Annotated in this window: 95 protein-coding genes, 1 tRNA gene and 4 pseudogenes; 46 read left to right on the forward strand and 54 right to left on the reverse strand. The window is 72.2% G+C overall.

Going from position 1 to position 111,409, the window contains the following annotated elements:
* Positions 1-91 precede the first annotated feature (91 nt).
* The gene (locus tag ACFWBD_RS22715) at positions 92-772 is read right to left on the reverse strand and encodes a hypothetical protein (RefSeq protein ID WP_351762617.1); all 681 of its coding nucleotides are present in this window, start codon (positions 770-772) and stop codon (positions 92-94) included.
* A 47-nt stretch (positions 773-819) separates the two neighbouring features.
* Between ACFWBD_RS22715 and ACFWBD_RS22720 the strand changes: the two genes are divergently transcribed.
* Positions 820-1,008 (forward strand): DUF5703 family protein, encoded by a 189-nt coding sequence (locus tag ACFWBD_RS22720; RefSeq protein ID WP_005485166.1) that lies wholly within the window; start codon positions 820-822, stop codon positions 1,006-1,008.
* Between the two features lie 69 nt (positions 1,009-1,077).
* Here the strand turns inward: ACFWBD_RS22720 and ACFWBD_RS22725 are convergent, their stop codons facing one another.
* From ACFWBD_RS22725 to ACFWBD_RS22735, 3 genes are all read right to left on the reverse strand, one after another.
* Positions 1,078-2,007 carry a chaplin gene (locus tag ACFWBD_RS22725; protein ID WP_385669573.1) on the reverse strand — a complete coding sequence of 310 codons (930 nt, stop codon included), beginning with the start codon at positions 2,005-2,007 and terminating at the stop codon, positions 1,078-1,080.
* A gap of 186 nt (positions 2,008-2,193) precedes the next feature.
* On the reverse strand, positions 2,194-2,427 hold the full coding sequence (chpH, locus tag ACFWBD_RS22730; RefSeq protein WP_028806602.1) for a chaplin ChpH: 234 nt from the start codon (positions 2,425-2,427) through the stop codon (positions 2,194-2,196).
* Between the two features lie 177 nt (positions 2,428-2,604).
* The gene (locus ACFWBD_RS22735; protein ID WP_385669576.1) at positions 2,605-3,933 is read right to left on the reverse strand and encodes a M20/M25/M40 family metallo-hydrolase; all 1,329 of its coding nucleotides are present in this window, start codon (positions 3,931-3,933) and stop codon (positions 2,605-2,607) included.
* 206 nt (positions 3,934-4,139) lie between these two features.
* On the opposite strand from ACFWBD_RS22735, the gene ACFWBD_RS22740 reads away from it, so the two are divergent.
* Both ACFWBD_RS22740 and ACFWBD_RS22745 read left to right on the forward strand, forming a co-directional pair.
* Positions 4,140-4,224, forward strand: a tRNA-Leu gene (locus ACFWBD_RS22740).
* Between the two features lie 198 nt (positions 4,225-4,422).
* Complete coding sequence (locus ACFWBD_RS22745) at positions 4,423-7,203, forward strand: SpoIIE family protein phosphatase (RefSeq protein ID WP_385669579.1); 2,781 nt, start codon at positions 4,423-4,425, stop codon at positions 7,201-7,203.
* Positions 7,204-7,254: 51 nt separating this feature from the next.
* On the opposite strand, the gene ACFWBD_RS22750 is transcribed toward ACFWBD_RS22745, so the two are convergent.
* Complete coding sequence (locus tag ACFWBD_RS22750; RefSeq protein WP_385669582.1) at positions 7,255-8,133, reverse strand: ABC transporter substrate-binding protein; 879 nt, start codon at positions 8,131-8,133, stop codon at positions 7,255-7,257.
* Positions 8,134-8,888: 755 nt separating this feature from the next.
* On the opposite strand from ACFWBD_RS22750, the gene ACFWBD_RS22755 reads away from it, so the two are divergent.
* The 3 genes from ACFWBD_RS22755 to ACFWBD_RS22765 all read left to right on the forward strand — a co-directional run bounded on the left by ACFWBD_RS22755 (position 8,889) and on the right by ACFWBD_RS22765 (position 14,736).
* A complete protein-coding gene (locus tag ACFWBD_RS22755; protein ID WP_385669585.1) occupies positions 8,889-12,758 on the forward strand; it encodes a Pls/PosA family non-ribosomal peptide synthetase in 3,870 nt (1,289 codons plus the stop codon).
* A 77-nt stretch (positions 12,759-12,835) separates the two neighbouring features.
* On the forward strand, positions 12,836-14,188 hold the full coding sequence (locus ACFWBD_RS22760) for a M1 family metallopeptidase (protein ID WP_385669588.1): 1,353 nt from the start codon (positions 12,836-12,838) through the stop codon (positions 14,186-14,188).
* A 107-nt stretch (positions 14,189-14,295) separates the two neighbouring features.
* A complete protein-coding gene (locus tag ACFWBD_RS22765; RefSeq protein WP_385669591.1) occupies positions 14,296-14,736 on the forward strand; it encodes a YchJ family protein in 441 nt (146 codons plus the stop codon).
* Positions 14,737-14,779: 43 nt separating this feature from the next.
* On the opposite strand, the gene ACFWBD_RS22770 is transcribed toward ACFWBD_RS22765, so the two are convergent.
* The gene (locus tag ACFWBD_RS22770) at positions 14,780-15,481 is read right to left on the reverse strand and encodes a FadR/GntR family transcriptional regulator (protein WP_385669593.1); all 702 of its coding nucleotides are present in this window, start codon (positions 15,479-15,481) and stop codon (positions 14,780-14,782) included.
* 140 nt (positions 15,482-15,621) lie between these two features.
* Between ACFWBD_RS22770 and ACFWBD_RS22775 the strand changes: the two genes are divergently transcribed.
* Both ACFWBD_RS22775 and ACFWBD_RS22780 read left to right on the forward strand, forming a co-directional pair.
* Positions 15,622-16,137: a gluconokinase gene (locus ACFWBD_RS22775; protein ID WP_385669596.1), complete on the forward strand. Its 516-nt coding sequence runs from the start codon at positions 15,622-15,624 to the stop codon at positions 16,135-16,137.
* Between the two features lie 48 nt (positions 16,138-16,185).
* Positions 16,186-17,583, forward strand: coding sequence for a gluconate:H+ symporter (locus tag ACFWBD_RS22780; protein WP_385669599.1), 1,398 nt, complete (start codon positions 16,186-16,188; stop codon positions 17,581-17,583).
* Here the strand turns inward: ACFWBD_RS22780 and ACFWBD_RS22785 are convergent.
* The 4 genes and pseudogenes from ACFWBD_RS22785 to ACFWBD_RS22800 all read right to left on the reverse strand — a co-directional run.
* Positions 17,531-17,776: pseudogene (locus ACFWBD_RS22785) on the reverse strand (hypothetical protein); the annotation flags it as partial. The gene ACFWBD_RS22780 and the pseudogene ACFWBD_RS22785 sit on opposite strands and share 53 nt — an antisense overlap.
* Positions 17,777-17,837: 61 nt before the next feature.
* Complete coding sequence (locus ACFWBD_RS22790) at positions 17,838-18,461, reverse strand: cytochrome b/b6 domain-containing protein (protein WP_385669602.1); 624 nt, start codon at positions 18,459-18,461, stop codon at positions 17,838-17,840.
* Complete coding sequence (locus ACFWBD_RS22795; RefSeq protein WP_385669605.1) at positions 18,445-19,215, reverse strand: molybdopterin-dependent oxidoreductase; 771 nt, start codon at positions 19,213-19,215, stop codon at positions 18,445-18,447. The genes ACFWBD_RS22790 and ACFWBD_RS22795 overlap by 17 nt, the downstream gene beginning before the upstream one ends.
* A 74-nt stretch (positions 19,216-19,289) precedes the next feature.
* Complete coding sequence (locus ACFWBD_RS22800; RefSeq protein WP_385669607.1) at positions 19,290-20,240, reverse strand: hypothetical protein; 951 nt, start codon at positions 20,238-20,240, stop codon at positions 19,290-19,292.
* A 405-nt stretch (positions 20,241-20,645) separates the two neighbouring features.
* Between ACFWBD_RS22800 and ACFWBD_RS22805 the strand changes: the two genes are divergently transcribed.
* The 4 genes from ACFWBD_RS22805 (at position 20,646) to ACFWBD_RS22820 (ending at position 22,939) form a co-directional block, all read left to right on the forward strand.
* Positions 20,646-21,539 (forward strand): DMT family transporter, encoded by an 894-nt coding sequence (locus ACFWBD_RS22805; RefSeq protein ID WP_385669610.1) that lies wholly within the window; start codon positions 20,646-20,648, stop codon positions 21,537-21,539.
* 98 nt (positions 21,540-21,637) lie between these two features.
* Positions 21,638-22,153 (forward strand): NUDIX hydrolase, encoded by a 516-nt coding sequence (locus tag ACFWBD_RS22810; RefSeq protein WP_385669613.1) that lies wholly within the window; start codon positions 21,638-21,640, stop codon positions 22,151-22,153.
* Between the two features lie 70 nt (positions 22,154-22,223).
* On the forward strand, positions 22,224-22,616 hold the full coding sequence (locus ACFWBD_RS22815) for a YidH family protein (RefSeq protein WP_385669616.1): 393 nt from the start codon (positions 22,224-22,226) through the stop codon (positions 22,614-22,616).
* The gene (locus ACFWBD_RS22820; protein WP_385669619.1) at positions 22,613-22,939 is read left to right on the forward strand and encodes a DUF202 domain-containing protein; all 327 of its coding nucleotides are present in this window, start codon (positions 22,613-22,615) and stop codon (positions 22,937-22,939) included. Before ACFWBD_RS22815 ends, ACFWBD_RS22820 begins: the two co-directional genes overlap by 4 nt.
* A gap of 25 nt (positions 22,940-22,964) precedes the next feature.
* Here the strand turns inward: ACFWBD_RS22820 and ACFWBD_RS22825 are convergent, their stop codons facing one another.
* Complete coding sequence (locus ACFWBD_RS22825) at positions 22,965-23,924, reverse strand: NADP-dependent oxidoreductase (RefSeq protein ID WP_385669622.1); 960 nt, start codon at positions 23,922-23,924, stop codon at positions 22,965-22,967.
* Between the two features lie 284 nt (positions 23,925-24,208).
* Here ACFWBD_RS22825 and ACFWBD_RS22830 point away from each other — a divergent pair, with 284 nt between their 5' ends.
* Positions 24,209-25,231, forward strand: coding sequence for a phosphotransferase family protein (locus tag ACFWBD_RS22830; RefSeq protein ID WP_385669625.1), 1,023 nt, complete (start codon positions 24,209-24,211; stop codon positions 25,229-25,231).
* Between the two features lie 5 nt (positions 25,232-25,236).
* Positions 25,237-26,451, forward strand: a complete 1,215-nt coding sequence (locus ACFWBD_RS22835; protein WP_385669628.1) for an acyl-CoA dehydrogenase family protein — start codon at positions 25,237-25,239, stop codon at positions 26,449-26,451.
* A gap of 53 nt (positions 26,452-26,504) precedes the next feature.
* Here ACFWBD_RS22835 and ACFWBD_RS22840 read toward each other — a convergent pair whose 3' ends face one another.
* The 3 genes from ACFWBD_RS22840 to ACFWBD_RS22850 form a co-directional block, all read right to left on the reverse strand.
* On the reverse strand, positions 26,505-27,098 hold the full coding sequence (locus ACFWBD_RS22840) for a TetR/AcrR family transcriptional regulator (RefSeq protein ID WP_385669818.1): 594 nt from the start codon (positions 27,096-27,098) through the stop codon (positions 26,505-26,507).
* Positions 27,099-27,173: 75 nt separating this feature from the next.
* The gene (locus ACFWBD_RS22845; RefSeq protein WP_385669631.1) at positions 27,174-28,847 is read right to left on the reverse strand and encodes a class I adenylate-forming enzyme family protein; all 1,674 of its coding nucleotides are present in this window, start codon (positions 28,845-28,847) and stop codon (positions 27,174-27,176) included.
* Positions 28,844-29,608, reverse strand: a complete 765-nt coding sequence (locus ACFWBD_RS22850; RefSeq protein WP_385669634.1) for an SDR family oxidoreductase — start codon at positions 29,606-29,608, stop codon at positions 28,844-28,846. Before ACFWBD_RS22850 ends, ACFWBD_RS22845 begins: the two co-directional genes overlap by 4 nt.
* Before the next feature lie 223 nt (positions 29,609-29,831).
* Here ACFWBD_RS22850 and ACFWBD_RS22855 point away from each other — a divergent pair, with 223 nt between their 5' ends.
* Complete coding sequence (locus ACFWBD_RS22855; RefSeq protein ID WP_385669637.1) at positions 29,832-31,112, forward strand: serine-threonine protein kinase; 1,281 nt, start codon at positions 29,832-29,834, stop codon at positions 31,110-31,112.
* Positions 31,113-31,169: 57 nt separating this feature from the next.
* Here ACFWBD_RS22855 and ACFWBD_RS22860 read toward each other — a convergent pair whose 3' ends face one another.
* The gene (locus ACFWBD_RS22860; RefSeq protein WP_385669640.1) at positions 31,170-33,956 is read right to left on the reverse strand and encodes a penicillin acylase family protein; all 2,787 of its coding nucleotides are present in this window, start codon (positions 33,954-33,956) and stop codon (positions 31,170-31,172) included.
* Positions 33,957-34,166: 210 nt separating this feature from the next.
* Here ACFWBD_RS22860 and ACFWBD_RS22865 point away from each other — a divergent pair, with 210 nt between their 5' ends.
* From ACFWBD_RS22865 to ACFWBD_RS22875, 3 genes are all read left to right on the forward strand, one after another.
* A complete protein-coding gene (locus tag ACFWBD_RS22865) occupies positions 34,167-34,769 on the forward strand; it encodes a hypothetical protein (RefSeq protein WP_385669643.1) in 603 nt (200 codons plus the stop codon).
* A 166-nt stretch (positions 34,770-34,935) separates the two neighbouring features.
* A complete protein-coding gene (locus tag ACFWBD_RS22870) occupies positions 34,936-35,646 on the forward strand; it encodes a 3-keto-5-aminohexanoate cleavage protein (RefSeq protein ID WP_385669646.1) in 711 nt (236 codons plus the stop codon).
* Between the two features lie 126 nt (positions 35,647-35,772).
* Positions 35,773-36,840: an RNA ligase (ATP) gene (locus tag ACFWBD_RS22875; RefSeq protein WP_385669649.1), complete on the forward strand. Its 1,068-nt coding sequence runs from the start codon at positions 35,773-35,775 to the stop codon at positions 36,838-36,840.
* A 214-nt stretch (positions 36,841-37,054) separates the two neighbouring features.
* On the opposite strand, the gene soxR is transcribed toward ACFWBD_RS22875, so the two are convergent.
* Entirely contained in the window at positions 37,055-37,630 is a 576-nt protein-coding gene (gene soxR, locus ACFWBD_RS22880) for a redox-sensitive transcriptional activator SoxR (protein WP_385669652.1), read from the reverse strand.
* 130 nt (positions 37,631-37,760) lie between these two features.
* On the opposite strand from soxR, the gene ACFWBD_RS22885 reads away from it, so the two are divergent.
* Positions 37,761-38,222, forward strand: coding sequence for a MaoC family dehydratase (locus ACFWBD_RS22885; protein ID WP_385669655.1), 462 nt, complete (start codon positions 37,761-37,763; stop codon positions 38,220-38,222).
* Between the two features lie 44 nt (positions 38,223-38,266).
* Here the strand turns inward: ACFWBD_RS22885 and ACFWBD_RS22890 are convergent, their stop codons facing one another.
* The 3 genes from ACFWBD_RS22890 to ACFWBD_RS22900 form a co-directional block, all read right to left on the reverse strand.
* A complete protein-coding gene (locus ACFWBD_RS22890; protein WP_385669658.1) occupies positions 38,267-38,893 on the reverse strand; it encodes a TetR/AcrR family transcriptional regulator in 627 nt (208 codons plus the stop codon).
* Positions 38,894-38,965: 72 nt separating this feature from the next.
* A complete protein-coding gene (locus ACFWBD_RS22895; protein WP_107444819.1) occupies positions 38,966-39,208 on the reverse strand; it encodes a YiaA/YiaB family inner membrane protein in 243 nt (80 codons plus the stop codon).
* 60 nt (positions 39,209-39,268) lie between these two features.
* A complete protein-coding gene (locus ACFWBD_RS22900) occupies positions 39,269-40,420 on the reverse strand; it encodes an acyl-CoA dehydrogenase family protein (RefSeq protein WP_385669821.1) in 1,152 nt (383 codons plus the stop codon).
* Positions 40,421-40,520: 100 nt separating this feature from the next.
* Between ACFWBD_RS22900 and ACFWBD_RS22905 the strand changes: the two genes are divergently transcribed.
* The 3 genes from ACFWBD_RS22905 (at position 40,521) to ACFWBD_RS22915 (ending at position 43,219) form a co-directional block, all read left to right on the forward strand.
* Positions 40,521-41,153 (forward strand): TetR/AcrR family transcriptional regulator, encoded by a 633-nt coding sequence (locus ACFWBD_RS22905; protein ID WP_385669662.1) that lies wholly within the window; start codon positions 40,521-40,523, stop codon positions 41,151-41,153.
* A 34-nt stretch (positions 41,154-41,187) separates the two neighbouring features.
* Complete coding sequence (locus tag ACFWBD_RS22910; protein WP_385669665.1) at positions 41,188-42,063, forward strand: ArsR/SmtB family transcription factor; 876 nt, start codon at positions 41,188-41,190, stop codon at positions 42,061-42,063.
* Positions 42,064-42,178: 115 nt separating this feature from the next.
* Complete coding sequence (locus ACFWBD_RS22915; RefSeq protein ID WP_385669668.1) at positions 42,179-43,219, forward strand: DMT family transporter; 1,041 nt, start codon at positions 42,179-42,181, stop codon at positions 43,217-43,219.
* 313 nt (positions 43,220-43,532) lie between these two features.
* Here ACFWBD_RS22915 and ACFWBD_RS22920 read toward each other — a convergent pair whose 3' ends face one another.
* The 10 genes from ACFWBD_RS22920 to ACFWBD_RS22965 all read right to left on the reverse strand — a co-directional run bounded on the left by ACFWBD_RS22920 (position 43,533) and on the right by ACFWBD_RS22965 (position 55,763).
* Complete coding sequence (locus tag ACFWBD_RS22920; RefSeq protein ID WP_385669671.1) at positions 43,533-44,615, reverse strand: Zn-dependent alcohol dehydrogenase; 1,083 nt, start codon at positions 44,613-44,615, stop codon at positions 43,533-43,535.
* A gap of 15 nt (positions 44,616-44,630) precedes the next feature.
* Complete coding sequence (locus ACFWBD_RS22925; RefSeq protein ID WP_385669674.1) at positions 44,631-46,019, reverse strand: aldehyde dehydrogenase family protein; 1,389 nt, start codon at positions 46,017-46,019, stop codon at positions 44,631-44,633.
* Between the two features lie 132 nt (positions 46,020-46,151).
* A complete protein-coding gene (locus tag ACFWBD_RS22930; RefSeq protein WP_385669677.1) occupies positions 46,152-47,489 on the reverse strand; it encodes an ABC transporter ATP-binding protein in 1,338 nt (445 codons plus the stop codon).
* A 236-nt stretch (positions 47,490-47,725) separates the two neighbouring features.
* Positions 47,726-48,451: a class F sortase gene (locus ACFWBD_RS22935; RefSeq protein ID WP_385669680.1), complete on the reverse strand. Its 726-nt coding sequence runs from the start codon at positions 48,449-48,451 to the stop codon at positions 47,726-47,728.
* Complete coding sequence (locus tag ACFWBD_RS22940) at positions 48,438-49,226, reverse strand: hypothetical protein (RefSeq protein ID WP_385669683.1); 789 nt, start codon at positions 49,224-49,226, stop codon at positions 48,438-48,440. Before ACFWBD_RS22940 ends, ACFWBD_RS22935 begins: the two co-directional genes overlap by 14 nt.
* A gap of 103 nt (positions 49,227-49,329) precedes the next feature.
* On the reverse strand, positions 49,330-50,565 hold the full coding sequence (locus tag ACFWBD_RS22945) for an MFS transporter (protein ID WP_385669824.1): 1,236 nt from the start codon (positions 50,563-50,565) through the stop codon (positions 49,330-49,332).
* 19 nt (positions 50,566-50,584) lie between these two features.
* Positions 50,585-52,012: a CitMHS family transporter gene (locus ACFWBD_RS22950; RefSeq protein ID WP_385669686.1), complete on the reverse strand. Its 1,428-nt coding sequence runs from the start codon at positions 52,010-52,012 to the stop codon at positions 50,585-50,587.
* A gap of 141 nt (positions 52,013-52,153) precedes the next feature.
* The gene (locus ACFWBD_RS22955; protein ID WP_385669689.1) at positions 52,154-54,391 is read right to left on the reverse strand and encodes a molybdopterin oxidoreductase family protein; all 2,238 of its coding nucleotides are present in this window, start codon (positions 54,389-54,391) and stop codon (positions 52,154-52,156) included.
* A gap of 140 nt (positions 54,392-54,531) precedes the next feature.
* Entirely contained in the window at positions 54,532-55,149 is a 618-nt protein-coding gene (locus tag ACFWBD_RS22960) for a TetR family transcriptional regulator (protein ID WP_385669692.1), read from the reverse strand.
* Between the two features lie 92 nt (positions 55,150-55,241).
* Positions 55,242-55,763: a hypothetical protein gene (locus ACFWBD_RS22965; RefSeq protein WP_385669695.1), complete on the reverse strand. Its 522-nt coding sequence runs from the start codon at positions 55,761-55,763 to the stop codon at positions 55,242-55,244.
* Positions 55,764-55,939: 176 nt separating this feature from the next.
* Here ACFWBD_RS22965 and hmgA point away from each other — a divergent pair, with 176 nt between their 5' ends.
* From hmgA to ACFWBD_RS22985, 4 genes are read left to right on the forward strand one after another with little or no spacing between them, the layout of a single operon-like run.
* Positions 55,940-57,280 (forward strand): homogentisate 1,2-dioxygenase, encoded by a 1,341-nt coding sequence (hmgA, locus tag ACFWBD_RS22970; RefSeq protein ID WP_385669697.1) that lies wholly within the window; start codon positions 55,940-55,942, stop codon positions 57,278-57,280.
* 26 nt (positions 57,281-57,306) lie between these two features.
* Positions 57,307-58,056, forward strand: a complete 750-nt coding sequence (locus ACFWBD_RS22975) for a GntR family transcriptional regulator (protein WP_385669700.1) — start codon at positions 57,307-57,309, stop codon at positions 58,054-58,056.
* A 25-nt stretch (positions 58,057-58,081) separates the two neighbouring features.
* Complete coding sequence (locus ACFWBD_RS22980; protein WP_385669703.1) at positions 58,082-59,227, forward strand: type ISP restriction/modification enzyme; 1,146 nt, start codon at positions 58,082-58,084, stop codon at positions 59,225-59,227.
* A 10-nt stretch (positions 59,228-59,237) separates the two neighbouring features.
* The gene (locus ACFWBD_RS22985; protein ID WP_385669706.1) at positions 59,238-60,446 is read left to right on the forward strand and encodes a CaiB/BaiF CoA transferase family protein; all 1,209 of its coding nucleotides are present in this window, start codon (positions 59,238-59,240) and stop codon (positions 60,444-60,446) included.
* A gap of 35 nt (positions 60,447-60,481) precedes the next feature.
* Here ACFWBD_RS22985 and ACFWBD_RS22990 read toward each other — a convergent pair whose 3' ends face one another.
* From ACFWBD_RS22990 to ACFWBD_RS23000, 3 genes are all read right to left on the reverse strand, one after another.
* Entirely contained in the window at positions 60,482-60,763 is a 282-nt protein-coding gene (locus tag ACFWBD_RS22990; protein WP_385669709.1) for a hypothetical protein, read from the reverse strand.
* 126 nt (positions 60,764-60,889) lie between these two features.
* Positions 60,890-61,708 (reverse strand): anti-sigma factor domain-containing protein, encoded by an 819-nt coding sequence (locus ACFWBD_RS22995; protein ID WP_385669712.1) that lies wholly within the window; start codon positions 61,706-61,708, stop codon positions 60,890-60,892.
* Positions 61,705-62,247, reverse strand: coding sequence for a sigma-70 family RNA polymerase sigma factor (locus tag ACFWBD_RS23000; RefSeq protein WP_054239311.1), 543 nt, complete (start codon positions 62,245-62,247; stop codon positions 61,705-61,707). Before ACFWBD_RS23000 ends, ACFWBD_RS22995 begins: the two co-directional genes overlap by 4 nt.
* 211 nt (positions 62,248-62,458) lie before the next feature.
* Here ACFWBD_RS23000 and ACFWBD_RS23005 point away from each other — a divergent pair, with 211 nt between their 5' ends.
* The 4 genes from ACFWBD_RS23005 to ACFWBD_RS23020 all read left to right on the forward strand — a co-directional run bounded on the left by ACFWBD_RS23005 (position 62,459) and on the right by ACFWBD_RS23020 (position 69,307).
* Positions 62,459-63,967 (forward strand): DUF4331 domain-containing protein, encoded by a 1,509-nt coding sequence (locus ACFWBD_RS23005; protein WP_385669716.1) that lies wholly within the window; start codon positions 62,459-62,461, stop codon positions 63,965-63,967.
* A 175-nt stretch (positions 63,968-64,142) separates the two neighbouring features.
* A complete protein-coding gene (locus ACFWBD_RS23010) occupies positions 64,143-65,936 on the forward strand; it encodes a tetratricopeptide repeat protein (RefSeq protein ID WP_385669718.1) in 1,794 nt (597 codons plus the stop codon).
* A complete protein-coding gene (locus ACFWBD_RS23015) occupies positions 65,933-67,621 on the forward strand; it encodes a sulfite exporter TauE/SafE family protein (RefSeq protein WP_385669721.1) in 1,689 nt (562 codons plus the stop codon). Before ACFWBD_RS23010 ends, ACFWBD_RS23015 begins: the two co-directional genes overlap by 4 nt.
* A gap of 60 nt (positions 67,622-67,681) precedes the next feature.
* Positions 67,682-69,307 (forward strand): serine/threonine-protein kinase, encoded by a 1,626-nt coding sequence (locus tag ACFWBD_RS23020; protein WP_385669724.1) that lies wholly within the window; start codon positions 67,682-67,684, stop codon positions 69,305-69,307.
* Between the two features lie 31 nt (positions 69,308-69,338).
* Here ACFWBD_RS23020 and ACFWBD_RS23025 read toward each other — a convergent pair whose 3' ends face one another.
* Positions 69,339-70,145, reverse strand: a complete 807-nt coding sequence (locus ACFWBD_RS23025; RefSeq protein ID WP_385669727.1) for an SGNH/GDSL hydrolase family protein — start codon at positions 70,143-70,145, stop codon at positions 69,339-69,341.
* Between the two features lie 312 nt (positions 70,146-70,457).
* Between ACFWBD_RS23025 and ACFWBD_RS23030 the strand changes: the two genes are divergently transcribed.
* The 5 genes from ACFWBD_RS23030 to ACFWBD_RS23050 all read left to right on the forward strand — a co-directional run bounded on the left by ACFWBD_RS23030 (position 70,458) and on the right by ACFWBD_RS23050 (position 76,033).
* Positions 70,458-71,666, forward strand: a complete 1,209-nt coding sequence (locus ACFWBD_RS23030) for a S8 family peptidase (RefSeq protein ID WP_385669730.1) — start codon at positions 70,458-70,460, stop codon at positions 71,664-71,666.
* 520 nt (positions 71,667-72,186) lie between these two features.
* The gene (locus ACFWBD_RS23035) at positions 72,187-73,017 is read left to right on the forward strand and encodes a glycosyltransferase family 2 protein (protein ID WP_385669733.1); all 831 of its coding nucleotides are present in this window, start codon (positions 72,187-72,189) and stop codon (positions 73,015-73,017) included.
* Positions 73,014-74,012 (forward strand): glycosyltransferase family 2 protein, encoded by a 999-nt coding sequence (locus ACFWBD_RS23040; RefSeq protein WP_385669736.1) that lies wholly within the window; start codon positions 73,014-73,016, stop codon positions 74,010-74,012. The genes ACFWBD_RS23035 and ACFWBD_RS23040 overlap by 4 nt, the downstream gene beginning before the upstream one ends.
* Entirely contained in the window at positions 74,009-74,794 is a 786-nt protein-coding gene (locus ACFWBD_RS23045; RefSeq protein ID WP_385669738.1) for a polysaccharide deacetylase family protein, read from the forward strand. The genes ACFWBD_RS23040 and ACFWBD_RS23045 overlap by 4 nt, the downstream gene beginning before the upstream one ends.
* 144 nt (positions 74,795-74,938) lie before the next feature.
* Positions 74,939-76,033, forward strand: a complete 1,095-nt coding sequence (locus ACFWBD_RS23050; RefSeq protein WP_385669741.1) for a DUF5925 domain-containing protein — start codon at positions 74,939-74,941, stop codon at positions 76,031-76,033.
* Positions 76,034-76,155: 122 nt separating this feature from the next.
* Here the strand turns inward: ACFWBD_RS23050 and ACFWBD_RS23055 are convergent, their stop codons facing one another.
* Entirely contained in the window at positions 76,156-76,524 is a 369-nt protein-coding gene (locus tag ACFWBD_RS23055; RefSeq protein WP_384114468.1) for a GntR family transcriptional regulator, read from the reverse strand.
* Between the two features lie 95 nt (positions 76,525-76,619).
* Here ACFWBD_RS23055 and ACFWBD_RS23060 point away from each other — a divergent pair, with 95 nt between their 5' ends.
* Together ACFWBD_RS23060 and ACFWBD_RS23065 are read left to right on the forward strand one after the other, a co-directional pair.
* On the forward strand, positions 76,620-77,549 hold the full coding sequence (locus ACFWBD_RS23060; protein ID WP_385669745.1) for a GNAT family N-acetyltransferase: 930 nt from the start codon (positions 76,620-76,622) through the stop codon (positions 77,547-77,549).
* Positions 77,530-78,033 carry a DUF402 domain-containing protein gene (locus ACFWBD_RS23065; RefSeq protein WP_385669748.1) on the forward strand — a complete coding sequence of 168 codons (504 nt, stop codon included), beginning with the start codon at positions 77,530-77,532 and terminating at the stop codon, positions 78,031-78,033. The genes ACFWBD_RS23060 and ACFWBD_RS23065 overlap by 20 nt, the downstream gene beginning before the upstream one ends.
* Positions 78,034-78,077: 44 nt before the next feature.
* Here ACFWBD_RS23065 and ACFWBD_RS23070 read toward each other — a convergent pair whose 3' ends face one another.
* Positions 78,078-78,692, reverse strand: coding sequence for a class I SAM-dependent methyltransferase (locus tag ACFWBD_RS23070; RefSeq protein WP_385669751.1), 615 nt, complete (start codon positions 78,690-78,692; stop codon positions 78,078-78,080).
* A gap of 140 nt (positions 78,693-78,832) precedes the next feature.
* On the opposite strand from ACFWBD_RS23070, the gene ACFWBD_RS23075 reads away from it, so the two are divergent.
* On the forward strand, positions 78,833-78,967 hold the full coding sequence (locus tag ACFWBD_RS23075) for a hypothetical protein (RefSeq protein ID WP_107085289.1): 135 nt from the start codon (positions 78,833-78,835) through the stop codon (positions 78,965-78,967).
* 12 nt (positions 78,968-78,979) lie between these two features.
* Here the strand turns inward: ACFWBD_RS23075 and ACFWBD_RS23080 are convergent, their stop codons facing one another.
* Entirely contained in the window at positions 78,980-79,441 is a 462-nt protein-coding gene (locus ACFWBD_RS23080) for a GNAT family N-acetyltransferase (protein ID WP_385669756.1), read from the reverse strand.
* Between the two features lie 152 nt (positions 79,442-79,593).
* Here ACFWBD_RS23080 and ACFWBD_RS23085 point away from each other — a divergent pair, with 152 nt between their 5' ends.
* Complete coding sequence (locus ACFWBD_RS23085; RefSeq protein WP_385669759.1) at positions 79,594-80,640, forward strand: lytic polysaccharide monooxygenase; 1,047 nt, start codon at positions 79,594-79,596, stop codon at positions 80,638-80,640.
* Positions 80,641-80,739: 99 nt separating this feature from the next.
* Here ACFWBD_RS23085 and ACFWBD_RS23090 read toward each other — a convergent pair whose 3' ends face one another.
* A complete protein-coding gene (locus tag ACFWBD_RS23090) occupies positions 80,740-81,615 on the reverse strand; it encodes an esterase/lipase family protein (protein WP_385669762.1) in 876 nt (291 codons plus the stop codon).
* Positions 81,616-81,786: 171 nt separating this feature from the next.
* Positions 81,787-82,230, reverse strand: coding sequence for a MarR family winged helix-turn-helix transcriptional regulator (locus ACFWBD_RS23095; protein ID WP_385669765.1), 444 nt, complete (start codon positions 82,228-82,230; stop codon positions 81,787-81,789).
* A gap of 135 nt (positions 82,231-82,365) precedes the next feature.
* On the opposite strand from ACFWBD_RS23095, the gene ACFWBD_RS23100 reads away from it, so the two are divergent.
* The gene (locus ACFWBD_RS23100) at positions 82,366-82,740 is read left to right on the forward strand and encodes a cupin domain-containing protein (RefSeq protein WP_385669768.1); all 375 of its coding nucleotides are present in this window, start codon (positions 82,366-82,368) and stop codon (positions 82,738-82,740) included.
* Positions 82,741-82,762: 22 nt separating this feature from the next.
* Here the strand turns inward: ACFWBD_RS23100 and ACFWBD_RS23105 are convergent, their stop codons facing one another.
* The 11 genes and pseudogenes from ACFWBD_RS23105 to ACFWBD_RS23155 all read right to left on the reverse strand — a co-directional run bounded on the left by ACFWBD_RS23105 (position 82,763) and on the right by ACFWBD_RS23155 (position 98,874).
* Positions 82,763-83,731, reverse strand: a complete 969-nt coding sequence (locus tag ACFWBD_RS23105; protein WP_385669771.1) for a hypothetical protein — start codon at positions 83,729-83,731, stop codon at positions 82,763-82,765.
* The gene (locus tag ACFWBD_RS23110) at positions 83,728-87,318 is read right to left on the reverse strand and encodes a DNA polymerase III subunit alpha (RefSeq protein ID WP_385669774.1); all 3,591 of its coding nucleotides are present in this window, start codon (positions 87,316-87,318) and stop codon (positions 83,728-83,730) included. Before ACFWBD_RS23110 ends, ACFWBD_RS23105 begins: the two co-directional genes overlap by 4 nt.
* A 516-nt stretch (positions 87,319-87,834) precedes the next feature.
* A pseudogene (locus tag ACFWBD_RS23115) lies at positions 87,835-88,882 on the reverse strand (S1 family peptidase).
* 284 nt (positions 88,883-89,166) lie between these two features.
* Positions 89,167-90,012, reverse strand: a complete 846-nt coding sequence (locus ACFWBD_RS23120; RefSeq protein WP_385669777.1) for a slipin family protein — start codon at positions 90,010-90,012, stop codon at positions 89,167-89,169.
* Positions 90,013-90,150: 138 nt separating this feature from the next.
* Positions 90,151-91,059: a S1 family peptidase gene (locus tag ACFWBD_RS23125; protein ID WP_385669780.1), complete on the reverse strand. Its 909-nt coding sequence runs from the start codon at positions 91,057-91,059 to the stop codon at positions 90,151-90,153.
* Positions 91,060-91,285: 226 nt separating this feature from the next.
* Positions 91,286-92,180 (reverse strand): annotated as a pseudogene (locus ACFWBD_RS23130) (DUF1684 domain-containing protein).
* A gap of 41 nt (positions 92,181-92,221) precedes the next feature.
* Positions 92,222-93,556 (reverse strand): NtaA/DmoA family FMN-dependent monooxygenase, encoded by a 1,335-nt coding sequence (locus tag ACFWBD_RS23135; protein WP_385669783.1) that lies wholly within the window; start codon positions 93,554-93,556, stop codon positions 92,222-92,224.
* The gene (locus tag ACFWBD_RS23140) at positions 93,553-94,626 is read right to left on the reverse strand and encodes an LLM class flavin-dependent oxidoreductase (protein WP_385669786.1); all 1,074 of its coding nucleotides are present in this window, start codon (positions 94,624-94,626) and stop codon (positions 93,553-93,555) included. Before ACFWBD_RS23140 ends, ACFWBD_RS23135 begins: the two co-directional genes overlap by 4 nt.
* A gap of 43 nt (positions 94,627-94,669) precedes the next feature.
* Positions 94,670-96,454, reverse strand: a complete 1,785-nt coding sequence (locus ACFWBD_RS23145) for an FAD/NAD(P)-binding protein (RefSeq protein ID WP_385669788.1) — start codon at positions 96,452-96,454, stop codon at positions 94,670-94,672.
* 428 nt (positions 96,455-96,882) lie between these two features.
* Positions 96,883-97,479, reverse strand: coding sequence for an ATP/GTP-binding protein (locus tag ACFWBD_RS23150; RefSeq protein ID WP_385669791.1), 597 nt, complete (start codon positions 97,477-97,479; stop codon positions 96,883-96,885).
* Between the two features lie 189 nt (positions 97,480-97,668).
* A complete protein-coding gene (locus tag ACFWBD_RS23155; protein WP_385669794.1) occupies positions 97,669-98,874 on the reverse strand; it encodes a DUF5685 family protein in 1,206 nt (401 codons plus the stop codon).
* Positions 98,875-99,186: 312 nt separating this feature from the next.
* Here ACFWBD_RS23155 and ACFWBD_RS23160 point away from each other — a divergent pair, with 312 nt between their 5' ends.
* Complete coding sequence (locus ACFWBD_RS23160; RefSeq protein WP_310435202.1) at positions 99,187-99,624, forward strand: cell division protein SepF; 438 nt, start codon at positions 99,187-99,189, stop codon at positions 99,622-99,624.
* Positions 99,625-99,666: 42 nt separating this feature from the next.
* Here the strand turns inward: ACFWBD_RS23160 and ACFWBD_RS23165 are convergent, their stop codons facing one another.
* The gene (locus ACFWBD_RS23165) at positions 99,667-100,857 is read right to left on the reverse strand and encodes an acyl-CoA dehydrogenase family protein (RefSeq protein WP_385669797.1); all 1,191 of its coding nucleotides are present in this window, start codon (positions 100,855-100,857) and stop codon (positions 99,667-99,669) included.
* A gap of 140 nt (positions 100,858-100,997) precedes the next feature.
* Positions 100,998-102,599, reverse strand: coding sequence for an MFS transporter (locus ACFWBD_RS23170; RefSeq protein WP_385669800.1), 1,602 nt, complete (start codon positions 102,597-102,599; stop codon positions 100,998-101,000).
* 304 nt (positions 102,600-102,903) lie between these two features.
* Between ACFWBD_RS23170 and ACFWBD_RS23175 the strand changes: the two genes are divergently transcribed.
* Together ACFWBD_RS23175 and ACFWBD_RS23180 are read left to right on the forward strand one after the other, a co-directional pair.
* On the forward strand, positions 102,904-104,100 hold the full coding sequence (locus tag ACFWBD_RS23175) for a mannosyltransferase family protein (protein ID WP_385669803.1): 1,197 nt from the start codon (positions 102,904-102,906) through the stop codon (positions 104,098-104,100).
* Between the two features lie 205 nt (positions 104,101-104,305).
* The gene (locus ACFWBD_RS23180) at positions 104,306-105,349 is read left to right on the forward strand and encodes a phosphatase PAP2 family protein (RefSeq protein ID WP_385669806.1); all 1,044 of its coding nucleotides are present in this window, start codon (positions 104,306-104,308) and stop codon (positions 105,347-105,349) included.
* Positions 105,350-105,465: 116 nt separating this feature from the next.
* Here ACFWBD_RS23180 and ACFWBD_RS23185 read toward each other — a convergent pair whose 3' ends face one another.
* Complete coding sequence (locus ACFWBD_RS23185; RefSeq protein WP_351762849.1) at positions 105,466-105,681, reverse strand: I78 family peptidase inhibitor; 216 nt, start codon at positions 105,679-105,681, stop codon at positions 105,466-105,468.
* Positions 105,682-106,084: 403 nt separating this feature from the next.
* On the opposite strand from ACFWBD_RS23185, the pseudogene ctaD reads away from it, so the two are divergent.
* Positions 106,085-107,617: pseudogene (gene ctaD / locus ACFWBD_RS23190) on the forward strand (cytochrome c oxidase subunit I); the annotation flags it as partial.
* A 43-nt stretch (positions 107,618-107,660) separates the two neighbouring features.
* On the opposite strand, the gene ACFWBD_RS23195 reads toward ctaD, so the two are convergent.
* Together ACFWBD_RS23195 and ACFWBD_RS23200 are read right to left on the reverse strand one after the other, a co-directional pair.
* The gene (locus ACFWBD_RS23195; protein WP_385669809.1) at positions 107,661-108,701 is read right to left on the reverse strand and encodes a helix-turn-helix transcriptional regulator; all 1,041 of its coding nucleotides are present in this window, start codon (positions 108,699-108,701) and stop codon (positions 107,661-107,663) included.
* Positions 108,702-108,783: 82 nt separating this feature from the next.
* Positions 108,784-109,524, reverse strand: a complete 741-nt coding sequence (locus ACFWBD_RS23200) for a transglycosylase family protein (RefSeq protein WP_385669812.1) — start codon at positions 109,522-109,524, stop codon at positions 108,784-108,786.
* 538 nt (positions 109,525-110,062) lie between these two features.
* Between ACFWBD_RS23200 and ACFWBD_RS23205 the strand changes: the two genes are divergently transcribed.
* Together ACFWBD_RS23205 and ACFWBD_RS23210 are read left to right on the forward strand one after the other, a co-directional pair.
* Positions 110,063-110,845 carry a hypothetical protein gene (locus tag ACFWBD_RS23205; protein ID WP_351762857.1) on the forward strand — a complete coding sequence of 261 codons (783 nt, stop codon included), beginning with the start codon at positions 110,063-110,065 and terminating at the stop codon, positions 110,843-110,845.
* A 127-nt stretch (positions 110,846-110,972) separates the two neighbouring features.
* Entirely contained in the window at positions 110,973-111,374 is a 402-nt protein-coding gene (locus ACFWBD_RS23210; RefSeq protein ID WP_385669815.1) for a hypothetical protein, read from the forward strand.
* Positions 111,375-111,409 lie beyond the last annotated feature (35 nt).

Consider the following 111,409-nt stretch of genomic DNA (forward strand, 5'->3'; position numbering starts at 1 on the left):
ACCAGGCCAGACCCTTCAAATGGACCAAGACCGCCGACCAGATCCTCGACCGAATCTGCCGCTACTGCTCACGCATCTCCGAACCAGCTCACTAGCGGTCCGCGTCCAGTGGCTCCAGTTCCTCGTCCTCGATGTCGTCCGCGAGATCCTCGTCGTCGTCGCCGTCGTCGAGCTCGTCGAACACCGAGCTCACGTCGAAGCGGCAGACGACCCGCCCGGGGTCGGCCTGCTCGAAGGGTGTCTCCAGCCACTCGCCCGGCTCGGCCGGTTCGTCCGCAGCCAGCACCCACAGCGTGGAGTCGCCCTCCTCCAGGCCGAACTCCTTGTGCCGGGAGGCGATCTCGTCCGGCTCGAACTCGCCGAACAGAATGCCCAGCGCCCCGTGCACCGTGTCCGAGACCGCCCCGCCCACTCCTTCGTCGTCCGCCGCCTCGATCCGCTGGGCCTGCGCCAGCAGCCGCTGTGGCTCCGCGACGGCGTAGTCGCGGCGGATCAGCACACTCAGCGCGTTCGGCTCCTCGGGACCCGCGTACGGCGGCAGGGAGTCCTCCGCGCCGGGGATCTCGAAGGGCGTGACCTCGTCATAACGGTCGTAGAGCAGTTCGTCGTAGACCTCGGCGGCCGCGGCCAGCTCGTTGAACGCCTCGTAGACAGCCGGGTCGTCCTCCCCCGTCCTACGTTCGACCGCCGCCAGGTGGCGGTCGAGCGCGGTCTTGACCGCCTCGGCGGCGGCGCGTACCTCGGCAGCGGTGGGCTGCGCAGCATCAGACATAGTGCAGACGCTATCCGTACCGGACCCCAGACCGCACAATAGATGCGATGCCGGAATACGAATTTGTCGACGTCTACGTACCGCGCGGGGTCTCCCGCAAGGACGCGACCCGACTGCTGACCGACCATGCCGAGTACGGACACTGGGAGTTGGACCGCCTGAGCCTGCTGCGTGACGGCAGCCGCAGGGTGCGGCTGCGCCGGCGGATCATTCGCCAGGTGCGGGCCACGTGGTGAGGTGAGCCGACGGATACGGAGCGGGCCCCGCCGAGGCGGGGCCCGCTCCGTCGTGGGCTCCCTCGAGGTTTACGCGGAGGGGCGCGCCTTGCGGTAGAGCACCGCGCCCGCGAGCAGCGCGCCCACGCCGGCCGGCAGAGCGAGGCCCATCGGCAGTTCGCTGCCGGTGTGCGCGAGTTGCGCGGCGTGGGCGGCGGGCCGGTGGACGCCGGAGGCGCCGGCCGGGGTCACGTGATCCGAGGTGGACGGCACGCCCCCGGGTCGGGACGGGCCGGAGTGTCCGTGCCCGCCCGGCTTGCCGGGGCCGTGCTCTCCGGGCTGGCCCGGCGTCTCGTGGCCGCGGGAGGGGGGCCTGTGGGCACCGGTACCGCTGTCGTTGGCGCAGTCGTTGCCGAAGGACGGGTTGAGGATCCCGACGACGTCGACGCTGTTGCCGCACACGTTGACCGGCACGTCGATCGGCGCCTGGACGTGGTTGCCGGAGCCGACACCGGGCGATCCGCCCGTGTACCCGCCCGCGTGCGCGCCCCCGGAGCCGCCCTGCGCGCCGGCGCCGCCATGGCCGCCGCCGTAGCCGCTGCCCTGGTTGCCGCCGTAGCCGCCGCCGTGGTTGCCTCCGTAGCCGCCGCCGTGGTTACCGCCGTGGTTTCCACCCCGGCCGCCACCGCCGCCCTGGTGGTCGCCGTAGCCGCCGCCCTGGTGGTCGCCGTAGCCACCTCCCCGTTGGCCGCCGTAGCCGCCCGACCGCGCGCCGCCGCCCTTGTTGGCGCAGGAGTTGCCGAAGGTCGGGTTGAGCGCCCCGACGACGTCGACGGTGTTGCCGCAGACGTTCACCGGAATGTTGACCGGGGCCTGCACCGAGTTGCCCGACAGGACGCCGGGCGAGTCGGTGGCGGCGCCGTTCGCGCCGGAGTCGGCGTGGGCGTAGCCGCCCGCGGCGGCGATCACTCCCGTCGCCGCCGCCACGGTCATGAGGCTTTTGCGGGTGACCTGTCGCATTACTGAATCCCTGCTTTCCATCTCGTCACTCGTCCCGAATTTCTCGCAGCATGGCAGCTGTTCGATTCGTTTCGGGCTCTTCGACTTCTTCGGCTTTTCCTTCGGAGAAATACCGGTCGACCCCGGAGCGCATGGCGCGCGCTCCGGGGCCGACTGTGTGGACGGACGACCCTCAGCGGGTCGACGTCACTTGTTGATGCAGGTGTTGCCGAAGGCGGGGTTCAGCAGCCCGATCACCGAGATCGTGTTGCCGCAGACGTTCACCGGGACATGCACGGGCACCTGGATCACGTTGCCCGAGGCGACACCCGGGGAGTGCACGGCAGCACCCTGGGCACCGGCGTCGGCGACAGCCAGACCCGCGCCCGCGAGAACCAGCCCACCAGTGGCAGCCGCAGCAGCGACGACCTTCTTGATCATTATTCCTCCTTGTTGGCAATGCGATCCCAAGCAGCGGATCGCATCACCAGTAACGAGGGGGAATTAATGAGGCTACGCGCTTATCGGCGCATTCACTCTTCCCAGTCGCGCCCGCACAGGCGGCCGATTTTCTTCGCCCGCTCTCCACCCGGTGGAATCTGGTTTCAGCGGGACAATTCAGGACGCGTCGATGAACCGGTCGAGCACACGCACGCCGAACTGCAGCCCGTCCACCGGGACCCGCTCGTCCACGCCGTGGAACATCCCGGCGAAGTCCAGCTCCGGCGGCAGCTTCAGCGGGGCGAAGCCGAAACCGCGGATACCGAGGTCGTCGAAGGACTTGGCGTCCGTACCGCCGGAGAGCATGTAGGGGACGGCCTTGGCGGTCGGGTCCTCGGCGAGCAGCGCGGACTGCATCGCCTCGACCAGCGGCCCGTCGAAGGAGGTCTCCAGCGCCTTGTCGGAGTGCACGTCCTCGCGGCGCACCTTCGGGCCGAGGATCCGGTCGAGGTCGGCGAGGAACTCGTCCTCGTGCCCCGGCAGGAACCGCCCGTCGACGTGCGCGGTGGCCTCGCCCGGGATGACGTTGACCTTGTAGCCGGCGCCCAGCTGGGTCGGGTTGGCGGTGTTGCTCAGGGTCGCGCCGATCAGCTTGGCGATCCCGCCCAGCCTGGCGAGGGTCGACTGCATGTCCTCGGGGTCGAGCTGGGTGCCGAGCGCGTCGCCGAGTTCGTCGAGGAAGGCGCGGGTCGTCTTGGTGACCCGGACCGGGAAGGTGTGCCGGCCGAGCCGCGCGACCGCCTCGGAGAGCTCGGTGATCGCGTTGTCCCGGTGGATCATCGAGCCGTGTCCGGCGGTGCCGGCCACGGTCAGCTTCATCCAGTGCATGCCCTTCTCGGCCGTCTGGATGAGGTAGAGCCGCCGCTCCTCGCTCACGGTGAACGAGAACCCGCCCACCTCGCTGATCGCCTCGGTGACGCCCTCGAACAGGTCGGGGTGGTTGTCGACGAGGTGACGGGCGCCGTAGGTGCCGCCCGCCTCCTCGTCGGCGAGGAACGCGAGCACGATGTCGCGGGGCGGTTTGCGCCCGGTGCGCAGCCGGTCGCGGACGACCGCCAGCGTCATCGCGTCCATGTCCTTCATGTCGACCGCGCCCCGGCCCCACACGCATCCGTCGGCGACCTCGCCGGAGAAGGGGTGGTGGGTCCAGTCGACCGCGTTCGCCGGTACGACGTCGAGGTGACCGTGGATGAGCAGCGCGGGCCTGGACGGGTCCTCGCCCTCGATGCGGGCCACGGTGGAGGCGCGTCCCGGGTGCGACTCGAAGATCTTCGGCTCGAGTCCCACTTCGGCGAGCTTCTCGGCGACCCATTCGGCCGCCTTGCGTTCACCCGGACCCGAGTGGTCGCCGTAGTTGCTGGTGTCGATCCGGATCAGCTCGCGGCAGAGGTCCACGACCTCGTCCTCGCCGGTGACGCTCCTGGCCGTGCCGTCGGTCGCGCTCACGCTGGTTCCTCCCGCTGTCACTGCTGGTGGGTCCCCCTCATCCTCCCTCTCCCCCGCTCCCCGCCCAAGGCCGGTCCCGGCCCGTCACACGCCGTTCACGCGGGATACGGCATCCGGCGGGGCGACTGCCCGTGATCGGGCACCCCGGAAAGCCTGGTAATGTTTACGACGTCGCCGCGGGGGAAGCCCCGCACGACAGACACCTTGTCCGGGTGGCGGAATGGCAGACGCGCTAGCTTGAGGTGCTAGTGCCCTTTATCGGGCGTGGGGGTTCAAGTCCCCCCTCGGACACAGAGGCGGAACCAGCCGGGACGTTCATGAGATCGTCCTCGGTAGGTTTGCGAATTGCCGGTGAGTCATGTGACTCACCGGCAATTCTTCGTTTCCCGCACCCTTCGGGCTCCCCGCTCGCTGCGGCACCGGCCCGCCCGTACCGGCACGGGCCCGTCCTGAGCCGCGCCCGCCGGGCCGGTCACTGATACTGGGAAAATGGGCAAACTTGGGCAACATGCCCCAGCGAGCCGCCGGGCCGACCGCGTGCCACCGAAGGCCGGGCCACCGCAAGCCGGCCCGAAGGCCCGTCACCGTTCCGGCCGACGTCTGCTGTCGTTGCGGAAACCGCGCAGCGTCGCCGGTCAGGTCTTCCTACTGCAACTGGTGGTCGTCCTCCTGGTCATCGCCACGGCCGTGGTGGTGCTCGTGATCCAGGACCGCAATCGCGCGATCCAGGAAGCCGGCGACCGGTCGCTGGTGGCGGCCGAGGCGTTCGCGAACGCCCCGGGCACCGCGGAGGCGATGAAGAGCGATGACCCGACGGCGGCACTCCAGCCACGCGCCGAGGCGGTGCGCAAGAGGACCGGCGTCGACTACGTCGTGGCGCTGAGCCCCTACGGCTTCCGGTGGACGCACCCGGACCCGGACCAGATCGGGAAGCACGTCTCCACATCCTACGGCCAGGCGCTCGAAGGCGAGCCCCACCAGACCACGTTCGACAGCAGTCTGGGGAAGGCGGTCGACTCGACGGTGGCCGTCTTCGACGAGAAGGGGACCGCGGTCGGCCTCGTCACCGTGGGGGTCACGGTGGACAAGGTGACCAGTGTGGTGCAGCACCAGCTGCCGGTGATCTTCGCCGCCGGCGGTGTCGCGCTGCTTCTCGCCGCGGGTGGGTCGGCCCTGGTCAGCGGGCGTTTGCGGCGCCAGACCCGGGGCTTGGGGCCGGTGGAGATGACCCGCATGTACGAGCACCACGACGCGGTGCTGCACGCGGTCCGCGAAGGCGTGATCATTCTGGACGGTGACGGCAGGCTGCTGCTGGTCAACGACGAGGCGCGCCGACTGCTCGCACTGCCGCAGGAGGCCGAGGGCAGGGCGGTCACCGGACTCGGGCTGAGCCCGGCCCTGGCCGGACTGCTGGGATCGGGCCGGGCTGCCACGGACGAGGTCTTCCTGGCCGGGGACATCCTGCTCGCGGTCAGCGTGAGGCCGGTGGTCGGCCCGGAGGGCGGCAGCGTGGCCACCCTGCGGGACACCACGGAGCTGCGCGCCCTCGCGGGCCGGGCGGACGTGGCGGGCGGGCGCCTGCAACTGCTCTACGAGGCCAGCACGCGGATCGGTACCACCCTCGACATGACGCGCACCGCCGAAGAACTGACCGAGGTGGCGGTCCCGCGTTTCGCCGACTTCGCCACCGTCGAGCTGCTGGAGCCCGTGCTGCAAGGGGGTGAACCGACGGGGGCGAGTATGGAGATGCGCCGTATCGCAACCGAGGGCATCCGGGACGACGTGCCCCTTTACCCCGTCGGGAGGCGGATGCGCTACGCGCCGGGCAACCCCGTGGCCATCGGTATGACCACCGGCCGGCCGGTCCTGGTGGCGGACCTCGCCATGGCCGACGGATGGCGGGTCCAGAACCCGGAACGGGCCCGGAAGGTCATCGAATCCGGTGTCCACTCCATGATCTCGGTGCCGCTCCAGGCCCGAGGCCAATTGCTGGGTGTCGTGGAGTTCTGGCGTTCGGAGCAGGACCCCTTCGAGCCGGACGACCTGTCCCCCGCCGAGGAACTCGCCGCCCGGGCGGCCGTGTGCATCGACAACGCGCGGCGATACACCCGCGAGCACACCACGGCCGTCACCCTCCAACGCAGTCTCCTGCCCGGCGTGCTCCCCGAGTTGTCCGCCCTGGAGGTCGGGCACCGGTACCTGCCCGCCCAGGCGGGGGTGGGCGGCGACTGGTACGACGTCATCCCGCTGCCGGGGGCCCGGGTGGCCCTGGTGGTCGGCGACGTCGTCGGACACGGTCTGCACGCCGCCGCGACGATGGGTCGTCTGAGGACCGCGGTGCACAACTTCGCCGCCCTGGACCTGCCTCCGGACGAGCTTCTCGCGCACCTGGACGACCTGATCACCCGGATCGACCAGGACGCGGCGGCCGAGGGCAACACCGAGGCCGTCACCGGTGCCACCTGCCTGTACGCGGTCTACGATCCGGTCTCCGGGCGGTGTGTTCTCGCCCGGGCCGGTCATCCCGGTCCGGCGCTTGTCTCACCCGACGGCTCCGTGACCTTCCCCGACATCCCCGTCGCCCCGCCACTCGGCGCGGCAGGAGGTCTGCCGGTCGAGACGGCCGTACTCCGGCTGGCAGCCGACAGCCGGCTGGTCCTCTACACCGACGGCCTGGTCGAGGCCCGCGGCCGTGACATCGACACCGGGCTCGGCATGCTGAGGCAGGCGCTCGCCCATACGGACGGCGCCACCCCGGACGACACCTGCCGGGCGGTGCTCGACGCGATGCTGCGCACCAGGTCGAGTGACGATGTCGCCCTGCTCGTCGCACGCACCCGGCTGCTCGACCCGGGGCAGGTCGGGGAGTGGGAGGTGCCCGACGACCCCGCGGCCGTCTCCCGGATCCGCGCCGAGGCCACCCGCAGGCTGGAGTCCTGGGGGCTCGGCGAGGCCGCCTTCACGACCGAGCTGATCCTCAGCGAACTCGTGACGAACGCCATCCGGTACGGAGCGAGCCCCATCAGCCTGCGGCTGCTGCGCGACCGCGACAGCCTGATCTGCGAGGTCGCCGACGGCACCAGCACCTCCCCGCACCTGCGCCGCGCGGCCTTCACCGACGAGGGGGGTCGTGGTCTGTTCCTCGTCGCGCAGATGTCCCGCCGCTGGGGGACCCGGTACACCGACCGAGGCAAGATCATCTGGGCTGAGCAGGCGCTCGCCGCCGGAGCCGCCGGGGACCTGAGCGGTCTCCCGATGGCGGACCTGTGAAGCGGGACGGAACCGGACCGCCGCTCCGGGGCGGGCGTACGCCCGGCGCGTTCAGGAGCCGTCGCCGACCGTGAAGTACGGGATCTTGGCCGGGTCCTGGCCGAAAGCGGCCCCGAGATAGACGGCCGACAGTTTGGTGAGCGTTCCGTCGTCGATCAGCTGCCTGATGATCCGGTCCAGCTCGTCCTTGTCGGGTGACCCCTTCGGGTAGAGGGCGCCGTAACCCTGGTCGGTCCTGTACTGGCCCACGAGACGCACCTGGCCCTCCCGCTTCTGGGGATACGCCAGCAGAATCGTCGTGTCGTGGACGACCGCGTCGACTCGTCCCTCCTCCAGCGCCGTGACCATCTCCGGGTCGTTGGGGAAGGCGGTGACGGGCTTGGTCGGCTCGAGGCGCTTCTCGACGAACTCCTCGCCCGTGGTGCCCTCGGCCACTCCGATGCGAACGTCACGGATGTTGGCCGCGTCGATCTTCTCATCGTCCCTGATCAGCACTCCCAGGGTCGAGGAGAGGTAGGGCGGGGAGAACTCGGCCACCTTGCTCCGTTCCGGGGTGATCGTGATCTGAGCCAGGGCCAGGTCGAAGTCCTTGGTCCGGCCGGACACGACCTCCGGAAAGGGGGTGTTCTCCACCTTCACCCGGTCAAGTCCGGATCGATAGGCGATGTTGGCGGCCATGCAGTACTCGTAGCCGCTCTTGATGGAGTCCGGCGTGTCGCCGTTCCACCAGCCGGGCGCGGGCAGGGTCGTTTTGACCGTGAGGGCCCCCGCCGTCTCGGGTGTCAGGTGAAACTCCCCGTAATGTCCCGAGACCGGGCAGTCGCCGTAGTGGACATTCGGCGACTGCGACCCGCCCTGGTCACAAGCCGATGTCGCGACGATGAGCGCCACGCCGACAGCCAGAGAGCCGATCGCTGCCGCGGCGCGCATCATTGCACCTCCGGTAGGGGCATACTCCTCTATTCACCATAAATCACCACGAACCATACGACTGTCGGAGCCGTGCGGGAGGGCTCCGGGGCGCGGGTCGGGTCACCCGCCTTCCAGCGGTGCCCGAGTGGCCGGCCAAAGCGCGAGCCATGCCCCCGCCGTGCCGCGTCCCGGCCGTGCCGCGCCCGGCGTGATCAGCCGGGCAGCCGCCTGAAGAGGCCACGGAGCGGGTCGCCCACGGGACGTGGCTCCTCGGCGCTCCGCAACGAGGTCGCCGCCGACACTCAGCGCGCGCACCCTTCAAGGACGGCGCGGCGCCGACCGCGCTCAATGCGCACGACGTCGCTGCGGCGGGAAGCGCACGTGTGCGTCGTCGGATCCGGCGCCGGTCCCGGTCCCGGTCCCGGACCACCTGGATCGCCTCGGCATCCCTTACCTCTCTGCGTCTCCCCTGCCTTTCGCCCCCGCTCCCGCCCTCGGCGCGCGCACTTCAGACCGGGACATCAGGTCGGCAGAGGCGTCCTTCCCGCCGATGTGGGGCAAGTCTCCCCGCAGCGCGAAGCTTCCAGGTCAGAGCGTTGCTGTTGATCTTCCACGACACCCCGGACGGCCTCCCCGAGTGGCCGGGCCCCTGCGGCGAGCCTAGCGTCGTACTAAAATTTCCGGCTTGTTACGGAGCTGGACCGGACAACCCCAGGCAGACCTGCGGGCCCGCCGGCGCCCCGGAGGCTTCCGGGATCGAGACGCGAGGACCGATGGCAGCCATTCACGAGAGCAGTGCTCTCGGCCTGCTCGACGAAGAAATCCACGCTCAACTCGGTGACACCGCCCGCTTCTCCGGCGGCCCCGCCGCCTCCCCCCGCACCCTCGTCGACGTCTTCGACGCGTCCGTACGGTCGTTCCCGGACGAGCTCGCCCTGGACGACGGCAGCACGCCCCTCACCTACCGCGCCCTCGCCGTCGAGGTGGAGAACCTCCGGCGCCGGCTCTCCACCGCCGGGGTCGGGCTGGGCGACCGGGTGGGCATCCGTGTCCCGTCCGGCACCAACGACCTCTACGTGGCGATCCTCGCCGTCCTCGCCGCCGGCGCCGCCTACGTCCCGGTGGACGCCGAGGACCCCGACGAGCGGGCCGAGCTGGTCTTCGGGGAGGCGGACGTGCGGGCGGTCGTCGGCGCCCGGCACGAGATCACCGTCCACGGCACGTCCACGGCGGCGGCCGCCGCCCGCCCCGGCACCGAGCACGACGCCTGGATCATCTTCACCTCCGGCTCCACCGGGAAGCCCAAGGGTGTCGCCGTCAGTCACCGCAGCGCCGCCGCCTTCGTGGACGCCGAGGCCGCGCTGTTCCTCACCGAGGAGCCGATCGGGCCCGTCGACCGGGTCATGGCCGGGCTCTCCGTGGCCTTCGACGCCTCCTGCGAGGAGATGTGGCTGGCCTGGCGCTACGGGGCCTGTCTGGTGCCCGTGCCCCGCTCCCAGGTCCGCAGCGGCGCCGATCTGGGGCCCTGGCTGGTCGAGCAGGAGATCACGGTCGTCTCCACGGTGCCGACGCTGGCCGCGCTGTGGGAGCCCGAGACCCTCAACGACGTCCGGCTGCTGATCTTCGGCGGTGAGGCCTGCCCGCCCGAGCTGGTGCAGCGGCTGGTGACGGAGGGGCGGGAGGTCTGGAACACGTACGGGCCGACCGAGGCCACCGTCGTCGCCTGTGCCTCCCTGATGTCCGGCGAGGAACCGATCCGGATCGGTCTGCCGCTCAGGGGCTGGGAGCTGGCCGTCGTGGACGAGGCCGGGGAGCCCGTGCCGCTGGGTGGCAGCGGGCAGCTGGTGATCGGCGGGGTCGGGCTCGCGCGCTATCTCGACGCCGAGAAGGACGCGGAGAAGTACGCGCCGCTGAAGTCGCTGGGCTGGGAACGGGCGTACCGCAGCGGTGACCTGGTGCGCGCCGACGCCGAGGGGCTCGTCTTCCTCGGGCGGGCCGACGAGCAGATCAAACTCGGCGGGCGGCGGATCGAGCTGGGCGAGGTGGACGCGGCACTGCAGGCGCTGCCGGGTGTCGCGAGCGCCGCCGCCGCCGTGCGGACCGCCCGCGGCGGCAACCAGCTCCTCGTCGGATACGTCGTGACGCAGGGCGGCTGGGACCAGGCGGCGGCCGTGCAGCGGCTGCGCGCCGAGCTGCCCGCCGCCCTGGTGCCGCTGCTCGCGCCGGTGGACGACCTGCCGACCCGGACCTCGGGCAAGGTCGACCGCAACGCCCTGCCCTGGCCCCTGGAAGGGGTGGAGACGGGCGGCCCGGCCGAGCAGCTCTACGGCACCGAGGCCTGGCTGGCGGAACAGTGGACCGAGGTCCTCGGCATCCCCGTGGGCAGTGCCCGCGACGACTTCTTCGCGATCGGCGGCAGCAGCCTCGCCGCCGCCCGGCTGACGACGCGGCTGCGCACCCGCTACCCCAGCGCGGCCGTCCTCGACATCTACCAGCAGCCCACCCTGCGCAAGCTGGCCCGGCATCTGGAGAAATCCGCGCAGGACGACGGGGCGACCCGCGTCATCGCGCCGGTGCCAGCGCGCGCCAAGGTGATCCAGACGCTGCTGCTGGTACCGCTGTTCACGCTGCTGGGGCTGCGCTGGACCGTGCCGCTGGCCGCGCTCGGCAACCTGCTGCCCGCGTACTCCTGGCTGCCGACCGCCCCGTGGTGGCTGGTCGGATCCGCCGCCCTGCTGCTGTTCAGCCCGCCCGGCCGGCTCGCGATCGCCGCGGGCGGGGCGCGGCTGCTGCTGCGCGGTGTGCAGCCGGGGCGGTACGCACGCGGTGGCGGCGTCCATCTGCGGCTGTGGACGGCGGAGCGGCTGGCCGAGTTCAGCGGGGCGACCTCGCTGACCGGGTCCTGGCTGGAGCGCTACGCGCGGGCCCTGGGGGCCAAGGTCGGGCCGGACGTGGACCTGCACTCGTTGCCGCCGGTGACCGGCATGCTGAAGCTGGGCCGGGGCGCGGCCGTGGAGTCCGAGGTGGACCTGTCCGGCTGGTGGCTGGACGGCGACCGGCTGGAGATGGGAACGGTCAAGGTGGGCGCGCACGCCGTCGTCGGCACGCGCAGCATGCTCTTCCCGGGCGCCCGGGTCGGCAAGCGGGCCGAGGTGGCGCCGGGTTCGGCGGTCACCGGTCAGATCCCCACCGGTCAGCGGTGGGCGGGCGCTCCCGCGGTCAAGCTCGGCAAGGCCAAGCGCAACTGGCCCAAGGAACGGCCGGCCCGGGGCACCTCCTGGCGGGTGCTGTACGGCCTGGCCGGTTTCGGGCTGACCGCGCTGCCGGTGCTGGCGGCCGGGGCGGCCCTGCTGGTGGCGAGCCGCTTCGTGACCCCGGGCGGCGGGCTCGGTGAGGCCCTGCGGGGCGCCGCGCTCGCCCTGGTCCCGGCCACGCTCGCCTTCGGTCTGGCGTACGCCGTGCTGCTGCTGATCGCCGTACGGCTGCTGAGCCTCGGTCTGCGCGAGGGCACGCATCCCACGCACAGCAGGATCGGCTGGCAGGCCTGGACCGTCACACAGCTCATGGACCACTCGCGCGAGACCCTCTTCCCGCTGTACGCGGGGCTGGTCACGCCGGTGTGGCTGCGGTTGCTCGGGATGCGGATCGGCAAGGGCGCCGAGGTGTCGACCGTCCTCGCGCTGCCCAGCCTGACCACGGTCGGTGAGGGCGCGTTCCTCGCCGACGACACGCTGACCGCGCCGTACGAGCTCGGCGGCGGCTGGATGCGGATCGGGCGGGCGGAGATCGGTCGGCGGGCGTTCCTCGGCAACTCGGGGATGACCGCGCCGGGGCGGAGCGTGCCCGACGGCGGCCTGGTGGGGGTGCTGTCGGCGACGCCGAAGAAGGCGAAGAAGGGCAGCTCGTACCTGGGACTGCCGCCGGTGAAGCTGCCGCGGAACACGACCGGCGGTGACCAGAGCCGGACGTACGAGCCGCCCGCGCGGCTGCTGTGGGCGCGTGCGCTGGTGGAACTGTGCCGGATCGTGCCGGTGTTCTGCTCGGCGGGGCTGGCCGTGCTGACGGTGGCGGTGCTGTGCGCGCTGGGCGTCTGGGCGCCGCTGCTGTCCGGGCTCGTCCTGCTCGGGGCGGGGGGCGCGGCGGCCGTCGTCTCGATCGTCGCCAAGTGGCTGCTCGTCGGTCGGCATCGCAGCGGCGAGCATCCGCTGTGGAGCGGCTTCGTGTGGCGCAACGAGCTGGCGGACACGTTCGTCGAGGTCGTTGCGGTGCCGTGGCTGGCGGGCGCCGTGCCGGGGACGCCGGTGATGACGGCGTGGCTGCGCGGGCTCGGCGCGCGGATCGGCAGGGGCGCGTGGGTGGAGAGCTACTGGCTGCCGGAGTCGGACCTGGTGACGCTCGGGGACGGGGCGACGGTGAACCGTGGGTGCGTCCTGCAGACTCACCTCTTCCACGACCGGATCTTGCGGACGGATACTGTGGTCCTCCGTGAGGGTGCCACGCTGGGCCCTGGCGGGATCGTGCTGCCCGGCAGCACGATCGGGGCCCGGACGACCCTGGGTCCCGCGTCGCTCGTCATGGCCGCGGAGTCCGTCCCGGACGACACCCGCTGGCTCGGCAACCCGATCGAGGCATGGCGTCCCTGAGAGGGGGCTACTCGGAGTCGGTGGGCGGTGCACCGGCGGCGGGTGGTTCGATTACAGGTCAGGGAGCGGACGGGGAAGTGGCAGTTCAGCAGTCGGTCGGGCCGGATCCGTATTTCCCGGCGAACGGTGACTCCCGTTACCGGGTGCACCGCTACGAGCTCACGCTGGACTACCGGCCCGGCCCGAACCGGCTGTCGGGCGCGGCGCGGATCAACGCCATCGTGGGGCGCTCGGCGCTGCCGGAGTTCCAGTTGAACCTGGCCGACTTCAAGATCGGCCGGGTCCGGGTGGACGGCCGGCCGACGCACTACACCCACCGTGGCGGCCGGCTGCGCGTGCGGCCCGCCAAGCCGCTGCGCGCCGGGGCCGCCTTCACCGTCGAGGTGCACTGGTCGGGCAACCCCAAGCCGGTGAACAGCCCCTGGGGCGGGATCGGCTGGGAGGAGCTGGGCGACGGGGCGCTGGTGGCGAGCCAGCCCGTCGGGGCGCCCTCCTGGTATCCGTGCAACGACCGGCCCGCGGACAAGGCGTCGTACCTGATAGCGGTCACGACACCGTCGGCGTACTCGGTGGTGGCGGGCGGCCGGCTGCTGACGCGGACCACGAAGGCCTCGACGACGACGTGGGTGTACGAGCAGTCGGCGCCGACGTCGAGCTATCTGGTCGGCCTGTCGATAGGCAAGTACCAGACCGTCCTGCTGGGCGACCCGGGGCTCGGGGGCATCCCCCAGCACGGGCACCTCCCGGCGGAGCTGCTGGCGGAGTTCTCGCGGGACTTCGCGCGGCAGCCCGGGATGATGCATCTCTTCCAACAGCTCTTCGGGCCCTACCCGTTCGACGAGTACGCGGTGGTGGTGACGGAGGAGGACCTCGATGTCCCCGTCGAGGCCCAGGGGTTGTCGCTGTTCGGCGCCAACCACCTGGACGGCGCGCGGGGTTCGGAGCGGCTGGTGGCGCACGAGCTGGCGCACCAGTGGTTCGGCAACAGCGTGTCCATCGCCGACTGGCGGCACATCTGGCTGAACGAGGGGTTCGCGAAGTACGCGGAGTGGCTGTGGTCGGAGCGGTCGGGCGGGCGCAGCGCGCAGCAGCACGCCGCGGTCGCGCACCGGTCGCTGTCCTCGCTGCCGCAGGACCTGCGCCTCGCCGACCCCGGCCGCAAGTCGATGTTCGACGACCGGCTCTACGAGCGCGGCGGGCTCACCGTGCACGCGCTGCGCTGCGCGCTCGGCGACGACGCGTTCTTCCGGATGCTGCGCGCCTGGCTCGGGCTGCACCGGGGCGGGTCGGTGACGACGTCGACGCTCGCCGCGCACGCGGCACGGTTCGCACCGGAGCCGCTGGACGAGCTGTTCGAGGCATGGGTGTACGGCACGGCGCTGCCACCGCTGCCGGTCCCGTCGGTGGGCCGGGGCGCGGAGTCGGCGTGACGCTTCGCTGTGATCGCGGGGATGCCGGCACGGTTTCCGGCCCGCGGACCGGTGGGGGCTGATCGCGCAGTTCCCCGCGCCCCTCGAGGGACGGGCACAATGGGGTCATGGCCCGACGTACCGCCCGCCCGCGACAGCGCGGCTCCGCCGCCGTCCGCACCTCGCCCGCCGTTTCCACCGGCTGTCCGTGCGGGCTGCCCGCGCCGTACGAGGCCTGTTGTGGTCGTTACCACGTGGGCGCCGAGGCCGCGCCGACCGCCGAGGCGCTCATGCGGTCGCGGTACTGCGCCTTCGTGCGGGGGGACGTGGGGTATCTGCTGCGGACGTGGCATCCGCGGACGCGGCCGGAGCGGCTCGAGCTCGATCCGGGGATGCGGTGGACGGGCCTGGAGATCCTCGGGACGGCGGACGGGAGCGCCTTCCACGCGACCGGGACCGTGGAGTTCCGGGCCTCCTACCGGGGCGGCGCGCTGCACGAGCGCAGCCGGTTCGAGCGGGTGGCCGGGGCGTGGGTGTACGTGGACGGGGAGTTCCCCGAGCACCCCTAGCACCCCTAGCACCCCTAGCACCCCGAGTAACGCGCCGGCGCGGCTAGGGCGCCAGGATGTCCAGTTCCTGGAGGGCGCCGACCGTGATCTCCCGGGTCAGTCGTTCCGCGCGGGCCGCGTCGCCCTCGCGGACCGCCTCCGCGACCTGGATGTGCAGGGTGACGGCGGCGGGGGCGGGGTCCTCGAACATGACCTCGTGATGGGTGCGGCCCGCCAGGACCTCCGCGACGACGTCGCCGAGGCGGGCGAACATCTCGTTTCCCGAGGCGGCGAGGATCACCCGATGGAAGGCGACGTCGTGGACGAGGTATCCCTCCAGCCGGTGCCCGCGTGAGTTGGCCACCATGCCGAGCGCGCACTCCGTGAGCTCGGCGCACTGCTCCGCCGTGGCGTGTTTCGCCGCCAGGCCCGCCGCGACCGGCTCGATCGCCGAGCGCAGGACGGTGAGCGAGCGCAGCTGGTGCGGGCGGTCGGCGCCGGCCAGCCGCCAGCGGATGACCTCCGGGTCGTAGACGTTCCACGCGGACCGGGGGCGGACCGTCACGCCCACGCGGCGGCGGGACTCGACCAGGTGCATGGATTCCAGGACGCGGACCGCCTCGCGCATCACCGAGCGGGAGACGTCGAAGCGCTGGGCCAGTTCGTCGGTGCGCAGAACGCTGCCCGGCGGGTATTCACCCGCGGTGATCGCGGGGCCCAGGGCGTCCAGTACTCGGCCGTGCAGACCCCGGCCCGGAGTGGTCATGCACTCAGAGTACGGGGTAGATCACTCAGCCAAAAAGTCAGACTTATTTGTCACACACTCTTGAATTAGTCGTACCTAATCGGTTTCAGTGTCGTCGGCGTCCGTTGGCGTCAGACGTCGAGGCAGACAGTGAGGCAGAGATGCGTACCCCGCACGTCGTCGTGGTGATGGGTGTCGCCGGTACGGGCAAGACCACCATCGGTCCCCTGCTCGCCGCCCGGCTGGGCGTCCCGTACGCCGAGGGCGACGACTTCCACCCGCAGGCCAACATCGACAAGATGTCGGCCGGCACCCCGCTCGGCGACGACGACCGGTGGCCGTGGCTCGACGCCATCGGCGGCTGGGCGGACGCGCGGGCCGGACTCGGCGGGGTCGTCAGCTGCTCGGCGCTGAAGCGGTCGTACCGCGACCGGCTGCGGGCCGCGGCCCCCGGGGTCGTCTTCGTGCACCTCGCGGGCGACCGCGCGCTGATCGAGGACCGCATGGCGCACCGGCAGGGCCACTTCATGCCGACCGCGCTGCTCGACTCCCAGTTCGCCACGCTCCAGCCCCTCCAGGCGGACGAGGGCGGCGTCGTCGTCGACGTCTCCGGCAGCCCGGAGGCCATCACCGGGCGGGCCGTGACCGCGCTCGACGCGCTTCCCCAGCCTGCCTGACCACCCCGCACTTCCCTCCCCGTCCCCATATCTGCAAGGGAATCACCCGTGACCAGACTCAGTGTCGAGATGCTGGCAGCGGACACCGTCGAGCCGATCACCTCGGCCGGCCACGCGCAGCTGGGCATCGCCGTCCTGGCGGGCATAGCCGTGATCGTCCTGCTCATCACCCGGTTCAAGCTCCACGCCTTCCTCGCGCTGACCATCGGCTCGCTCGCGCTCGGCGCGTTCGCCGGGGCACCGCTCGACAAGGCCATCGCCTCGTTCACCACCGGACTCGGCGCCACCGTCGCCGGGGTGGGCGTGCTGATCGCGCTGGGCGCGATCCTCGGCAAGATGCTGGCGGACTCCGGCGGCGCCGACCAGATCGTGGACACGATCCTCGCCAAGGCGGGAGGCCGCTCCATGCCGTGGGCGATGGTGCTGATCGCCTCCGTCATCGGTCTGCCGCTGTTCTTCGAGGTCGGCGTGGTGCTGCTGATCCCCGTCGTGCTGATGGTCGCCAAGCGGGGCAACTACTCGCTCATGCGGATCGGCATCCCGGCGCTGGCCGGTCTGTCGGTCATGCACGGTCTCGTCCCGCCGCATCCCGGTCCGCTGGTCGCGATCGACGCGGTCGGCGCCAACCTGGGCGTCACCCTGGCGCTCGGCGTGCTCATCGCCGTCCCGACGGTCGTCGTCGCGGGTCCGCTGTTCTCGCGGGTCGCCGCCCGCTGGGTCGACGTCCCCGCCCCCGACCGCATGATCGCGCAGCGGCCCTCCGAGGACCTGGAGAAGCGACCCGGCTTCGGCGCCACGCTCGCCACCATCCTGCTGCCCGTCGTGCTCATGCTGTCCAAGGCACTGGTCGACATCGTGGTGGACGACCCCGAGCACACCGTGCAGCGTGTCTTCGACGTCGTCGGCTCGCCGCTGATCGCGCTGCTCACCGCCGTGCTCGTCGGCATCTTCACCCTGCTGAGGCCCGCCGGGTTCGCCAAGGACCGGGTCTCGGGGCTGGTCGAGAAGGGCCTCGCGCCCATAGCGGGCATCCTGTTGATCGTCGGCGCGGGCGGCGGCTTCAAGCAGACCCTGATCGACTGCGGCGTGGGTCAGATGGTCCTGGACATCTCCGAGGACTGGTCGATCCCGGCGCTGCTGCTGGCCTGGCTGATCGCGGTGACCATCCGGCTGGCGACCGGTTCGGCGACCGTGGCGACGATCTCGGCGGCCGGCCTGGTCGCGCCGCTCGCGGCCGACATGTCGACGACGCACACCGCCCTGCTGGTCCTGGCCATCGGCGCCGGCTCGCTGTTCTTCAGCCATGTCAACGACGCCGGGTTCTGGCTGGTGAAGGAGTACTTCGGACTCACCGTCGGCCAGAACATCAAGACCTGGTCGGTCATGGAGACCATCATCTCCGTGGTCGCCGGCGGTCTGGTCCTGCTCCTCTCCCTGGTCGTCTAGCGGTACGGCGGGAGCGGGAAGGAGTACGGGGATGGGTCACCCCGTGTTCGACATCAGCGGCCGGACCGGGCGTGAACGCCGACTCCGCGTCCCGTACCGGGACCACCGCGCTGATCAGGGCGTCGAACGCGGGCTCGACCGCGAGCAGTCGCAGCGCCGCGTCGAACTCGGTGTCGAAGCGGAACGCCCCGCGCCCGGCGAGGTGCACACGACGTCCTGGTCACCGGCGCAGGACGGCCGGGTGGGGGCTTCGCCTAGGGGCGCCACAGGCGGTGTTCGCGGTGGGCCCATTCCCGGCTCACCGAGCCCGTGCGCATTCCGCGGCGGGCTTCCGGATCGCCCAGGGCCATGCCGATGTGGCCGGCCAGGACGACGCCGATCGTGAGGGCGAGCCAGTCGTGGACGAAGGTCGCGCTGGTGCGCCACATGATCGGGGTGAGGTGGGTGAACCACATGAGCAGGCCGGTGCCGAGCATCACGAGGGTCGCCCCGGCGATCCAGGCCGCGTAGACCTTCTGTCCGGCGTTGAACTTGGCCGCCGGACGTGACCGCCGGCGCTTGTCCCGGCGCAGGGCGGCACCCAGCCAGCGGCGGTCGTGCGGGCCGAAGCGGTTGAGGTGCCGCAGGTCGGCGCGGAAAGCGCGGGAGGCGAGACCCGCCAGGACCGGGACGGGCAGCGCCAGGCCCGCCCACTCGTGGACGCGGACCACCAGCTCGCGGCGGCCGACGAGCTGGGCGAACTCGGGGATGTACAGCACGGCCGCCGTCACCACGCACACGCCCATCAGCAGGGCCGTGGTGCGGTGCACCCACCGTTCGGCGCGGGTGAAGCGGGGGATCTCCGTGGTCGCCTGCGGCGCCTCAGTTCGTAGGCTCATCGTCCCGTCCGTTCGAGCGGCCGACCCAGGCGTCGACGTCGTAGCCGCGCTCCTCCCAGTAGCCGGGCTTCACCTTCTCGGTGACGGTGATGCCGGAGAGCCACTTGGCGGACTTGTAGAAGTACATGGGCGCCACATAGAGGCGGACGGGTCCGCCGTGGTCGTGGCCGAGGTCCTTGTCCTGCATGCGCAGCGCGACCAGCACGTCGGCGCGACGGGCCTGGGCGAGGGTGAGGCTCTCGGTGTAGGCGCCGTCGAAGCAGGTGAAGCGGACGGCGCCGGCCTCGGCGCGGACCCCGGCCGCGTCGAGCAGGGTGGACAGCCGGACGCCCTCGAAGGGCGTGCCCGGCACCCGCCAGCCGGTGACGCACTGGACGTCCTTGACCATCCGGGTCTGGGGCAGGGCCCTGAGGTCGGCCAGCGTGTAGCCGGCGGGCCGGTCGACGAGACCGTCCACGGTGAGGCGGTAGTTCGTGGCGCTCTTGTGCGGGACCGAGGACGTCACCGAGTAGTAGCGGAAGCCGCCGCCGTTGGGGAGCAGACCCGTGAGGCCGGTGGGGTCCTTGTCGGCGGCGCTGCCGAGGAAGGCCTCCATACCGCGCTGGAGCGGGGGCGCCGCGACGACTCCCAGGGCACCGAGGGCGAGCGTGCCGAGGAAGACCCGTCGGCCGACGGGTGTGCCACGTTCCGCGGGTGCTGCGTCCGGACCGGATGCCTCGGGTGCCTCGGCCGGCTCGGGTGGTTCGGGGTTCACCCTTCCATTCGAGCACCCGGAGGCCCGCCGGGGCCAGGGATCCCGGGCGGACGTCAGATTTACGTCATCACTTCTTACCCGGCTCTCAGACCGAGCGCGGCGGCACGGGCCGCGTGGAAGGCCGGGCCGGGGTCACGGTCCGGGTAGGACCAGGGCTCGGGGGTGGCGTGCCGGCCGATGCGGTGGAAGAGGGCGGCGGCCTCGGCGCCCCGGCCCTCCAGGCTCTTGGCGTGCGCGAGGAAGTTGAGGTCGATCAGGTGGCGGGGGTGGTCGTCGTGCTCCCACTCCAGCCACCAGTCGAACGCGGCCTTCATCACGCCCCTGGCCCGGCCGTCCCGCCAGTGCCCGGAGTCGGCGGGGTCGGCGGGCGCGAAGCCGTGGGCGGCGAGGACTCGGTAGCGCTCGGCGTGCGCGACGACCGGGAGGATCGCCAGCGGGGAGTCGGCGGGCGCCTGTTCGGCGGCCCAGGCGGCGAAGTCGTAGACCTCGTGCAGCGGGTCCGGGCCACCGTCCGCGCGACGCTCGGCGAGCCGGGCGACCATCAGGTGGTGCGCGTGATGGTGGTCGCGGTGCCGGGACCGGACCTCCTCGAAGATCCGCACGGTCTCCGCCCCGCCGTCCCGTTCCAGCTGGAGCAGGCCGAGCCAGGGGGTGGGGTCGGCGGGCGCGAGCGCGGCGGCCGAACGGCACGCCGCTCGGGCGAGCGCCGCGTCCTCCTTGCCGCGCAGGGCCCGGCGGACCTGGGCCAGCGCGAGCAGCGCGGCGGCGTCGGCGCTGCCGGGTTCGGCGAGCAGCCACTCGTGGGCGCAGGCGGCCGCGCGGGGCTCGAGGGCGAGAACCGTCGTCCGGTGTGCGCGGCGGTCCCAGTCGGCGCCGGTCCGGGCCAGCAGGGAGCGGACGGGCTGCCGACGGCCCTGGGCCAGCGCGGCGCGGGCGAGGCCGAGTTCGGTGTCGTCCAGGGCCGGGTCGTGGGTCCGGGGGACGCGCTCGTGATCACGGCCGGGAGGGGGCGGGGGTAAGGGCACCGCGGGACTTCCTCATCTGCCTCGGCGGCGGCTCTGACATCGGCCTGCGCTCGGCCGATCACGCACAGCCAATCCCTAGGGAACACTCACCGTCAAGGGTCGGGAGGAGATGACGGATGCCGACCGCCGCCCGGTGGCGAGAATCCCGCGGCGGAGCGCCGCTGGTGGGACCCCCTGCCGCCGGGTGTCCCGGCGGCCGGTGTGGCGTACGCCATGGCGCGGCCCGGCCGGAGCCCACACCATGGCCGTGGGGCCGCCCCGCAACCCCCACGGCCCTGTTCCCTGGTGCCGCGGCCGGGTCAACCGGCCGGTTCCGGGTACTCGAGGCGCCGAGGGCGCCCGGACGCTACAGTCGGCCACTAGGCATCCCGTCCGTGGTCCGACCGGATGATCGAGGTAGGCAGCGTGTCGGTTCTGGTTCTGGTTCTCGCCGTGAGCGCCGCCTGCTGCCTGGGCTTCGGGTTCGTACTCCAGCAGAACGCGGCCCAGCGGGCGCCGCTGGGTGACTTCCTCTCGCCCCGGCTGCTGCTCGACCTGATGAAGGTGCCCCGCTGGCTGGGCGGCATCGGCCTCATGGTGGCGGGCATGGCGCTGGGGGCGATCGCACTCGGACAGGGCGAGATCTCCCTGGTGGAGCCACTGCTCGCGACGAATCTGCTGTTCGCCCTCGCGCTCTCCCGGCACCAGACGAAGCAGTCGCTGGGCCGCCAGGGCTGGGCGGGCCTGATCCTGCTCGCGGGCGGGGTGACCGCCTTCATCGTGGCGGGCGAGCCGCGCGGCGGCACCGCGGTCGCGGATCCGGTGCGGCACTGGCTGATCATGGGAGTGATGATCGGGCTGGCCCTGCTGCTCACCACCTACGCCAAACGCTCCCGGCTGAGTTCCGGCCCGGTGCTGCTGTCCCTCGCGGCCGGTCTGCTGTACGGCGTCCAGGACGCGCTGACCAGGGTCAGCGGGCAGCGCTTCACGGCGGGCGGCCTCGGCGAGCTGCTGACCGGCTGGCAGCCGTACGCGGTGCTCGCCCTCGGTGTGACCGGCCTCGTGCTGGTCCAGAGCGCGTTCGAGACCGCGCCCCTGCGGCTGTCGCTGCCCGCGCTGACCGCGGCGCAGCCTCTCGCGGGGATCATCTGCGGAGTCGGCTTCCTCGGCGACCGGTTGCGCACCGACACCGGTGCGCTGGCCTGGGAGGCGGCGGGGCTCGCGGCGATCGTCGCGGGCATCGTGCTCCTCGGACTGCACCCGGCGATGCCGCGCGGCACGGCGCCGCGGGAACGGGTCCCGGACCTCCAGCCCCAGTAGCCGCCGACGAGTGACCAGCAGCCGCGGGCGCCGGTGACCAGCCGTCGGTGCCGGTGACCAGCCGCCGGCACCGGTGGCGGGCCTGTTTGGATGGGCCCATGAGCGCTGCTGACGAGATCCTCGACATCGTCGACGAGAACGACCGGGTGGTCGGACAGTCCCCTCGCGGGCAGGCATACGCCGAGAGGCTGCGTCACCGCTGCGTCTTCGTCCGGGCCAGGGACTCCGAGGGCCGGATCTTCGTCCATCGCCGCACCCCGACCAAGCTGGTCTTCCCCTCGATGTACGACATGTTCGTCGGCGGTGTGGTCGGCGCCGGCGAGGCCTACGACGACGCCGCCCTGCGCGAGGCCGAGGAGGAGCTGGGCGTGAGCGGCCTGCCCCGCCCGGAGTTCCTCTTCAAGTTCCTGTACGACGCGGGGGCCGCCGGGAGCTGGTGGTCGGCCGTCTACGAGGTCCGCTGCGATCTGCCGGTGAACCCCCAGGTGGAGGAGGTGGCCTGGCACGGCTTCCTCCCCGAGGCGGAGGTCGAACGGCGGCTTTCCGTCTGGGAGTGGGTGCCGGACGGCCTGGCGGCGTACGAGCGGCTGAAGGCGGCCCGGGCTAACGGCTGAGCAGGGCGGACACCACCTCGGCGGGCACCGCGACCGGGGCGGACGGCGGTCGGCGGGTAGGGTCCTGCGGGTGATCGAGTTCGTACGGAACGTCCGGTTGTGGTTCGCTCCCGAGCAGGTCCGGGAGGAGGGCCGCACACCCGACTACCGGTTCTCGCTGGCGAACGAGCGCACGTTCCTGGCGTGGCTGCGCACCGCGCTGGCGCTGATCGGCGGCGGCTTCGCGGTGGACCAGTTCCTGCCGGATCTGCGCTGGGGCTGGCGGGTAGGGCTGGCGCTGGCGCTGCTGGCCGCGGGCGTGCTGTGCTCCCTGCGCGCGGTCAACCACTGGATGCGCTGCGAACAGGCGATGCGCCGGGACGAGGATCTGCCCGCGTCCCGCTTTCCGGCGCTGCTGGGCGTGCTGGTCGCGGTGGTGGCCCTGGCGATGGCCGTCGTGGTGCTGTTCGGGTGGGAGGGATGAGCGAAGAGGCCCGGCCGACGCGTGACCCCGGTCTTCAGCCCGAGCGGACCCGGCTCGCCTGGCGGCGTACGACGCTGGCGAGCACGGTGGCCGCCGTACTCGCCGTGAAGGCGGCGCTGCACGGCGGGGTGTCGGTGTCCGGGACCGTCGCCTGCGCGCTGTGCGGCGGCCTGTGGCTGGCCTTCCTGCTGCTCGCCCACCACCGGATCCACGCCCTCTCGGCCACGGCGACCCCGGCGGCCCTCGCCCCGCGGCACGCCACGGCGGCAGTCCTGTGCGCGGTGGCGACGGCGGTGTGCGCCGCGGCGCTGGTGGTGGTCTAGGACCTGGTCCGGAGCCTCGCCCGCCTCACTGCTCCCCGTTCTCGGCGGCCTCGTCCGCCCAGTCCACCGTCACCACGATCTTGCCCCGGGTGCGGCCCTCTTCGTTGAGCCGGTAGGCGTCCGCCGCGCGCTCGAGCGGGAACGTCTCGGAGACGTGCACGGACACCACACCCTGTTCGGCCAGTTCCGACAACCGGGTGAGGTCCTCGGCGTTCGGCCGGACCCAGAAGTACCGGCCGCCGTAGCCGACCACGTCCCCGTCGGCGATCGACGCCAGGCGTCCCTCCGGGGCCAGCAGGTTGGCGGAGACCTTCAGCGTGTCGCCGCCGACCGTGTCGAAGGCCGCGTCCACGCCTTCGGGGGCCAGCCCGCGGACCCGTTCGGCGAGCCCCTCGCCGTAGGTCACGGGCTCACCGCCCAGCGAGCGTACGAAGTCGTGGTTGGCCTCGCTCGCCGTGCCGATCACCCGGGCGCCCAGATGGCGGGCGAGCTGCACGGCGATGGAGCCGACGCCGCCCGCGGCCGCGTGGACGAGGACGGTCTCGCCGCGCTTCACCTGGAGGGCCTCGGTGAGCACCTGGTAGGCGGTGAGCCCGGTCAGCGGCAGGCCCGCGGCCTCCTCCCAGGTGAGGTTGCGCGGCTTGCGGGCGAGGGTGCGCACCGGAGCGCCGACGTACTCGGCGAAGGTGCCGCGGGAGAGGAAGTCCTCACGGACGTAGCCGATGACCTCGTCGCCGACCGCGTACTCCGCGACGGACACCCCGAGCTGCACGACGACTCCGGAGACGTCCCACCCGGGGATCACCGGGAAGACGGCGTCGAGCATCGGGTCCAGATAGCCCTCGCGGGCCTTCCAGTCGACGGGGTTCACGGCTGCCGCCCGGACCTTCACCAGCACCGAGTCGGGGCCGATCTTGGGCTCGCGGACGTCCCCGTACGCGAGCGTCTCGGGGCCGCCGTAGCGTGAGTAGCTGATGGCCTTCATGGGTCCGACCCTCCGGGGTACCCGGCCACCCCGCAAGCCGAATGACCCGATATGCGGAGTTCGGCGGCGTGGCAGCATGCCCCTGGGACGACCGCTGAGCGGCCCCGAGGACGACGGCCGAGGCGGCCGGAGAGCCGCTCTTCGACGGCTCCCCGGGTACTGCCCGGGGGGCCGTCGTCCTATCGTGGCCCCGATCACGTTGGGCGTGACCACTGGACTGCATACCGACCGGTCGGCATCATGGTGCGCATGCTGATTTCCCGTCCCGTCCGCAGGAGCCGCGCATGAGCACCGACCATCCGCCCGGACTCGATCTCGACCGGCTGCGCGCCCTGCTGGAACGCGAGCGTCCCGGTCTGGTCGACGGCCCCCTCACCGGCCGGCTGATCGAGGGCGGACGGTCGAACCTCACCTACGCGGTCTCCGACGGCGCCGCGAAGTGGGTCGTGCGGCGCCCTCCGCTCGGGCACGTCCTGGCCACCGCGCACGACATGCGGCGCGAGCACCGGGTGATCAGCGCCCTGCACCCGACGAGCGTGCCGGTGCCGCGCCCGGTGCTGCTGTGCGAGGACGAAGAAGTGCTCGGAGCGCCCTTCTACGTCATGGAGTTCGTCGAGGGCACCCCCTACCGCACCGCCGATGAGCTCGCCCCGCTCGGCGAGCGGCGCACCCGGGACGCGGTCCTCTCGCTGGCGGACACGCTGGTGGAGCTGCACGCGGTGGACCCCGCCTCGGTGGGCCTCGCCGACTTCGGCCGGCCCGAGGGCTTCCTCGACCGGCAGCTGCGCCGCTGGGGCAAGCAGCTGGACGCCTCCCGCAGCCGCGAGCTGCCCGGGATCGACGAGCTGCACGCGGCGCTCGGCCGCGGGCTGCCGCACTCCCCCGCCCCGGCGGTCGTGCACGGCGACTACCGGCTCGACAACGTCCTGATCGGGCCCGACGACACGATCCGGGCGATCCTCGACTGGGAGATGTCGACGCTCGGCGATCCGCTGACCGACCTGGGGCTGCTGGTGATGTACAGCGTGCCGCTGGAACTCCCGAACTCGCCCATCTCCACGACCGCCTCGGCTCCCGGGCACCCGTCGCCGGCCGAGCTGATCGAGCGGTACGCGACCCGCTCGGGGCGAGACGTGTCGGCGGTCTCCTGGTACACGGCGTTCGCCTGGTTCAAGCTCGCCGTGATCCTGGAGGGCATCCACTACCGGTACACACTCGGCCAGACGGTCGGGCGCGGCTTCGACCGCATCGGGGAGCTCGTCCCCGTCTTCATCGAGCACGGACTGACCACTCTCCAGGAAGGCTGACCGGCATGGACTTCGCGTTCGACGCACGCACCGAGGAGCTCCGCGCCAAGCTGCTCGCCTTCATGGACGAGTACGTGTACCCGGCCGAGCCCGTCGCCGAGGAGCAGCGCGCGCTGCTCGCCTCGCCGTGGGACACCCCGGCCGTGGTCGAGGAGCTGAAGGAGCGGGCCCGCAGCCAGGGCCTGTGGAACCTGTTCCTCCCCGACGCCGAGCACGGCGCCGGTCTGACCAACCTGCAGTACGCGCCGCTGGCCGAGATCACCGGGCGCTCCCCGCAACTGGCGCCGACGGCGCTGAACTGCGCCGCCCCGGACACCGGGAACATGGAGGTGCTCACCCAGTTCGGTGACGAGCGGCAGCGGAAGCAGTGGCTGGAGCCGCTGCTGGCCGGGGAGATCCGCTCGGCGTTCGCGATGACCGAGCCCGAGGTGGCCTCCTCCGACGCCACCAACATCACCACCCTCATCGAGCGGGACGGCGACGAGTACGTCGTCACCGGTCGCAAGTGGTACATCTCCGGGGCGATGAACCCGGACTGCAAGATCTTCATCGTGATGGGCAAGACGGACCCGGACGGCGCCGACATCCGCCGTCAGCAGTCCATGGTGCTGGTGCCGCGCGACACGCCCGGCGTCACCGTCAAGCGCGCCATGAAGGTGTTCGGCTACGAGGACCACTCCCACGGCGGCCACGCCGAGGTGGTCTTCGACCAGGCGCGGGTGCCGGTGACGAACCTGATCGGCGAGGAGGGCGGCGGCTTCGCCATCGCCCAGGCCCGGCTCGGCCCCGGCCGCATCCACCACTGCATGCGGCTGATCGGGATGGCGGAGCGGGCGATCGAGCTGATGTGCCGGCGGGCGGTCTCCCGCGACGCCTTCGGCAAGGCGCTGGCCCAGCAGGGCGTGGTCCACAACTGGATCGCGGACGCGCGTGTGACGGTCGAGCAGCTGCGGCTGCTGGTCCTCAAGACCGCGTGGATGATGGACACGGTCGGCAACCGGGGCGCCCACACCGAGATCCAGGCCATCAAGATCGCGACGCCCCGCGCGGTCGTCGACATCCTCGACCGGGCGATCCAGCTGCACGGCGCGGGCGGCGTCAGCCAGGACTTCCCGCTGGCCGAGCTGTACGCCGGGGCGCGCACCCTGATGATCGCCGACGGGCCCGACGAGGTGCACCAGCGGTCGCTGGCACGGCGCGAGCTGAAGAAGTACCTCTAGGACACGCCTGAGGGGCGGTCGCCTCGGCGACCGCCCCTCAGCTGTCGGCATGCTCAGGGCCGCAGGGCCCGCAGCAGGAGGTCCGCCAGATGCCCGGCGACCTCCTGCGGCCCCATCGAACCGTCCGGGCGGTACCAGGTCGACAGGTGGTGGACCGAGCCGAAGTGGTAGTCCACGACCAGGTCGGCCGGGGTCGCCGTGGAGAAGACACCGGCCTCCTGGCCCTCCTCGACGAGGGCGCGGAAGCGTTCGTGATAGCGCCGGCGCTCGGCCCGCACCTGCTTGTTCTTCTCGGGGCTCAGGTGGTGCATCGAGCGGAAGAAGATCGACGCGTCGTCGAGGTTCTCGATCGTCGTGACGACGACGTCCGCCGCCGCGCCCCGCAGCCGCTTCTCGATCGGCTCGTCGGCGTTCGCGAAGGCGTCCAGCCGCTCCTGCTGGACGCGCAGCACGCGCGCGTACACCTCGTGCAGCAGGTCGTCCTTGGAGCCGAAGTAGTGGTACAGCGCGCCCTTGGTGACGCCTGCCGCCTCGACGATCTCCTGCACCGAGGTGCGGTCGTAGCCCTGCTCGGCGAAGAGCCGGGTGGCGGCGGCAAGGAGCCGTTGCGGGACAGGAGCCTCTGCACCGTCCGTCGTCCTGGGCACTGCCGCCACCTGCCTTCCTCGATGCCTTATCGGCGAGCCTTACCGGCTGTCGTGCTGCTGACTTGCTGCTGATTGTTACTGACTGTCCTGTGGGCGGGAACGCAGCTCCCGACGGAGGATCTTGCCACTCGCCGTCTTGGGCAGGTCGGGCAGGATCTCCACCTGACGCGGATACTTGTACGCCGCCAGCCTGTCCTTGCAGTAGGCCGCGAGCGTACCGGCATCCGCGCCGGCGCCGGGACGCAGGCTGATGTAGGCCTTCACGGTCTCCCCGCGATAGCCGTCCGGCACCCCGACGACGGCCGCCTCGCGCACCGCCGGGTGCGTGTACAGCACGTCCTCGACCTCGCGCGGCCACACCTTGAAGCCGGACGCGTTGATCATGTCCTTCTTGCGGTCGACGACGTACAGCCAGCCCTGTTCGTCCATGAACCCGATGTCGCCGGTGCGCAGCTCGCCGCCGGGGAAGGTCTCGGCGGTGGCCTCCGGCCGGCGCCAGTACCCGGGTACCACCTGCGGACCCCGTACGACGATCTCGCCCTGCTCGCCGAACGGCACCTCCGCGCCCTGGTCGTCGACGATGCGTACGACCGTGTCGGGCCCGGGCACGCCGACGGCGAGGGTCCCGGAGGCCGGGTCGACCGGCGCCTCGAGCTGGGGCGGCACGGAGGCGCAGGGCGCGGTGCACTCGGTGAGTCCGTAGCCGTTGCGGATGTACGGCCCGAAGCCCGCCCGGAACTTCTCCACCAGGGCGGGCGGCAGCGGCGCGCCGCCGGAGGAGATGTTCACGAAGGACGCGAAGTGGTCCCGGGTGACGTCGGGGTGGGCGGCCAGCGCCATGAAGGCGGTGGACGGGCCCACCGTGTAGTGCGGCTTGTGCTCGGCGAACGCCTCCAGCACGACGCCCGCCTCGAACCGGTACGTCAGGACCAGGGTCCCCGCGCTGTTCAGGCAGGCGCCGAGCTGGCAGACCATGCCGGTGATGTGGAACAGCGGCGCGAGCGCGTAGTAGACGGGCGCCTCGGGCAGGCGCAGCCCGGTGCGCTGCCGCTCGGCGTTGACCATGATGTTGCGGTGGGTGTTGGTGGCGCCCTTGGGGGCGCCGCTCGTGCCCGAGGTGTAGCTGATCAGGGCGATGTCGGCGGGTGCGGCCTCGCGGCCCTCGGGGGCCTTGTGGCCGGCGCGGGCGACGGTGGTGAGGTCGTCGGCGTCCGACGCCTGCGGGAGCCGTTCGAAGGCCAGCACGCGCGCGTCGCCCCGGGTCTGGAAGTCCAGCTCGCAGCCGGTGAGCACGATCCGCACCGGCGAGTCGGCGGCCGTCTCCCGCAGATACGACTCCCAGGCCCGGTCGGAGCAGATCAGCGCGGCCACCTCGCCGTCCCGCAGGACGTGGGCGACCTCGCCCGACTTGTACATCGGGTTGACGGGGACGACCGTCGCGCCCGCCTTCCAGGCGCCGAGCAGGGCGATGACGAAGAGCGGGGAGTTCTGCAGCAGCACGGCGACCCGGTCGCCGGGCTCCAGGCCGCGGGCGGCGAGGTGACCGGCCACGGAGTCGCTGAGCTCGTCCACCTCGCGGTAGCCGAGCCGTCCGTCGAAGTAGGCGAGGCAGGTGCGGTCGGGGGCCTCGGCGACGGACCTGCGGAAGGCGTGCACGAGGGAGTCGGCGGGGTCGATCGGGGCCCGCTGGGCCTCGTCGAGGAGAGCCACCCAGGGCTTGTCCGCGTAACGGGAGGCGGGCGCGGTCATTCGGCGGTCTCCCACTTCTGCTGGAGGTGGTTCATGTTGGTCAGCCAGCGGTCGGGGTCCTGGGCCCGCACCTGGTGGTACCCGGCGACCTCGGGGTGCGGCAGGATCAGGAAACGGTCCTCCGCGATGCCCTTGAACAGGGCGTCCGCCACGTCCTGGGGCTCGATCGCGGTCGGCTTGAGCACCAGGTCGCCGGCGCTGCCGGTGGCGTCCAGCATGTCGGTGCGGACGCCCTGGGGGCAGATCGCGTGGACCTTGATCCCCCGGTGGCGGTAGGTCAGCGACAGCCACTCGGCGAAGGCGTACGCGCCGTGCTTGGTCACGCTGTACGGGGCGGCGCCGATCATCGTGAGCAGCCCGGCGGCGGACACGGTCGAGACGAACCGGCCCCGGCCGCGCTCCAGCCAGTCCGGGAGCAGCGCGTGGGCCGCGCGGACGTGGGCCATGACGTTGACGTCCCAGGCCAGCGCCCAGACGGCCTCCTCGGCCGACTCCGAGCCGCCCGAGGCGACTCCGGCGTTGGCGCAGTACACGTCGACGGTGCCGCCGAGCGCCTCCCGGGCCCGGTCCACGATCTCGGAAGCGTCGCCGGGGACCGCGATCCCGCCGATCTCCTCGGCGACGGCGTGCGCCCGGGCCGCGTCCAGGTCGTTGACGACGACCCGGGCTCCCTCGGCGGCGAAGCGGCGGGCCAGCGCGGCCCCGATACCGCCTCCCGCTCCGGTCACGACCACTCCGGCATCCTGCACGGCTTCCACCATCGGTCTCCTTCGACGCGACTGCGGCACGAATCGGCTCTACCGCCAGACTAACCAGTCGGTATGTTGCGGCGGAAGGGGTGCCCGGGATCGGCTCGTACCTGTTCCGGCGGACGGGACGGGATTGCCTCTTGTACGGATGAGCCGTGACGTATGGCCAATTGCCCCCGTTCGCAGGACGATGCGCGTACTTGGCGCACCGCTTCGGGGGACGAGGGGGCTTGTCATGGCGGAACCGGCGATGAGCGTGACTCCCTACTGGGAGCTGACCTTCGACGCCGACGGGGACGTCGACGGCGGGCGGCGGGACCGGCTGCTGACCGGGGTGAAGCGCAGCGGTGTCCGTGATCTGATCGTCTTCTCGCACGGCTGGAACAGCGACCGCTCCGGCGCGACCCGGCTCTACAGCCGCTTCTTCGCCCCGATCCCCGCGCTCGCCCCGGCGGCGCGCATCGGCTACGTGGGCGTGGTGTGGCCGTCGATGCGGTTCTCGGACGAGCCGATCCCCGACCTCCCGCACTCCGCGGCGGCCGCGCGGACCCGGCCCCCGGCCCTGGACGGGGACACCCGGCACGCGCTGCTCGAGACCTTCCCCGGCCGGGCCACGGTGGTCGACCGGATCGCCCGGCTGCTGGAGCAGCGGCCGTCCGAGGAGGCCGAGCTGGAGGAGTTCGGCCGGCTGGTACGGCTGCTGGTGGACGTGGTCCCGCCGGGACCGCAGGCTCTGTTCGGGGCGGACACGCTGGCGGAGGGTGTGCCGCAGGACGAGCCGGAGATGTTCGCCTGCCCGACGGCGGTGGCCTGCGAGGAGTTCGCGCGGGCCCTGTCCGGCCTCGATTCCGCACCGGGGGCCGGGGAGTTCGCGCTGCCCAACCCGTGGGACGGGGCACACGAGCTGCTGCGGCAGGCGACGTACTACGCGATGAAGCGGCGCGCCGGGACGGTCGGCGAGCGTGGACTCGGGCCGCTCGTCGGGCGGTTGGCGGCGGTGGCGCCGGCCGTCAGGGTGCATCTGGTGGGGCACAGCTTCGGCGGGCGGCTGGTGTCGTTCGCGCTGCGGGGGCTGCCGGACGGGGTGCGCACGGTGAAGTCGGTGACGCTGCTCCAAGGGGCCTTCTCGCACTACGCGTTCGCCCCGCGAGGGGTGCTCCAGGGCCAGCAGAACCGGATCGACGGCCCCCTGGTCTGCTGTTACTCGCGGTTCGACCAGGCGCTGAGCACGATGTACCCGCTCGCCTCGCGGATGGCGGGCGACGCTCAGGGGCTCGTCGGGGAGGCGCTGGGTGCCGAGTGGGGCGCCATGGGGCACGACGGGGTGCAGGCCGTGCCGGGCACGCACGCGCGAGTGCTCGCCGACGCGCTGTCCGGGCCGCTGCCGAGGTCGGGGTGCGTGAACGTCGACGCGGCGGCGGTGGTCCGGCGCGGCGGGGCGCCGGCCGGGGCGCACAGTGACATCGTGCACCCCGAGCTGGCGCGGCTGGTGCTGGCGGCGGGCCGCATCCGTTAGGACACGACCCGCCGCCACAGGGACCACCGGCGTGCTGTGACCACCGGTGTGACGCGACTAGCGGTGTGACGTGAACTCCACCACCTGTTGGAAGGTGGGCCGGTTCTGCCAGCCGATGTTGCCGTGCTTGATGCCGCCCAGGGTGCGCTGGACGATCGAGTCGGCACACCACTGGTTGCCCGCCGCGCACAGGGTGTCGCCCGGGTAGACCTGGGCCGCGGTCTTGCCGGCCGCCGTCTTCAGGGTGCTGATGAGGACGTCCCGGCAACTGCTGACGGTGCCGCTGCCGCAGTACTTCTGGGGCAGCGCGCCCTGCACCGACTCGCCGAGCACGGCCCGGATGTCCTTGTCGACATAGCTCCACCAGCCGTACTGGAAGGAGCTTCCGGCGTGTGCCCCGGTCGGGCCGTGGGCGGCCGACGGGGCCTCGTCGACCGGCAGGTTCGCGGTGAACGCCGTGTACAGGCCGGTGCCGAGACCGGGTTCGAACTCGGCCTTCACCAGCAGCGGCCACCAGGCGTCCAGGATGCGGATCGCGTCGGCGTCGGCGTACGTCTTGGAACCGGCCGTCGTCTCCGTCCGCCTGCCGCCCGCCGTCAGCCAGGTCTGGAGCCTGGTCACCGCGGCCGCGGCCGTGGAGTCGGTGACCGTGGAGCTGTTGATCACCTTCAGCAGGTCGGGCAGGACGTCCTCGGCGCGCAGGTCGGCGAGCGCCGCCTCCGCCATCGCCTTCGTCAGGGACGCGCGCGTGACGCCGCCGGCCGCGACCAGCTTCTTCACCCGGTCCTCCAGCAGGTTGCCGCGGTGCACGGACCCGTCGCCCCAGGAGGCCGTCGAGTAGTCCTTGGCCTGCTTGTTGTTCCAGGAGACGTAGTAGTCCTGGTCGATGGAGTTGGGATGCGCCGAGGCCGGCGTGTACGCGGCCGTGTTGGTGGCCGGGACCCAGTCCTTCCACTCGTACGCCGACTGCGCCCACACCGGGAACTCGGCGTCGACGCCGCTCGCGCGCACCGGGTTGTCGCCGCTGTTGTAGTACGCGGTGTGCGTGGAGTCGGCGTAGAACCAGTTGAAGGTGTAGTTGATGTGCTGCACCGCGCTCTGGAAGGTCTGCGGGCTCTTGACGTAATCCGGGTCGTTCAGCATCTGGAAGCCGATGATCGAGTCGGCCTCGTGCATGAAGGACGAGCGCAAGGTGGTGTAGGCGACCTTCTTGCCGCCCACGGTCGCCCGGTACTCCACGGGACCGTACTTGGTGCGGTACACGCGCATCGTGTACGAACCGGCGGCCGTCCCGTCGGCGGTGGTGGGCTTCCAGACGTTCTTCTGCTCCACCACGTCCATGGCCGTGCAGGTGCCGTGGTAGAGGTAGTGGTAGTCGTCCTGGCAGAGTTCGACCGCGTAGGTGTCGATGATGTCCTGGCCGGAGGTCGTGGCGCTCCACGCGTAGTCCTGGCCCCGGCCGAGCTCGACGTACATGCTCAGCCCCGCGAAGGAGGCGCCGCGGGCGCTGATGCCCGGGCCCTGGATCTCCTGGAGCATGAGCAGCTGCGGGGCGAAGTAGCCGGTCTGCGGGCCGAAGACGGCGATCGGGTGGCCGCTCGCGGTGGCCTGGCCGCTGACGACGAGGGCGTTGGACATGCCGCGCCTTGCCGAGCCGAGGGCGGTCGCGGTCGCCGTGGCGGAGGTGGCGGTCGCCGTGGCGTCGCCCCCGGTACCCGTGGCGTCGTAGATCAGCGGCTCCGAGGTCACCGAGCCGGTGTCGGGCAGCGCCTCGCCCTGCGGGCTCGCGGGCTTGGTGGCGTACGGGAAGCTCTGGCCGTTGTGGACGGTGAGCACGGCCTCGGGGTCGTTGCGCTCGCGGAACGCCTCCCAGACCTGGGTGCCCTGCTCCACGCCGTACTTCTCCTGCGCGGCGAGCAGCGACACCGCGTTGTCGGCCTCGCCGCCGCCGCCCGAGCCGAAGAGCGCGCCGATGACCGAGGCCAGCGCCACCAGGTCGGTGATCTTGAAGTGGTCGATGGTGCCCGCGTTGGTGATTGAGTCCTTGTGGCCGGTGAGGACGTATTCACCGGGGAAGTAGCGGCCGCTGTCGGAGGCGTCGATGTAGGCGTTGATGCCGGCCAGGTAGGCGTTGGCGTCGGCGAGGGCCTGCTGACCGCGGGTGCCGTTGTTGGCCACGGCGTTGTCGATCTGGGTCTGGAGGTCTGCCTCGGTGTACGGAGCGTTGCGCCAGAACTGCTGTTCAAGACCCTGGTTGGAGGGGTCGCCACCCGCGAAGGTGGTGAGCTGGCCTCGGCCGACGTGCCGGAAGACGTCCATGAGCCACAGCCGGTCCTGGGCTGCCGCATACCCGGCGCCGAACTCGGTGCCGTATCTGGTGGTACCGGTGATGTGCGGTACGCCCGCCTTCTTGTCGCGGACGATCGTCACGTCGCTGCGGCCCGCGGGGCTCAGGGTGGAGGCGACTTGATCGGAGGCGACACCGAACGACGCGTCGTTGAAGAACGTGTTGATCGTGGCGTTGGTCAGCGTGGAGTAGCCCTTGGCCAGGTTGGCGTAGGGACCGAGCTGGTCCTCGGCATGCTCGGGCTGGGTGCCGAAGGCCTGGTTGAGGAGGATCTGCGCGAGCGAGGCGTTGCCGTTCTCGCCGGGCGGCAGGATGTCGGAACACTGGCCGCCGCAGTAGTCGTTCGCCGCTGTGACCTCGGCGGCTGCCGCCATTTGGGAAAGCGGCGACAAAAGACCGGCGATCAGCGCGCATACGGAGGCTGTCTTCAGGAACCCGGGGAATCTGCCGGGAGTTCTCAGTCTGTCGAGAGTGAAGCGGGGGGTTCGCCGTGGCATCGGCTGCTCCTAGCGACGGGGGGGTCGGCGGAAGGTTACCGCCGGTATCCCCGGGATTGAAGATGAACATGCGTCAAGTTTTCGGCAGGGGGAGGTCCCCGGAAATCGGATGGAGCCGAATCGCATGTCGATACGTCTATTCGACGACGTCCGTACGACGACGCCGAAGTGACCGAAGTGCAGATGCAGATGTGACGGAGGTGCAAGGCGATGGCCGGTTTCCGGAGTCTGGCGAGACAGGTGCGAGACCCCCGGTGCGATCTCGCACTGCGGCGGTACTCACTGCGCAAGTGCCTTGAGCGGTTCGCCCCCTACGGACACCGCGCGACCTGGGACCACCTGAGCTCCCGGGCCGGGTTCGGTCCGGAGGACCGCTCCCCCGATCCGGCGCGGCTCGTGGCCGCGTTGGACGAGCTGGAGGAGGCGCGGGCGGTATGGCTGGCCTACGAGGTCGAGTTCGCCGAGCGCCGCAAGAAGGAGAAGCACGACGGCCTGCGCAGGCCAGGCAGCGTGGACGACTGGCACCGGCTGACCTGGGGCGGTTTCGGCGTCGCCTGGTGCGACGACCCGCGGCTCCACCCCCGTGAGCCGCTGGCCGACGTGCTGCGCAAGCTGATCGCCGCGCTGGAGCGCGCACCGGGTTCCGGCTGCCCGGTGTGCGGCGGCGGGCGGCTGCCCTGGAAGTACGAGCTGGATCACGAACCGTCGGCCGGCCCGGTCTGCGCGGACTGCGGAATTCTCGTACCGCGCCCCGTGCTCACGCCCGAGGCCCTGGCGTACGCCAGGAGCGGACGACTGCTGGTGTCGGCCTGACACCGGCCTGAGCTCTGCCCCAGGTCGGCCCGCGGCCGGCCTGAGAGCACGGCGGGGGGTGCGCCGGGGGATGCCGCACCCCCGGTTGCGCCGGTGCAGCCGCCGATCCCGTCGGGCGACACCGTCGACCGACGCCGTTGTCAGTGGCGGGTGTCACCATCGAGGCATGGTGCAGGTCTGTCTCAACGGAGCGCGCGGGGCCGCGGACGGTGCCATCGTGCCGCTGACGCCCGAGGCGATGGCGGACGCCGCGGCCGAGGCCGTCGCGGCGGGGGCCACTGACGTCCATGTCCATCCCAAGACGCCGTGCGGCCAGGACACGATGTCACCACGGGTGGTCGCGGCGACCCTTCACGCGATACGGACACGGGTGGCGGTGCCGGTCGGCGTGACGACAGGCGCCTGGGCGCACCCGGACCCGGCGGCCCGGCTCAGCCGGGTGCGCGACTGGACGGTGCTGCCCGACCACGCCTCCGTCAACTGGCACGAGCCGGGCGCGGAGGAGCTGGCCGCCGCCCTCCTCCACCGAGGCGTGGGCGTGGAGGCCGGCATCTGGTCCGGTACGGACGGGGCGGCCCGGTTCGCCCGCTCGCCCCTCGGCCCGAAGGTGCTTCGGGTGCTCGCGGAGGTGACGGACACCGTCCCGGACACGGCCGAGTCGACCGCGCACGCTCTCCTGGCCGAGCTGGGCAGCGCGTCCGGCCGTCCGATCCTGCTGCACGGGGAGGACGGCGGCGCATGGCCGGTGCTGCGGCTGGCGGGACGGCTGGGCCTGCCGACCCGAGTGGGCCTGGAGGACACGCTGAGCCCGCCGGGCGGCGAACGGGCGCTTTCCAACGCCCAGTTGGTGGCCGAGGCGCTGGCCAGGCACGGCTGAGCCCACCGCGCGAGGGAGTGACGGTACCAGCCGCTATTCGGGTCGCTCCATCCCTTTCCGGCAGGGAGAGTTGGGGGCGATGAAACCCAACCGAGCCACCCCTCAGCGGCCTTGAAGGAGCCCCTCATGTCGACGCTGCGCGTCACCGCCGAAGTGCTGACCGTCCACGAACACCCCAACGCCGACGCCCTCGAACTGGCCCAGGTCGGCCTGTACCGGGCCGTCGTCGCCAAGGGCGCGTACCGCACCGGCGAGGCCGCCCTGTACATCCCCGAGCAGTCCGTGCTCCCCACCGCTCTGGTCGAGGAGCTGGGGCTGACCGGGCGGCTGGCGGGCAGCGGGTCGGACCGGGTGAAGGCGGTGCGGCTGCGGGGCGAGCTGTCGCAGGGGATCGTGTGCCGGCCCGAGGTGCTGGCGGACGTCGACCTGGCGCTGGCCGCCGCGGAGGGCACCGACTTCGCGGAGCGGCTGGGCATCGTCAAGTGGGTGCCACCGATCCCGCCGACCATGAGCGGCGACGTCGAGTCGGCGCCGGATCTGCTGCCCTGGGTCGACATCGAGAACATCCAGCGCTACCCCGGCATCTTCGAACCCGGCGAGCCGGTGATCCTGACCGAGAAACTGCACGGCTCGGCGTGCCTGCTGACCTACGTCGCGGACGTGGAGCGGGTGTACGTCTCCTCGAAGGGCTTCGGCTCCAAGTCCCTGGCCCTGACGGAGGATCCGAGGAACCTGTACTGGCGGGCCGTACACGGCCATGGTGTCCCCGAGGCGGCGGCCCGTCTCGCCGAGCGGCTGGGCGCGCGTCGGATCGGCGTCTTCGGGGAGGTGTACGGAGCGGGCGTGCAGGACCTGACGTACGGCGCGGACGGCCGACGCGACACCCTCGGATACGCGGTGTTCGACGTGTCCGCGGAGATCGACGGCGTGGTGCGCTGGCTGGACGCGGCGGAGCTGCTGGACGGCGAACTGCCCCTCGTGCCGCGCCTGTTCGAGGGCCCGTACGACAGCGAGCGGGTCCTGGAGATCGCGACCGGCCGCGAGACGGTGTCCGGGCGCGCGCTGCACCTGCGCGAGGGCGTGGTCATCCGCCCCGCCGTCGAGCGGTACAGCCCGGTGACGGGGGGACGGGCCATCGCCAAGGCGGTGAGCGGCGCGTATCTGACCCGCAAGGGCGGCACCGAGTACGAGTGAGGAACCGAGTACGAGAGACGGCGGCGGCGCGGGCGGCGGCGGCACGCGGGCGGGAGTGGGGGTGAAGGGGCGTGGGGGACTCCGGACACACCGGGTGCGCCGGATACGCCAGGGACTCCAGGGACAGCGGGTTGGCCGGGCACGCCGGGGTTGACCGGGTGCACCGGAGTTGACCGGGTGCACCGGGGTTGGCCGGGGCGTCACCGGGCCCGGGTCAGCGGCAGCCGGTCGCCTTCTCCTCCTCCCGCTCCTCCCCCACCCTCTGCTCCCCCACTCTCTGCTCCCCCACTCTCTGGGCGGCCGCGCTCTGCTCGGCCGCCCTTCTCTCCCCCGCCCTCTGCTCCACCAGCAGCCGTGAGCCGGAACCCCGTTCGCCGAAGGCGTCGTCCGGGTTGGACAGGACGCAGGTGGCGAGGGACAGGCAGCCGCAGCCGATGCAGTCGGTAAGGTGGTCGCGGAGCCGGTTGAGCTGCTTGATGCGCTCGTCCAGCTCCGCGCGCCACGCCGCCGAGAGACGGGCCCAGTCCTCACGGGTCGGGGTGCGCTCCTCGGGGAGCTCGGCGAGGGCCTCGCGGATCGTGGCCAGCGGGATGCCGACGCGTTGCGCCGCGCGGACGAAGGCGACGCGCCGCAGCGAGTCACGGTGGTAGCGGCGCTGGTTGCCCGTCGTGCGGCGGCTGCTGATCAGCCCCTTCGTCTCGTAGAAGTGCAGGGCGGAGACGGCGGCACCGCTGCGCGCGGCGAGCTGGCCGACCGTGAGCTCGTGGATCTTCTCGGGAATCTGGGGCACCCCTGAAAGCCTACCCATCGGCTCGCCCACGGGTCCGTTGACATCGGCCCGGCACCCGACCATGCTAAGCAGTCGCTTAGACCTATGGCATGGTGACATGGGCAGCTGGTGACGCGAGAGGGCCGCAGACATGGCAGAGCCGAAGATCTTCACGTCCGCCGACGACCTGAAGGCCGCGGTGGGCGAGCAACTGGGCCACACCGACTGGCTGGAGGTCGACCAGAAGCGGATCGACCTCTTCGCGGAGGCCACCGGAGACCACCAGTGGATCCATGTCGACCCCGAGAAGGCCGCCGCCGGCCCCTTCGGCACCACCATCGCGCACGGCTATCTCACGCTCTCCCTGCTGCCGCTCTTCGGCCCGCAGCTGATCAAGGTCGAGAACGTGAAGATGGGCGTCAACTACGGGACGAACAAGGTCCGTTTCCCCGCCCCGGTACCCGTCGGCTCGCGGGTGCGCGCCACCGCGACGATCACCGGCGTCGAGGACGTCACCGGTGGCGTCCAGGTGGCCGTCGCCTTCACCGTGGAGCGCGAGGGCGGGGACAAGCCCGTGTGCGTGGCGGAGTCGGTGGCCCGCTACTACCTGTAGGCGACCGCCTGGCGGGGACCGCCCGCGGGCGGTCCCCGTGGGCGCTACTTCGCGGCGCCCACCATCCGCAGCACGAGGTCGGCGTACAGCGCGCCGACCTCGTCGGGCGTGCGGGGGCCGTCCACGTTGAACCAGCGGGCCACGTCGATGCAGAGGGACAGCACGGCAAGGGTCGTGCCTTGCACGTCCGGTACGGCGAACTCGCCGCTCGCCACGCCGTCCTCGATGATCCCGCGCACCTCCGAGTCGACCTGCCTGCGCAGGTCGAGGATCTCGGCGCGGGCGTCCGGACCGAGCGCGTCCAGTTCGTACTGGACGACCCGTGCCGTGGTGCGCCGCCCGGCGTGCCAGCGGACGAAGGAACTCACGGCGTCCGCGAGGCGCCGGGTCGCGTCGCCCTCGCCGGCGGCCGCCGTGCGCAGGATGCCCAGCGCACGGTCGTGGCCGATCCGGCTGATGCGGTGGAGCAGCTCTTCCTTGGTCTTGTAGTGGATGTACAGGGCGGCCGGGCTCATTCCCGCACGGCCCGCGATGTCGCGGGTCGTCGTCGCGTGGTAGCCGCGCTCGGCGAAGGCCTCCACGGCGGCGACCAGCAGTCGCCGGGCCGCGTCAGGGGTGACCTCTTCCCACGGCTCGATCTCGCCGCCGGCCGTCTCCTCCGCCGTACTCATCGCTCGTTCGCCCCTCTCGGTACAGGAGCTACACCATACCGCCGAAGGTGAGCGGCCGCTTAGAGTGCCCGTTCAGAGCTTTTCGAACGGGCTGTACACCCGGGCCGCCGCGTCCTGCTTGTCCCTGATCACCTTGGCCAGGGTGAACGCGGAGGTGACGAGGTAGAGGACGGCGATCGCGAGGAAGGCGCGCACCCAGGCGTCGGCGTTCAGCTTGAAGATGCCGATGGCGGTCGCCGCCATGGCCACGGCGAAGGACGCGACCGCCTGACCGTAGAAGGCGGCGGTGTTCTGTTTGACCGGTGTCTCACTCATGGGGAGAAGCTTCGCCGGGATATGGCCGCCACCACATCCGTCCGCCTACTCAGATGGTACTCAGAACGCCGAAACCCCCGTCAGCGCACGCCCGATGAGCAGCTTCTGGATCTGGCTCGTGCCCTCGTAGAGGGTCATAACCCGGGCGTCGCGCAGGAGTTTGCCCGCCGGGTACTCGTCGATGTAGCCGTAGCCTCCGAAGACCTGGAGGGCGTTGTTGGCGGCGCGGACGGCGGCCTCCGAGGCGAACAGCTTGGCCTTGGAGGACTCGGTGGCGAAGGGCAGGCCCCGGTCGATCAGGTCGGCGACCCGCCAGGTCAGCAGTCGGGCCGCGTCCACGTCGACCGCGATGTCGCTGATCAGTTCCTGGACCAACTGGTGGTGGGCGATGCTCTTGCCGAACTGCTCGCGCTCGCCCGCGTACCGCACCGCCACGTCGAGGGCGGCCTGCGCTATGCCGACACAGCCGGCCGCGACCGACATACGGCCCTTGGCCAGCGCCGACATCGCGACGGAGAAGCCCTTGCCCTCGGGCGCCAGCATCGCGGAGGCGGGGACCCGGACGTCGTCCAGGACCAGTTCGGCGGTCGCCTGGCCGCGCAGGCCGAGCTTGCCGTGGATCGCGCGACGGCTCAGGCCCGGGGTGTCGGTGGGGACGAGGAACGCGGAGACGCCCTTGTGGCCCGGCGCGTCCGTCGAGCGGGCGAAGAGCAGGACCACGTCGGCCCAGGTGCCGTTCGTGATGAACATCTTGGTGCCGTTGATGACGTAGGAGTCGCCGTCGCGGACCGCGCGGGTGGCGAGGTGGCCGGCGTCCGAGCCGGTGCCGGGCTCGGTGAGGCCGAAGCAGCCGACGTACTCGCCGGACGTCAGCCCCGGCAGCCAGCGCCGCTTCTGCTCCTCGCTCCCCCAGGCCGCGACAGACTTCGCGACCAGCCCCAGGGAGACGGACACGATCCCGCGCACGGACGAGTCCCCGCGGCCCAGCTCCTCCGTGACCAGGCAGTACGCGAGGTGGTCGCCGCCCGAGCCGCCGTACTCCTCGTCGATCGTCAGGCCGAGGAAGCCGACCTCGCCGAGCTTCTTGACCAGGGACCGGTCGATGTCCTCGGCGCGGTCCCAAGCGACGACGTGCGGAGCGACCTCGCGGTCCACGAAGTCCTTGGCGAGCCGCCGGACGGCCTCCTGCTCCTCGCTGAGCGCCAGATTCACCACGAGATCACCTCACAGGGGAAGGCCTTCAGGACCGCTTCACGAGTGCTCATTAAATTAGCACTGCTAGTTTATGCTGCGCAGCCCTACTATGTGCGCCATGGCCCGACCGCGCAAGCCCCTTCTCAGCACCGACCGGATCGTCGAGACCGCACGGACGCTCGTGGACGCGGAGGGCCTGCCGGCCGTCTCCACGCGGCGGCTCGCCGCCGAGCTGGGGGTGAGCGGGCCCTCGCTGTACAACCACTTCCGCACGAAGGACGAGATCCTGGAGGCCGTCGCCGACTCGGTGAGCGCGCAGGTCGACCTGTCGATGTTCGAGGACGGCCGGGACTGGCGGACCGCGCTGCACGACTGGGCCGTCTCCTACCGCGCCGCCCTGCGCGACCACCCGAACATCGTCCCGGTGCTCGCCCAGGGCCCCGGCCGCCGGCCGGCCGGACTGCGGCTCGCCGACGCGGTGTACGGCGCGATGGTCCGCGCCGGGTGGCCGCCCGCGCAGGCCACCTCCATCGGGGCGCTGATGCGGTACTTCGTCATGGGCTCCGCCCTCGGCTCGTTCGCCGGCGGATTCGTCGACGACGTGAGCGCCTACGACCCCGCCGACTACCCGCACCTCGGACAGGCCCACCTCCTCGCCGACCAGCAGGAGAAGATCGACGAGCGGGCGTTCGAGACCGGCCTGACGGCACTGCTGGACGGGCTCTCCCAGCAGTTCGAGCAGCTGCCCTAGCACGGTTCGGCGGCCACCGAAGTGTCCGTCGCGCATGCTGGAACACGTGAGCATCACGGACACCGGGAACGACAGGGACGTACGGGCGCCGGGGCTGGCCGCCCTCGCCGGGCTCGTCGCCGACGAGACGCGGGCCGTCTGTCTGCTGGCACTGCTCGACGGACGGGCGTGGACCGCCGGCGAGCTGGCCCGGCACGCGGGCGTGGCCCCGTCGACGCTGAGCGGGCACCTGGGCAAGCTGGTCGGGGGCGGGCTGCTGGCCGAGGAACGTCAGGGACGGCACCGTTACGTACGGCTCGCCGACACCCGGGTCGCCCAGCTCGTGGAGGACCTGGCCGGCCAGGTCGCCCCGCACCGCGCCCACCGGCCGCGCACCTTGCGCGCCGCGAGCGCCGGATCGGCGATGGCCCGGGGCCGGACCTGCTACGACCACCTCGCCGGCCGGCTCGGCATCGCCGTCACAGACGCGCTCACCGCCCACGGACTGCTGAGCGCGGCGAGCGACCCGGAGGGGCGGCGGACCGGTGGGGCGAAGACGGAAGCGGAGGCGGTAGCGGTAGCCGTAGAGAGGCCGGACGCGAGCGGATTGACGGCACCGGCGGCACCGGCGGCACCGGCGTCCAGGGAACGGGCCACCGGGTTCCTGCTGACCGAGGCCGGGCTGCGGTGGTTCGAGGGCAGTGGCATCGCGCTCGACCGCGCGACCCGCCGGCCGCTCGCCCGCGCCTGCCTCGACTGGACCGAGCGCCGCCCCCACCTGGCCGGTGCGGCGGGCGCGGCCCTGTGCCGGCACGCCCTCGACGCGGGATGGTGCGTGCGGATCGGCTCCGAGCGGGCCGTGAAGGTGACGGTGGCGGGCGAACGGGCGCTGGCCGAGCTGCTGGGCATCGAGGCGGGGGCGCTGCGCTGACCCGCACGGTGCCGCCGTGAGGCCTCGGGCGGGGCCGACTCCGGCCCCTCGGTCCCTCGACCCTCGTCCGAAATCCGCGAGCTTTCGACCCGCCCTTCTTCCTAGCCTGAGGAGCATGATGAACAGCCCCCGGCGTACCGAACGTCGTACAGAGTTGCTCGCCGCCGGTGCGGCCACCGTGACCGTCGTGCTGTGGGCCTCGGCCTTCGTGTCGATCCGCAGCGCGGGCGAGGCGTACTCACCGGGGGCTCTGGCGCTCGGGCGGCTGGCCTCCGGGGCGCTGGTGCTGGGGATCATCTGCGCCGCACGGCGCGCGGGGTGGCCGCCGCGGGCCGCCTGGCGCGGGATCGCCGTGTCGGGCGTGCTGTGGTTCGGCTTCTACATGGTCGTCCTCAACTGGGGTGAGCAGCAGGTGGACGCGGGCACGGCGGCGCTGGTGGTGAACATCGGGCCGATCCTCATCGCCCTGCTCGGCGCACGGCTGCTCGGGGACGTGATGCCGCCGCGGCTGCTGGCGGGGATGGCGGTGTCGTTCGCGGGCGCGGTCGCGGTGGGGCTGTCGATGTCGGGCGAGGGCGGATCGTCGGTGCTCGGGGTGGTGCTGTGTCTGCTCGCCGCCTTCGGTTACGCGGGCGGGGTCGTCGCGCAGAAGCCCGCCCTGAGCCGGGCGACGGCGCTCCAGGTGACGACGTTCGGGTGTGCCATCGGAACGGTGGTGTGTCTGCCGTTCGCGGGGCAGCTGGTCCACGAGGCGGCCGACGCGCCGGTCTCCGCGACGCTCAACATGGTCTACCTGGGCGTCTTCCCGACCGCTCTCGCCTTCACCACATGGGCGTACGCCCTGGCCCGGACGACCGCGAGCCGCATGGGGGCGACCACGTACGCGGTGCCCGCACTGGTCGTCCTGATGTCGTGGCTGGCGCTGGGCGAGGTGCCGGGGCTGCTCACCCTGGCCGGTGGAGCGCTGTGTCTGGCGGGTGTGGCCGTGTCGCGGTCGAGGCCCCGCACGCCCCGCACGCCCCCGGCGCAGACGGCGGACGCGGGGCAGGGAACGGACACGGCGCAGGGGACACAGACGGCGCCGGGGACGGCCACGGCGCGGGCCGACCTTCCGGAGCCGGGGCCCGACCAGGAGGTCGGCCCCCGGACGGGTTGAGACCGCCCCGGACGGGCTGAGGCCGCCCGGACGCGATGAGACCGCCCGGACAGGGCGAGACACTGAAGCGGGCCCGCACCGCCCCAGCGCGCTGTGACCACCGGGGCGAGACCGCGCCGCAGGAGCGGGGGCCGCGCCACCGGGGCGAGACCGCGCCGCAGGAGCGGGGGGCCACGCCGCAGGAGCGGGGGGGCCACGCCACCGGGGCGAGGCCACGCCGCTGAAGCGAGGCCCGCACCCCCCGCGCGCGCTGAGCCCGAGCGGGCTGGGCTTGCCTGAGCGGGCTCGCCTGAGCGGGCTTGCCTGCTTGCCGTCAGAACACCACCAGTGCTCGTCCTCCCTTGCCCGCCAGCATGTTCTCGAAGGCCCCCGGGATGTCCTCGAGGGCGATGCGCTCCGTCACCAGGGCGCTCAGGTCCAGCCGGCCCGCCCGGACGTGGTCGGCGAGGACCGGCAGGTCCTTCGCCGGGTCGCAGTTGCCGTAGACGCAGCCGGCGAGGGTGCGGCCCCAGTGGAAGAGTTCCAGGGCGTTGAAGGTGACCTGCTGGTCCTTGCCGCCGATGCCGACGACCGTGGTGCGGCCGCCGCGCCGGGTCGACTCCCAGGCCGTCCGGATGGTGACCGCGCGGCCCACGCACTCGACGGCCACGTCGACCCCCTGCTTGTCGGTGAGGGCGCGGATCTCGCGGGCGGTCCGGTCGGAGGCGACCACGTACTCCGTGGCGCCGGCCGCCCGCGCCAGTTCCTCCTTCTCCGGGGAGACGTCGACGGCGACGATCGTCGAGGCCCCGGCGATCCGGGCCGCCTGGAGGGTGGCCAGGCCGACTCCGCCGACGCCGAAGACGGCGACCGTCTCGCCGGGACGGACCCGCGCGGAGTGGTGGACCGCGCCGTAGCCGGTGAGGACGGCGCAGCCGAGGAGGGCCGCGTCGGTGAGGGGGATGCCGTCCGGCAGGGGCAGCACGCAGGAGGCCGGGACGACGGTCTCCTCGGCGAAGGCGGCGACGTTCAGCCCGGGGTGCAGGTCCGTGCCGTCCGTCGTGCGGGCGTACACCTCCGCGGCCCCGTTGAGGGCGTTCACGCACAGCCACACCTCGCCCAGCGTGCAGGGGTGGCAGCTTCCGCAGGACGGCGCCCAGTTGAGGATGACGTCGGCGCCGGGCGCCAGGTGTTCGACTCCCTCGCCGACGGCGACGACCGTGCCCGCGCCCTCGTGTCCGAGGACGGCGGGGACCGGCACCCGCATGGTGCCGTCGGACAGGGACAGGTCGGAGTGGCAGACTCCGGCGGCGGCGAGCCGGACGCGGACCCGGCCGGGGCCGGGGTCCGGAAGGTCGATCTCCGTGATCTGCAACGGAGCGCCGATGGCGGGGAGTACGGCGGCGCGGACAGCCATGTTCGGTTGACTCCCTTAGAACTGGAGGGACTTGGTCTGGAGGTACTCGGCGAGGCCGTGGGCGCCGAGTTCGCGGCCGACGCCCGACTGCTTGTAGCCGCCGAACGGCGCTAGCGGGTTGAAGCGGCCGCCGTTGATGTCGACCTGGCCGGTCTCCATCCGGCGGGCGAAGGCCACCGCCTCCGCCTCGTCGCCGGCCCAGACGGCGCCCGCGAGCCCGTAGACCGTGCCGTTGGCGATCCGCAGGGCGTCCTCCTCGTCCTCGTAGCGCAGGACGGACAGGACGGGGCCGAAGATCTCCTCCTGGGCGACGGCCATGTCGGGGGTGACGTCGGCGAAGACCGTGGGGCTGACGAAGTAGCCCTGTTCGCGCGGGGATTCGAGGCCGCCCGCGACCAGCCGCGCGCCCTCGGCGACGCCCTTCTCGATGTAACCCCGCACCCGGGCCCGCTGTTCGGCGTTGACGACGGGGCCGATGCGGTCGGCGTACTTGGCGGCCGCCGTCGCGGCGAGCTCGACCGCCTCGTCGTACCGGTCGCGGTGGACGAGCATCCGGGTCCAGGCGCTGCATGTCTGGCCGGAGTTGGACATCACGTTGGCGACGCCGACGTTGACCGCCCTGGCGAGGTCGGCGCTCGGCAGGATGACGTTGGCGGACTTGCCGCCGAGTTCCAGGGCCACCTTCTTGACCGCCGCGCCCGCCGTCGCCGCGATCCGCCTGCCCACCGCCGTGGAGCCGGTGAAGGACACCAGGTCGACGCCGGGGTGCTCGACGAGGGCCTGGCCGGCGACCGGTCCGAGGCCGGTGACGAGGTTGAAGACACCGGCCGGGACGCCCGCCTCGTGGACCGCCTCGGCGAAGAGCTGGGCGGTCAGCGGGGTGTCCTCGGCGGGCTTCAGGACCACCGTGCAGCCCGCGGCGAGGGCCGGGGCGACCTTGGCGACGATCTGGTGCAGCGGGTAGTTCCAGGGGGTGACGGCGCCGACCACGCCGATCGGCTCCTGGAACACGGTGGAGTTGCCGACCTTCTCCTCGAAGGAGTGGGTCGCGGCCAGCTCGGCGTAGGAGCCCGCGACCGCGATCGGCACCGCCGCGTGGACGGCCTGGGAGAAGGCCAGGGGCGAGCCGAGTTCGGCGGTGACCGTCTCGGCGATCTCGTCCTTGCGGGCCGCCAGGACGTCCCGCAGCGCGGTCAGGCGGGCCGCGCGCTCGGCGGGCGGGGTCGCGGCCCAGCCCGGCAGGGCGGCGCGGGCCGCCCGTACGGCGGCGTCGACGTCGAGGGCGTCGCCCGCCGGGACCCGGGCGATCACCTGCTCGTCCACCGGGTCGACGACCTCGATCACGTCCCGGCCGGCAGCCGGGCGCCAGGCGCCGTCGAGATAGATGCCGTCATGTGCCTTCATCGCGTTCCCTTCGGGCGGGCCTCGTCGTCCGCGACCTAAACTAGCGCTGTTAGTTTTCTGGCACCAGAGGACGGCGGGTGAAGGACCGAGAACACGATGGACACCGGACCGCGGACATCTCGGGACGCCTGCTCACTCGTCGAGGTCCGGCAACCGGGCCGGAGCCGGGCTGACGCGCTCACCGTGCTGGTCGAAGACGAAGAGATGGGCGATGTCGACGAGGAGCGGCACCTGCATCCCGTGCCGGAGGTCGAAGTCGGGCGTGGTGCGCACGACGAGGTCGCCGAGCGGGCGGGCCTCCGGGGACGCGGGCGGCCGCTCCTGCGCCGACGGGTCGTCCAGGACGCCGACCGCACCGGAGCGCAGGCCGCCCGCGCCCTTGCGCAGCCGGTCCAGGACCCCGCCGCCCCGGCGCCGCCGCCGGGGCGGCCGCTGAACGGGGCGGGGCGCCTCCAGCTCCGGTACGACCGCGAGCCGGGAGCCGGTGTTGAAGTGGACGAGCACCTCGTGACCCTGGAACTCCACGTGCTCCACCAGGCCGGTGATGTGCGTCTCACCGGGCCGGGCGTCGGCGGGCGTGGCGATACGGACCGCCTCCGAGCGCAGTCCGACGATCACCTCGCGGCCCTGCTGCACCCGCAGGAGCTTGTGGTCCAGGCAGTGGGGTTCGGGCAGCCGCAGCGCCTGCTTGCCGAGGCTGATCGTCATGGCTCCGTCGAGCGGGGCGCGGACCAGGCCGCGCAGGAGGTTGATGCGCGGGGTGCCGATGAAGGCGGCGACGAAGACGTTGCGCGGCAGGGCGTAGACCGACCGCGGGGTGCCCACCTGCTGGAGGACGCCGCCGCGCAGCACCGCGACCCGGTCGCCGAGCGACATGGCCTCGGCCTGGTCGTGCGTGACGTAGACCGTGGTGACGCCCAGCTGCCGGGTCAGCTTGGATATCTCGGCCCGCAGATGGTTGCGGAGCTTGGCGTCGAGGTTGGACAGCGGCTCGTCCATCAGGAAGGCGGAGGGGTGCCGGGCGATGGCCCGGCCCATGGCCACGCGCTGGCGTTCGCCGCCGGAGAGCTGGCCGGGGAAGCGGTCGAGGAGGTCCTCGATGCCGAGCATCCGGGCGGTGGCGTCCACGCGGGGGCCCGGGTCGGCGCCGGGGGCCTCGATGCGCAGCGGGAAGCCGATGTTGTCGCGGCCGGTCATGTTCGGGTAGAGCGCGAAGTTCTGGAAGACCATCGCGATGTCCCGCCCCGAGGGCGCCAGATCGTTGGCGTACTCGCCGTCGAGCCGTAACTCGCCCTCCGTGATGTGCTCCAGGCCGGCGATCATGCGCAGGACGGTGGACTTGCCGCAGCCGGAGGGGCCCAGCAGGACCAGGAACTCGCCGGGCGCGATGTCCAGCGACAGCCGGTCCACGACCCGGACGCCTCGGGTGTGGACCTTGCTGACGTCGTGCAACGAGATGGCGCGTGTCATGAGAAGTGTCCCCGGGGACTCGTGTGCCGGGCCGGCCCGGCCGGTGCTCCGCTGTCCGACCTGCCCCGCACGGGTCGAACGGGGCTTGTGAGTCACGGAAGTTAACGGACTGTGCGCGCCCGGGGGAAGAGACACGCCCGGATCGGACGCTCCCGTCCGACAGGTGAGAAACCGGACTGCCCGGTTCAGCGGGCGTCGGCCCCGGGCCGCGGACACCTGCGCGGCCCGGCGGCGGGTCAGCGGGTCGCCGTCAGATGGGCGAAGACAACGACGTTGCTGGTGTATCCCGTCGCGTGCCGGAAGAGGCCCCCGCAGGTGAGGACGCGCAGTTCGGGGCGGCGGGTCGGGCCGTACACCTCCTTGTCGGGGAAGGTGGCCTTGTCGAAGACCCGCACCCGGTCCACGGTGTAGACGGCCGTGCGGCCGTCGGCGCGCCGGGCCTCGATCCGGGCGCCCCGGGCCACGCGTGCGAGGCCCGCGAAAACCGCCGGGCCGGTCTTGGTGTCGCGGTGGCCCACGGCGACCGCGGTGCCCCGCTCCCCCGGTGTGGGGCCGCCCGCGTACCAGCCGACCAGCTTGGGCCGGTCGAGCGGGGGCGTTCCGAGGCGCCGGTCCGGGCCGAGCCGGAGCGGGACGATCGGCGCGTCGATGCCCAGGGAGGGCACACGCAGGGTGGTCGCCGGGGACCGGGGCAACGGGCGGGGAGGGGGCCCCGGGCTCTCGGACGCCCTCTTCCCCTTCCCCGCCGTCCGGCCCTCCTCGTCGGCGTCGCCCCCGGGGGCCGGGGCGGCCTGCGCCCCGCCGGACGCCACCTCCCCGGCCCGGGCCGCCGCGGCCGGGCCGTCGTGCCCTCCGCACCGGACGCCGACCGTCACCAGGACGACCGCGAGCACGGCCGTCCTGGTGAGGCGGTAGGCGCGGGTCCGGTGCCAGGGCCTGCGTGCGCGCCTACGCGGCGCCATGGGTGCGACGGCGGATCAGTCGGAAGTAGGCGACTCCGCCGACGGCCACCAGTCCGACGGCCGCGGCTCCGGCCAGCGGGGTGAAGGCCTGCGAGGGGTCGGCGAGGCCGCCGCCGCCCGCGTGCACGCCGCCCTCCGGGCCGCCCTTCTCACCGCTCCAGGCGGAGCCGCCCTGAGTTCCGCCTTCCCGGCCGCCGCCCTGCGCGGTGCCGCTCTGCGTGGTGCCGTTCTGGCCGCCGCCGCTCTGCGTGGTGCCGTTCTGGCCGCCGCCGTTCTGGCCGTTCGGCCCGCCGGCTTCACGGCCGTCGTCGGTGATCGGCCGGTTCGAGCTCCCGTTCCCGCGCCGGCCCTCGGGGCAGCTGATCTTGAAGACCTTCACCTTGGGCGTGACCGGAACGTCCCCGGCGATGGTCCACTCGAGCGTGTACGACCCCTCGGCCAGCCCCAGAGTGTCGGTGTGCCCGGCACCTTGGGTCAGGGTGATGTTGCCGGAGACGGTGGCGGTGTCGGGGGCCGGGGGCCGCGCCTTGATGGTGTAGGCGACGGTCGGCAGCTCACCGAAGTTGGCGGCGTCGAGGTAGAAGCGGCAGGCCACCGGGTCGTCCTTCGAGACGCCCGGGGGGACCTGCTCGCGGTGGATCCTGATGTCACCGGCCTCCCCCACGGCCACGGCGGACGGTGCCGAGAGGCAGGTGAACCCCGCCGCGGCGAGCACCGTGAGGGCCGTGACGCCGAGGCGGGAGCCGAGGGCGGACGGGAGCGTCGAGCTGGACATGCGCATTCCTCCGAGTCAGGACGATTTTCATACAAATCGCTCTTGCACCTGACTCTCTTTCACATCGGCGCCCACGACTGTGGGAGCGGCGCCCGACGCGCCGTCAGACGTCGCTCGACCGGCGCAACCCCGATCCGGACCGGCGCCGGGGCACGGCCGCCCCCGAGTCGCCGTCCCCCCGCGAGCGCACCGCCACCCCCGACGACACCAGCAACAGCACCCCCAGCATCACGAACGGCGCGGCCACCCCCGCGGCCCCGGCCACCAGCCCCGCGGCGGCGGGCGCGGCGACCTGGCCCAGCCGGTTGCCGGTGAGACGCAGCGCGAGGGCGGTGGAACGGGCTCCGTCGGGCGCCGCCTGGACGACGGTCGTCATCGACAGCGGCTGCCCGACGCCGAGGCAGAAGCCGAGCAGCGCGAGGACCACGCCCAGTCCCCAGACCGGCACCGGCAGCGCGATCCCGGCGCACAGCAGGGCCGCCAGCAGACACGTCACGGTGAGCAGCAGGGTCCGGCCGAGCAGCCGCAACAGGGGGGTGAGCACGAGCCGGCAGGCTATGGAGGCCGCCGCGCGGACACTGAGCAGGACGCCGACGACGGAGGGCGCGATGCCCCGGTGTTCGCCGACCACCGGCAGATAGGCGGTCAGGATGTCGGTCGCGGACAGCACGGACAGGCTGATGAGGATGCCGGCGGGGACGCCCCGCGCGTTCAGGATGCGGCCCACGGGGACCCGTTCGCCCTGCTCCGTACGGGACTTGGGCGCCGTGTCGCGGTGTTCGATGCGCCACAGCGAGGTGAACGCGACCGCGCAGCCGGCGCCCGCGACCAGCAGGGCGAGGGCGCTGCCGGCCGCCATGTCGGCGCCGCCGATCAGCGCTCCGGCCGCGATCGGGCCGACCAGCTGGCCCAGGGAGGCGCCGATGGTGAAGTGGCCGAAGTTGCGGTCCTGTTCGTGCGGCGCGGACTGACGGGCGACCAGCGACTGCGAGCCGATGACGAAGCAGAGATGACCGAGGCCCATCACCCCGCTCCACAGGGCCATCGCCCAGAGGGAGCCGGCGACACCGCTCAGCACACAGCCACCGGATATGAGGACCACGCCGACGGGCAGCAGGGGTGCGCAGCGGCCGTGGTCGGTGCGCCGGCCGAGCGGTACGGCGGCGAAGAGCGGCAGCAGCGCGTACACACCCGCGATGACGCCGATCGCCCGCTCGTCCGCGCCCAGCGCGAGGGCCCGGTAGGAGACGGCGGGCCGGGCCATCGACACGGCCCCCTGCGCGAAGCCGAAGGCGATGACGAGACGGAGCAGCCAGCCGCGGCTCCCGCCGGGCCTCACAAGTTCCTCCACGGGTGGCTCAGATGATCCCGAACAGGATGCCCGCACCGAGGATCACCAGGCTGGTGAGGGCGGCCCACTTGACCACGAACCTCGTGTGGTCGCCGAACTCGACCTTGGCCATGCCGACGAGGACGTAGACGGCCGGGACGAGCGGGCTCGACATGTGCAGGGGCTGGCCGACGAGCGAGGCGCGGGCCATCTCCAGCGGCGAGACGCCGTGCGCCGCGCCGGCCTCGGCGAGGACCGGCAGGACGCCGAAGTAGAAGCCGTCGTTCGACATGAAGTAGGTGAGCGGGAGGCTCAGGACGCCGGTGACGAGGGCCATGTGCGGGCCCATGCCCGCGGGGATGACGTCCACCATCCAGGTGGCCATGTGCTCGACCATGCCGGTGCCCTGGAGGACGCCGGTGAAGACGGCGGCGGCGAAGACCATGCCGGAGACGTTGAGGACGTTGTCGGCGTGGGCGGCCAGCCGGGCCTTCTGGTCCGGGATGTGCGGGAAGTTGACGGAGAGGGCGAGCGCGGCGCCGAGCAGGAACAGCACCGGGATCGGCAGCCACTCCATGATCATGGAGGTGAGCAGCACGACCGTGAGCAGCGCGTTGAACCAGTACAGCCTCGGGCGCAGGGTGGCCCGGTGCGGGTCGAGGCCCCGGAAGTCGTCGTCCTCGTCCTCGTCGGCGTGGTCGGTCTCGCCTTGCGCGGCCGCGTCGGTGCCGGAGCCCGAACCGCCCGTGCGGACGGGGGTCTTGCCGTCGCCGGAACCGCCGGCGCCCACCAGGACCGTCTCGGTCTCCTTCTCCTCGACCAGCACCTCGTCCAGCGTCAGGGTGCCGAGCCGGGCGCGCTCACGGCGGCCGAGGACGTAGGAGAGGGCGATGACGAAGAGCAGGCCCACGGCCAGGGCCGGGATCATCGGCACGAAGATGTCGCTGGCGTCGACCTTCAGCGCGGTGGCGGCACGGGCGGTCGGGCCGCCCCAGGGCAGCGTGTTCATCACGCCGTTGGCCATCGCCGCGACACCGGTCATCACGACCAGGCTCATCTTCAGGCGCTTGTACAGCGGGTACATCGCCGAGACGGTGATCATGAACGTGGTGGAGCCGTCGCCGTCGAGGGAGACGATCGCGGCGAGCAGCGCCGTACCCACGACGATGCGGAGCGGGTCTGCCTTGCAGAACTTCAGGATGCCCCGGACGATCGGGTCGAAGAGGCCGACGTCGATCATCACACCGAAGTAGACGATCGCGAACATGAGCATCGCCGCCGTGGGGGCGAGGCTGGTGACGCCGTCGATGACGTAGTCACCGAGCTTGGCGCCCTTCCCGACGAAGACGCAGAACAGTGCCGGGATCAGCACGAGCGCCGCGATCGGCGACATCTTCTTCAGCATGATCAGGACCAGGAAGGTCGCGATCATGGCGAAGCCGAGGATGGTCAGCATGAGTGGATACCTAACGTTCGCCCTTGAACATCCCACCTGGGGGTGAGCGGTGGGTCGACGTTAGGTCCGTTCAAACGGTGTTAACAAGACGTTGACGTGCGAGCAATAAGCGCAAAAATCCAGGTCACAGCTTTGCTCAGGTCAGCGGGCCGACACGGCGGTAAGTTCCACGGGCACTCCGTTGAGAACCGCGTTGCCCGACAGCGGGTCCAGCAGGCTGCCGTCGAGGAGCTGGTTGACGTTGACGCCGGGGTCGGTGGCGGCATGGCTGAGACGCGTGCCGGGGCGGTCGTGGCCCCAGCCGTGCGGCAGGCTGACCACGCCCCTGCGCACGCCGTCGGTGACCTCGGCGGGTGCGGTCACCTCTCCCCCTGCGCCCTTCACCCGGACCGGCGCGCCGTCGAGCACACCGAGCCGTTCGGCGTCCTCGGGGTGGATGTGCAGGGTGCAGCGGTTGGTGCCGCCGGTGAGCGCGGGGACGTTGTGCATCCAGCTGTTGTTGGACCGCAGATGGCGCCGGCCGACCAGGACGAGTTCGTCGGGCTGCCGCCGCAGCCCCTCCCGCAGCCGCGGGAGATCGTCGACGATCGGACGCGGCAGCAGTTCGATCCGCCCGCTGCGCGTCTTCAGCGGCTGGGGCAGCCGTGGGCGCAGCGGCCCGAGGTCGATGCCGTGCGGGTGGGCGAGCAGCCGGGCGAGGCCGAGTCCGTCCGGGCGGGTGCCGAAGCCGTCGCCGTAGGGGCCCAGGCGCAGCATCATGTCGAGCCGGCGCTCGGGACCGGTCTCGCCGGTGAGCTGTGCCGCGAGCTCGCGCGGGTCGCGGCCGTGCACGGGCGAGTACGGCTCCTTCACCGCCTTGCCGAGGGTCTGGCCGATGACCAGGTCGTCCACGGCGGACGGGTCGGCGCCGTGCATCCCGGTGGCGGCCAGGGTCAGCCGGGCGAGGATCTCGGTCTCGGCCATCCGGCCGGGCTCGAGCGGGACGGCCGGGCGGCTGTAGCGGACCTGGTTGCGCACGGCGAGGGTGTTGAAGGCGAAGTCGTGGTGCGGGCTCTGCGAGGGCGGCGGCGGGGGCAGCACCACGTCGGCGTGGCGGGAGGTCTCGTTCAGGTAGGGGTCGACGCTGACCATGAAGTCGAGGGAGCCGAGCGCCTTGTCGAGCCGGTCGCCGTCCGGGGCGGACAGGACGGGGTTGGCGGCCACGGCGACGAGGGCGCGGATCGGCTCGCCCTGCGCCGTGGCGGTGTCGATCTCCTCGGCGAGCGCCGACAGCGGCAGTTCGCCCTTGGCCTCCGGGTGCCGGCTCACCCGGGAGTGCCAGCGCGCGAGCTGGAAGCCGTGGCCGGGGCCGGCCGGCCGGGGCGTGCGGTCGGTGGCGGCCTGCGGGAAGAGCGCGCCGCCGGGCCGGTCCAGGTTGCCGGTGAGGATGTTCAGGATGTCGACGAGCCAGCTGGCGAGGGTGCCGTAGGGGACCGTGCAGCTGCCGATGCGGCCGTAGACGGCGGCGGTGGGGGCGGCGGCGAGCTCGCGGGCCAGGGCGCGGATGAGCGAGGCGTCCACGTCACAGGCGGCGGTGACCGTTTCGGGGGTGAAGTCCCGTACGGCTTCCGCGAGTTCCTCGAGACCCTCGAGGTGCGGTGCCGACGCGCCGGGATCGACGAGGCGTTCCTCGAAGAGCACCTGGGCCATGGCGGCGAGGAGCAGCGCGTCCGTGCCGGGCCGGATCGCGATGTGCCGGTCGGCGAGCTTCGCGGTGCGGGTGCGGCGCGGGTCGATGACGGTGAGGGTGCCGCCGCGGGCCTTGAGCGCCTTGAGCTTGCCGGGGAAGTCGGCGGCGGTGCACAGACTCCCGTTGGACTCCAGGGGGTTGGCGCCGATGAGCAGGAGATGGTCGGTGTGGTCAAGGTCCGGCACGGGGATCGCGTTGGCGTCGCCGTACAGCAGTCCGCTGGAGACGTGCTTGGGCATCTGGTCGACCGTGGAGGCGGTGAACAGGCTGCGGGTGCCGAGGCCGGCGATCAGGACGGTCGGGTAGAGCGCGCCGGCCATGGTGTGCACGTTGGGGTTGCCGAGGACGACTCCGACGGAGTTCGCCCCGTACCGCTCGACGACCGGCCGGATCCCGGCGGCCACGGCGTCGAACGCCTCCGCCCAGGTCGCCTCGCGCAGCTCGCCGTCCCGGCGCACCAGGGGGGTGCGCAGCCGGTCGGGGTCGCCGTCGACTGCGCCGAAGGAGGCGCCCTTGGGGCAGATGAAGCCCTTGCTGAAGACGTCCTCCCGGTCGCCGCGGGCGCCGGTGACCTTCGTCCCCTCGATGGTGAGCGTCAGCCCGCAGGTGGCCTCGCACAACGGGCAGATTCGCAGGGCGGTGCGGGACACGGGTCCTCCTGGAGCGTGGCGGCGGCGATGACGCACGGACTGCCACCGAGCATACCGACCGGTATGGACGACGGGGAGGGGTCTCGGGGGTGACGGCGCAAACTCGCGAGCGACTCGTTCCGGCACCCGTGCAGGGCGGCTCAGTCCAGGGTCCGCGCCAGATACGCCCGCAGCAGCTCCCGCGCCTCGTCGATCACCTTGGGGTCACCGTCCGGATCCACCCGGAAGGCCAGCTGGACGAGGGTGTCCGCGGTCTCCACGGCGATCAGGAAGGTGCGGCGCAGGTCCTCGTCGGGCTCGCGGACGAGATAGTCGGAGAGCAGGTCGGTGAGGCGGTCGGCGACCCGGTGGTTGGGTTCCGCGTGCCGGGCTCCGACCGGGATCTGGTTGCCGAAGTCGACGAGGGAGAACCCGGGCGCGGTGTGCTTCATCGCCAGGTACTCGTCGAGCACGGCGTCCATGGCGGCCCGCCAGTCACCCTTGCGCGCCCCCTTCAGCCGCTCGGTGACGCGCTCGGAGTAGCGCTCGAGGTTGCGCTGGGCCAGCGCGTCGGCCATCTGCCGCTTGTTGCCGAAGAAGCGGTAGACGGAGCCGATGGGGACGGCGGCGCGCTCGGCGACGGCCCGGGTGCTCAGGCCGTCGTAGCCGACCTCGTCCAGCAGGTCGGCGCAGGCGTCGAGGATTCTGGTCAGCCGTTCGGCACTGCGCCGCTGCACGGGCGCACGACGGAGCGATGTCGCTTGGGGCACGGAGCTCATGATGCCCTTCCGTCGCGGCGGGGTGAACCTCACCCCTCGGTACGGAGAAAGATGCCCGATGCACTCAACGGGGGCTCTTCGGGAGAAGGCCCTCAGGGGCCAGGCTCCGACGCCGTGATGTACGCCGTGCTCTCCACCGGCTTGCCGTCCACCGCCCACACCGTGCCGTCGTCCGCGTACAGCCGCGCGGTGACCTGGTGGGTGCCGTGCGGGAGGTAACCGGCCGGGATGCGGTAGGACGGGGTGCGCAGGTCGGCGACCGGCTGGTCGTCCACGTAGAGCCGGGCGGCGCCGCGGCCGTGGGCCGCCCCCGCCTTCGCCGCGGTCGGCGTGAACCGGAAGTTCTCCACCTTCAGGCGGACGTCCCAGCTGCCGTCGGCCTCGGGCTCCACCTCGACACCGACCTCGGGTGCCCCCTTCTTCTCCACCTCGCGGTAGTGCCGCCCTTCGCCGTCCGTGTCCTTCAGGACCTTGCCCACCGGCGAGGGGGAGACCGACGCCGCGGTCGTCGCATCCCCCTGTTCATGGGCATCACTGGTGCCGCAGCCCGCGGATCCGGTCAGCAGCAGGACACAGACCGCGGGCACGGCGAGGCTTCCGCGCGTCCACGACATGCGGGGGAGCGTAGAACAACGCACCGACACGCGGATCCCCCTGGGGTCTGGTTCCGGCCGTCTTGATCGTCCTCCAGGAGGAGGACCCGCGCACCTCTTGCGCCGGGGAAATCGCAATCCTACGGTGATGCATAGGAATCAGCAGGCGCACCCGCGGGGCGCCGGAGGGAGCGATCATGAACAGCGGGGACGCACGCAAGACGGCCGAGGGCCTGGCCTATCTCTCCGGGTTCGGCAACGAGCACGCCTCCGAGGCCGTGCCGGGGGCCCTGCCCGACGGCCGCAACTCGCCGCAGCGCGCACCTCTCGGCCTGTACGCGGAACAGCTCAGCGGTACGGCGTTCACCGAGCCGCGCGCCCACAACCGCCGCTCGTGGCTCTACCGGATCCGCCCGTCGGCCGCGCACCCGGCGTTCACCCGCCTCGACGACGGCGCCCTGCGCACCGGCCCCTTCACGGAGACGGTCCCCGACCCCAACCGGCTGCGCTGGGACCCCCTGCCCGAGCCGCCGGCCGGCACGGACCTCCTCTCCGGCCTGTGGACCCTCGGCGGCAACGGCGACGTCACCCAGCGCACCGGCATGGCCGTGCACCTGTACCACGCGAACGCCTCCATGGAACGTGTGTTCAGCGATGCCGACGGCGAGCTGCTGATCGTCCCCGAGCAGGGCGGACTGCTGCTGCGCACGGAGTTCGGACAGCTGCACGCCGAGCCCGGCGAGGTGGCGCTGATCCCGCGCGGGGTCCGCTTCCGGGTCGACCTGCTGGACGCCTCCGCCCGCGGTTACGTCTGCGAGAACTACGGCGCCCCCTTCCGCCTCCCCGACCTCGGCCCGATCGGCGCCAACGGCCTCGCCAACCCCCGTGACTTCCGCGCGCCCGTCGCCGCGTACGAGGACGTCGAGGGCCCGGTGGAGGTGGTCGCCAAGTACTGCGGCCACCTCTGGGGCGCGACGTACGACCACTCCCCGCTCGATGTGGTCGCCTGGCACGGCAACCATGTGCCGTACGTCTACGACCTGCGCCGTTTCAACGTCATCGGGACCATCTCCTACGACCATCCCGACCCGTCGATCTTCACGGTGCTGACCGCCCCGTCCGACACCCCCGGCCTGGCCGGCGTCGACTTCGTGGTCTTCGCCCCGCGCTGGCTGGTCGGCGAGGACACCTTCCGGCCGCCGTACTTCCACCGCAACGTGATGAGCGAGTACATGGGCCTGATCGAGGGCGCGTACGACGCCAAGGCGGCCGGAAAGGGCGGCTTCGTGCCGGGCGGCGGTTCGCTGCACAACATGATGTCGGCGCACGGCCCGGACCGGGAGACGTTCGACCGGGCGAGCGCCGCCGAGCTGGGGCCGCAGAAGATCGACGACGGTCTGGCGTTCATGTTCGAGACCCGCTGGCCGATCGCCCTCACCCCGCACGCGGCGCGGGCGGACCACCTCCAGCAGCGCTACGACGATGTCTGGCGGGGCCTCGAACGCCACTTCCGTCCGTCCGACGGAACATTGCACTGAACGTTGTCGACCGGTACGGATAGCCCGTGACCTCCTTCGCCCCGGACTCGATCGTCCTCACCCGCAAGCTGCCGCTCTGGTACCAGGTGTCGCAGTCGCTGCGCGCCTCGATACTCGGCCGCTCGCCACAGGACCCGCTCCGGCTGCCCACCGAGGAGCAGCTGGCGGGTCACTACGGGGTGAGCGTGCTGACCATGCGGCAGGCGCTGAAGGAGCTGGAGGACGAGGGGCTGATCAGCCGGCACCGCCGGCGGGGCACGTTCATCGAGCCGAGCGCGCGGCGGGGCGCTCCGGTCCGGCTACTCGGCTCGGTCGACGCGATCGTGGCCCAGCAGTCCGCCATGACGACCAAGCTCCTCGGCCACGGCCGTACGGCCGTCCCCGCCGAGGTCGCCGAGCACTTCCCGGACCTGGCCGAGGTGGCGACGTACCACCGGCTGAGGAGCGACCAGAACACCGGTGAGCCGACCAACCACGCCCGCAACTACGTCCGTCCCGAACTCGCCGCCCGGATCGACCCCGAGGACCTGGTCCGCCGGCCCATGACGAAGGTGCTGCGGGACCTCGTGGGCGTGGACATCAGCCGGATCACGGACACGGTCGAGGCCCGGCTGGCGGACCCGGAGACCGCCCGGCTGCTCGGGGTCCCGCTGCTCAGCCCGATCCTGCACTACACCGGCGTCATCTACGACACCGGCGGGCGGGTCCTCGACGTGGCCGTCATCCACTACCGGGGTGACCGTTTCTCCTTCTCGGTCACGCTCGACGCGACGTGACCGGCCACGGGCGACCCGTCGTACGATGCCCGGCGTGACGCCCGACGACGCTCCGCCGCTGGCGGACCTCATGCCGTGGTCCGTCGCACCGCCGCGGCTCGGCCGGGGCTGGCCGACGGACCCCGACCCGGCTTCCCTGAAAGCCCGCTGGAACGCCCTGGTGAAGGCCGAGGGCCCGGGCCGCGAGGCCCTGTTCGAGCCGACGCGCTCACGCACCCTGCACACGGCGGTCGGGCAGCTGCCCGGCCACCTCGGCGGCACGGAGAAGCTCGCCCGCGCCTCGGGCCCCTGCCCCGAGCCGGTACGGGTACTGGCCGCCCCCTTCGACGAACACTGGCTCATCCCCGACCACCGGCTGATCGACGCGGCCCGCCCGGAGCTGTGGCGGGTGGCGGACCAGCACCAGGTCTTCGTGGTGCAGGCGCCGTCCCCGCCGGGCCCGCCCCTGCTCGCGACCTCCCTGATCCCGCTGGCGCGCCCCGGCCGGATCCGCCCGCTGTACCGGCGCCCCGGCGGCGCGGAACCCAACCTGACGCCGGGCCTGCTGGAGCATCTCGGCCACTCCCCCGACCCGGTGGACTTCCTGGCCTGGACCCTGACCGCCGTCCGCCCCGACCTCACCGTCCCGCTCACCCGGGACCCCGAGCTGTGGGCCCGCGGTGTGGAGCTGGGCCGTCACGCCCTGTGGCTGCTCCGGCGCGACGGCGACCGTCCCCGGCTCCCCGGCGGCCGCCGCCCCTATGTCCGCGCCCCGCTGCCCGACCGGCCCCTGACGCTGCGCTACGACCGCGACGAGGAGACCCTGCACCTCGACGGCGGCCGTGTCTCCCCGGTCCCGCCGGCGGCCTGGGACTTCGCGGCGGGCGGGGTCCGGGTCCTGGAGCAGTGGTTCGCGGCCCGGACGGCGGAGCCCGAGCCGGGCACCCTGTCCGCGATCCGCCCGAAGACCTGGCCGCAGACCTGGACCTCCGAACTCCTCGAACTGATCACCGTGTCGGCGCTGTTCGCGGAAGCGCGCGCCCGGCAGGAGGAGTTCACGGTGCCGGACACGATCACGGCGAGGGAACTGCGCGCGGCGGGCGTCCTGCCGGTCCCGGACCCGGCCCGGCACCCGGCGACGGTCCTCGACCACCACGAGGAGGGCCCGGAGGGCCAGTTCGCCCTGATCTAGCATCCACCTCATGGACCAGAGCCCCCCGCCGCTGCCGCCGCCCCTGGAGGGCCTCACCGTCGTCGCCGTCGAACAGGCGGTCGCGGCCCCGTTCGCCACCCGGCAGCTCGCCGACCTCGGCGCCCGGGTGATCAAGGTCGAACGGCTCGACGGCGGTGACTTCGCCCGTGGCTACGACACGGCCGCCGCCGGCCTCGCCTCGCACTTCGTGTGGTGCAACCGGGGCAAGGAGTCCATCGCACTGGACCTCAAGGACCCGCGCGGCCAGGACGTCGTACGGCGGCTGATCGCGGGCGCGGACGTGTTCGTGCAGAACCTCGCGCAGGGGGCGGCGGCCCGGCTGGGTCTGGACGCGGCCACCCTGTGCGCGGCGCATCCGCGGCTGGTCGCCGTGGACATCTCCGGGTACGGGGCGAGCGGACCCTACGCGGACAAGCGTGCGTACGACATGCTCGTGCAGTGCGAGGCGGGGCTGGTGTCGGTGACCGGGACGCCGGAGCAGCCGGTGAAGGCGGGAATCCCCGCGGCGGACATCGCGGCGGCCATGTACGCCTTCTCGGGCGTGCTGGCGGCGCTGGTGCGGCGGGGCACCACCGGGCGGGGCGGGCCGGTGGAGGTGTCGATGCTGGAGGCGCTCGCGGAGTGGATGGGGCATCCGCTGCACCACACGATGCACGGCGGCGCCGCCCCGGCCCGCACCGGCCTCGCGCACGCGGTGATCGCGCCCTACGACGCCTACGCCACCGCCGACGGCGGGCGGGTGCTGCTGTCCGTGCAGAACGACCGGGAGTGGCGCAGGCTGGCCGAACAGGTCCTCGGCCGACCCGAACTGGGGACGGATCCGGCGTACGCGACGAACGCGGCAAGAGTGGTGAACCGGGTGCGTACGGACGCGCTGGTGGCCGAAGCACTGGGCGCCCTGGACGCCGACGGGGCGCTCGCCCGGCTGGAGGGCGCGGGCATCGCCTGCGCACGCCTGAGAGATCTGCACGAGCTGGCGGACCATCCGCAGCTGGCGGCCCGCGAGCGGTGGCGGCAGGTGGGGACGCCGGTCGGGCCGCTGCGGGCACTGCTGCCGCCGATCACGCTGCCGGGCGGGGCGGAGGCACGAATGGGAGACGTGCCCGCGCTCGGGGAACACACCGAAGCATTGCTGCGCGCCGTGGGGATGACGGACGAGGAGATCGCAGCGCTGCGCCGGGACGGTGTGGCCGCCTGAGCGCGGGACTCAGTACGTGAGCACGCGCCGGCCGGTCAGTGCTTGCTGCCTCCGAACAGCGAACGCCGCAGTCGGCGCAGCGGCGCGAAGAGCGAGACGCGGCTCACCCGTGCCCGCGTCGTCTTGGGACCGTGGCCGCGCGCGGGCTCACGCGCGGTCAGTTCCCGCATGAGCGAGGTCGCCTCGAGCGTCTCGCGCTGCGGTATGGCGGGGCCCGCCAGCACCGAGAGATGGCGGTCGAGGCGCGAACTGGTCGCGCTGCTCCCGCAGGTGATCGCAGGGACCCGCGCCCTGCTGTGCATCGTTATCTGTTCCATGTCACTCCCCACCCGTACGAGTCCACCCGGCCCGGGCAGGGTAACCCTATCGCCCCGTCGAGGCACACATGTATCGAGCTCACAGGATTCACCTTCCCCGTAAGGGGGTTGACGACGCCTCTCCGATCACTCTCCGAATCCAACCGATTTCAGGGTGAGTTGGACAACCGGCTGGGTAGTGGGCTGTGGTGATCCCCCGTCGGGCTCGACGGTCACAGCGAGTGATGTCGCGACCTTGTCGAGGCCGGTGGCGACCAGGGGCGTGTCGCCGTCGAAGAGCCCGAGGGAGCGCGGTTGCGCGTCGGGGCGCATGAGCCACAGCTGATGCACCTGACCGGTGGGCAGCTCCGCGTATCCGCTCAGGGTGACGATCGCCTGCCCCTCCTCGGCGGAGGCGATCACTCCGATACTGCGGCCCTGCGCGTCCTTCCCGGTGCTCGCCCGAGCGTCGGGAGCTGCGAGAACGTGGGCGATCTCACGCGCCTGGGCACGCTCGGCGTTCAGCTCGTCCTGCGCGCGGCCCGCCTGGACGGCGAAGAGCGAGGCGACGACGAGGGCCGCGGCGGCGGTGGCCGTGGCGAACGGCACGAACAGCGGGCGGCGCGCGCGGGGCGTACGGGAGCGTCCGGGCGGCGGCTGCGTGCCCCAGACGTGCGGCGGCAGCTGGGGCACGCGCTCCCGTACCGGAGCGCGGGAGGACTCCTGCGGCGTTCTCTGCACGGCCGCCAGTACCCGGGTGCGCATGGCCGCCGGTGGCTGCGTGGCCTGGGACCAGGCGAGCCGGACGGCGTCCTCGGCCAGCACCCGGACCTCGGCGGAGCAGCGGTCGCAACCCGTCAGATGCTTGTCGAAGCGGCGGCGTTCGTCGGGTTCGAGGGCGTCGAGCGCATAGGGGGCGGCCAGCGAGTGCAGGTCCTCGCGGCGGAACAGGCCGAGCACACTCATGCGGCACCTCCCAGGCAGTCGCGCAGCCGCGTGAGTCCGTCACGCATCCGGGTCTTGACCGTGCCCAGCGGCAGCGAGAGCCGGTCGGCCACCTCACGGTACGTGTAGCCGTCGTAGTAGGCGAGGGTGACGGACTGACGCTGGAGCGCCGTCAGCCGGTCGAGGCAGCGACGGACCAACTGGCGTTCCAGGCCCGCCTCGACCTCCTCCGCCACCTGGTCGAAGGCGGGGTCGTGATACCGCGACGCCTCGCGCTGCTCACGGTCCACGGCCGCGCGGGCGCTGCGCACCCGGTCGACGGCGCGGCGGTGCGCGAGGGTGAGGATCCAGGAGAGGGCGCTGCCCCGGTTCGGGTCGAAGCGGCCGGCCGAGCGCCAGGCCTCCAGGAGCACCTCCTGGGCGACCTCCTCCGACTGCGCGGGATCCCTGACGACCCGGCGCACGAGCCCGAACACCGGCCCCGACACCAGTCCGTAGAGCTGTTCGAATGCGCGCTGGTCGCCCCCAGCCACGAGCACCAGCAGCTCGTCCGCCTCCATGCGGTCCCCCTCCCTGCGGCCGCCGCACCCGGGCCGCCCCGTCACACCAGGCATTCGCAAACGAACACACCTCCGGATGGGGGGTACGTATCGAAGGGCCGAAAACGCGGGTGAGCAGGAAAGAAAAAGTTTTTGGGATTCGACCAATCCAAAACCACCCCCCGCTCCGTATCACTGTCCGTCAGGCAACTTGGCACAGAGGACGGACGGCATGACAGCTTTCTCCAGGAGCGGCAACGGACGCAGGAGCGTCGCGACCCTCGTCTGCGGTGCGTTGGCCGCCGGGGGGCTCGCAGCCGCCGGCGTGGCCACGCTGGTGCCGGGGGCGGCCTATGCCTCCAGCCACCGCGAGGCCCCCCTCATCTCGGGCACCCCGCAGTACGACAACACCGACGTGTACGCCTTCGTCAGCCCGGACCACCCGGACACGACGACGATCGTCGCGAACTGGATCCCCTTCGAGGAGCCGGCCGGCGGTCCCAACTTCTTCCCGTTCGCCGAGGACGCCCAGTACGACCTGCACATCGACAACAACGGTGACGCGAAGGAGGATCTGACCTTCCGCTACACCTTCAAGACGCACGTGAAGAACAAGAAGACGTTCCTCTACAACACGGGTGTCGTCGAGAGCCTGGACGACGCCGACCTCAACATCACGCAGACGTACGACCTCGAACTGATCAAGTCGAAGAAGGGGAAGGTCGAGCACGAGACGAAGATCGCGGACGACGTGCCGGTGGCGCCGTCGAACGTGGGCAAGGCCTCGATGCCGGACTACGCGAAGCTGCGCGACCACGCGATCTACAAGCTTCCCAACGGCGCCAAGACCTTCGCGGGCCAGGCCGACGACCCGTTCTTCCTGGACCTGCGCGTCTTCGACCTGCTGTACGGCGGTGACCTCTCCGAGGTCGGCAACGACACGCTCAAGGGCTACAACGTCAACTCGATCGCGCTGCAGGTCCCGAGCGACATGATCGCCGAGTCGGAGCACCAGCCGATCGTCGGCATCTGGTCGACCACCCAGCGCGAGAACGCCCAGGGCCACTACTCCCAGGTCTCGCGCCTCGGCATGCCGCTGGTCAACGAGGTCGTCAACCCGATCAAGGACAAGGACAAGTTCAACGCGTCCGAGCCCAAGGACGACGGCCAGTTCCTGAAGAACGTCACCAACCCCGAGCTGCCGAAGCTCATAGAGGCGATCTACAAGATCAAGGCGCCGGCCGAGCCGCGCAACGACCTCGTCGACGTGTTCCTGAAGGGCGTCAAGGGCCTCAACCAGCCGCCGTACGTGACCCCGTCGGAGGAGCTCCGCCTCAACACCTCGATCAAGCCGACCGCCAGCCCCAAGCGGCTCGGTGTCCTGGACGGCGACAACGCGGGCTTCCCGAACGGCCGTCGCCTCACCGACGACGTGATCGACGCCTCGCTCCAGGTCGTCGAGGGTGAGCTGGTCGGTTCCAAGAACGACCTGGGCGACGCGGTCGACAAGAACGACAAGTCCTTCGAGAAGTACTTCCCGTACGTGGCCCTGCCCACCGAGGGCTCGCGCGGCGCGACCGCCAAGACCGACGCGGCCACCCGCAGCCAGCTCGGCGACGCCCTCTCCGGCTCGACCGGCAACACCACCCTCATCGCCTCCTCCGCGGGCGCCGGCGCCGCCGGAATCCTGCTGATCGGCGGCGGGCTGATGTGGTGGCGCGGGCGGCGGAGGGCCTACTAGGCCCTCCTCCTGAGCGGGGCCCACTGGGCCCTCCTCCTGAGCGGGCCGGGGAGAATCCTGCGCTCCCCGGCCCGCCCCACAGACTGGCGCGGCCCGCGTACTCATCCCCCACGGCGCGGGCCGCGCCGCCCCCACGCGAGCAGGCTGAACGACCCGAGGCGACCTAGGAGAGGGCATGTCCCCGCGGACGAACGACGGCGAACCGGAGCCCACCCGACCGGTACCGGACTCCGGCACACCCGCCTCCGGCGGACAGCCCGCGGACTCCGGCCGACCGGCGCCGAACCCCGGCCCGAGCCCCGAGGAAGCCCCCGACACGCAGACCGCGGCCACGGCCGCGGCAAAGCCCGGGAACACGAAAGCCGGCACCCCTACCGAGGCCGAGGCAGAAGCCGAGGCTGGAGCCGGGGCCGAGGCCGAGGCAGAAGCCGAGGCTGGGGCTGGGGCAGAAGCCGAAGCTGGGGCCGAGGCCGAAGCCGAAGCCGAAGCCAGGGAGGCCGACGGCTGTGCAGCCGCGGATGCCGAGGCCGGCGGTGACGCCGATGACCGCGGTGGTGCCGGCGACCGTGGCAGCGGCGAACTCGCTGCCGGTGGCGACGAGCGGGTCGCCGCCGTGCGACGGGCGGGGGCTGCCGGGCGTCGGTGGCGGGCCGCTCAGCTCAGCGCCTGCGCCGCCATGCTGGCCGTGGCGCTCACCGCCGGGGCGATCGCGCTCGGCGCGGTGCGGGACGGGCAGAACGTGCCCGTGTCGACCGCCGCGGCGGTCTCCCCCGGGCTGCTCGCCAGTGGCGACCTCGACTCGGGCATCACCGCGCTCCAGGCCCATCTCCGGGCGCAGCCGAGGGACTTCGGCGGCTGGGCCACCCTCGGGCTCGCCTACGTCGAACAGGCCCGCACCAAGGGTGACCCCTCGCGCTACCCGCAGGCCGAGCAGGCCCTGAAGCGCTCCCTCTCGCTGCGCTCCGACAACGACCAGGCGCTCGCCGGCCGGGCCGCCCTCGCCGCCGCCCGGCACGACTTCGCGAACGCCCTGGACCTGGCCGGCCAGGCGCTGAAGCAGAACCCCTACAGCGAGCGCGCCCTGTGCTCCCGTATCGACGCCCTCGTCGAACTCGGCCGGTACGACGACGCCGAGGAGGCCGTGCAGACGGCTGACGAACGGCGGCCGGGCGTACCGGTGTTCACCCGCTACGCGTACGTCCACGAACTGCGCGGCGACGTCACCACCGCCCGCCGGGTCCTGGAGCGGGCGCTCGCCGCGTCGACCTCACCCGGCGACATCGCCTACGTGGCCGCCCAGCTCGGTCAACTCGCCTGGAACCAGGGCGACTACCCGACCGCGCTCACCCACTACGCCCGCGCCCTCGCCGCCGACGAGAACTACCTCCCCGCGCTGGAGGGCCGTGCCCGCGCCCAGGCCGCGAGCGGACAACAGGCGGAGGCGATCAAGGGGTTGGAGTTGATCGTCGCCCGCTATCCGCTCCCCGGACCGCTGGTGGAGCTGGGCGAGCTGTACGAGGCCCGGGGCCGCGAGGGAGACGCGGCGAAGGCCGAGAACCAGTACCTCCTCGTCGACGCGTGGACGGCCATCGCCCGCGCCAACGGCGTCAACGCCGACCTCGACACCGCGCTCGCCGCGGCCGACCACGGCGACCGGGCGACGGCCCTGCGCGCGGCCCGGGACGACTGGTCCCGCCGGCACACCGTGCACACGGCGGACGCCCTCGCCTGGGCCCTGCACGTCAACGGCAAGGACGCCGAGGCCCTCCCCTACGCCCGGCAGGCCACGGCCACCGGCTACCGCAACGCGTCCTTCCTCTACCACCGCGGGGTGATCGAGAAGGCCACAGGACACCCCGCCGACGCCCGTACCCACCTCGCCGCCGCCCTGAAGGTGAACCCCGGCTTCTCGCCGCTCGGCGCCCGCGAGGCCCGTACGGCGCTCAAGACGCTGGAGGCGAGCAAGTGATTTCCCGTCGTCTGCTGGCCTCCTGCGCGGCCGTGTTCACGGCCGGCTGCGCGCTCGCGCTGGTCCCTTCCACCGACGCGAGCGCGCACCCTCTCGGCAACTTCACCGTCAACCGCTACGACGGTCTCGTCGCCGCCCCCGGCCGGCTCCGTGTCGACCACGTCGAGGACCTCGCCGAGATCCCGGCGACCCAGGCGAAGCCGGACATCGAACGGCTCGGGATGACCGAGTGGGCCCGGCAGCGCTGCGCGACGGCGGCGACCGGCAGCAGGCTGACCGTGGACGGCCGGGCCGTCACCCTCACGGCCGGCGCCGCCGAGGCGGTCGTACGGCCCGGTCAGGCGGGGCTCGACACCCTGCGCGTGGAGTGCGGGCTGACGGCTCCGCTGCCCGCCGTGTCCGGCGAGGACACCGTCTCCCTCACCTTCCACAGCGAGGGCGCCTCCTCCGGGCCCGGCTGGCGCGAGATCACCGCACGCGGCGACCGGATGACGCTCGCCGACTCCGATGTGCCGAAGAAGTCGGTCTCATCCGAACTCACCAGCTATCCCAAGGAGTTGCTCTCCTCGCCCGCCGACACCTCGACCGCTTCCGTGCGGGTGCGGCCCGGTGGCGCGGCCCTCGTCGAGGAGGACCGGGACGCGCCGGCCGCGTCCGTGCTGCCGCGGGGCGCCGACCGCTGGACGCGGGCCCTGGACAATCTGGTCGCCCGGCAGGACCTCACCGTCGGCTTCGCCGCGCTGGCCCTGGTGATCGCCATCGGCCTCGGCGCGATGCACGCGGTCGCGCCCGGCCACGGCAAGACCATCATGGCCGCGACGGCGGCCGCCCGGGGCGGCAAGGCCCGGATGAAGGACGTCCTGCCGCTCGCCGCCTCCGTCACCGTCACCCACACCCTGGGCGTCGTCGCCCTCGGCCTCCTCGTCACCGCCGGTTCGGCCGCGGCGCCTTCGGTGATCGCCTGGCTGGGCCTGGCGAGCGGCGCACTGGTGCTCTTCGCGGGCGCGGGCCTCGCACGACGGGCCTGGCGCGGCCGGGGCCCCGACAGCCCCCACGGACACACCCACCCGCATCCTCACCCCCACCCCCACCCTGCCGGCGGGCACCCGCACCCCCACGAGCCCGCGCAGACCCCCGACCGTCAACTCGCCCTGGTCGGCGCCCCCACCCCGCACACCCATGCCCATCACGACGCCGGGCCCGACCACGGGCCCGACCACGGGCACCGTCACGACCACGGCCAGGACCGCCACCACGAGCACGGTCACGACCACAGCCACGATCACGGCCACACCCACACGCACTCCCACGGCGGCCGCACCCACACCCACGCCGTCGCCCCCACTCTTCGCGGCACGCTCCTCCTCGGCTTCGCCGGCGGCCTGGTCCCCAGTCCGTCCGCCGTGGTGGTCCTGGTCGGCGCGGCGGCGCTCGGACACGCCTGGTTCGGGCTGCTGCTCGTCGTCGCGTACGGCGTCGGGCTGGCCCTGACCCTGACCGCCGCCGGGTTCGCCGTCGTCAGGCTGGGCGCGGGGACGACCCGTCTGCTGGACCGGCAGCCGCGCTGGACGGCCCACCCGGTCGTGACGCTGGTCCGCCGCAACCTGCCCCTGTGGTCCGCGTTCCTCGTCGTCGCCCTCGGCGCCGGACTGGTACTCAAGGGGGCCGCATCCGTACTCGGCTGAGCTACGTTTGTGGGGTTGCGGAGGTTTTCGCCCGGATACGAAGAGCGAAATGGGGGCGCGGTGTCCGAAGAACCGGGCAGTGAACGTCTGATCGCGGGACGCTACCGCCTGCTGACCCCGCTGGGCGAGGGCGGCATGGGCACGGTGTGGCGGGCCCGTGACGAGGTGCTGCACCGCGAGGTCGCCGTCAAGGAGGTGCGTGCACCGCACGGGCTGGCGGCCTCGGACGTCGAGCGGATGTACGCGCGGCTGGAGCGCGAGGCGTGGGCCGCGGCCCGGGTCGCGAACCGGAACGTCGTCACGGTGTACGACGTGGCCACGCAGGACGGGCGGCCGTGGATCGTCATGGAGATCGTGCGCGGGATCTCCCTCGCCGAGCTGCTGGACGCCGAGGGTCCGCTCGAACCGGCGCGGACCGCGCACATCGGCGCCGAGGTGCTGTCCGCGCTGCGGGCCGCGCACGAGGCCGGGGTGCTGCACCGGGACGTGAAGCCGGCGAACGTGCTGATGTCGAACGACGGCCGGGTCGTGCTCACCGACTTCGGTATCGCGACCGTCGAGGGCACTTCCGCGCTGACGATGACCGGAGAGGTCATCGGCTCCCCCGAGTTCCTCGCGCCGGAGCGGGCGCTGGGGCGCACGCCCGGGCCCGAGTCGGACCTGTGGTCGCTGGGCGTGCTGCTGTACGCGGCGGTGGAGGGCAACTCCCCCTTCCGGCACGACACGCCGCTGAGCACCCTGCGCGCGATCGTGGACGAGGAGCTGCCGCCGCCGCACCGCGCCGGGCCGCTCGCGCCCGTGATCGAGGGGCTGCTGCGCAAGGACCCGGCCGAGCGGCTGCCGGCCGACCGGGCCGAGCAGGACCTGCGGCTCGTCGCCGCGGGCGGCGCTCCCCGCCGCGACACGATCCGTTCGACGCCACCGGCGCCGTTCGCGCCGTATCCGCCGACGGCCTCGACCCCGGCGGAGCCGTTCCGCCAGGAGCCGTCTGCCCCGACCCCGCCCCAGTCCTGGTCGGCCGCCCCGGCGACGACGAACGGCTCGGCGGAGCCGCACCGGAGCCGGCGCGCCGGTGTGGTCCTCGTCGCCGGTGTGGTGATGCTGGCGCTGGCGGTCGCCGGGCTGACGTACGGGCTGCTGAACCACGACGACGGTGGTGGCGACGCCGGCGGCGGGGTCACCGACAGCGCGACAGGGATCCTGAGTTCGCCTCCGACGCAGCCGGAGACGAGCGCGGAGAGCAGCGAGTCGCCGAGCCCGAGCCCGAGTCCGAGCGAGAGCGCGAGCTCCGAGGCCCCGGCGCAGACCGTCTCGGTCACCGTCGCCGGCGCGCACACGGACTACTCGGGCAGCTGTCCGCCGCCGGACGGCGACGCGCCCGCCTTCACGGCGACGATCACGGTGGGGCGGCTGCCCGCGACGGTGTCCTACCGCTGGGTGTCGAAGGACGGTGAGCTCTCCGGCCAGACCTGGAAGACGCTCGACTTCCCCTCGGGCGGCGGGAAGTCCAAGCAGGACCAAGTGATCGTGTCGACGTACGCCGAGAGCGGGACGTACCAGAACTCGATCGCCGTCGAGATCCGGGAGCCGGTGAAGACGACGTCCAACTCGGTGCCGTTCTCGGTCACCTGCGAGACGGAGACCCCGACGGACGGGGCCTCCCCCTCACCTTCCGCCTCGGAGTGACGGTGCTGACGGAGCTGACGGAGCTGACGGATCAGGCGGCGCTGTTCAGGACCGGCAGGTAGCCACCCGACTGACCGGACGCGGTCGGGTGGTACGACTCACCGATGTTCAGCCAGTTGAGGCTGTGCAGCCAGGAGCTGGCGGAGCAGATCTCGTGGCCGGTGAACGGGGTGCGGACGTCGCCGAAGACGAAGCCGTGGGCGGCGGCGCGCCTGGCGGTCGCGGCGTCCAGGTAGTCGGCCGCGTTGTTGATGGCGGAGCGCTTGGCCTCGGACAGGCCCAGGCAGACCGTGCCGAGCTTGTAGAAGCGGGGGTAGCCGATGACGACGACGCGTGCGTTGGGCGCCTTGGCTCGGATGGCGGAGTAGACGGTGTCGAGTTTGCCGGGGAGCGTCGAGTCGACGTAGGCCCTGGCCGTGTTGATGCGGGACAGGCAGGTGCTGTCGGAGCCGGTGACGCAGGTCGTCATGACGTCGGCGAAGCCCGCGTCGTTGCCGCCGGCGGTGACGGAGACCAGGCCGGTCGAGGAGTTGAGGCCGCCGAGCTGACTCGCCAGAACTTCATCCGTTCGGGCGCCCGAGCAGGCCGCGAAGGTGAACGACGAGGGGGCGTGGGCGGCGTTCCAGAGGTACGGGTACGCCTTGGTGCTGCGCTTGCAGTTGCCGCTGGAGCTGATGTAGCTGCCCGCGCCGACTCCGGAGGAGTAGGAGTCCCCCAGCGCCACATAGCCGCCTGTGGCTGCGAGTTGGGCGCCCTGCGCCGAGGCCGCGCCGGTGAGGGCGGCGCCGAGGGCGAGGAGGAGTGAGCTCACGAATACGACAAGTCGGGAACGTCTCATGGAACCTCCTTTAGCAGGATCTCTGCCATAACTGTCGTACCAACTACGCATGTTGACCGGAAGTGTCCATGCCAAGACTTTCGGCGCCGATCGGGACCGTTCGTGGCCTCTTTGTGCGCGTGGCATTGCGTGCTCATGTCAAGGTTGTTGACAACCCCTCAACTCCCTTGTTCTACGCCCGTAGACGGCCGAGGCTTTACCTCAGCCGCGAACGGAACGCGACGTCCGAGGCCGTGTGCGCGACCGCGCGCACTCCCCCACAGCCGTGCGCCCGACCCAGGCGCGGGCTGCCTAGAGGAGGAATCCCTCGTAATGGCACGACTGCGTAGCAACAAGGCCCGCATAACCGCCGCCGCCACCGTGGCGGCCGCCGCCCTCGTCGGCGGGCTCACCGCGCTCCCCGCCCAGGCCGCACCGGCCGAGGGCAAGGTCCTCGCGGCCGGCTCCCCCACCGCCGTCAAGGACAGCTACCTCGTCACCCTGAAGTCGCAGGCCGGCTTCAAGGCGTCCTCGGCCACCGGCAAGAACCTCGTCAAGGGGTACGGCGGCACCGTCGGCAAGACGTTCGGCTCCGCGCTGAACGGCTACACCGCCACGCTCTCCGCCACCGAGGCGAGGAGACTGGCCGCGGACCCGGCGGTGGCCACCGTCGAGCAGAACCAGACCGTCCGGGTGAGTGACACGACGCAGTCGAGCGCCCCCTGGGGCCTGGACCGCGTCGACCAGACCTCGCTCCCGCTGTCCGGCACGTACACCTACCCGGACACCGCCGGCAGCGGCGTCACCGCGTACGTCATCGACACCGGCGTCCGCATCACCCACTCCCAGATCAGCGGTCGGGCCTCGTACGGCTACGACGCCGTCGACGGCGACACCACCGCCTCCGACGGCAACGGTCACGGCACCCACGTGGCCACGACGATCGCGGGCTCGACCTACGGTGTCGCCAAGAAGGCGAAGATCGTGGCGGTGCGGGTGCTGGACAACGCCGGTTCCGGCACCACCGCGGGGGTCATCGCGGGCATCGACTGGGTCACGAACAACCACTCGGGCCCCTCGGTCGCCAACCTCTCGCTCGGCGGCGGCGCGTCCACCACGCTGGACACGGCGGTACGCAACTCCATCGCCAGCGGTGTGACCTACGCGGTGGCGGCGGGCAACAGCAGCGCCAACGCCTCCTCGTACTCCCCGGCCCGCGTCACCCAGGCCATCACCGTCGGCGCCACCACCAGCACCGACGCCAGGGCCAGCTACTCCAACTACGGCTCGGTGCTGGACATCTTCGCCCCCGGCTCCTCCATCACCGCCGGCTGGTACACCAGCGACACCGCCACGAACACCATCTCCGGCACGTCGATGGCGACCCCGCACGTCGCGGGCGCGGCCGCGGTCTACCTGGCGGGCCACACCTCGGCCACCCCGGCCCAGGTGGCCACGGCGCTGGTGAACGGCGCGACCTCGAACGTGGTCACCAGCCCGGGCACCGGCTCACCCAACAAGCTCCTCAAGATCGTCCCCTGACCCGCGCGGCACCTGATCCTCGGTACCGATCCCCCCCGGTACTGATCTGAACCACCGTTCCCCGGAGGCTCCGTGGCCTCCGGGGAACACTTATGTCCGTTCCCGTGTCCGTTCCTGTACCGATTGCTTTCGAAGGGGACGCATCACGATGTAACGGTCAAACGAACAAAAAGGGGAGTGAGCCGCCAAGGGCTTGCCATCCGGGCGTAATCATCAATACCGTCATACATCTCACTCGCATCGGACCGTCGGCAACGGCTCCAGGGGAGGGCTCAGGGACCGCGGCGGTATCGGGGCGGGAGCGCGGTAGGGGGGTGCCGAGCTCGGTGACCGCACTGGTGACCGGGCCGTGCCGCGCGGTCGGCTGCCGTCCTTCGACGGTGGCCGGTAAGTTCTGCCAGCTCACCCGTGTCTGCGCGGAGATCACTCCGCCATGGGTGAGGAACCCCCCTTTCGAACCGGACGTGGATTCCGGGCCGCCCAGGGGCGGGCGGCCCACCGGACGAGAGGGACCAGACTCATGAGTTCCGTTCTGCAACCGGCGACATCGGGCCAGGATCTCGAAAGCCCGTCGACCGTCGGCAAGTACCGGCCCATCTCCTCCCACCTGGCCATCGCGCCACCGGTGAGCGTGGTCATCCCCGCGATGAACGAGGCCGAGAACCTTCCGTACGTGTTCAAGACCCTGCCGGACTGGATCCACGAGGTGGTCCTGGTCGACGGCAACTCCACCGACGACACCGTGCAGGTCGCGCGTGAACTGTGGCCCGGCGTCAAGGTCGTCGGACAGCAGGGCCGCGGCAAGGGCGACGCCCTGATCACCGGCTTCGAGGCGTGCAGCGGCGACATCATCGTGATGGTCGACGCGGACGGCTCGGCCGACGGCAACGAGATCGTGTCGTACGTCTGCGCCCTCGTCTCCGGCGCGGACTTCGCCAAGGGCTCCCGCTTCGCCAACGGCGGCGGCACCGACGACATGACCTTCATCCGCCGGCTCGGCAACGGGGTCCTGTGCGCCCTCGTCAACCGCAAGTTCGGCGCCCGCTACACCGACCTGTGCTACGGCTACAACGCGTTCTGGCGGCACTGCCTGGACAAGATCGAGCTGGACTGCACCGGCTTCGAGGTCGAGACCCTGATGAACATCCGGGTCGTCAAGGCCGGCCTGAAGGTGCAGGAGATCCCCAGCCACGAGTACCTGCGCATCCACGGCGTCAGCAACCTGCGCGCCGTCCGCGACGGGCTGCGCGTGCTGCGGGTGATCCTCAAGGAGCGCTCCAACCGGCGTGCGCTGCGCCGGGTGACCCGCCGCTCGCCGATGCTCGACTCGGCACGGGGAGAGGCGTCTTGAGCACGATCGACGTCTCCGTCGTCATCTGCGCGTACACCGAGGACCGCTGGGAGGACATCCTCGCGGCGGTCGCCTCGGTGCGGGCACAGACCCACCCGGCCCTGGAGACCCTGGTCGTCGTCGACCACAACCCGACGCTCCTGGACCGGCTGAGGAGCGAGTACAAGGAGACGGACGAGGCGCGGGTGCTGCCCAACGCGGGCCCGCGCGGTCTGTCGGCCGGCCGCAACACCGGCATCGCCGCCTCCCGGGGCGAGGTCGTCGCCTTCCTCGACGACGACGCCGTCGCCGAACGGGACTGGCTGCGCCGGTTCGCCGACCCGTACTCCGATCCCCGGGTCCTGGCCGTGGGCGGCCGGGCGGTGCCCGTCTGGTCCTCCGGCCGTCGGCCCGACTGGTTCCCCGACGAGTTCGACTGGGTGGTGGGCTGCTCCTACCGGGGCCTGCCGCCCGGCCGGGTCCGGGTACGCAACATCCTCGGCGGGAACGCCTCCTTCCGGCGCACCGCGTTCGACTTCGTGGGCGGCTTCGCCAGCGGCATCGGACGCGACGGCAGCAAACGCCCGATGGGCGGCGAGGAGACGGATCTGTGCATCCGGCTCAGCCGCGCGAGACCCGACGCGATCCTGCTGATGGACGACCGCGCGGTGATCCACCACAAGGTGCCCGAGGCGCGCGAGCACTTCGGGTACTTCCGCACGCGCACCTACGCCGAGGGCCTGTCCAAGGCACTGGTCGCGCGCAGCGTCGGCGTCGACAAGGGACTGGAGTCCGAACGCCGTTACGCCACCCGGGTGTTGCCGGCCGGTGTGGTCCGCGGACTGCGCGACCAGTTGCTGGCCCGGCCCGGCGGGGCCCGGCGGGCGGCCGCGATCGTCGCCGGGGTGCTCACGGCGGCCGGCGGGTACCTGGTCGGCAGCGCGCGGGCGCGGCGGGCGGGGACGACGTTCGCCGTGGTGCCGATCTCGGTGGACCAGGTGGAGCGGGCCGTATGACAGGGGCGCGGGTGCCGATCCTCATGTACCACGCGGTGACCGCCGACCCGAACGACGCCACCCGCACCCTCTCGGTCACGCCCGAGGCGTTCGCCGACCAGATGGCGGTGCTCGCGGACCGGGGCCTCACCCCGCTCACCACCGCCGATCTGGCGGCCCGCTGGCGGTCCGGCCGGCCACTGCCGGCCCGCCCGGTCCTGATCACCTTCGACGACGGCTACGAGGGCGTGCACCGGCACGCCCTCCCGGCGCTGGCCGAGCACGGCTTCCCGGCCACCCTGTTCGTCACCACCGGCTGGGTCCGGGGCGCCTACGACACCGGGGGCGGCCTGGACACCATGCTGGACTGGCGGCAGGTGCGCGCACTGGCGGACGGCGGCGTGGAGGTCGGCGGCCACAGCCACACCCACCCGCAGCTCGACCGGATCGACGACGCCCGGCTGCGCGCCGAGCTGACCCGCTGCCGGGACATCGTCGCCGGCGAACTGGGCGCCCCGCCGGTGTCGTTCGCCTACCCGTACGGCTACTCCAGCCGCCGGGTGCGTACGGCGGTGCGCGGACACGGGTTCGCCCAGGCGCTCGCCGTGGGCAACTCCCTCGCCCGGCGCGCCCAGGGGCCGTACGCCCTGCGGCGGGTGACGGTTCGGCGTACCACGGACGCCGAGGAGTTCGAACGGCTCGTCGACGGGCGGGCGATCGGCCGGACGTTCGTGAGGGACCGCGCGCTCACCAAGGGCTACGCGTTGGTGCGGCGGGCCCGCCGACTCCGGCGACCGGTCTGAGGGGTGGCCCCGGCCGAGCCCGTCGGGGCCACGCACGCGGAACGGGAGCGGTCGCGCGCGTCCGGCACACCCGACACACCGGGCGTACCTCGCGCACTGCGGAATCCGGGTGCGGGCGACGCCCTTGTGCCGGATCATGGCGGCATGTCCGTACCCCCGCACGACGCACTGCCGATCCGGCTCAACGTCGACGACTCCGACTCCCCGTCCGATGTCGTCGACGCGCTGTTCCTCGGCCGCTTCGCGACGGGCGAGCAGCCGTACTCGCACGCGGTGAACATCGACCGCGTGCGCTCCGGCGCGACCCTGCTGCCGCCGCACGCCCGCGTGCTGCGCGTCGCCCGGGACGAGGACCGCAGCGCCACCCTGGCCGAGGGCGACGGCTGGACGCTGCTGGTCTCCCGCTGGAACCGCGGGGCCGATGTCACGGTCACCGCGACCACCGCCGAACTGGCCGCGCAGGTGCTCGACCAGGCCACCGACGGCGCGGCGGACGAACCCGAGCCGCAGCCTGAGAACGTGACCATGGGCTTCTGGTACGTCTCGCCGCGGCGCGGCCCGCACCGCACCACGCGGCAGATCTCCGCGGGCACCTGGGACGAGGTGCGCCCCAACTACACGGCGCCCGTCGCCGATGCGCTGGACCAGCTGATGGGGACGACCCCGGAGGACATCGCCGGCCGGCTGCTCCTGCTGCACGGCCCGCCCGGCACCGGCAAGACCTCGGCGCTGCGCACGCTGGCCCGCTCCTGGCGGGAGTGGTGCCAGGTCGACTGCGTCCTGGACCCCGAGCGGCTCTTCTCCGACGTCGGCTATCTGATGGACATCGCGATCGGCGAGGAGGACGGCACCGGCAAGGGCCGCTGGCGGCTGCTGCTTCTGGAGGACTGCGACGAACTGATCCGCGGCGAGGCCAAGCACACGGCGGGCCAGGCCCTGTCCCGGCTGCTGAACCTCACCGACGGCCTCCTCGGCCAGGGCCGCAACGTCCTGGTCGGGGTCACGACCAACGAGGACCTGGAGCGCCTGCACCCCGCCGTCGTCCGCCCCGGCCGCTGTCTGGCCCGTATCGAGGTCGGCGGGCTGACCCGCCGGGAGGCCGTGGACTGGCTCGGCACGGAGGAGGGTGTCGGCCGCGAGGGCGCGACCCTGGCCGAGCTGTACGCACTGCGCCGGGGCACCTCCCCGACCTCGCTGCCGGAACCCCGGGGGCGCTCGGACGCGGGGCTGTACCTGTAGGTATGGCGTTGGGGGCAGGACGCTGTACGTCGGCCCGTCCGTCCGGCAGTACAGGCAGCCCTGCGGGTCACCCGTACGCCGGGCGCGCCCGCCGCACACCACTGATCACCGCTCGCCGCCGATCACCGCTCGTAGGCCGCCCGCAGGGCGTCCCGCACGGCGGCCGACGCCTGGTCCTCGGTGAGTCCCAGCCGCAGCACCCGCTCGGCGTAGGCCTGCGCGGCGCCCGCCGCCTCGCGCTCCGCCGCAGGTCCGGCCGCGGCGACGAACGTGCCGTTGCGCCCCCGGGTCTCGATCACCCCGTCCCCCTCCAGAGCCCGGTACGCCTTGGCGACGGTGTTCGCGGCGAGGCCGAGCGACTCGGCCAGTCCCCGCACCGTCGGCAGCCGGTAGCCGACCGGCAGCGCCCCCGACCGCGCCTGCTCGGCGATCTGCGCCCGCACCTGCTCGTACGGCGCGGCGCTCTCATCGATGTGGATCTTCAAGGTCACGGGCCGATTGTCCCGCACCCGCAGGGGAACGGGCGCGCGGGCGGAGCCGAAAATGGGAGGCACCCGGGCGCCGCCCGACCGTAGCGTGCGCTCACATGACCGTCATCGTGCGTGACCTGCGTCCCGGGACGCCCGCCGACATCGAGGGCTTCATCCGGGTCCGGCACCTCGCCCTGCCCCATGTGTTCTTCAGCCCGGCCTCCGTGCTGCACGGCCTCTCGCTGTCCCGCCCCGACACCCATGCCCGCAAGCTGGTCGCCGTGGAGGACGGCGAGATCATCGGCACGGCCCAGGTGGGCCTCGCCCGGGACAGCCCGGAGCCCGGCCAGGGGTCCCTCAACGTGTATGTGGACCCCGCGCGCACCGGGCGCGGCGCTGGCACCCTGCTGGTCCGCACCGCCGAGGAGCATCTGGCGGCCCACGGGGCGACGAAGCTGTTCGCCTGGGTCCTGGACGAGCCGGCCGACCGCGCCTTCGCCGAACGGCACGGCTACCGGTCGAGCCGCTCCGCGCACTTCCTGCGCCTGGACCTGGCCCGCGCCGCGCTGCCCCCGCTCCAGGACCCCCCGCCCGGCGTGGAGCTGCGCACGGCCGCCGACTTCGCCGACGACCCGCGCCCGCTGTTCGCCCTGGACGCGGAGGCTGGTTCGGACGAACCCGGCGACATCGCCAACGAGTTCACGGACTACCCGGCCTGGGTCGACGAGTACTGGAAGCATCCCCATCTGGACCGGGAGCTGACCTCGGTCGCCGTGGCCGACGGCCGCCCCGTCGCCTTCACCGTGGCCCACACCCACGAGGGCAGCCGGTACACCACGGGCATGACCGGCACCGCCCGCGGCCACCGCGGCCGGGGCCTGGCCAAGCTCGTCAAGAACGACTCGCTGCACCGGGCCCGCGCGGCGGGGTACACGGAGGCCCGCACGGGCAACGACGCGGACAACGGGCCGATGCTCGCGGTCAACAAGTGGTTCGGGTACGAGATCTGTGCGACGGAGGTGCGGCATGTCCGTGAACTCGGCTGAGCCGGCGGGTTCGGTGGACGTCGTCCTCGTCAAGGGCGGCCGGACGAAGATCCGTTACGCGGCCGAGCTGCTGTCCGACGACGGCACCCGGATCGCCGTGCGCGCCCCGTGGGCCGGTGACGCCGTACGCGACTTCGGCTTCGTCCGCTTCGAGGCCGGTGACGTCTTCACCGAGTACTACTGGCGGGACCGCTGGTACGCGGTGAAGGAGGTGCGCGACGCGACGGGCGCCCTGAAGGGCTGGTACTGCGACATCACCCGCCCGGCCACGCTGTCCGGCGGTGAACTGGTCGTCGAGGACCTCGACCTGGACCTGTGGCGCTCCGCCGACGGGACGGACGTACGGCGACTGGACGAGGACGAGTTCGAGGAGAGCGGGCTGGCGGAGCGGGACCCGGCGGCCGCGGCCGCCGCGGTGACCGCGCTCGACGAACTGGAGGTGCTGGCCACCGTCGAGGGCGGCCTGGAGTCGCTGCTGGAGTGAGGAGCCGTCGGGCCGGTCGCGATCCCGGCCCCACAGCCGCCGCCTCACACCGTCGCCACCACCGCGTACCGCTCGTCCGCCACGGCCCCGCCCCACAGCCCCGCGTCCTGCGACAGCCGCTCCACGCGCGCGTGCTCGGTCAGCGGGGCCAGCAGGGCGGTGAGCCGGTCCGCCGGTATGCCGACCGGGGTGACGGTCCCCCATACGCCCTCCACCAGCACGAGCCGCCCCCCGGGGCGCACCAGGCCGCGCCAGTGCCGCAGGGCCCGGGCCGGGTCGGGCAGGGTCCACAGCACATGCCGTACGAGCAGGGTGTCGAAGCGCTGCTCGCCGACCGGCGGTGCCGCCGCGTCACCGAGGAGGAACACCGCGTCACGCCCGGCGAGTTTGGCGCGGGCCAGGTCGATCATGGCCGGGGAGAGGTCGACACCGGTCACCCGGTGTCCCTGCTCGGCCGCGAGGAGCGACAGGCTGCCGGTTCCGCAGCCGAGATCGAGGAGGTCGCAGCCGCGTTCCGGCAGCCAGACGCGCAGCCGCCGGGCCCAGGCGGCGCGCACCCCGGGGTCGCGCAGGCCGTGGTCCGGCTCCTCGTCGAAGGCGGCCGCCGCCACGTCCCAGTCGACACCCGGCGCGGTCGGATCGTCACTCTTTTTCCTCATGTGCCCAAGAGTGACACCCACCACTGACAATCGAATCGTGACAGTCGCCACTGACAGAACGGGGGCCGATGAGGAACTCTCCCCCAAAGGGTCTACCTCCGTGCGAACGCGGACCCCGGTAGCACCTGAAGGAGGCAGCCATGCGCCGTACGACCGTGCAGAAGCCCCTGAAGAAGACGGACTCCCGCCGGATCCGTGACGAGGTCGAGGAACGGCCGGCCGGGCGCCCCGAGGTGCGCAAGGACATCGCACGCACCTGGTGGCCGGACGGCTGAGCGACGCCGCGTTCAGTCGAGCCGCTTGCGGTAGTGAACGCGGTCGTACGGTCCGTCCACGCGCCGCTCCACGGACGCATAGCCGTACTTCGGGTAGATCTCCTGGTTCTCCCACATCATCGCGTTCGTGTGGAGCCTGACTTCGCAGAGGCCCAGCGCTCGCGCGTGTGCGTCCACGAAGTGCAGCAGCCGCCGCCCGACGCCCTTGCCGTGGGCGTCGGGACGGACGGCGATGCTGTCGAGGAACAGGTGGTCGGTGAACGCCTCGACCACCACGAGGCCGGCCACCCCGCCGCCGAGCGGGTCGCCGGTCACGAACACCTTCCCCGCGGCCACGTTCGCCGCGTGGTCCGCCTCCATGGGCTGCGGCACCTGCCCGATGCGCTCGATGTAGGGCGTGTACGCCGCGTCCGTCACGGCCTTCACGGCCGGTACGTCGGCTGCCGTGGCTGGCCGGATCTCCTCGTTCGTCATGCCCTGGACGCTACCTACCTGATCCCCGTCTCAGCGCTTCCTTAAGGCGACCCTAAAGATCGCCACGGACCGTCCCGGGCAGGCGATTTCGCGGTTTCTTGGTTCCGGCACACATCAGGCCACCACCTGTTCCGGTTCCGAGGAGTTCCCCCATGCCCGCACGCCGCAAGGCCGCCGCCGTCGCCGTCGCCGCCTCCGTCGGGCTGATCCCACCGGCCCTGACCGTGCTGGCCGCCGGGCCCGCCGCCGCGCACGGGTCGATGGGCGATCCGGTAAGCCGGGTCGCCCAGTGCTACGCGGAAGGTCCGGAGAGCCCGAAGTCGGACGCGTGCAGGGCCGCCGTCGCGGCGGGCGGGACGCAGGCCCTGTACGACTGGAACGGCATCCGCGTCGGCGACGCCAACGGCCGCCACCAGGAGCTGATCCCGGACGGCAAGCTGTGCAGCGCGAACAACGAGGAGTTCAAGGGCCTGGACCTGGCCCGCGCCGACTGGCCGGCGACGAGCGTCGGCAGCGGCTCGCACACCTTCGAATACCGCGTGACCGCCCCGCACAAGGGCACCTTCAAGGTCTACCTCACCAAGGCCGGTTACGACCCCGCCGGGCCGCTGGCCTGGTCCGACCTCGACCTCGAGCACCCGGTGGCGACGGCCACCGACCCGGTCGCGGCGGGCGGCTTCTACACCTTCTCCGGAACCCTGCCCGAGCGTTCGGGCAAGCAGCTGTTGTATGCGATCTGGCAGCGCTCGGACAGCCCGGAGGCCTTCTACTCCTGCTCGGACGTGACGTTCGCGGAGACGGGCACGGGCACAGGGGCGGGGGCCGGTTCCGGTACCGCGCCGTCCGCCTCCGCGCCCTCCGAGGAGCAGATCGAGGACGGCGCCGACAAGTCGACGGTCGAGCACCACGGTCACGGGGACGACGACGCCACCACGACGACGGACCCGACGACCGACCCGACGGGCGCGCCGTCCGCCACGACCGAGCCCGCCGCCACGGCCGGGTCGCCCGTCACGGCCAACGAGCCGAGGGCGGCCGGTGCCGGATCGGGTTCGGGCAGGAGCCTCGCGGAGACCGGCGGCGACGGCAGCGCCCCGTATCTCGCGGTGGGCGGCGCGGCCGTCCTGGCGCTGGGCGCGGCGCTGCTGTTCGGTTCGGTGCGCAGGCGGGCGGTGAGCGGCGGACGCCACGGCCGCTGAGCCGCCGTCCCCTTCGAAATCTCCGGGGCCTGACCGGCGGCTCAGGTCGGACAGGCCCCGGCGGAACACCTGCGCGCCGGCTCGTCAGCCGGCGGCTCGTCAGCTGAAGACGGACGCGCAGGTGGTGGCGGTGGCACGGGCCGGATCGAGCGCGTTGGCCACCTCATGGAAGGCGATCCGGTCGAACAGACCGATCGCCAGGTGCTCGGAGAGGTCCACCGGGCACAGGTCCTGGAGCAGGACGTTGTGCACGTCGGATCCGCTGAGGTACTGGGTGCGCCACGGCGTGACCACTTCGTCGTACTTGGTGGCGATGACGGTGTAGCGGACGCCGGCGACGGTGTCGCCGCCCGCGTTGAGCTTGGTGAGGAAGGCCGATCCGGCGACCTGGTCGGCGAGGCCGGGGGTGGCCGCCGAGAGCAGGTCCTCGGCGCCCGGGAAGTAGGGCAGCAGGTTGGCGAGTCCGCTCAGCGTGGTGCCGTGGTTGTCGGGGGCGATACCGACGAGCGCGTTGACCTTGGCGGCTCCGCCGAGGAACTTCAGGTAGTAGCGGGGCATCAGGCCGCCCTGCGAGTGGCCGACGAGGTCGGCCTCGGCGGCGCCGGTCGCTGCGAGCACCTTGTCGACGAAGGTGGAGAGCTGCGCGGCCGACTTGTCGATGGGGCCGAGGCCGTTGAAGAACGGGACGCCCGGCAGTTGGCCGTAGTCGACGGAGAAGACGCAGTAGCCGCGGACCGTGAGGTAGGGGGCGAGGGCCAGCCAGTTGTCGACCGAGTTGCCGAAGGTGCCGTGCACGAGGACGACGGGGCGGGGGTGGGCGGCGGAGGGCTTGCAGTGGTAGTCGTTCCAGCCACTCGACGAGGCGGCGGCGGTGGCGGTGGAGTCGGCGTGGGCGGCGGTGGCGGGGACGGTGGCGGCCGCGGCGGCCAGCAGCAGTGCGGCGAGTGGTCTGAGCGCGCGTTTCCAGGGCAGCATCGGGTGATCTCCTTGCGGCTCAAGGGAGGTGCGATGGTCTACGCCCTGTGACCCGGATCACGAGGATGCTGTTCACTCGTCAAGTTACGGGCGAGTAGCTGAACTGTGAAGTTACGCGTCAGTAAAAACTTCCAGTGGTAGCCACCGCCGGCCGGGATCACTGATATGCCGTCACCAAGCGGGCCGAATGGGGCCATGGGGGGCGATACGTGACAACTGGTCTCGCAGAACGCGCACTTCCCCCTCGCCGAGCACGGCGACCCACGCCCGCACCGCCTCGGCGGCCGCCTCCTCCGCAGCCCGGGTGCACTCCCAACCGCGTTCGGTGAGCACGATCAACCGGGCCCGCGCGTCCTCGGGGTGCGGGCGGCGCTCGACATAGCCCTTCCGCACGAGCTCCTCGACGAGCTGACTCGCCGCCTGCTTGGTGACCCCGAGGTGCGCGCCCAGCTCGGTGACCGTGGCGCCGTCCGGGGCGAGCCGGGTGAAGGCGAAGCCGTAGGCGGGCCGCCCCTCGAACCCACGGGCGAGGACGCCGTCGTTGATGCGCTGGGTGAGCTCACCCGCGGCGGCGAGCAGGGCGGCGGTGAGGGCGAGGGCTTCGGAGTTCTGCACGTCTGCATTGAAACATTCTTGACAGATTGGTCAAGCAGCTTGACCATAGGGTCGGACAGTCAAGCAGCTTGACCACCTTCGGGCGTGCGACCAGCGACGACGCCCGTCAGAAGCCGCAACCGACAGGGGACACCCATGCCCGTCATCCGTTCGTCCGACGCCGTCACCCACGAGATCCACGGCGCCCGCTTCGTCTCGTACGCCACTCCCCGCACCGGCAGCAAGGAGCTGTGTGCCTGGAGGGGCGAGATCCCCGCCGGGACGAAGGCTCCCGCGCACACCGTCAACCGGGAGGAGATCTTCCATCTGCTCGTCGGCGAGCTGATCCTCACGCTCGACGGCGACACCGAGCGGATCAGGGCCGGAGACACGGTGATCGTCAATCCGGGGGCGACCCTGGCCGTCGAGAACCCGACCGACCACACCGCGCTCTCCTGGGTCACCACGTCCATCGGCCTGGAGGCGGAGCTGGCCGACGGGACCCGGATCACTCCCCTGTGGGCCAACTGACCCCGCTGCGGCCGCCGTTGTCTCACGCCGCCAGCGTCCCGGGCTTCAGCGCCCCCGGCCCGAACTTCGCCCGCACCCGGTCGGCCACCTCCTCGATCCGGCGGACCTTCTCGTCCACGGGGTCGAAGGTGAGCTGGTGGGAGGCCTGGCCGGCGGGGCCGAGGGCCTCGACGCGCAGGGCGATCGCGCGGACCCGGGCGCGTTGCAGACCGAGCGCCTCGTACAGGCCGTACGCCGTTCTCGTCAGGGCCGCCGAGTGCGCGGTCGGCTCCCCGAGGGTGCGGCTGCGGGTGGTGGAGGAGCGGTCCGCGTAGCGCACGGTGAGGGTCAGGGTGCGGCAGACCTTCTCCACGGCGCGCAGCCGGGCGCCCAGTTCCCCGGCGGCCGAGAGAAGCGCGCGGCGATGCCGGTCGGGATCCAACTCGTCGCGCTCGAAGGGGCGTTCGGTGGCCAGAGAGCGCGATACGGCGTTCGGCACGACCCGGCCGCGGTCGACGCCGTTCGCCTTCTCGTACAGTTCCCGGCCCGCCTTCGCGCCGACCAGGCGCTGGAGCGTGGACAGGGGTGCGGCGGCGACCCGGCCGAGGGTGTCGAGGCCGTACTCGCACAGGGTGCGGGCGGTCGCCGTACCGACACCGGGCAGCGCGACGACGGGCTTCTCGGCGAGGAACTCCCGCACCCCGCCCTCGGGGACCGCGCACGTCACCCCGGGCCGGGCGCCCCGCAGCGCCATGCGGGCCGACATCGGGCCGGGACCCGCGCCGATCACGCAGTCGACCCCGTGCAGCGCGAGCGCGCGCACCCTGATCACCGACGCCAGCTCGACCGCGGTGCGCCCGAAGTACCGTTCGGCGCCGCGCAGATCGACCAGCGCCCCGTCCGGGGGCAACGCCTCGACGACCGGTGTGAACTCCTCCAGCAGCCCGAGCAGCGCCGGCAGGGCGGCCTCGTCCGTCGAAGGCAGCTGGAAACGTACGCAGAGGATGGTCATCCCGCACTCCCCGGACTCTGGTGCCACAACTTCCTTCCCACCGCGGTCCCTTCGCCCGCGGGGCGCAGATCGGCCCAGGGGTGCATCTCGTACCCCGTGGACATGCGGATGCGACGCTGTTCCATCGCGTCCCGGGCGGCCGAGCCCGCCGGTGCGGGCAGCCCGTCCGAACCGGCGAGCCGGCCGCGCGCCGGGCCGTCGGCGCCCGCGTCGGGGGATCCCGTGTCCGGGGATCCCGTGTCCGGGGATCCCGTGTCCGGGGCGCCACCGGGTTCGGCCAGCCGGGCCGCGACCCCTTCCAGCCCCTCGTCCCGGCGCACCTCCAGCAGTTCGGCGAGGTTCCAGGCGGCGGCGCCCACCACGCTGAGGCTGCGCGGGCCACGCCGCTGCACCACCCCGCGCACCAGCAGCAGCCAGGAGTGGAAGACGGTGTGCGCGCAGGCGTCGTGGGAGTCGTCGAAGAAGGCGAGGTCGACCAGGCCGGCGCCGTCGTCCAGGGTGGTGAAGATGACCCGCTTGCCGGACCGGATCGGCGGGGTCTGGGTGGCCGCCTTGGCGCCCGCCACCAGGACCGTCTCACCGTGCCGGGCCTCGCGCAGCCGGCGCGCCGACACCACGCCCAGTTCGTCGAGGAAGCTCCGGTGGTCGTCCATCAGATGGCGCGAGGCGTCCATGGACAGCACGCCCAGTTCGGCGCTGAGCTTCTCGGCGGAGGACAGGTCCGGCAGTCCGGCGGGGTCGGTCTTGCGGCCACCCGCCAGGGGGAGTTGGCCACCGCCCGCGCCCCGGGCGCCCCGGTGCAGTTCGGTCAGGTGCAGTTGCAGATCACGCCGGTTGGCGCCGAACGCGTCCAGCGCGCCGACCTGCGCGAGCCGCGCGGCGAGCGGACGGCTCGGCCGCGCCCGTTCCCAGAAGTCCAGCAGCGAGGCGTACGGCTGTCCGGCCGCGATCCGTGCCGCCTCGGCCTCGGTGATGCCGTGCACATCGGAGAGGGCGAGCCGCAGTCCCCAAACCCCTGCGCCGGACGGATCGGACCCTGCACCGGACGAACCAGACGCCGAATCAGACACCAGTTCGATACGGTGGGCGACCGCCGACCTGTTCACGTCCAACGGCAGCACCGGCACCCCCCGCCGCCGCGCGTCCGCCAGCAGCAGCCGCTTCGGGTACATCCCGGGGTCATGGGTGAGCAACCCGGCGTAGAAGGCTGCCGGGTGGTGCGCCTTCAGCCAGGCCGACTGGTACGTCGGCACGGCGAAGGCGACCGCGTGCGCCTTGCAGAAGCCGTACGAGCCGAACGCCTCGATGATCTCCCAGGCCCGCTGAATCGTTTCTGCGTCATATCCGCCGACCGCCGCGTGCTGTGCGAACCACACCTTGATCCGCCCCTGCGACTCCGGGTCCGACAGCCCGCGCCGGACCCGGTCCGCCTCACCGCGCCCGCAGCCGGTCATGATGGCGACGATGTCGATGATCTGCTCGTGGAAGACGACGACCCCGTAGGTGTCCCGCAGCGGCTCCGCCAGATCCGGATGCGGATACCGGACCGGCGCCCGCCCGTGCCGCGCCTCGATGAACGGCCGCACCATGTCGGCGGCGACCGGCCCGGGCCGGAAGAGGGAGATGTCGACGACGAGATCGTGGAAGGTGGCCGGCTGCAGGCGCCCCACCAGGTCCCGCTGCCCCGGCGACTCGATCTGGAAGCACCCCAGCGTCTCGGTGGACCGGATGAGCCGGTACGTCGCCGGATCGCCACCCTTCAGCGTGTCCAGGTCGATCCGCTCCCCCGTCGCCCGCGCCACCTCGCCCACCGCGTGCGCCATCGCCGACTGCATCCGCACGCCCAGCACGTCCAGCTTGAGCAGCCCGAGGTCCTCGACGTCGTCCTTGTCGAACTGGGCCATGGGGAACCCCTCGCCGCTGGTCGGCATGACCGGCGTACGGGAGAGCAGGGAGGCGTCGGAGAGGAGCACCCCGCACGGATGCATGGCGACTCCGCGCGGGAGGGCGTCGAGGGACTCGACCAGCTCCCAGAGCCGCCCGTACCTCTCCTTCTCCTCCGCCAGCGACCTGAGTTCGGGCAGCTCCTCCAGCGCCGCCCGGGCGTCGCGCGCCCGGATGTGCGGGAAGGACTTGGCGATGCGGTCGATGTCGGCCGGGTCCATGGACAGGGCCGCGCCGACGTCCCGGATGGCGTGGCGGACCCGGTAGGTCTCCGGCATCGCGACCGTCGCGACCCGCTCGGTGCCGAACCGGCCGATGATCGCCCGGTAGACCTCCAGCCGGCGCGCGGACTCCACGTCGATGTCGATGTCGGGCAGCACGACCCGCTCCTTGGACAGGAAGCGCTCCATCAGCAGCCCGTGCTCGACGGGATCGGCGTTCGCGATGCCGAGCAGGTGGTTCACCAGCGAGCCCGCGCCGGAGCCGCGGGCCGCGACCCGGATACCCATCCCCCGGACGTCGTCCACGACCTGAGCGACCGTCAGGAAGTACGAGGCGAAGCCGTGGTGGGCGATGATGTCCAGCTCCCGGTGCATCCGCTCCCAGTGGGCGCGCTTCCCGGAGTGACCGCGCAGCACCATCCCGGCCGCCGCCCGGGAGGCCAGCGTCCGCTGGGCGGTGCGGCGGCCCGCGCCGACGAGGTGCGGCTCGGGGAAGTGGACGGCGCCCATGCCGAGGTCGTCCTCGGGGTCGACCAGGCACTCGGCGGCCGTCGCCCGCGTCTGTTCCAGCAGGTGGTGCGCGGTGTCGCGCCGGTAGCCCGCGGCCTCGACGATCCGCTCGGCCGCGCCCAGCATCGCGCCCGCGTCCTTGAGCCAGGCCTCCCCGGAGTCCAGTCCCTTCGCCGGGTCGACGGGGACCAGCCGACGGGCGGCGTCCAGGACGTCCGCGACCGGGCCCTGGCCGGGATCGGCGTACCGGACGGCGTTGCTGAGGACGGGCCGGATCCGCTGTTCGGCGGCGAAGCCGACGGTACGGGCGGCCAGCCGCAGGGAACCGGGTCCGGTGCCGGTGCGCCCGTGCCAGACGGCCTCCAGCCGCAGGGCGTCGCCGTACACCTCCCGCCAGGGGGTGAGGAGCTTCGCCGCGCGGTCCGGTCGGCCCGCGGCGAGCGCGCGGCCGACGTCGGAGGCGGGACCGAGCAGAACGGTCAGGCCGGCGCCGTGATTCTCGGCCCAGGGCAGCAGCGGGGTGCCCTCGCTCTCGTGCGCGGCCGTGACGATCCGGCACAGGTCACCCCAGCCCCGGGCTCCGTCGCGGGCGAGGAAGGTGACGCGGGGTGTCGACTCGTCGATGAAGGCGCCGCCGCGCACGGGGGCGCGGCGCCTGTCCCGTCGTACGGACGCGTCACCCTGCGGCCGCTCGGGGGGCGCCACCGCCAGGTCCACCCCGAACAGCGGGCGCACGCCCGCCTTCGCGCAGGCCTTGGCGAAGCGGACCGTGCCGGCGAGGGTGTCGCGGTCGGTGAGGGCGAGGGCGTCCATCCCCCGCTCCGAGGCGCGCTCGGCCAGCCGCTCCGGGTGCGAGGCGCCGTAGCGCAGGGAGAACCCGGAGACGGTGTGCAGATGCGTGAACCCTGACATCCGCACCTCCCGTTAATCGAACATCAGTTCCCAACTCTCTCACCCCCACCATAGACCAATTTCCGAACATCTGTACGACAGCCATGAGAGCGCTTCCCACCTGCGGAAACACCCCGCACCCCGGGCTGTGGGGAACTGCGGGGACATGACACCGACCACCGGCGCCGACGCACCCCACAGCTCCCCCGGCGCCCCCTCCCCCGGCCCCTTCCGCGACGAGGCGAAGGACACCGCCATCCCGGGCCCCGCCACCCCGGGCCTCGCCATCCCGGGCCCCGCCACCCCGGGCCTCGCCATCCCGGGCCCCGCCACCCCGGCCCCGCCACCCCGGGCCTCGCCACCCCGGGCCTCGCCACCCCGGGCCCTGCCGCCCACCGGGGGCTCGGCGCACCGGTCATCCTCACTGCGGACGCGCGGTGCAGGCCGTGACGCACCGCGCCGGATACGCGTGAAGTCCCGCCCCCTCGCGCGCGGGGCGGGACTTCAGCTGCCCAGAAGGGCTGCGCCACGGGACCGTCAGCCGATCTGCGTCCCCGTCGCCGACAGCGCCTCCGTCACCGGCTGGAAGAACGTCTCCCCGCCGGAGGTGCAGTCGCCGCTGCCGCCCGAGGTCAGGCCGACGGCGCTGCTGCCCGAGAAGAGGGAGCCGCCGCTGTCGCCGGGCTCGGCGCAGACGTCGGTCTGGATGAGGCCGTTGACGATGTCACCGTTGCCGTAGTTCACCGTGGCGTCCAGGCCGGTGACCGTGCCGGAGTGGACCTGGGTGGTCGAGCCGCTGCGGGTGACCTTCATGCCGACGGTGGCCTCGGCGGCGCCGGTGATCTGCTGGGCCGAGCCGTTGTAGAGGTCGACCTCGCTCGGGTGGTCGACCTCGGCGGTGTACTTGACCAGTCCGTAGTCGTTGTCCGGGAAGCTGGACACCTCGCCCGCGCCGATCGCGGTGCCGGAGGAGTCCGACCAGGTGGAGATGGCGTCGGTGCAGTGCCCGGCGGTCAGGAAGTACGGCTCGCCGCCCTTGACCACGTTGAAGCCGAGGGAGCAGCGCCCGGTGCCGCCGGTGATGGCGTCGCCGCCGGCGAGGAACGGTTTGAACTCCCCCTTGGTGCGCTGGAGTTCGGCCACCTGACCGAGTCCGTCGACGACCTTGGCGAGCTTGGCCCACTCGGCGTCGGAGACGGTGCGGTCGGCGGTGACGACGACCTGGTTGGTGGTCGGGTCGGTCACCCAGGCGGTGCCCGGGACGGACGCGTCCGCCTTGAGCGTCGTACGGGCGCCGGTCAGTTCGGCGAGGGAGTTCTCGACGATTCTGGCCTTGGCGCCGGCCGCCTCGACGGTCTTCGCGGCGGCCGCGTCGAGGACGTTCACCACGAGGCTCTTGCTCTTCGCGTCGTAGTACGTGCCCGCCGCGTCGGCGCCGAGGTCCCGGCCGAGGGTCGAGGCGAGCTTTCCGGCCGCGAGGGCCGAGAGGGGGGGCGGGCTGCGAGGTCTTCGCAGGCTCACTGGCGTTCGCAGTCTGGAAGGTGACTCCGGCTGCGACGAGCGCGGCGATACCCGCACCCGTCATGACCGTCCGCCGCCCGGATATGCGTCGGTGCTTCAACTCGCGTTCTCCTGTGGGGGGGGGCGGCCCGGGCGGTTGTGGGGACAGCGCCGGGCCGGAAGGCTGGCTGACGGGCGCCCACTCTTCCGAACGGCACTGGGAGCACACAAGGTCGACTTCAGGACGCGCACAGGGTGAACACCACGCGCCCTCCACGCCTTCACCACCCCGGGGCATCCCCTGGCCACCACAGGAGAATTCGCACTGCAAACGCTACGCGTGAGTAACCACTCACGCGGCGGTGAGGTCTAGTCCTGGCCGGAACCCGACTCCGCGCCGGGCGGCGAAGGTGTGGAAGTCGTCGGGGGTGTGGAGGACGTCGGGGGAAGCGGTTGCTGCTGGGCACGCTCCAGGAACCTCAGCAGCTCCACCGGGAACGGGAGCACCAGCGTGGAGTTCTTCTCGGCGGCGACCGCCACCACCGTCTGGAGCAGCCGCAGCTGGAGCGCGGCGGGCTGCTCGGACATCTCCTTCGCCGCCTCGGCGAGCTTCTTCGACGCCTGGAGCTCGGCGTCGGCGTTGATGATCCGGGCCCGCCGCTCCCGGTCGGCCTCGGCCTGCCGCGCCATCGAGCGCTTCATCGTCTCGGGCAGGGAGACGTCCTTGATCTCCACCCGGTCGATGGTGACGCCCCACTCCACGGCCGGGCTGTCGATCATCAACTCCAGTCCCTGGTTCAGCTTTTCGCGGTCGGACAGCAGATCGTCCAGATCGCTCTTGCCGATGATGGACCGCAGGGAGGTCTGCGCCATCTGCGAGACGGCGAACCGGTAGTCCTCCACCCGCACGACCGCCTCGGCCGGCGAGGTCACCTTGAAGTAGACGACGGCGTCCACGCGCACGGTGACGTTGTCCCGGGTGATGCCCTCCTGCCCGGGCACCGGCATCGTGACGATCTGCATGTTGACCTTCCGGAGCCGGTCGACACCCGGAAGGATCAGGGCGAGCCCGGGGCCGCGCACCTCGGGCCGGAGTTTCCCGAGCCGGAAGACCACGCCCCGCTCGTACTGCTTGACGACCCGCGCCGCCGCCGCCACGTACACCGCTCCGGCGGACACCAGTGCGACGCCCGCCACCACCAGCTCCTCGACCATCGCCGGCCCCCAAGGGTCCACAGCACCGCCCACGCATCACTGCCTGTACTCCGACGGTAACCCTGCCCCGGGGCAAGGGCGAGCCCCCGCACGCCGGTTGCGTACGGGGGCTCGCCCCTCACCTGTGGAGCGGGATCGTCAGCCGACGCTCACGCCGTAGTAGCTCAGCGCCTCGGTGACAGGCTGGAAGAAGGTCGTGCCGCCGGAGGTGCAGTTGCCGCTGCCGCCCGAGGTCAGACCGTAGGCCACGGTGCCCCCGTACAGGGGACCGCCGCTGTCGCCGCCCTCGGCGCAGACCGTGGTCTGGATCATGCCGTAGACCACGTCACCGCTGCCGTAGTTGACGGTGGCGTTCAGCGCGGTGACGCGGCCGCTGTGGGTGCCCGTGGTGGAACCGCGGCGGTAGACCGTGGTGCCCACGCTCGGGGTGGCCGCACTGGTGATGGACTGGCTGCCGACCGAGCTCGGGTGCGCGACCGACGTGTTGGTGTACCGCACCAGGGCGAAGTCGTTGGTCGGGAAGCTGTAACTGACGTTCGTGCCCAGCGTCGAGGTCTGGCCCGAGTTGGAGTACCAGGTGGAGGCGACCTCGCCGCAGTGGCCGGCGGTCAGGAAGTAGTAGGTGCTCCCGCTGTGCACATTGAAGCCGAGCGAGCAGCGGTAGCCGCCGCCGTAGATGGCGTCGCCACCGGTGATCAGCTTCTTGAACTGGCCCGGGGTGCGCTTGACCGTGATGGCGCCGGCGTTGTCACCCGCCTGCTCCTTGATCTTCGCGATCTCGGCCTGCGAGACGGTGCTGTCGGCGGTGAGGACGACCCGGTTGGTCTTGCTGTCCACCGCCCAGGCGGTGCCCGGGATGTCCGCCTGGAGCACCGAGTCGCCGGCGCTCTTGAGTTCGGCGGTGCTGAAGGTGGCGGTGTCGGCCGCGCTTGCGTGGGGGATGGCGATGGCGGCGGCGGCCACGAGTCCGGTGGCCACGGCGGTCAGCCGGGTCCGTCTCGAGATACCGCTCGTGGGGGTGGTGGGGGTGGTGCGCTTGATCCTCACGTTTCGTTCCCTCCCAGGGGAAGTCGGGGGCCCGTCGTGTGGGGTCGGGGCCCGTGAGGCGCAGCCAGGGACAGACGTTCGTCCGGATTGCGGACACGCCGTGACCCTGACAAGCGCTGAGGGGGAGTATTCGGCCGAACGGCCGGTCGGCGCAAGGGCGCCTTTCGGCCGTCAGGCCTTCAACGAACTGCGTGAGTTGAGCCCTCTTGCAGCCTCTTGCCCCAGCTCAGACCAGGTTGCGCTCCCCTGCCTCGACCGCCACGTCACATGTGTTCCCCGGCGGCGGGAAGGGGCGGAGGAAAGCATCCACAAAGGCGCACGGAGGCAGTACGGCCCGGTTGAGTCGACCGTCGTGCGTCCGTCCGCGTCGGGTACGCCGGAGTACGGGAACCGGAACCGGTAGCTGCTCACCCCGCTGGTGGCGTCGGCGAACACGGCCCACAGCGAACCGTCGCCCTGCCCGCTCGCCTGGAGGGTGAGCCGCTGCCGGCCAGGACGAACGCCAGTTCCCCGCCGAGCCCGAGACCACGCTCACGCCCGTCGGCGCTCGGCGCTCGGCACCCGGCACCCGGCACCCGGCACCCGGCACCCGGCACCCGGACGGTACGGTCCTCGCCGTACGGGGTGAAGCGTCCTGGCACCGCCCAGCGCGCGTCGTAGGGGGTCGCGTCGATGCCGGGGAACCGGTGCCGGGCCGCGGAGCCGGGGTCGAAGTCGCGTACCCCCCGGACGCCCTCACGGACCAGCACGACCAGCCGCCGGTCACCGTGCGCGACCCGGGCCGCGTCCGCCGGTCCGGTGTCGGCGCCGAGCCGTACCTCCCCGCTGAACGGCTTCCCGTCCACGGTCAGGCCGTCGGAATCGGTCGCGGTGAGCACCACGGCGTCCTCTTCCGCCACCCGGGTCCCGGGGGTGTCCGGAAGTCGACCGCCCGGAAAGTCCTCGAGCTGGGGGTCCCCCAGGCCGCTTTTCAGGCACTGGGGGAGGGTTCCGGCGAGCGCGAGCGGGCCGTAGGGCGCCGAGACCGTCTCCAGGCGGTGCTCGTGCCACCGCTGCCCGGCGTCCGTCGCGTCCGCCGCGTCCGTCGCGCCTGTCGTGTCCGTCGCCGCGTCCGCCGTCATGGGGTCGGCCCCGTCGTCAGGCGATCCGTCCTGTCGTCTCGTCACGAAGTCTGCCCGTCCCCCACCGGGCCGGGCAGTCCGAGGTGGGAGCGCAGGGTGTGTCCTTCGTATTCCGTACGGAACACGCCGCGCTCCTGGAGCAGCGGCACCACCCGGTCGACGAACTCGTCGAGCCCGCCGGGCGTGAGCTGCGGTACGAGGACGAAGCCGTCGGCGGCGTCCTCGCGCACGAACCGCGCCAGTTCGGCGGCGACCGCCTCGGGCGTGCCGATGAGGGACTGCCGGGCGCTCGTCTCGATCACGGTCTGCCGGATGGACAGCCCCTTCTCCTTGGACAGCGCGCGCAGTTTCCCGGCCGTCGCGACGGCTTCGCCGTGCCGGACACGGCCCCGCGCGGGCCGCGGGTCGGCCACCGGGTCGCACTCGGGCAACGGCCCGTCGGGGTCGTAGGCCGACAGGTCGACGCCCCAGAGCCGCTCCAGGATGAGGAGGGCGCGCTGCGGGGAGACCTGCTGCCGTCTGATCGTGGCGGCCCGTTCCTGTGCCTCGGCGGCGGTGTCCCCGAGGACGACGGTGACGCCGGACATGATCTTCAGATCGTCGGCGGTACGGCCGTACTTGGCCAGCCGTCTCTTGACGTCGGCGTAGAAGGCGCGCCCGGCCTCCGGCGTGCCGTGCCGCGCGAGGACGACGTCGGCGGTGGCGGCCGCGAACTCCCGGCCCTCTCCGCAGGCCCCCGCCTGGATCACCACCGGGTGTCCCTGCGGTGAGCGCGGCACGGTGAACTCGCCGGCGATGTCGAAGTACCGGCCCTGGTGCGCGAACGGCCGGGACGCCTCGTCCGGTGTCCAGGAGTCCCACAGCCTTCTCGCGGTGGCGACGAACTCGGCGGCCCGCGGGTACCGGTCGGCGCGGTCGAGGTACCCCCCTCGGCGGAAGTTCTCGCCGGTGACGTCGTCCGAGGAGGTCATCACGTGCCAGGCCGCCCGGCCGTCGCTGAGATGGTCCAGGGTGGCCAGTCTGCGGGCGAGTTCGAACGGCTCGTTGAAGGTGGCGTCGGCCGTGGCGGCCAGCCCCAGGCGCCCGGTCACGGCGGCGAGCGCGTTGAGGACGGTGAGCGGCTCGGGGCGGCCCGCCACGTCCACGTCGTGGATACGGCCCTGGTGTTCGCGTGGCCGCAGCCCCTCGGCGAGGAGGAAGAAGTCGAACAGGCCGCGTTCGGCGGTCCGGGCGAGGTGCTCGAAGGAGGAGAACTCGATCGGCGACTTCGTGTCGGGGCCGGTCCAGACGGTGGCGGTGTCGGCGCCCGGGAAGTACGCGGCCAGGTGGCAGTGCTTGCCGGGCGGCCTCGCGCCGTGGGGTGTCCGGCCGCTCATGCCGCTCCCCCCGCGTACTGGTTGGCGGGCCGGGCCAGCCCCAGGTGCTCGCGGAGCGTGCTGCCCGGGTAGAAGGTGCGGAACAGGCCACGGTGCTGGAGCAGCGCGACCGTGCCGTTGACCAGCCGTTCCAGATCGCGGCGCGGTTCGACGGGGGTGAGGTGGAAGCCGTCGGCGGCGCCGTCCTTGTACCAGGAGGCGATCAGGTCGGCGAGGTCGACGGGGCCGCCCCGGTAGAGCGGGCCCTGCGCGGTCTGCCGGGGGCCTCCTCCGCCGTGGCCGGGTTCGGCGGCGTGCTCGCCGTCCCCGAGGTCGATCAGCAGACTCACCAGGACGAGCAGGGAGTTCGGATCGCGCCCCGCGTCGGCCGCGTCGGCCCGCAGCCGGTCACGGACGGTGCGGGCCTGCGCGGGGCTCACCGCGCGTACGAGGACCACGTCGGCGTGGCGGGCGGCGGTGGACCGGGCGTGTCCCTCGGTGGCGTCGACCACGCGCACGGGGTGTCCCTGCGGAGGTCTGGGCGCCAGGGAGGGACCCCGCACCGAGAAGGCCGCGCCGGTGAAGTCGACGTGGTGCAGCTTGTCGCGGTCGAGGAAACGGCCGGTCGGGACGTGCCGTATCTCGGCGCCGTCCTCCCAGCTGTCCCACAACTTGGCCGCCACGTCGGCCACTTCACCGGCCTCCTGCCACAGCGCGTCCAGCGGTGCGCAGTGCCGGCGGCCGAAGAGACGGGCCTCCCCCTCCGTGGTGGAGACGTCGATCCGCCAGCCGGCCCGGCCCCGGCTGACCCAGTCGAGCGTGGCGACCGTGGCCTGGACGTGGAAGGGCTCGGTGTGGGTGGTGGTGAGGGTGGGCACCAGTCCGACGCGCTGTGTGGCGGGCGCCACCCGGGACAGCACGGCCGACGCGTCGGGCCCGGGCCGGGCGAACGTGTCGTCCAGCGTCACGAAGTCGAGTCCGCCCCGCTCGGCGAGCCGCGCCGCCTCGACGTAGGGGCCGGCGTCGTAGGCCCCCGGCTGGTCGACCGCGGCCGCCAGATGCAGCGGGCCCCGGCCGTGCGATGAGGTCATGGGGGAGAACCCTTTCTTCCGTGACGCTTCGAAGTGGAGCGGTTCACCCGACGGCATCGGCGCCCAGATCCCGCAGGAACACCAGGACGGCCCGGGCGGTGGCGTCGTTCTGCCGGAACGCGGGGCCGCCGGTGCGCGGCCGGGTGAACGCGCCCGGCGTACGGCCGTCGGTGTGCGGCCCGAGCGCGAAGCGCCGTGGGTGCGGCCGGCCGGCCCGGTCCAGGACCCGGCCGTCGGCGCGGTCCACCCGCAGCAGCCCGTCCGGGGTCTCGCCGGCGCCGTCGGCGTGCAGTTCCCGCAGCAGCGGGTCGAGGGCGCGCCGGAGCGTCGGCTCCGGCAGCCGGGCCTCCACCAGCGCCCGCGCCTCGACCGAGAAGCCCGGCACGGTGGCGCTCGACGCCCGGAACACCCCGTCCCGCGCGTGTACGGCCATGTCGGCCCCGACGAACTTCAGCACGCCCGCCCGGGACAGCGCGAGCAGCTGTCTCAGCCGGGGGCCCGGCGGCCCGGAGGCGAGGTAGCTGAAGAATCCGTGCCACCAGGAGCCGATGCCCCCGAGCCGGATCAGCTGCCCGTATATGGACAGCAGTCCCAGGAACACGGCCAGGTCGGTGCTGTGGGCGGCGTCGTGACGGCGGCTCAGGTCGCCCTCCACATAGCCGCGCAGTCCTTCCTGGAACTCCTCGAAGGACCCGTACGTCACGCCGTCCAACGGCCGGTCGAGGGCGGCCAGGTCGAGCCGGTCCCGCGGATCGGGCACGGCGGACGCCACCAGGGCCTCCCGTTCGGCGCCCCCGGCCGCGGCCTCGTACTTCTCCTCGAAGTCGGTCCAGGCGATCGCGGTCCGCTCGGCGTGCACCGTGAACAGCCGGTGGTAGTGGGCGAAGCCCAGCTCCTTCTCCACCAGCGGCCACACATCCCGCCGGAAGTCGAAGCCCCCGGGCCGCGCGAGCAGTCCGTCGATCTCGGCGGGCCCCAGGAACCGGGGCAGCGGCGGCCGCTCACCGGTCCAGTCGTAGCCGATCTTCGAGTGGTACGGCACACCGCGCCGCGAGCCGACGTACAGCACCGGTTCCCGCCCCGAGGGCACATAGGTGTCTCCCTCGTACCGGCCGCCGCGTCCCTCGGTGAGCAGCACCATCAGGTCGACGAAGGCGAGCCCGAAACCACGCACCAGCACGGGCTCGCCGGCCGGCAGGGCGGACAGGTCGCTGTCGGCCGTGAAGTCCGGCGGCAGATGGACGAGTTCGTGCTCCTCCGCGTAGGCCGCCAACTCACGCTGTTCCTGATCGAGTTCGGCGTCCAGATGGCCGAGGGCGAGGACGACGAGGTCGGCGGGCAGGGGCTGCTCCCGGCCTTCCAGCCACACCTGCTGGCGTCCCGCCCGGGGACCGCTCACCCGCAGAGCGCGCCCCGGATGGTGGTGGACGGTGATCTCCGGGGGCAGGGCGGCGACCGCCTGCTCGTGCACCCAGCGCAGATAGGAGCCCTGGATCTGCCGGTCGGCGAAGGTGCCGCCGTCGATGCCGGCCCATTCGTGCAGCGTCGGACCGGGCCGCACAGGACCGGCCATCTCCACCGTCTCGTCGGTGAACATGGTGACGTCCTCGGCGTGCGAGTTCATCCACAGCAGCGGCGACTGGGCGGCGCGCCAGATGCGCCCGGCGCCCGGCGGATGCGGGTCGACGAGATGGATGTCGAGCCCCGAACCGGCGTACAGCTCGGACGCGTTGGCGGCGATTCGCTCGATGAGGCCGGTCCCCCGCGGCCCGGCCCCGACGATCACGAGGGTGGCAGGGGATTCGGGGTCGAGGGTTTCGGAAGACATGCGAAGGCTCCGTGACAGCTGGGATCGAACACGGGTAGGTGCCTTCACACACCGAAATGGGGCGCGCCGCGCGGCGCAGATACGGCCGAGCCCCTCAGCAGGGCCGTGCAGCGAGAGTACGTGGGCGTTTCCCGTCACTGTCAAGGCCGTCCACACTGTGAGCGGTACGTCTCAAGTCGGTTGACGCATAACCGGAGACCTGTTCCACTTGGCCCATGCATCCGCAGCAGTGGCTGGTCACCCGCTCCCACATCGACTTCGGTCGCGTGTGGTCCTGTTCCTGTTGAGCTGACCCACTGCGGCCCCCGCTCCCGGGGCGCCCTTCTCGCGTACTCCCCTCACGCAGCTCCGCCTTCACACCCGCGCTCCCCCCTCGAGACGCACCCTTTCCACCGTTTTCGCCGTACCTCACGCCTGCCCTGCGGCGATCAGCGCGCCCCGACCGCCCTCCGCCCCGGAGCGGCGCGGAACCCGACCACCCGATCCATCAACGCCCCCAGCACGTCCCGCACGGAGCCGCGTTCGCGCGCGTCGCACTCCAGCACGGGCACCTCGGCGCTCAGCCCCAACGCCGCCCGCACCTCCTCCAGTTCGAAGTGCTCGGCCCCGTCGAAGCGATTCACCGCGAGGACGAACGGCGCGCCCTGGGCCTCGAAGTAGTCGACGGCCGGGAAGCACTCCTCGATCCGCCGGGTGTCCGCGAGGACCACCGTCCCGAGCGCGCCCTCCACCAGGTCGTCCCACAGGAAGGAGAACCGGTCCTGCCCCGGCGTGCCGAACAGGTACAGCGCGATGGCCGGGTCGAGCCTGATCCGCCCGAAGTCGAGCGCGACGGTGGTGGTGGTCTTGGACTCCACGCCCACGAGCGAGTCGACCCCGACCGACACCTGGGTGATCGGCGCCTCGGTGTCGAGCGGGTCGATCTCGGAGACGGCCCCGATGAAGGTCGTCTTCCCGACCCCGAGCCCGCCGCTCACCACGATCTTCACGGCGAGCGGAACGGTTTTGTCAGAGCGCCCGGGCATGATCACTGATCCTTTCGCGCATCCGGAGCGACGGCTCCGCGGGTTGCCGGCACGCGAACGGCCGACCGCCGATGACGATGGACGGCCGTACGAAGTCCGCGTCCTCGACCGGAGATACGTTCCGGGGATGCCCGTCGCTCACCGCCGCGCCCCGCACAGGGCGCCGGAGGCCGAAAGGGTGACGCCGCGTCAGCAGGAACAGTCGCAGGAGCAGCACTCACAGCAGTCGCAGCACCCGCACCCGTCGCAGCAATCACAGCCGTCGCAGCCGTCGCTGCACCAGCCCTCGCGCTTCTTCCGAGACCAGGGCCCCTCGAACTCGTCGGCGCAGCAGGCCTTGCAGGTGCAGCACAGCCCGAGCGCGACCGCGCACCCGGCCCAGAAGCCCCGCTTCCCGGGCCGCGGCGGCTCACCGCCGAAGGGGTTGCCCCCGTAGGGGTTGCCGGGCGCGTGGGGGTCCACCGGCCCCCGGGGGGCGTACGGGCCGGTCGGCGGCCCGACGGAGCCCTCCGGCGCATGCGCGTGTCCGCACGACGAGGTCCCGAACGCCCGGTCGACCGACCGCTCCAGCTCGTGCGCCAGCAGCAGATGCGCGAGCCTGCCGTCCTCGAACTCGACATCACGCAGCGCGAGCCGGATGCCGTGCAGGGCGTCGTCGGCGAGCCGGCGGGCCTCGGCGAGCGGGGTGCCGGTGGCCGTCAGCGGGTTCCAGGCGCCGGCCGCCGCGTCGGACTCCCGGTCCTCGACCGCGTCCAGCAGATGTGCCAGCCGTCCGAAGAGGCGGCCGGCCTCGGCGAGCGGAGCGGCGTTGCCGGGCCGGCCCGCCAGGACCGCGGTGTGCGCGAAGGCGGCGGCGGTGGCGGTCTCGGTCGGCTCGGTGACGGCTCTCAGCGGGGTGCCGGGTCCGGCGAGGGCCTCGATGCCGACCTGCCGGTCCACGGCGTCGACGAGGACGGCGGTGTCGAATCCGACGGCGGCCCCGCCGCGTTCCCCGGCCCGGCCCCAGCTCGCGGCGACCCGGCGCGCGGCGACGGCGACGGGCCGCCGCGCCAGCAGCCCGTCCCCGTCGGCGACGTGATCGCGCACCTTGGCCGAGGCGAGCACCAGCGAGACGGCGGCCGCGAGCCGGGCGCCCTCGCCCTGCGCGACGGACGCGGTCCGCATCCCGCGCAACGGGCACGGTCCCGCCGTCCGCCGCCATCCGTCGGCCGTGACCCGGGCTGCCTGAGCCTCCGTCAGAACCGATATGAGCAGCCCGTCGTAGTTGGTGACGACCCGCGCGAACTGCCCGTGGTCGCCGCGCAGCGCGAGACACAGCCCGCACAGGTGCGCCATCCACTGGGTCTTGAGACCCTCTCCGAGCCGGTGACTGCACGGCCTGACGATTCCGAACACGACAACCCCCGTCGTCCTTGGGACATTCAGCTGCGGAATGCTATCGACCGATTGTCATGCCGGATCGGGGGCACTCGGTTCACCCGGACGCCCCGTGCGTCACTCGTTCGCCACGAAGAATCATATTTCACTCACAGTCAGCAGCGGTATGCGGTACGACCCTTGGGAGACGCGGGCTCTCGACGGATTCGCTGTGCACCAGTACCGTCACAAACCCCCCGCGCGGCGTCTATCCACTTGGCGCGACATCCGCATCATGGACGACCATGGGGAATGCGGAAAGCAGAAAGACCGCTGTGAGAGGAGGCGTCCATGGGATCGGTGCGCAAGGCGAGTGCCTGGCTTGGCCTCGTCGACGACAACGACGACGAGCGTTACTACGACGACGACTATTCCGAGGGGACCGACTCCGGAGACGCCTGGGTCACCGACCCCCGTGTGAAGGTGGCGACGGACACGGCCGAGGAGAAGGGCCGCCGGATCGGCACCGTCACCCCGGACAGCTTCCGGGACGCACGGGCGATCGGTGAACTGTTCCGCGAGGGCGTGCCGGTCATCATGAACCTCACGGCCATGGAGGCCGGCGACGCCAAGCGCGTCGTCGACTTCGCGGCCGGGCTGATCTTCGGGCTGCGGGGTTCGATCGAGCGGGTGTCCACCCGGGTGTTCCTGCTGAGCCCCGCCAACACGGAGATCGTGAACGGAGACCCGTCCGCGCACCGGACGGACGGTTTCTTCAACCAGAGCTGAGGCAGGGCCGCTCACCGGCCCTGCCTCGGCCCCCGGGCCGGGTCAGCGGAAGGCGTCGAGTCCGGTGAGCGCCTTGCCCAGCACGAGCTGATGCATCTCGACGGTGCCCTCGTAGGTGAGCACCGACTCGAGGTTGGTCGCGTGCCGCATGACGGGGTATTCGAGCGAGATCCCGTTGGCGCCGAGGACGGTGCGGGCGGTCCGGCAGATCTCGATCGCTTCCCGTACGTTGTTGAGCTTGCCGAAGCTGACCTGCTCGGGACGCAGGCGGCCGGCGTCCATGCGCCGCCCCAGATGATGGGCGAGCAGAATCCCCTTGTGCAGTTCGACCGCCATGTCGGCGAGCTTGGCCTGGGTGAGCTGGAACCCCCCGATGGGCCGCCCGAACTGCTCGCGGGTCTTCGCGTACTCGACGGCGGTCTCGAAGCAGGAGCGCGCCGCTCCCATCGCACCCCACACGATGCCGTAGCGCGCGTGGGACAGACAGCTGAGCGGTCCGCGCAGCCCGGTGACCTCCGGCAGGACGGCGTCGGCGGGCAACCGCACGTCGTCGAGCACGAGCTCGCTGGTCACGCTGGCCCGCAGGGACCACTTGTGCTTGATCTCGGGCGCCGAGAACCCCGGAGTGCCTGCGGGCACCACGAAACCGCGGATCCCGTCGTCGCTCTGCGCCCAGACGACGGCCACCCCGGCGACGGACCCGTTGGTGATCCACATCTTGCGGCCGTTGAGCACCCAGTCGGAGCCGTCCCGCTCGGCGTACGTCCGCATGCCGGCCGGGTCGGAGCCGTGATCGGGTTCGGTGAGTCCGAAGCACCCGATGATCTCGCCCGCGGCCATCCCCGGCAGCCAGGTCCGCTTCTGCTCCTCGCTGCCGAAGCGGTGCAGGGCGTACATGGCGAGGGAGCCCTGCACGGAGACGAGGGACCGGATGCCGGAGTCGGCGGCTTCGAGCTCGAGACAGGCGAGGCCGTACTGCACGGCGCTGGCGCCGGCGCACCCGTAGCCGCTCAGCGACATCCCGAGCGCCCCGATGGCGCCGAGCTCGCGCGCCAGCTCCCGGATCTCCGGCAGTTCCCCGCGCTCGTACCACTCGGCGACCCGGGGCAGCACCCGGTCCGCGGCCCAGTTCCGCACGGTGTCACGGATCGCGAGATCCTCCGGCTCCAGCAGATCGTCGATCCCGAGGGGATCGGCGGGGTCGAACGGGGGCAACTTCGAGGACGCAGACATCGGCAAACCCTCCGCCACAGTAAAACTAGCACCGCTAACTACCGCATCCGACGCTACCGCAAGCCGCCTACGGCGAAGTACCCCCCGCGGACGCTCACCGCTGCCGATCGCAACAAACGGGTGGTGCGTGGGTGGGAGACTCATGCGGAGACGCGGGACTCCACGACTTCCCGGGGCGAAGGAAGCTCCACCCCCGCCGGAGGCACCTCGCACTGCATGACCCGCGGCAACCGCAACGCCACCACCGCCCCCAGCAGCAACAACCCCGCACTCACCAGCAGCGTGACATGCAGCCCGTGCACGAAGCTGTCCCTCGCGACCCGCCGCAGCGCGACCCCGACCGGCCCGCCCAACTGCCCGGCGACCTCGTACGCCTCGCCCAGCGAATGCCCCGCCGCGTCCGACGCCGACGCCGGCACCCCCGGCACGGACTTCAGCCCGGGCGCGTACGCGGCGTTCATCACGCTTCCGAGCAGCGCGATCCCGATCCCCGCGCCCAGCTGGTACGACGTCTCACCGATCGCCGCCGCCCCGCCCGCCTGCTCCGGCGGAGCCTCGCTCAGCATCGACTCGTACGCCGCGAACAAGGTCGTCTCCAGGCCGAAGCCCAGCAGCAGGAACCCGGACAGCAGCAGCCCCGTGTTGTCCGACTCACCCATAGCGGTGAGTGTCAGCACCGCCAGCGCGGTGAGGACGAACCCCCCGCACACCATCCGGCGCGGCCCGAACCGCCGGAGCAGCCGTGCCCCGGCCAGCCCTGCCGCCATCGCGGCGAAGGTCAGGGGCAGCAGGCGCAGGCCCGTCTCCAGGGGGGACAGCCCCAGCACCAGCTGCAGATACTGCGCCGCGATCAGTTCGAGGCCCACCAGCGCCAGCATCGCCAGCACGATGCACCCGACCGACGTGCTGAACGCCGGCCGTCCGAACATCCGCAGGTCCACCAGCGGATGCAGGCGACGCCTCTGACGGCGGACGAACAGCACGATCAGCACGGCGCCCACCGTCAGCGGCACCACGGTGAACAGCCCGAGTTCCCCGCCGCCCAGCCGCTTCACGCCCAGCACGACACCGAACAGACCGGCCGCCGCCATCAGCGCGCCGACCACGTCCCAGGGGCCGTCCACCCTGCCCCGCGATTCGGGCAGCAGAAGCCGGCCCACCGGCAGGCTGACCAGCATCAGCGGGATGTTGACGAGGAAGACCGAGCCCCACCAGAAGTGCTCGAGGAGAAAGCCGCCCAGGAGCGGGCCGACCGCCGCGCCCACCGCGGCCACCGCGCTCCAGATGCCGATCGCGAGCGCCCGCTCACGTCGCTCCGGGAACACCTGCCGCAGGATCGACAGCGTCGCGGGCATGATCATCGCGCCGCCCACGCCCAGCAGCGCCCGCGCCAGGATCAGGGTCTGCGCGCTGCCCGCGAACGCGGCCAGCGCGGAGGCGACGCCGAACAGGGCGTAACCGAGCAACAGGATCCGTCTGCGGCCCACCTTGTCGCCGAGCGTGCCGAACAGGATCAGCAGCGAGGCGCAGACCAGCGGATATGTGTCGACGATCCAGAGCAGTTCGATCGCGCCGGGCCGCAGGTCCTCGGTGACGGCGGGCACAGCCACATGCAGCACGGTCGCGTCGACGGCGACCAGCAGCAGGCTGACGCACAGCACCACCAGGACGACCCAGCGGTTGGCACCGGCCCCGGCCGCCCGACGGCGCAGCCCAGCGGCGGCCGTGGTCGTCCCGGACATGTACGTACCTCCCAGGTGATCCCCCGGTTCGGCGGGCTCACGGGGTGGGGACTCCCCGCGGCTCGGCCGGAGAGGAGCGGTGTCTCCGGCCCGCGCAAACGAACACGAGTGGAACGCAGCGTACGCGAGTTCGCGCCAGGGCCACGTGGCGGACCTCTCACCACTCATGGGCAACCCATGTGGCGTACGCCACTCCCGTGTCACTTCCGGGCCACCCCCCGTACCCCGCCCTGTGCCGCCTGCCGGGGCGCCCCGACCGCCCCGGCGGACCCGGTCGCCGGGCGGGCCGTCGATAATCGGGCCCGTGACCGATCTTGAGACGCGCGTGACGCCCCCCGGCTCCGTGACCCTGCGCCGGGCGGCTCCCGCCCTCCTGGGGTACGCCGCCGTGCGTGCCCTCGGTCTGCTCGCCCTGGTGCTGTGGAGCGCCGCCCGCGACAAGAGCGCGTACACGCTGCTGACCGCCCGCTGGGACGCTCTGTGGTACACCAGGGTCGCCGAGCTGGGATACGGCTACGAGGTGCGTCTGCCGAACGGCGACATCCACTCCAACCTCGCCTTCTTCCCGCTGCTGCCCTGGCTGGAAGGGTGTCTGCACGCGGTGACCCCGCTGTCGTACGCCGACGCCGGTTTCGTCGTGTCCCTGCTCGCCTCGTTCGCCGCGGCCTGGGGCGTCTTCGCGGTCGCCGACCAGGTGTACGGGCGCCGGGCCGGGGTGTGCGCGGTGCTGGTGTGGGCCGTCCTCCCCGTCGGAGTCGTGCAGTCGATGGCGTACAGCGAGTCACTGTTCACGGCGCTGGCCGCATGGTCGCTGTACGCGGTGCTCACCGGCCGCTGGGTGACCGCGGGAGCACTCGCCTCGCTGGCCGGTCTGACCCGTCCGGTGGGGCTGGCGGTGGTCGCGGCGGTATGGGCGGCAGCCGTGGCGTCCTTCGTCCGCGACCGGGCGGCCCCGACCGCCGACGCCCCTCCCCGGCGCGGGGTCAGGAGGGCAGGCGCCCGTCTCGCGCCGCGCGCCCTCGGCATGCTCCTCGCGCCCCTCGGCGTCGCCGGATACGTCCTGTGGGTCGGCCACCACACCGGCAAGGGCCCGCTCGGCTACCTGGATGTCCAGGCGGGCTGGCGCAACGGCTTCGACGGCGGCTACGCCTTCGCCCGCTTCGTCGCCGACAAGTTCACGTCATTCCCGTCGGCCCTCGCCGGCGTCGGGCTGATCGTGGGCGTCGCCCTGCTGCTGTGGCTGTACGTCGTCTGCGTGCGGCAGCGCCAGCCGCTTCCGCTGCTGGTGTACGCGGGTGCGGTCCTCGCGCTCGCCCTGTGCGCGTCGAGCTACTTCGGTTCCAAGCCGCGTCTGCTGCTGCCCGCCTTCCCGCTGCTGCTGCCGCTCGCCCTGGCCCTGGCCCGGCTGCGGACGTCCAGGTCGGCGCTGGTGGTGGGGTGCCTCGCGGCGGCATCGGCCGTGTACGGCGCGTGGTGGCTGAACGGCAGCGGTCCTCCGTAAGAGAATCCGCCTTTCCGGTGAACCCTCTTATACGTTCCCTAAAACTATCTCCTGGAATGATCAAAGGAATTGAAGGGAACACTGTTCGACGAATAGTGATTCCACAGGAATAATTGCCCTTCTGAGAGCAATCCCACATCACATCGTCATCACAAACCAGCGGAATCGGCCGGGTCCCGAGCTCACTCGCTGTAACGTCGTTTAGGTGCGTACCGAACAAAACCTCACCCGTCTGGACCGGGTGTTCGCCAGGCTCGACCGGGAGCCGGAACGGCCGGCCCACCTCGATGTGCCGAAGATGAGCAGGCACCGGGTCGCGCTGGCCCTGGCGACCCTGGCCTTCTATCTGGCGATCGTGTGGCTCGTCGTGATCACCTCGTGGCTGGTCCGCCTCGACTGGCTGGTCATGTTCTTCCGGCCGTACCAGCAGTGGTCCGGCATCCACTGGTTCGTCGACTACTACGTGGTCCTCGGCCAGCGCGGTCCGACCGCCGTGATGGTCGCCGCCTGGCTCGGCTGGAGATCCTGGCGGCAGCACACCCTGCGCCCGCTGCTCACGCTCGGCGCCTCACTGCTGCTGCTCAACATCACCGTCGGCGCCGCCAAGCTCGGCATGGGCCGGCTGGGACCGCACTACGCGACCACCATCGGCTCGAACGAGATGGGCCTGGGCGGCGATATATTTCCCAGCGGTCATACCGCCAACGCGGTCGTGACCTGGGGAATCCTGGCGTATCTGGCCTCCACCCCGAGAGCCCGCCGCTGGCTGTCCGCGCTCTCCGCGGTGACCTCGCTCGGCGTCGGCCTCGCCACGGTCTACCTCGGCACGCACTGGCTCAGCGACGTGGTGCTCGGCTGGGCCGCGGGTCTGCTGATCCTGCTGGCGCTGCCCTGGTGCGAGCCGCTGATCGCCCGTGCCGAGGTCGCGATCTTCGACCTGCGCGACCGCTGGCGCGACCGCCGCGCCGGTACGGCCCCGATCCCGGCCCCGGTCCCGGCTCCTGCTCCGGCCGCACCCGTCGCCGTACCCGTGCCGTTCACCTCGGGTGCCCCGGCTCAGGAGGAGGCCTCCGCGGCCCGCGAGCCGGCCCGGTCGCCGCGCGCGCCCGTCTATCTGGCGCCGGGCCCGCACACGACCCGCTCGGAGCGCACCCCGGTCACCCCGGTCGGCAGCCGCCGCCCACCGCACGCCGACCGCCTCCCGCGCGGCACGGCGGCCTCCGCGGCCCGCCCGCTCACCGGCGGCTGACCTCCCCGAACAGCGGGACCCCGGTACGCACCACCCGGTTCCGCACCCGAAGGCCCCGGTTCCCGAAGGCGGGAACCGGGGCCTTCTCCGTGCTCGCCTCGACCTTCTCGGGCGTCTCAGCCCTTCCAGGCGCGCGCCACGTGTCCGTCGCGCACCTCGAAGTTCAACCGGCCGAAGCGGTACTCCATGGTGACGATCGTCCCCGGCGCCAGCGCACGCACCGTCGACCACCCCCGTTCGCGCGCGAGCCGCTCGGCCCGCGCGGCCTCGAGGCCGACGTATCCGTCCGGATTGTCCTGGGGCTCCGCTGGCGGAGTGGGATTCGGTGCCATACCGCCACGCTAGGCGGCGAGCCCCGCCCCGGGAACCCCGGACCGGCGATTCGAATCACTCCGGTCACACTTCTGTCACAGGATCACGACATGCGTTTCGGCCGCCATGACATCAGCTGCGGCACAGCGGACGCTCAGACGTACGAGCGGTTCCGTACGCCTTCCGCGCGAATTCGAACGTAATTCCCGCGTGTCGCCCGACCACCCCGAATAGCCCGGCGGAAAGTTCGCGGGGAACCGTCCACCGACCCCTTCGCATTCCGATTCCGTACGGATCGCGGGAGCTGTCCGTACGGATCGCGGGAGCTGACTGCTCATAGGAAACACACGGCTCCCCCACACATCCTCCATACGCACCCGGGGCGTCGGCGGGCCCGGGACAGGGCGAGCGAAGGGGCGAGCGATGGGGACCCAGACCGTGGCGGCGGCACGGACCGCGGGCAGCACCAGGCACGGTGGCCGTGGCCGGGTGGTCGTCGACTGGCTGACCACCACCGACCACAAGAGGATCGGCCACCTCTACCTGATCACGTCCTTCTCCTTCTTCCTCGTCGGCGGGATCATGGCGCTGCTGATGCGGGCCGAACTCGCCCGGCCCGGGCTGCAGATCGTGCACAGCGACCAGTTCAACCAGCTGTTCACGATGCACGGCACGATCATGCTGCTGCTCTTCGCGACCCCGTCCTTCGCGGGCTTCGCCAACGAGCTGATGCCGCTCCAGATCGGTGCCCCGGACGTGGCCTTCCCCCGGCTGAACATGCTCTCGTACTGGCTGTTCCTGTTCGGCGGGCTGACCGTGCTGGGCTCGCTGCTGACACCGGACGGCGCGGCGGCGTTCGGCTGGTTCGCCTACGCGCCGCTGAACAGCGGGCAGTACTCGCCGGGGATCGGCCCCGACCTGTGGATCATGGGCCTGGCGCTGGCCGGCTTCGGCACGATCCTCGGCGCGGTCAACTTCATCACCACGATCATCGGGATGCGCGCGCCCGGCATGACGATGTTCCGGATGCCGATCTTCACCTGGAACACGCTCTTCACGTCGATCCTGATCCTGATGGCGTTCCCGGTGCTGGCAGCCGCGCTGCTGGTGCTGGAGGCGGACCGGCGGTTCGGTTCGACGGTGTTCGAGGCGGCCAACGGCGGGGCGCTGCTGTGGCAGCACCTGTTCTGGTTCTTCGGGCATCCCGAGGTCTACATCATCGCGCTGCCGTTCTTCGGGATCATCAGCGAGATCATCCCGGTCTTCAGCCGGAAGCCGATCTTCGGCTACCTCACCCTGGTCGGCGCGACGATGGCGATCACCGGGCTGTCGATCGTGGTGTGGGCGCACCACATGTTCGTCACGGGCGCCGTGCTGCTGCCCTTCTTCTCCTTCATGAGCTTCCTGATCGCGGTCCCGACGGGTGTGAAGTTCTTCAACTGGACCGGGACCATGATCAAGGGTTCGCTCTCCTTCGAGACCCCGATGCTGTGGGCGACGGGGTTCCTGGTCACGTTCCTGTTCGGAGGCCTGACCGGGGTGATCCTGGCGTCACCGCCGATGGACTTCCACGTCTCCGACTCGTACTTCGTGGTCGCCCACTTCCACTACGTCGTCTTCGGCACGGTCGTCTTCGCGGTCTTCGGCGGATTCCACTTCTGGTGGCCCAAGTTCACCGGAAGGCTGCTCGACGAACGGCTGGGCAAGATCCACTTCTGGACACTGTTCGTCGGCTTCCACACCACGTTCCTGGTGCAGCACTGGCTGGGCGCCGAGGGCATGCCGCGCCGGTACGCCGACTATCTCGCCGCCGACGGGTTCACCGCGCTCAACACCGTCTCGACGATCGGCTCGTTCCTGCTCGGCCTCTCCACCCTGCCGTTCCTCTACAACGTCTGGAAGACCGCCAGGTACGGCACCAGGGTCGAGGTGGACGACCCCTGGGGCTTCGGCCGCTCCCTGGAGTGGGCGACCTCCTGCCCGCCGCCCCGGCACAACTTCACGACGCTGCCGAGGATCCGCTCGGAGTCCCCGGCGTTCGACCTGCACCATCCGCAGTACGCGGCCGGGACCCCGCAGCCCGAGCCAGAGCGCCATCAAGCCGGTCACGGGCCGTCCTGATCGCCTCGATCAGCTCCACGGGCTCCAGCACCTCGAACTCGAAGCCCGCCATCATCACGTGGATCACCATCACGTCGAGGCTCGCGGCCCCGGTGCGCAGCACACAGGCCCCGTCGCCGTCGGGCTCCAGCGTCCCGGCCGAGGGCGAGATCCGTTCGGCGGCCTCGGCCAGGGGCACGAACAGCCGGACGGTGGCCCGGGTGGCGTACGCGCGGGTGGAGACGCCTTGCGAGACGTAGGCGGCGAGGTCCTCGGCTGGCGGGTCGCGCGGTTCGAAGCGCGGCCCGTGCGGCGGCCTCGGCGTGAGGCGGTCCACCCGGAACGTACGCCAGTCGGCGCGGTCGAGGTCCCGGGCGACCAGGTACCAGCGGTGCTCGGTGCACACCAGGCGGTGCGGTTCGACGGTGCGGCGGGTCACCGTGCCGTCGTGCCCCCGGTAGTCGAAGCGCAGGCGTTCGGCGTCCCGGCAGAGGTGGGCGAGCTCGGTGAGGACGGCCGGGTCGACGGCGGAGGACCGCGGGCCGCGCAGCATCGGCACGGTGAAGGCGTTGAGGGCGCCCACCCGGCGTCGCAGCCGGTTCGGCAGCACCTGCTCCAGCTTCGCCAGGGCCCGTACGGAGCTCTCGCCGATGCCCTCGATGCCCTGTCCCGCGGCCGTCCGCAGCCCCACCGCGACGGCGACGGCCTCGTCGTCGTCCAGCAGCAGCGGCGGCAACTCGGCGCCGGCGCCCAACTGGTAGCCGCCTCCGGTGCCGGGGCTGGCGTCGACCGGGTAGCCCAGCTCGCGCAGCCGGTCCACGTCCCGGCGGACGGTGCGCGCGGTGACTCCCAGCCGGTCGGCGAGTTGGGCGCCGGACCACTCGCGGTGGGCCTGGAGAAGGGACAGCAGGCGCAGCAGTCGGGCGGAGGTCTCCAGCATGCGCCCAGTGTGTCTCACGAGGTGGGCGGGCCCCACCCGGCCGTCCCGCCGGATGGGGTCACCGTGTCCCGGAGGGGACGGCTCAGAGCGTGAGGCGCTGTCCGGGCACGATCAGGTCGGGGTCGCCGCCGACGACGGCCTTGTTGGCGGCGTAGACCCGCTGCCAGGTCAGCCCGTGGCGGGCCGCGATGGTGCTGAGGGTGTCGCCCGTCCGGACGGTGTAGTCACCACGGGTCGTGCCGCGCGAGGTCTGGCCCGTCGAGCGCTCCGGCGCCTGCGAGGTATGCGAGGAACCCGACGGCGAAGAGCCGGTGCCGGACCGTGAGGAGCCGGACTTCGAGGAGTTCGAGGAGTTCGAGGAGTTCGAGGTGCCGGACTTCGACGAACCGGACTTCGAGGAGCCCGACTTGGCGGAGCTCGACTCGGCGGAGGACGATCCGGCCCCCGGTGCGCTGCCGGACGCTCCGGCGCGCGCCGAGCAGGTCGGCCACGCGCCCCACCCCTGGGCGTTCTGCACCTTGGTGGCGACGGAGATCTGCTGTGCCTTGCCGGCCTTGTCGGCGGTCGACGCGTAGGCGGTGCCGCCGTACGCGCGCCAGGTACCGGCGGAGAACTGGAGCCCGCCGTAGTAGCCGTTGCCGGTGTTGATCGACCAGTTGCCGCCGCTCTCGCACTGGGCGATGCGGTCCCACACCCCGCTGTCGGCCGCCGCGGCGTCACCGGTGGCGGAAAGCAGTCCGAGGGGGGCGAGCAGGATCGCCCCGGCGAGGACCGCCGTCTTGCGCGACGAGGTGCGGGTGTGGATATCGGCACATTCGGACATGTGGATCCCTCTCTACGAACCCGGGCTCCCCCTGGCCGGGGCGCGTCGGCCGCGCGGGACGCGGTCGTCACGCCCGGCCCCGTCCGTCGGCGGTGGTGCTTCGCGCTGTCTGGCTCTGCGCGGCCGGCGGACGTACCCGAGCGGTGCTCGTTGCACACGGCGGAGCAATCTAGGCAGCTGACGAGTCGTTATCAACCAACTCCCCGTTGTCCCAGGCCAGTTGGCAGTTACCGTAGGTAGCGGCGAATTTCGGCCACCTACTTCGTTCCCTCATTTCCGGATTTGTCGACCACACTCCCGAGCGGACTGTGAGTCAGCTCACCGGATCAACTTCCGTGACCTCTCCGTTACTTGACAAGGTGTGGCGAATTCGGCACACATCGTGACCGCACGCGCAGGATGGTTCGATTCCGTTCGCCATCCAGCGTGACCCTGGCCACAGATCGCCCGTTGTCTTCTTCATGAGCCGGGGACCGACCCGGACCACGAGCCGGGGGCCACCCGCCTCGCCCACGCACCGCATCCGAGGGAGCCACCCGTGCCGCGCATGCTCGACGTCAGCGACGAGGTACGCGCCGAGATCGGCGACGAAGAAGCCGACCGGCTGCTCGCCGGAGACAACGCCCCGGGCAGTTACGACTGCACGTCCTGCCGCACCCCGGGCGACTCCGAGAACGAGCGCACCAGCACCGTCCTCTTCATCGGGGACGAGACCGCCGTCCTCGCCTTCGCCCACTCCACCTGCCTGCCCTCACAGGTCGTCCAGGTCACCGAGGAGCAGCTCCAGGGCGCGGTCCGCTCCATCAGCGGCGACACCGTCGATCTGGACCCCGACAAGGTCGCACCCGAGCAGGCGGTGCTGGGCGTCACCAGCGGACTCGTCCTGATCGCCGGGGAGTTGCACCCGGCCCTGGTCGTCGAGCCGACCGCACCCATCGTGCGGCCCGGCACGACCGGCGCCGGCGACGACTTCCTGCCGCTGCTCATCGAGCAGGGCTTCATGCCGCTGTCCGAGCTGACCGAGGTGCCGCCGGTGCAGCACGGCTGGTCCGTGCTGCTCGCGATGGGCCAGCTGCACGCGGTGCTCCAGCCCTCGGTGAACGGCGGGCAGCCGGTCGCCTGGTGGCAGGCGCACCAGCCGTTGCAGGTGACGGAGGGATGGCGGGCCGCCGCCAACAAGCACCAGCAGGTGCTGATGTTCGCGGCGCCGGTGGGCTCCATCGGGCGTCAGCCCCGGGAGGACCTGCTGCGGGGCGCGCTGGACAAGGCCGCGGCCAACGGGCAGCTGGTCGGAGCGGCTCTTCCGCTCGCCGGCACCTGAGTTCGCCCACCGGGCGGGGACTGCGGTCGTACGGCGGCGGGAAGGCCGTCCACGGACGCAGCCCCGCGCCCCCCTGACGACGCCCGTCGAACCGCATCTCTTCCCGCGCCGCGTCGTTTGGACATACGTGCACACCTACGACGTTCCCCGCCGCCCGTCCTTCCAGCCGATCCCGTCCGCACGACCGGCTCAGGACGCTCAGGGCTGCCCATCGGCCACGCCGATCTACGACGCGCTCTACGCCGAGTACGTCAAGGCGTTCCGTTCGCTGCCGGGCGACCGCAGCGGCGAGGACGAACTGGGGTTCACCGCCTTCGGAAACATCCCGCACAGCACGAACACCTACCCGGCACCCCGCCCGGGGTCGTTCAGCAGCTCCTACAGCGCGTACAGCGCGGGGGCACAGAGCGCGCGGGTGGGGCAGCAGTCCCAGTGGCAGCGGGTCGGGCAGCTCGGCCAGCAGCCCGCGCCGACCGCGATGCACCACATCCCCGCGGCGCTCCCGCCGGCCCCCCGCAGGAGCTTCTGACCGCTGGTCACGGCTGGAGGGCGGCACCCGTGACG

The organism is Streptomyces sp. NPDC060002 (assembly GCF_042737245.1).
Classification (GTDB): domain Bacteria; phylum Actinomycetota; class Actinomycetes; order Streptomycetales; family Streptomycetaceae; genus Streptomyces.

Coding starts and splice junctions, on each gene's coding strand:
- ACFWBD_RS22715 (WP_351762617.1), bottom strand. CDS start 772: ATGTCTGATGCTGCGCAGCCCACCGCTGCCGAGGTACGCGCCGCCGCC.
- ACFWBD_RS22720 (WP_005485166.1), top strand. CDS start 820: ATGCCGGAATACGAATTTGTCGACGTCTACGTACCGCGCGGGGTCTCC.
- ACFWBD_RS22725 (WP_385669573.1), bottom strand. CDS start 2,007: ATGCGACAGGTCACCCGCAAAAGCCTCATGACCGTGGCGGCGGCGACG.
- chpH (WP_028806602.1), bottom strand. CDS start 2,427: ATGATCAAGAAGGTCGTCGCTGCTGCGGCTGCCACTGGTGGGCTGGTT.
- ACFWBD_RS22745 (WP_385669579.1), top strand. CDS start 4,423: ATGGGCAAACTTGGGCAACATGCCCCAGCGAGCCGCCGGGCCGACCGC.
- ACFWBD_RS22750 (WP_385669582.1), bottom strand. CDS start 8,133: ATGCGCGCCGCGGCAGCGATCGGCTCTCTGGCTGTCGGCGTGGCGCTC.
- ACFWBD_RS22755 (WP_385669585.1), top strand. CDS start 8,889: ATGGCAGCCATTCACGAGAGCAGTGCTCTCGGCCTGCTCGACGAAGAA.
- ACFWBD_RS22765 (WP_385669591.1), top strand. CDS start 14,296: ATGGCCCGACGTACCGCCCGCCCGCGACAGCGCGGCTCCGCCGCCGTC.
- ACFWBD_RS22770 (WP_385669593.1), bottom strand. CDS start 15,481: ATGACCACTCCGGGCCGGGGTCTGCACGGCCGAGTACTGGACGCCCTG.
- ACFWBD_RS22775 (WP_385669596.1), top strand. CDS start 15,622: ATGCGTACCCCGCACGTCGTCGTGGTGATGGGTGTCGCCGGTACGGGC.
- ACFWBD_RS22790 (WP_385669602.1), bottom strand. CDS start 18,461: ATGAGCCTACGAACTGAGGCGCCGCAGGCGACCACGGAGATCCCCCGC.
- ACFWBD_RS22810 (WP_385669613.1), top strand. CDS start 21,638: ATGAGCGCTGCTGACGAGATCCTCGACATCGTCGACGAGAACGACCGG.
- ACFWBD_RS22820 (WP_385669619.1), top strand. CDS start 22,613: ATGAGCGAAGAGGCCCGGCCGACGCGTGACCCCGGTCTTCAGCCCGAG.
- ACFWBD_RS22825 (WP_385669622.1), bottom strand. CDS start 23,924: ATGAAGGCCATCAGCTACTCACGCTACGGCGGCCCCGAGACGCTCGCG.
- ACFWBD_RS22830 (WP_385669625.1), top strand. CDS start 24,209: ATGAGCACCGACCATCCGCCCGGACTCGATCTCGACCGGCTGCGCGCC.
- ACFWBD_RS22835 (WP_385669628.1), top strand. CDS start 25,237: ATGGACTTCGCGTTCGACGCACGCACCGAGGAGCTCCGCGCCAAGCTG.
- ACFWBD_RS22845 (WP_385669631.1), bottom strand. CDS start 28,847: ATGACCGCGCCCGCCTCCCGTTACGCGGACAAGCCCTGGGTGGCTCTC.
- ACFWBD_RS22850 (WP_385669634.1), bottom strand. CDS start 29,608: ATGGTGGAAGCCGTGCAGGATGCCGGAGTGGTCGTGACCGGAGCGGGA.
- ACFWBD_RS22855 (WP_385669637.1), top strand. CDS start 29,832: ATGGCGGAACCGGCGATGAGCGTGACTCCCTACTGGGAGCTGACCTTC.
- ACFWBD_RS22860 (WP_385669640.1), bottom strand. CDS start 33,956: ATGCCACGGCGAACCCCCCGCTTCACTCTCGACAGACTGAGAACTCCC.
- ACFWBD_RS22865 (WP_385669643.1), top strand. CDS start 34,167: ATGGCCGGTTTCCGGAGTCTGGCGAGACAGGTGCGAGACCCCCGGTGC.
- ACFWBD_RS22870 (WP_385669646.1), top strand. CDS start 34,936: ATGGTGCAGGTCTGTCTCAACGGAGCGCGCGGGGCCGCGGACGGTGCC.
- ACFWBD_RS22875 (WP_385669649.1), top strand. CDS start 35,773: ATGTCGACGCTGCGCGTCACCGCCGAAGTGCTGACCGTCCACGAACAC.
- ACFWBD_RS22885 (WP_385669655.1), top strand. CDS start 37,761: ATGGCAGAGCCGAAGATCTTCACGTCCGCCGACGACCTGAAGGCCGCG.
- ACFWBD_RS22890 (WP_385669658.1), bottom strand. CDS start 38,893: ATGAGTACGGCGGAGGAGACGGCCGGCGGCGAGATCGAGCCGTGGGAA.
- ACFWBD_RS22895 (WP_107444819.1), bottom strand. CDS start 39,208: ATGAGTGAGACACCGGTCAAACAGAACACCGCCGCCTTCTACGGTCAG.
- ACFWBD_RS22905 (WP_385669662.1), top strand. CDS start 40,521: ATGGCCCGACCGCGCAAGCCCCTTCTCAGCACCGACCGGATCGTCGAG.
- ACFWBD_RS22910 (WP_385669665.1), top strand. CDS start 41,188: ATGCTGGAACACGTGAGCATCACGGACACCGGGAACGACAGGGACGTA.
- ACFWBD_RS22915 (WP_385669668.1), top strand. CDS start 42,179: ATGATGAACAGCCCCCGGCGTACCGAACGTCGTACAGAGTTGCTCGCC.
- ACFWBD_RS22920 (WP_385669671.1), bottom strand. CDS start 44,615: ATGGCTGTCCGCGCCGCCGTACTCCCCGCCATCGGCGCTCCGTTGCAG.
- ACFWBD_RS22925 (WP_385669674.1), bottom strand. CDS start 46,019: ATGAAGGCACATGACGGCATCTATCTCGACGGCGCCTGGCGCCCGGCT.
- ACFWBD_RS22930 (WP_385669677.1), bottom strand. CDS start 47,489: ATGACACGCGCCATCTCGTTGCACGACGTCAGCAAGGTCCACACCCGA.
- ACFWBD_RS22935 (WP_385669680.1), bottom strand. CDS start 48,451: ATGGCGCCGCGTAGGCGCGCACGCAGGCCCTGGCACCGGACCCGCGCC.
- ACFWBD_RS22940 (WP_385669683.1), bottom strand. CDS start 49,226: ATGTCCAGCTCGACGCTCCCGTCCGCCCTCGGCTCCCGCCTCGGCGTC.
- ACFWBD_RS22950 (WP_385669686.1), bottom strand. CDS start 52,012: ATGCTGACCATCCTCGGCTTCGCCATGATCGCGACCTTCCTGGTCCTG.
- ACFWBD_RS22960 (WP_385669692.1), bottom strand. CDS start 55,149: ATGAGCTCCGTGCCCCAAGCGACATCGCTCCGTCGTGCGCCCGTGCAG.
- ACFWBD_RS22965 (WP_385669695.1), bottom strand. CDS start 55,763: ATGTCGTGGACGCGCGGAAGCCTCGCCGTGCCCGCGGTCTGTGTCCTG.
- hmgA (WP_385669697.1), top strand. CDS start 55,940: ATGAACAGCGGGGACGCACGCAAGACGGCCGAGGGCCTGGCCTATCTC.
- ACFWBD_RS22980 (WP_385669703.1), top strand. CDS start 58,082: ATGCCCGGCGTGACGCCCGACGACGCTCCGCCGCTGGCGGACCTCATG.
- ACFWBD_RS22985 (WP_385669706.1), top strand. CDS start 59,238: ATGGACCAGAGCCCCCCGCCGCTGCCGCCGCCCCTGGAGGGCCTCACC.
- ACFWBD_RS22990 (WP_385669709.1), bottom strand. CDS start 60,763: ATGGAACAGATAACGATGCACAGCAGGGCGCGGGTCCCTGCGATCACC.
- ACFWBD_RS22995 (WP_385669712.1), bottom strand. CDS start 61,708: ATGAGTGTGCTCGGCCTGTTCCGCCGCGAGGACCTGCACTCGCTGGCC.
- ACFWBD_RS23000 (WP_054239311.1), bottom strand. CDS start 62,247: ATGGAGGCGGACGAGCTGCTGGTGCTCGTGGCTGGGGGCGACCAGCGC.
- ACFWBD_RS23005 (WP_385669716.1), top strand. CDS start 62,459: ATGACAGCTTTCTCCAGGAGCGGCAACGGACGCAGGAGCGTCGCGACC.
- ACFWBD_RS23010 (WP_385669718.1), top strand. CDS start 64,143: ATGTCCCCGCGGACGAACGACGGCGAACCGGAGCCCACCCGACCGGTA.
- ACFWBD_RS23025 (WP_385669727.1), bottom strand. CDS start 70,145: ATGAGACGTTCCCGACTTGTCGTATTCGTGAGCTCACTCCTCCTCGCC.
- ACFWBD_RS23030 (WP_385669730.1), top strand. CDS start 70,458: ATGGCACGACTGCGTAGCAACAAGGCCCGCATAACCGCCGCCGCCACC.
- ACFWBD_RS23035 (WP_385669733.1), top strand. CDS start 72,187: ATGAGTTCCGTTCTGCAACCGGCGACATCGGGCCAGGATCTCGAAAGC.
- ACFWBD_RS23045 (WP_385669738.1), top strand. CDS start 74,009: ATGACAGGGGCGCGGGTGCCGATCCTCATGTACCACGCGGTGACCGCC.
- ACFWBD_RS23050 (WP_385669741.1), top strand. CDS start 74,939: ATGTCCGTACCCCCGCACGACGCACTGCCGATCCGGCTCAACGTCGAC.
- ACFWBD_RS23060 (WP_385669745.1), top strand. CDS start 76,620: ATGACCGTCATCGTGCGTGACCTGCGTCCCGGGACGCCCGCCGACATC.
- ACFWBD_RS23065 (WP_385669748.1), top strand. CDS start 77,530: ATGTCCGTGAACTCGGCTGAGCCGGCGGGTTCGGTGGACGTCGTCCTC.
- ACFWBD_RS23070 (WP_385669751.1), bottom strand. CDS start 78,692: ATGAGGAAAAAGAGTGACGATCCGACCGCGCCGGGTGTCGACTGGGAC.
- ACFWBD_RS23075 (WP_107085289.1), top strand. CDS start 78,833: ATGCGCCGTACGACCGTGCAGAAGCCCCTGAAGAAGACGGACTCCCGC.
- ACFWBD_RS23080 (WP_385669756.1), bottom strand. CDS start 79,441: ATGACGAACGAGGAGATCCGGCCAGCCACGGCAGCCGACGTACCGGCC.
- ACFWBD_RS23085 (WP_385669759.1), top strand. CDS start 79,594: ATGCCCGCACGCCGCAAGGCCGCCGCCGTCGCCGTCGCCGCCTCCGTC.
- ACFWBD_RS23090 (WP_385669762.1), bottom strand. CDS start 81,615: ATGCTGCCCTGGAAACGCGCGCTCAGACCACTCGCCGCACTGCTGCTG.
- ACFWBD_RS23100 (WP_385669768.1), top strand. CDS start 82,366: ATGCCCGTCATCCGTTCGTCCGACGCCGTCACCCACGAGATCCACGGC.
- ACFWBD_RS23105 (WP_385669771.1), bottom strand. CDS start 83,731: ATGACCATCCTCTGCGTACGTTTCCAGCTGCCTTCGACGGACGAGGCC.
- ACFWBD_RS23110 (WP_385669774.1), bottom strand. CDS start 87,318: ATGTCAGGGTTCACGCATCTGCACACCGTCTCCGGGTTCTCCCTGCGC.
- ACFWBD_RS23120 (WP_385669777.1), bottom strand. CDS start 90,012: ATGGTCGAGGAGCTGGTGGTGGCGGGCGTCGCACTGGTGTCCGCCGGA.
- ACFWBD_RS23135 (WP_385669783.1), bottom strand. CDS start 93,556: ATGAGCGGCCGGACACCCCACGGCGCGAGGCCGCCCGGCAAGCACTGC.
- ACFWBD_RS23140 (WP_385669786.1), bottom strand. CDS start 94,626: ATGACCTCATCGCACGGCCGGGGCCCGCTGCATCTGGCGGCCGCGGTC.
- ACFWBD_RS23145 (WP_385669788.1), bottom strand. CDS start 96,454: ATGTCTTCCGAAACCCTCGACCCCGAATCCCCTGCCACCCTCGTGATC.
- ACFWBD_RS23150 (WP_385669791.1), bottom strand. CDS start 97,479: ATGCCCGGGCGCTCTGACAAAACCGTTCCGCTCGCCGTGAAGATCGTG.
- ACFWBD_RS23160 (WP_310435202.1), top strand. CDS start 99,187: ATGGGATCGGTGCGCAAGGCGAGTGCCTGGCTTGGCCTCGTCGACGAC.
- ACFWBD_RS23165 (WP_385669797.1), bottom strand. CDS start 100,857: ATGTCTGCGTCCTCGAAGTTGCCCCCGTTCGACCCCGCCGATCCCCTC.
- ACFWBD_RS23170 (WP_385669800.1), bottom strand. CDS start 102,599: ATGTCCGGGACGACCACGGCCGCCGCTGGGCTGCGCCGTCGGGCGGCC.
- ACFWBD_RS23185 (WP_351762849.1), bottom strand. CDS start 105,681: ATGGCACCGAATCCCACTCCGCCAGCGGAGCCCCAGGACAATCCGGAC.
- ACFWBD_RS23195 (WP_385669809.1), bottom strand. CDS start 108,701: ATGCTGGAGACCTCCGCCCGACTGCTGCGCCTGCTGTCCCTTCTCCAG.
- ACFWBD_RS23200 (WP_385669812.1), bottom strand. CDS start 109,524: ATGTCCGAATGTGCCGATATCCACACCCGCACCTCGTCGCGCAAGACG.